This is a genomic window from Pseudomonas sp. REST10 (assembly GCF_029542605.1).
Taxonomy (GTDB): Bacteria; Pseudomonadota; Gammaproteobacteria; order Pseudomonadales; family Pseudomonadaceae; genus Aquipseudomonas; species Aquipseudomonas khazarica.
The window spans coordinates 3,134,243-3,239,530 of the sequence record NZ_CP035677.1 but is presented as its reverse complement, the minus strand read 5'-3'; the positions used below and the strand labels follow the sequence as shown (position 1 = coordinate 3,239,530).

The window sequence follows — 105,288 nt, the reverse complement described above, 5'->3', positions numbered from 1 at the left end:
GCAGTTTTGCGGCATTTCGGCCCTCTCCCCCAGCCCCTCTCCCATGAATGGGAGAGGGGAGCCAAGCGTGTGCAACCCTGAATGAACAGACCCGTAGCCTGGATGAAATCTGGGGCCGGCAACCTGCTTGCGGATTGCGCATCCGCCCATCGCGGCCGGGCCAAACGAAAAACCCCGGCACGAGGCCGGGGCTGCGATCAGCGCGGAACCTCTGCGTTCAGAGGAAGGCGAACTTGGCGATGAAGATCACGCACAGCACGTACAGGCTCAGCGACACCTTCTCGCGCTGGCCGGTCAGCAGCTTCAGCGTGGCGTAGGTGAGGAAGCCCAGGGCGATACCGTTGGCGATCGAGAAGGTCAGCGGCATCATCACCACGGTGACGATGGCGGGGATGGTGTCGGTATGGTCCTTCCAGTCGATGTGCGCCATGCCGCTCATCATCAGCATCGCCACGTAGATCAGCGCGCCGGCGGTGGCGTAGGCGGGGATCATGCCGGCCAGCGGGGCGAAGAACATCGCGGCGAGGAAGAGGATGCCGACGGTCATGGCGGTCAGGCCGGTGCGGCCACCGGCGGCGACCCCGGAAGCGCTCTCCACGTAGCTGGTCACCGGCGGGCAGCCGACCATGGCGCCGATCACGCTGGAGGTGGAGTCGGCTTTCAGGGCCTTGGACAGGTTCTGGATCTTGCCGTCCTCATCCACCAGGTTGGCGCGATGCGCCACGCCCATCAGCGTGCCGGCGGTGTCGAACATGTTCACGAAGAGGAACGCGAGGATCACGCTGATCATCGCCACGTTGAACGCGCCGGCGATGTCCATGGCCAGGAAGGTCGGGGCCAGGCTCGGTGGCATCGACACCAGGCCGCCGTACTCGACCAGGCCCAGGGCCCAGCCCAGGGCGGTGACGCCGAGCATGCTGAAGAGGATGGCGCCGAACACGTTGCGGTGGCTGAGCACGGCGATCAGCAGGAAGCACACGGCGGCGAGCAGCGCCGACGGGTTGCCGAACGAGCCCATGGTCAGCAGCGTGGCCGGGCTGTCGACGACGATGCCGGCGGTCTTCAGGCCGATCAGGCCGAGGAACAGGCCGACCCCGGCGCCCATGGCGAAGCGCAGGCTCATCGGGATGCTGTTGAGCAGCCACTCGCGGATCTTTGACAGGCTCATGATCATGAACAGCACGCCGGAGATGAATACCGCGCCCAGGGCGATCTGCCAGCTGTAGCCCATCTCACCGACGACGGTATAGGTGAAGAAGGCGTTCAGGCCCATGCCGGGAGCCAGGCCGACAGGCCAGTTGGCGTACAGCCCCATCAGGAAGCAGCCCAGCGCCGCGCCGATGCAGGTGGCGACGAAGGCGGCACCGTGGTCGATGCCGGCGCTGGCCATGATGTTGGGGTTGACGAAGATGATGTAGGCCATGGTGACGAAGGTGGTCACACCAGCGATCAGTTCGGTCTTGATGGTGGTGCGGTGCTCGGTCAGTTTGAAGAAGCGGTCGAGCGGGCCACCTCTTGCCAGTTGAGTCGCGTGTTGTTCTTGTTTGACGCTTTCCACAGCGGGTACTCCTCATCTCTCTTGTTGTGTACCGCCCAGAGCGTTGCGCAAGGACAATGCTCTCTGAGGCAGGCGGTGTTCTCGGCGGTGCTTCCTGGCTAAGTTGTTGACCGAGCGGTCAAGAAGTCACTCAGGCGCGATTATGCTGTTGTATACAAAAAATGCAATTAATGTTTTTAATGTTGCATGAATCGCACCATTCGCCGATCTCCAGGGTTCAGCGGGTGGATTTGGCGACAATCGTCTATCTGTTGGTAAAAGCCCTTTTAAAACAGACAGATGGATGATCCATCCTGCAGCTCGTTCTGGTCCCGGGAGGGTATGCCAGGAGCGATCGACTCGGCCTTATCCGGTAACGACCTGAAGGGTGGCGTGCATATAAGGAAAGAGTTTGAGGGCGCGCTCGGTTTTCTCGCCTGCCGGCTGACCTCTCAGGGAGGACGTCATACGACGACAGGTGTGGTGGCTGGTTGAGTTGTGTACAATTGGCCGAATTTTTTTCTGATGTTTTTTCGCTCGGAGCTTGTCAGCTACCGGGTAGAACACAGTAGAGTCGCAGTGTCGCCGACTCTCATTGACGCGAGCCAGAATGAACGATCAATTGCAGCCACTGAAGAAGCAGCCGCGTGCGGGCAAGAGCAGCCGTAGCGGGACTCAGGACGATGTCGTATATGCCCATATCTTCGATGCCATTCTCGAGCAGCGCCTGGCGCCAGGCACCAAGCTGAGCGAAGAGGCCCTGGGCGAGATCTTCGGTGTCAGTCGCACCATCATTCGCCGTGCCCTGTCGCGCCTGGCCCATGAAGGGGTGGTGCTGCTGCGGCCGAATCGCGGTGCGGTAGTGGCCAGCCCCAGCGTCGAGGAAGCCCGGCAGATCTTCTACGCACGCCGACTGGTGGAGCGCGCGATCACCGAGCTGGCCGTCGAGCATGCCACCGCAGAGCAGCTCGCCGAGCTGCGGCAGATGGTCAAAGACGAGCAGGACAGCTTCTCCCGGGGTGACCGTGGCGCCGGCATCCGCCTGTCCGGCGAGTTCCACCTGAAGCTGGCCGAGGCCGCGCGTAACGCGCCGCTGGTGAGCTTCCAGCGCAGCCTGGTGTCGCAGACCTCGCTGATCATCGCCCAGTACGAAAGCGGCAGCCGCTCGCATTGCTCGTACGACGAGCACAACCAGCTGATCGACGCCATCGAGGCACGCGATGCCGAGCGTGCGGTGCACCTGATGATGCACCACATGGACCATATCGACAGCAAGCTGAACCTGGACGAGGAAAGCGCCTCGGATGACCTGCACGCAGTGTTCTCGCACCTGCTGCAGACCAAGAAGAAGCCTGGGCGGAACGCGGCCAACCGCTGATTGGTTGCGCTGGATACGAAAAAAGCCCCGATGTTCGCGCATCGGGGCTTTTTTGTCGGGGCGGCGTGGTTGGGCCGAGGCGCATGTGTGCAGGCGCTGGCAGGCCCGCGATGCGCGGCTGAGCTGATCGCCGGCAAGCGGGCTCCTGCGATCGTGTCGCGTGCTGAACATCTCGCGCCACGCTGTCGGCACGAATCCATTCGCGATGCCGCCGCGCATCGCGGGTAGCCTGATCGCGGATGGATCCGCTGCGACGAAAGCGCTCGGGCGCCGGCCTCAGCTGCGCTGGTGCACCGATACGCCGGCGGCGAAGGTTTCCTTCACGGCGCGATCGTCACCGAGCATGGTCAGGGCGAACAGGCGTTCTTCCAGGCTCCTGGCCTGCTGCATGCGGTAGCTGATCAGCGGCGTGGCGTTGTAGTCCAGCACCAGGAAGTCGGCATCCTTGCCCGGCAGGAAGTTGCCCAGCCGGTCGTCCAGGTACAGCGCGTTGGCGCCGCCCAGAGTGGCCAGGTACAGCGACTTGAACGGGTCGAGCTTCTTGCCCTGCAGCTGCATCACCTTGTACGCCTCGTTCAGCGACTGCAGCTGGCTGAAGCTGGTACCGGCGCCGACGTCCGTACCCAGGCCGACGCGGACGCCGTGTGCTTCCAGCTTGTTCAGGTCGAACAGGCCGCTGCCCAGGAACAGGTTGGAGGTCGGGCAGAAGGCCACTGCCGAGCCGGTTTCGGTCAGGCGCTGGCACTCCTCGTCGCACAGGTGCACGCCATGGGCGAACACGGCGCGCGGGCCGATCAGCCTGTGGTGATCGTAGACGTCCAGGTAACCCTTGCGCTCGGGGAACAGCGCCTTGACCCACTCGATCTCCTTGCGGTTCTCGGACAGGTGGGTGTGCATGTACAGGTCCGGGTACTCGCCGAGCAGCTTGCCGGCCAGCTCCAGCTGCTCCGGCGTGCTGGTCGGGGCGAAGCGCGGGGTGACGGCGTAGTGCAGGCGGCCCTTGCCGTGCCAGCGTTCGATCAGCGCCTTGCTCTCGGCATAGCCGGTTTCCGCGGTATCGGTCAGGTAGTCCGGGGCGTTGCGATCCATCAGCACCTTGCCGGCGATCATGCGCAGGTTGAGCTTGTCGGCTTGCTCGAAGAAGGCGTCCACCGACTGCGGGTGCACGCTGCCGAACACCAGGGCGGTGGTGGTGCCGTTGCGCAGCAGTTCCTTGAGGAAGATCGCCGCCACGTCGCTGGCGTGGGCCTTGTCGGCGAACTGCTGCTCGGTGGGGAAGGTGTAGGTCTCGAGCCAGTCCAGCAGCTGCTCGCCGTAGGAGGCGATCATGCCGGTCTGCGGGTAGTGGATGTGGGTGTCGATGAAGCCGGGGGTGATCAGCGCATCGCGATAGTGCTGTACCTCGACACCGGCCAGTTTCGGCAGCAGCTCGGCGGCAGCGCCAACCTGGGCGACCTTGCCATTCTCGATCAGCAGGATGCCGTCCTCGAAGTACTGATAGGACTGTTCCACGCCGACCACGGCCGGGTCGGCCAGGCTGTGCAGGATGGCGGCGCGGTAGGCTTTGACGGTATTGCTCATCGTTCGAATCTCATGGGTTGATCAATGCTGTGCGCTGGCCACGGGGCGAGCGCGAGCGGTCGTCGCGTCTCCCGGCGGGGAGGCGAGTAGAACCCATGCGTCCCCAGGTGAACAGCGTTGTGGCTGGGGTGCGCCTTGCGCACCGGAAAATCGGGGCAATCAGGAGCGGCGCGACGCCGGCAACAGCCTGGCCACGCTGGATTCGCCTTTCTTGACCTCCTGGCCGGCTGTCTTTTCACCAAACAGGGCGTTGTAGGTGGCGATCACCTCGCCGGCGATGGACACGGCGATCTCCACCGGCAACTTGCCCTTCACCTCGGGCAGACCCATCGGGCAGCGCATGCGTGCCATGAGCGGCTCCTCGAAGCCGCGCTCGCGCAGGCGGTGCTCGAACTTGACGCGTTTGGTGCGGGAGCCGATCAGGCCGTAGTAGGCGAAGTCGCCGCGCTGCAGGATCGCCGCGGTCAGCTCCAGGTCGAGCTGATGGTTGTGGGTCATGACGATGTAGTAGCTGCCGGGCGGCATGTTCTCCACCTCGTCGACCACCTCGTCGTTGACGATCTTCTGCACGTTGGCCGGGATCTGCTCGGGGAACTCGTTCTCCCGCGAGTCGATCCAGCGCACTTTGCACGGCAGGCTGGCCAGCAACGGCACCAGCGCACGGCCGACATGGCCGGCGCCGAACACGGCGATCTGCGCCTGGGGCTGGCCCATGGGCTCGAACAGCAGCACGGTGGCGCCGCCGCAGCACTGGCCGAGACTGGCACCGAGGGAAAAGCGCTCCAGGCGGGTGTCCTGGCTGCGGCTCTCGAGCATTTCACGGGCCATCTGCATGGCCTTGTACTCCAGGTGGCCGCCACCGATGGTTTCGAAGATGCGCTCGGCGGTGACCACCATCTTCGAGCCGGCGTTGCGCGGGGTCGAGCCGCGCTCCTCGATGATGGTCACCAGCACGCAGGCTTCGCCCTTGTCTTGCAGGTCGGCGAGGGCACTGATCCAGCTCATTTGCTCAGCCTCCAGGAAGGCGTGGTCTGTCCCGGGCGCGGCAGGCGCCAGTTGCTTGGCGACGGCTCGAGAATCGGCTCCGGTGCCGGGCGCGCGGGTGGATTGTTCGGCTCGGTGTGTCTTGTCATTGTTGTACACCTCTTTGCTTTGGGTCGTAGCCCGGATGCAATCCGGGGCAGGGTTCCCCGGATTTCATCCGGGCTACGAATCAGGCCGGCTCGGCCTCGGCAGTGCTGGCTGCCTTGCTCTGTGCTTTCAACTTGCGCATCTGCTCCACCCCCCAGAGCACGCGCTCGGGCGTGGCCGGGGCGTCGATCTGCGGTTGCACCTGGTAGTCGGCCAGGCTGGCCACGGCGTCCTTCAGGGCGCACCAGGCCGCGATGCCGAGCATGAACGGCGGCTCGCCGACGGCCTTGGAGTGGAACACGGTGTCTTCCGGGTTCTTGCGGTTCTCCACCAGCTTCACGCGCAGGTCGATGGGCATGTCGGCGATGGCCGGGATCTTGTAGCTGGCCGGGCCGTTGGTCATCAGCTTGCCCTTGGCGTTCCACACCAGCTCCTCGCAGGTCAGCCAGCCCATGCCCTGGACGAAGGCACCCTCGACCTGGCCGATGTCGATGGCCGGGTTCAGCGAGTCGCCGACGTCATGCAGGATGTCGCCACGCAGCATGCGATATTCGCCGGTCAGGGTGTCCACCAGCACCTCTACGCAGGCCACGCCGTAGGCGTAGTAGTAGAAGGGGCGGCCGGCAGCCTTGTCGCGGTCGTAGTAGATCTTCGGCGTGCGGTAGAAGCCGGTCGAGGACAGCGATACCTGGCCGAAGTAGGCCTTCTGGATCATTTCCTCGAACGACAGGAAGTGATCGCGCACCCGTACCTGGCCATTGCGGAACTCGATGTCTTCCGGCGTGACCTTGTATTCGCGTACCAGGAAGTCCACCAGGCGCTGCTTGATGGTCTCGGCGGCGTTCTTCGCCGCCATGCCGTTGAGGTCGGCACCGCTGGAGGCAGCGGTGGGCGAGGTGTTGGGCACCTTGTCGGTGTTGGTGGCGGTGATCTGGATGCGCTCGATATCGACCTGGAAGACCTCGGCCACGACCTGCGCGACCTTGGTGTTCAGGCCCTGGCCCATCTCGGTGCCGCCGTGGTTCAGGTGGATCGAACCGTCGGTGTAGATGTGGATCAGCGCACCGGCCTGGTTGAGGAAGGTGGCCGTGAAGCTGATGCCGAACTTCACCGGGGTCATGGCCAGGCCTTTCTTCAGCACCGGGCTCCTGGCGTTGAAGGCGCGGATCTCTTCGCGGCGTTTGGCGTACTCGCAGCTTGCCTCCAGCTCGGCGGTCATCTCGTGGATGACGTTGTGCTCGACGGTCTGGTGGTAGTGGGTGACGTTGCGCTCGGTCTTGCCGTAGTAGTTGCGCTTGCGCACTTCCAGCGGGTCCTTGCCCAGGCTGCGGGCGACGGCGTCCATCACTTCCTCGATGGCGACCATGCCCTGCGGGCCGCCGAAGCCGCGATAGGCGGTGTTCGAAGCGGTGTTGGTCTTGCAGCGATGACCGTTGATGGTGGCGTTGCCCAGGAAGTAGGCGTTGTCCGAGTGGAACATGGCGCGGTCGACGATGGAACCGGACAGGTCCGGCGAGTAGCCGCAGTTGCCGGCCAGGTCCATCTCGATGCCGTGCAGCAGGCCGTCGTCATCGAAGCCGACGTCGTACTCGACATAGAAGGGGTGGCGCTTGCCGGTCATGCTCATGTCTTCCATGCGCGGCAAGCGCATCTTGGTCGGCCGGCCGGTGAGGTGCGCGATCACCGCGCACAGGCAGGCGGGGCCCGCGGCCTGGGTTTCCTTGCCGCCGAAACCGCCCCCCATGCGACGCATGTCGATGACGATCTTGTTCATCGGCACGCCGAGCACCTCGGCGACCAACTTCTGCACCTCGGTGGGGTTCTGCGTCGAGGTGTAGACCAGCATACCGCCATCCTCGGTGGGCATGACCGAGGAAATCTGCGTTTCCAGGTAGAAGTGCTCCTGGCCGCCGATGTGCAGCGTGCCCTGCAGGCGACGCGGGGCGCTGGCCAGCTGGGCAGCCGAGTCGCCGATGCGGTGGGTGTGGCTGGCGAGGACGAAGTGCTGCTTGCGGTAGGCCTCGACCACGTCGAGCACCGGCTCCAGGTCCTCGTACTCGACGATCGCGGCCATGGCCGCCTTGCGCGCGGTTTCCAGGCTTTCGGCGGCCACTGCCAGGACCACCTGGCCGACGTACTCGACCTTGCCGTCGGCCAGCAGCGGGTCGCCGGCGACCACCGGGCCGATATCCAGCTGGCCCGGTACGTCATCCTTGGTGATGGCGATGGCCACACCCGGAATCTCGTAGCAGGGGCGGGTGTCGATGCGCACGATGCGCGCATGGGCGCGGTCGGACTGGCGCGCGTAGACGTGCAGCTGGTTGGGGAATTCCAGGCGGTCATCGACATAGACCGCTTCGCCGGATACGTGCTTGTCCGCACTCTCGTGCTTGACGCTGCGGCCCACGCCGCTGGTCATGCCGGCGCGAAACAGTGCGGCCAGCTCTTCCTGGGATTTGTGTTCGATATGACTGGACATCTTCGCCTCCAAAACTTCGCATGCCGCCGGACGGGCCGGCGGCGGATCAATTCACTGCACGCTTACGCGTAAGCGGTAACCCGGGTTTCGATCTCGGGCGACTGCTGTTCCAGGAAGAACTTGCGCAGCAGGTTCTGGGCAGTGAGCAGGCGGTATTCCTTGCTGGCGCGGAAATCCGACAGCGGGGTGAAGTCTTCACTCAGCGCCTCGCAGGCGCGTTCGATCACGCCTGGATACCAGGCCGAGCCGACCAGGGCCGCTTCGCAGGCGCTGGCGCGTTTGGGGATGGCGGCCATGCCACCGAAGGCGATGCGCGCTTCGCTCACCACGCCGTCGACGAGGGTCAGGCTGAACGCCGCGCAGACGGCGGAGATGTCGTCGTCGAGGCGCTTGGACACCTTGTAGGCGCGGAACGCCTGGTTCGCCTGCTTGCGTGGCACGATGATCTTCTCGATGAACTCGGCTTCCTGGCGAGCGGTCACCTTGTAGTCGAGGAAGTACTCCTGCAGCGGCAGGATGCGCCGGTTGTTGCCCTGGCGCAGGGCGATCTGCGCACCCAGGGCGATCAGCAGCGGCGGGGCGTCGCCGATGGGCGAGGCGTTGCCGATGTTGCCGCCCAGGGTGCCCTGGTTGCGGATCTGCAGCGAGGCGAAGCGGTGCAGCAGCTCGCCGAAGTCCGGGTATTCGTGCGACAGCGCTGCGTAGCAGTCGGACAGCGCGGCGGCGGCGCCGATCTCGATGGCACTGTCGGTCACTTCGATGCGCTTCATGTCTTCGATATGGCCGACGTAGATCATCACCGGCAGTTCACGGTGGAACTGGGTGACTTCCAGGGCCAGGTCGGTGCCGCCAGCCAGCAGGCGCGCTTCGGGGTTGGCGGTGTAGAGGTCGGCCAGGTCGGCCACGGTCAGCGGTACCAGGCAGCGCTTGTCGCCACTGTTGAGTTCGGCGGTTTCACGCGGGGTGATGGCCTTGAGCTGGGCGACGGTGTCGCTCTCGAAGGCATCGAACTGGTCCGGCTGCTTCTGGCAGCAGGCCTGCTCGGCGGCGTCGATGATCGGGCGGTAGCCGGTGCAGCGGCACAGATTGCCGGCCAGGGCCTCCAGCGTAGCGCCCTTGTCGTAGCCACTGGCGCCTGACGCGGCCTGGTTCTTCTGCAGGGCGAACAGCGACATGATGAAACCGGGGGTGCAGAAACCGCACTGCGAACCGTGGCAGTCGACCATCGCTTGCTGCACGCTGTGCAGCTTGCCCTGGTGCTTGAGGTCTTCGACGGTGATCAGTTGCTTGCCGTGCAGGCTGGAGACGAAGGTCAGGCAGGAGTTGAGGGTGCGGTAGCGCACGCGCTCCCCGATCAGTTCGCCGACCACCACGGTGCAGGCGCCACAGTCGCCGGAGGCGCAGCCTTCCTTGGTTCCGGTCTTGCCGACGTGTTCACGCAGGTAGTTGAGCACGGTGACGTTGGGGTCCAGGGCATGCTCGGTACGCAGCTCCCGGTTGAGTAAAAACTGGATCAAGGACGACCTCCAGGCACTTTATTGTTATGAATCGGTTGGCCGCCAGTGAAATGCACGCGTCGCAAGGCGCTGGCGCGGTTGCCAATAGGGGCAATCTAGAGATTTCTGACTTTTGGGTCAACAAATATTTGACCTGGCGGTCAGCTGTTTGTCATGCGTTTCGGTTATGAGCGGCTGATGCGGAAAGCGTAGCGACTTTCATGCCAGTGAAGGGTGCTGGCACGGGGCCTGGAGAGGGGGAGGCGGTGTGAGCCAGGAGAGGGTTGCGCGCATGGCGTGCGGTGCAGCAAAACAGCCCCGGGCGCTTGCGCGGCCGGGGCTGGCTGGGGGCGAGTGAGGCTCAGGTCAGCTGCGATTCGCTCAACTGGTGTTCCTCGCCGGCGTAGTAGGCGCGCACCTTGGGGTCCATGATCGCGCGCCACAGTGGCGGAAAGAGGGCGAGCACGATCATTCCGGCATAGCCGTTGGGGAGTTGCGGGCTGTCGTCGAAATGGCGCAGCACCTGGTAGCGCCGCTTGGCGTATGCGTGGTGGTCGGAGTGGCGCTGCAGGTGGAAGAGGAACAGGTTGGTCAGCAGGAAGTTGCTGTTCCACGAATGATGCGGCGTGGTGCGCTCGTAGCGGCCATTGTCCAGTTTGCGCCGGTGCAGGCCGTAGTGCTCGACGTAGTTGACGATCTCCAGCAGGGTGAAGGCCATCAGCGCCTGGCCCAGGAAGAACAGTGCGCCCAGCCAGCCGAAGGCCAGGCTGAAACCGAGCAACAGCAGCGCACTGATGGCGTGCCACCAGATCAGCTCGTTGCGCCAGTGCAGGGCAGGCAGGCCGCGGCGCTGGAGGCGCTCGGCCTCCAGCCTCCAGGCGTTGAGGAAGTTGTGCTTGTAGGCATGTGGCAGGAAGGCGTACAGGCTCTGGCCAAACCGCGAGGACGAGGCGTCTTCCGGCGTCGAGACATGCACATGGTGGCCACGCACGTGCTCCACCTTGAAGCCGGCGTAGCACACCGCTGCCAGCAGCAGGCCGCCGGCGTTCTGTTCCAGCGCCGCATCCTTGTGAATCAGCTCGTGCGAGACAGTGATGCCGATGGCGCCCATCACCGTGCCCACCGAGAGTACCCAGCCGAGCTGGCCGACCCAGCTCCAGCCCGCGTAACTGACGAATATCCAGGCGCTCCAGACCAGCATCGCCAGCAGCAGCGGCACCGTCGCCAGGCTCAGCAGGCGATAGTAGCCCTGGGCTTCCAGTGCTGGCACCTGGTCGCGCTCGTCCGGGTTGGCCGGGTCGCGGCCCACGACGAAGTCGAGCAACGGAATCACGCCGAACACCACCGTGATCACCAGCCAGGCCCAGGCGTCGGCATGAGCGCTGCCCAGCGACCAGTGGTAGCTGAGGGGGATGCCGAGCACCGGGATCAGCCAGATCCAGTAGCCGACCTTTTTCAGGGCGAGCATCCAGTGCGAGGGAAGTCTTTCGAACATGCCGGTCTCCGTCTGATTGTTGTTATGAACTGACATGTAGGATTGTAGGACAATCAGTTTTTGTGACCATGGCTTCATGGCCAACCTTTAGAACGGAAAGCACATGCCGCGGACGCTTGGCCCGGTAACACCCTGTGTTACACTCGCCGCCAGATTTTCTTGCTTCCGCCCAGCCGTGGCGGGGCCCCCAGACTCGACCGCCTGCCCGCTGTATCGACGCACATAAGGAATGTCATGACGTTCAAGGCCCCGGACAGCCTCGCCGAGCAAATTGCCCACTATCTGGCCGAACGCATCATTCGTGGTGAGCTCAAGGAACGTGAGCGCATCCAGGAGCAGAAGGTCACCCAGGCCCTGAATGTCAGCCGTGGTTCGGTGCGCGAGGCACTGCTGATTCTCGAACGTCGCCACCTGATCGTGATCCTGCCGCGCCGGGGTGCCCAGGTCAGCGAACTGACCGCACATCACGTCACCAGCCTCTATGCGCTGACCATCGAACTCTACGCCATGCTGGCCCGCGCGGTGATCGAAGGGTGGAAGGTGGAAACCGACCTGGCGCCGTTCATCGACATCCAGCAGCGCCTGCTGGACAGCCTGCAGCGTGGCGACATCGGCGCCTTCGTCGAGAACAGCTTCGACGTCATGCGCGCGGCCTTTCCCTTCGCCGACAACCCCTACCTGCAGGAAACCCTGGAGAACCTGTTGCCGGCCATCAGCCGCACCTATCACCTGGCGCTGGAGCGCCGCAAAGGCGAGATGGGCCAGTTCATGGGCACCTTCGCCAGCCTGCTGCAGGCGATCATCGGGCGTGACCACGAGCGTGCCCGCGAAGTCCTGCAGGCCTACGGTCAGCACAACTGCCAGCTGGTGCTGGCGACCCTGGCGGAGCGCTAAGCCCCGATGCGCCTGAAGAGCATCAAGCTGGCCGGCTTCAAGTCCTTCGTCGATCCGACGACGGTCAGCTTTCCCAGCAACATGGCGGCGGTGGTCGGGCCCAACGGTTGCGGCAAGTCCAACATCATCGACGCCGTGCGCTGGGTGATGGGCGAAAGTTCGGCGAAGAACCTGCGTGGCGAGTCGATGACCGACGTCATCTTCAACGGCTCCAACACGCGCAAGCCGGTGACCCAGGCGTCCATCGAGCTGATCTTCGACAACAGCGACAACTCGCTGGTGGGCGAGTACGCCGCCTTCGCCGAGATTTCCATCCGCCGCCGGGTCACCCGCGACGCGCAGAACACCTACTTCCTCAACGGCACCAAGTGCCGTCGCCGCGACATCACCGACATCTTCCTCGGTACCGGCCTGGGGCCGCGCAGCTACTCGATCATCGAGCAGGGCATGATCAGCAAGCTGATCGAGGCCAAGCCCGAGGAGCTGCGCAACTTCATCGAGGAAGCCGCCGGCATCTCCAAGTACAAGGAGCGCCGCCGCGAGACCGAGAATCGCATCCGCCGCACCCAGGAAAACCTGGCGCGCCTGACCGACCTGCGCGAGGAGCTGGAGCGCCAGCTCGAGCGCCTGCACCGGCAGGCCCAGGCTGCGGAGAAGTACCAGGAATACAAGGCCGAGGAGCGTCAGCTCAAGGCTCAGCTGCTGGCGCTGCGCTGGCAGACCCTGAACCAGCAGGTCGGCAGCCGCGAGCAGGTGATCGGTGACCAGGAGGTGGCCTTCGAGGCCCTGGTGGCCGAGCAGCGCAGTGCCGATGCCAGCATCGAACGCCTGCGCGACGGTCATCACGAGCTGTCCGAGCGTTTCAACCTGGTGCAGGGCCGTTTCTATTCCGTGGGCGGCGATATCGCCCGCGTCGAGCAGAGCATCCAGCACGGCCAGCAGCGCCTGCGCCAGTTGCAGGATGACCTGCGCGAGGCGGAAAAGGCGCGCCTGGAAACCGAGTCGCACCTCGGCCACGACCGTACCCTGCTGGCCACCCTGGGCGAGGAGCTGGAGATGCTCCTGCCCGAGCAGGAGATGACTGCCGCTGCTGCCGAGGAGTCCGCCGCCAGCCTGGAGAAGGCCGAGACCACCATGCACGGCTGGCAGGAGCAGTGGGACAGCTTCAACCAGCGCAGTGCCGAGCCGCGTCGCCAGGCCGAGGTGCAGCAGTCGCGCATCGCCCAGCTGGAACAGAGCCTCGAGCGCCTGAGCGAGCGTCAGCGTCGCCTGGGCGAAGAATTGCAGCAACTGGCCGCCGACCCCGAAGACGCCGCCATTCTCGAACTGAGCGAACAGCTGGCCGCCGGCGAGCTGGAGCACGAAGCCTTGCAACTGGCCGAGGAGCAGCAGGCCGAGCGCCTGCAGCAGTTGCGCGAGGAACTGCAGCAGGCCGGTCAGGCGCAGCAGCAGGCACAGGGCGAGTTGCAGCGTCTCGATGGTCGCCTGGTCTCGCTGGAGGCGCTGCAACAGGCCGCGCTGGACCCGGGGCAGGGCGCTGGCGAGTGGTTGCGCGAGCAGGGTCTGCAACAGCGTCCGCGCCTGGCCGAAGGGTTGCGCGTGGAGGCCGGCTGGGAGCTGGCGGTGGAGACCGTGCTCGGCGCCGACCTGCAGGCCGTGCTGCTGGACGATTTTGCCGGGCTCGATTTTTCCGCGCTGGAACAGGGCGAGCTGCGCCTGCTCAGCCCCGCCAGGGGCGGCATGCGCAACGCCGGCAGCCTGCTGGACAAGGTGGAGGCGAGCCACGACCTGTCGCCCTGGCTGGCCGGCGTGCGTCCGGTCGAGTCGCTGGAGCAGGCGCTGGCGGCGCGTGCGCAACTGGCCGAGGGCGAAAGCCTGATCAGCCGTGACGGCTACTGGGTCGGTCGGCACTTCCTGCGTGTGCGTCGCGCTGCCGAGGCGGACAGCGGCGTGCTGGCGCGCGGTCAGGAGCTGGAACGCCTGCAGCTGGAACGCGAGGAACGCGAGGCGGCGCTGGCGCAACTGGATGAGCGTCTGCTGGGCCTGCGTGACGAGCAGCGTCGTCAGGAAGAGCAGCGTGAGCAACAGCGTCGCCAGGGCCAGGAGCTTGGCCGCCAGCTGGCCGAGCTGAAGGCGCGGCTGTCCGCCAGCCAGGCCAAGGCCGAGCAGCTGGGGCTGCGTCGCCGTCGTCTGCACGACGAGCTGCAGGAAGTGGCCGAGCAGCGTGAGCTGGAGCAGGAGCAACTCGGTGAAGCGCGTCTGCACCTGCAGGATGCGCTGGATGCCATGGCCCAGGACAACGAGCAGCGCGAGAGCCTGCTGGCCAGCCGTGACAGCCTGCGCGAGCGCCTCGACCGGGTGCGTCAGGAGGCCCGCCAGCACAAGGATCATGCCCATCAGCTGGCGGTGCGCCTCGGCTCGCTCAAGGCGCAGCACGACTCCACTCGCCAGGCGCTGGAGCGTCTGGAAATGCAGGCCGAGCGCCTGCACGAGCGGCGTGAGCAGCTGTCACTGAATCTGGAGGAGGGCGAGGCGCCGCTGGAAGAGCTGCGCATCAAGCTCGAGGAGCTGCTCGAACGGCGCATGGCGGTGGACGAGGAGCTGCGTCAGGCACGCCTGACCCTGGAGGATGCCGATCGCGAACTGCGCGACGCCGAGAAGCGTCGCAGCCAGGCCGAGCAGCAGGCGCAACTGCTGCGCGGCCAGCTGGAGCAGCAGCGCATGGACTGGCAGTCGCTCAACGTGCGGCGCAAGGCCCTCGCCGATCAGCTCGCCGAGGACAATTACGACCTGCACGGGGTGATCGCCACGCTGCCGGCCGATGCCACGGAGAGTGCCTGGGAAGAGGAACTCGAGCGCATGGCCGCGCGTATCGCGCGTCTTGGGCCGATCAACCTGGCGGCGATCGACGAGTACCAGCAGCAATCCGAGCGCAAGCGTTATCTGGATGCGCAGGATGCCGATCTGGTCGAAGCGCTGGAAACTCTGGAAAACGTCATTCGCAAGATCGACAAGGAAACGCGCAATCGTTTCAAGGAAACTTTCGATCAGATCAATGGCGGTTTGCAGGCACTCTTTCCAAAAGTTTTCGGTGGCGGCAGTGCTTATTTGGAACTCACCGGCGAAGATTTACTCGATACCGGTGTAACCATCATGGCGCGGCCCCCGGGCAAGAAGAACAGCACCATCCATTTGCTCTCCGGCGGAGAGAAGGCGTTGACCGCCCTGGCACTGGTGTTTTCCATCTTCCAGCTCAATCCGGCGCCGTTCTGCATGCTGGACGAAGTGGATGCGCCGCTGGACGATGCCAACGTGGGTCGTTATGCGCGCCTGGTCAAGGAGATGTCGGCAACGGTGCAGTTCATCTACATCACCCACAACAAGATCGCCATGGAAATGGCCGATCAATTGATGGGGGTTACCATGCACGAGCCGGGCTGCTCGCGTCTGGTGGCAGTGGATGTCGAAGAGGCACTGGCGATGGTGGAGAGCTGATGCGTCTGCCTGTGTAAAGTTGCCTTTCGTCGTGCTAGCTTATTGCCCACTTTTGTTACACGCGGAAAACGTCAGACAGAACATGGAGTTGGCGCCGCGTTTTATAGTCGAGTCAGGGTCCGATTGATTGGATCTTTTTTTCACCAGAATTTTTAAGGGTCAGGTATTTCATGGAATTCGGTCTGCGCGAGTGGCTGATCGTTATTGGCATCATCGTTATCGCTGGCATTCTGTTCGACGGCTGGCGTCGCATGCGCGGTGGCAAGGGCAAACTCAAGTTCAAGCTGGACCGCAGTTTCGCCAATATGCCGGATGACGACAGTGACCCGGATCTGCTCAGCCCGCCGCGGGTGGTTCAGCGTGACCTCGAACCGCAGCTGGATGAAGACGACCTGCCCTCGATGAGCGCCAAGGACCTGCCGCGCCGTCCGCGTAACGAACCGCAGCAGGGCGACCTCAACCTGGCCGTCGACGAGCCGGTGCCGACCCTGCTCAACCCGGTCGATGACGAGCCCGTCGAACCGAAGAAGCCCGCCAAGCCGGCTGCCGATGCCGCGCCGGTCGAGGAAGTGCTGGTGATCAACGTGGTTGCCCGCGATGACTTCGGCTTCAAGGGCCCGGCGCTGCTGCAGAACATTCTCGAGAGCGGCCTGCGCTTCGGCGAGATGGACATCTTCCACCGTCACGAAAGCATGGCCGGCAACGGCGAGGTGCTGTTCTCCATGGCCAACGCGCTCAAGCCGGGCACCTTCGACCTCGATGACATCGAAGGCTTCAGCACCCGCGCCGTGAGCTTCTTCCTCAGCCTGCCCGGCCCGCGTCATCCCAAACAGGCCTTCGACGTCATGGTTGCGGCAGCGCGCAAGCTGGCCCATGAGCTGGGCGGCGAGCTGAAGGACGACCAGCGCAGCGTGATGACTGCGCAGACCATCGAACATTATCGCCAGCGCATCGTCGAGTTCGAGCGCCGGCAGTTGACCCAGAAACGCTAAAGAGCAGCGGCAAGCTGCGAGCCTCAAGCTCAAGCCAAGCGCTTGGCTTGGGGCTTTTTTGTTCTTGCCGCCGCAAGTTTGTCGCTTGAGGCTTTATCTGCAATGACCGACGTCGCCCAACGTATATCCGCACTGCGCCAGGAACTGGACGCGCACAACTACCGCTATTACGTGCTGGACGAGCCCAGCGTGCCAGACGCCGAGTACGACCGCCTGTTTCGCGAGTTGCAGGCACTGGAGGCCGAGCACCCGGAACTGGTGACGCCCGATTCGCCGACCCAGCGCGTCGGCGGTGAAGCCCTCGGCGCCTTTGGCGAGGTGCGTCATGAGGTGCCGATGCTCAGCCTCGGCAATGCCTTCGAGGAAGACGACCTGCACGCCTTCGATCGCAGCGTGCAGAGCGGCCTGGGCCTGGCTGGCGGCGACCTGTTCGGCGGCGGTGCCGAGGTCGAGTACAGCTGCGAGCCCAAGCTCGATGGACTGGCGGTGAGCCTGCTCTACGAGAACGGCCAGCTGGTGCGTGGCGCTACCCGTGGCGACGGCAGCACCGGTGAGGACATCAGCAGCAACGTGCGCACCATCCGCAACGTGCCGCTCAAGCTGCAGGGCGAGGGCTGGCCGCAGGTGCTGGAGGTGCGCGGCGAGGTGTTCATGCCCAAGGCCGGCTTCGAGGAGCTCAATGCACGCCAGGCCGAGACTGGCGGCAAGACCTTCGCCAATCCGCGCAACGCGGCCGCTGGCAGCCTGCGTCAGCTCGACCCGAAGATCACCGCCAGCCGTCCGCTGGAGTTCTGCTGCTACGGCGTCGGGCAGGTCAGCGGTGAGCTGCCGGGTACCCAGGTGGCCATGCTGCAGCAACTCAAGGCCTGGGGCATTCCCATCAGCCGCGAGCTGAAGCTGGCCAAGGGCGTGCAGGATTGCCTCGCTTACTACCGCGATATCGGCGAGCGGCGCATGAGTCTGGCCTATGACATCGATGGCGTGGTGTTCAAGGTCAACAATATCGAGGACCAGCAGCAGCTGGGCTTCCGTGCGCGTACGCCGCACTGGGCCATCGCTCACAAGTTCCCCGCGCAGGAGGAGCTGACCGAGCTGCTCGACGTCGAGTTCCAGGTCGGTCGCACCGGCGCGGTGACGCCGGTGGCGCGGCTCAAGCCGGTCAAGGTGGCGGGCGTGATGGTGGCCAATGCCACCCTGCACAACATGGACGAGGTGGCGCGCCTGGGGGTGATGATCGGCGATACGGTGATCATCCGCCGTGCCGGTGACGTGATTCCGCAGGTGATGGCGGTGGTGCCCGAGCGCCGCCCCGATGATGCACGCCCGGTGCATATTCCCGAGCAGTGTCCGGTGTGCGGCTCGGCGGTGGAGCGTACCCAGCTGATCAAGCGCAGCAAGGGCAAGGAAAGCGTCAGCGAAGGCTCGGTTTACCGCTGCGTCGGTCGCCTGAGCTGCCAGGCGCAGCTCAAGCAGGCGATCATCCACTTCGTCTCGCGCCGCGCCATGGATATCGACGGCCTCGGCGACAAGACCATCGAGCAACTGGTCGATGAAAAGCTGATCGCCTCGCCGGCCGACCTGTACCAGCTGACCTTCGAGCAGATCATCGGCCTGGAAGGCTTTGCCGAGGTGTCCAGCAACAAGCTGCTGGCGGCCATCGAGGCCAGCAAGCGACCGACGCTGGCACGTTTCATCTATGCCCTCGGCATTCCCGATGTCGGCGAAGAAACCGCCAAGGTGCTGGCGCGCTCGCTGGCATCGCTGGCGCGGGTACGCCAGGCGCTGCCGGAAGTGCTCACCTACCTGCCGGACATCGGTCTGGAAGTGGCGCATGAGATCCACAGCTTCTTCGAGGATGCGCACAACCAGCATGTCATCGACGCGCTGCTCGGTGCCTGTGGCCTGCAGTTGCAGGAGGAGGGCGAGCTGAGCGCCGAGTTCAGCGCCGTCGCCACCCTCGGCGGCATGCTCGACAAACTCAATATTCCCAGTGTCGGTCCGGGTGCGACGCAGAAGCTGGCCGAGCGTTTCGGCAGCCTGGAAGCGGTGCTCGGCGGTGACTGGCTGGACATGCGCCAGACGCTGCCGGAGCGGCAGGCCAAGGCCGTGCGTGAATTCTTCGACGGCGAAGGCAACGCTCAGCGCGCCCGCGCCATCGAACAGCAGCTACGTGACTTCGGCATGCACTGGGAAAGCGAGAAGAAGGTCGTCGAGGGTCTGCCCCTGGCCGGGCAGACCTGGGTGCTCACCGGCGCATTGACGGTCAATCGCGATGTGGCCAAGGACAGGCTCGAAGGGCTTGGCGCCAAAGTGGCGGGCTCCGTGTCGGCCAAGACCCATTGCGTGGTGGCCGGGCCCGGCGCCGGATCGAAGCTGGCCAAGGCCAGCGAGCTGGGGATTCAGGTGCTGGACGAAGCGCAGTTCCGCAGTTTCCTGCGCGACAAGCACCAGATCGAGCTGGATTGACACCGTAGGGTGGATGACGCTTTTTTCATCCACCACGGCGATGGATCGGTTGCGGATGGTCTTGCGTGGCGGTGGATCGGTGAAGCGTGATCCACCCTGCGGGTGGGTGGCGCTCTTCTCATCCACCAGGGCGATGGATCGGTTGTGGATGGTCTTGCGTGGCGGTGGATCGGTGAAGCGCGATCCACCCTACGGGTGCGTGGATGGCGCTCTTCTCATCCACCAGGGCGATGGACCGGCTGCGGATGGCCTTGCGTGGCGGTGGATCGGTGAAGCGCGCTCCACCCTACGGTCTGGACTGGACGAAGTGCGGGTGTCGAACGCTGAACCTGTAGGAGCCGGCTTGCCGGCGAGCTGATCGGAGAAGCATCGCCGGCAAGCCGGCTCCTACGAAAAGCTTGGCGTCAGCTGGCGAAGCGCTGGTCGAGGTAGGCGATGATCGCCTTGGACTCGTACAGCCAGGTGCTCTGGCCGTTTTCCTCGATGCGCAGGCACGGCACCTTGATGCGTCCGCCCTGTTGTTCGAGGGTCTGGCGATGCTGGGCGTCGTTCTTGGCGTCGCGCAGTTCCACCGGCAGGTTCAGGCGATGCAGGTTGCGGCGTACCTTGACGCAGAACGGGCAGGCATGGAACTGGTACAGCGCCAGGTCGGCAGTGGCCTGTTCGACCTGGGCCTGAGCCTCGGGGCTGCGCGCCAGCTTGCGCGGACGGCTGATCCAGTCACCGAACACGACCAGTTGGCCCAGGCCGATGCGAAGGGCTTTTAGCAACATTGTCTCTACTCCTGAAATGCGCACGGCCGTTCACGCGGGTGAACGGCCGTGGTTGTCCGCCGTTTAGCGAACCAGATTGAGGAACTCGCCACGGGTGGCCGGGTTCTCGCGGAACTCGCCGAGCATCACCGAGGTGACCATGGAGGAGTTCTGCTTCTCCACGCCGCGCATCATCATGCACATGTGCTGCGCTTCGATCACCACGGCGACACCCAGGGCGCCGGTGACCTGCTCGATGGCCTCGGCGATCTGCCGGCTGAGGTTTTCCTGGATCTGCAGGCGACGGGCGAACATGTCGACGATGCGGGCGACCTTGGACAGGCCCAGCACCTTGCCATTGGGGATATAGGCGACATGGGCCTTGCCGATGAACGGCAGCAGGTGATGCTCGCACAGCGAATACAGCTCGATGTTCTTCACCAGCACCATCTCGCTGTTATCGGAGCTGAACAGCGCACCGTTGGTGACCTCTTCGAGGGTCTGCTCATAGCCGCGGCAGAGGTACTGCATGGCCTTGGCGGCGCGCTTGGGGGTATCCAGCAGGCCTTCACGAGAGACGTCTTCGCCCAGTTGGCCGAGGATGGCGGTGTAGTGTTGTTCCAGGGACATGGAGATTCCTGTTGGGTATCGAATGGCGCAGGGTAGGGCGCGAAACGGGGCCTGACAAGTACGTCAGGCGCCTGGAGGGCACCTCCGCCGACTCCCTGCGTCGTTTAAGACCGGCTGGCAGGCCAGCCCGGTCGAATGCTCATCTGCTGCTCGTGCACTGCGAGGGCCTCGTCTGCGTCTGGCAGGCGGTCAATGCCCGTTCACTCGTCGCGGCCGTCCATCATGGTGCGCTTGAGCATCACGTACACCGCGCCGGTACCGCCGTGCTTAGCCAGACAGGACGTGAAGCCGAGCACCTTGGGGTGTTGGCGCAGCCAGGTGTTGACGTGACTCTTGATCATCGGCTTGCGCCCGTCCATGCGCACCGCCTTGCCGTGGGTGACGCGCACGCAGCGGACTTCCAGCCTGGTGGCCTCGGCAAGAAACTCCCACAGCGTATCGCGGGCCTTCTCGACGCTCATGCCGTGCAGGTCGAGGCTGCCCTCGAAGGCGATCTGGCCCAGCTTGAGCTTGCGCATCTGGCCGTCCTGCACGCCATTGCCGGCCCAGTACAGCGGGTCTTCGGCGCCGACGTCGATGACGAACTGATCGGAAAGGCCGTCCACCTTGGTCTCGCCCTGGCTGATGGTCGCCGCCTGGCGCAGGGCAGTGAGCTGCTTGCGATCGGGTTTGGGTTTGCCGGTATCGGCGCGGTCGTGCTTGAGCGGCTTGACGCCACGCAGCTCGGCCTGGAACAGGGAAAAGTCGTCGTCTTGCATCGGTGGCTCCGCGAAACAGGCGGCTATCTTACCCAAATGCCAGGCGGTTAAGCGCAGAAAGACGGATTCGGCTGGCGATCATCCCGCCCACTGGTGGTGCGGTATCGCGCTCAGTCGCGCTTCTTCATCAGGTTCGGTGACAGGCTTAGGTCGCTGGGGCGGCGCAGGCGTCTGCGGCAACGCCGCCAGAAGGCGATGCCGGCCCAGAGCAGGAACAGACCGAGCAGCAGCAGGACAATGGCTTCACCGGTCGAGTCGTTGAGCGTGCCCAGTACCGGTGCCCGTCCAGCCAGCGAGGCGACGCCCGCCATCCCCAGAAGAATGCCGAACGCCGCCAGCAACGCGCCCAGGCCAGCCCCGATACGCAGGCTCCAGCTTCTCGGCTGGCGCGGGCGCAGGCGGCGTGCATCGAAATCGTCGGACAGCTTCATTCCGATTTCCTCCGGGTTATCGGCGGTGTGACCGGTCGCTTTCTCTGGAGTTCCGCCGCTCTGGCAAGGTTGCGACGTGCGTCAAATCAGCGATTTGCTGTGCGGCACGAGGGTGGCGAAGTTGTCGCCCAGGGCGATCATCTCGATGCGATGGACCTCGGCTGCGGAAATCACGCTGCCGTCCGCGGCGGGCAGGTCGCGAGTCGCGCAGGCGGCGTCGACCAGTGTGCAGCGATACCCGTAGTCCTTGGCGGCACGCACGGTGGTGCTGACGCTGGAGTGGGTCATGAAACCGCACACGATCAGGTCGAGATGGCCGAGCGCCTGCAGGCGGTCGTGCAGTTCGGTGCCGGCGAAGGCATTGGGCAGGCGCTTCTCGACCACGATCTCGCCGGCCAGCGGAGCGGCTTCCGGCAGGTGGCGACCGCGTGGGCCGCTGGGGTCGAGCAGGCCGCCGGGGATGCCGAGGTGCTTGACGTGCACGATGTCGGCACCGGCGCTGCGCGCGGCAGCCAGCAGGTTGGCGATTTCCGCCAGCGCAGGGTTCAGGCCGGGCAGGGCGAGGACGCCGCTGCGGTACTCCTCCTGGGCATCGATGATCAGCAAGGTCGCATTGTTCAGGCTGGCCGGTGCGTGGCCACGACCGGTGAGCTGGAACATGGTTTGCGGATGGGACATCTCGGGCTCCTGGCTGATGGTGATAATGTGCCATTGTCCGCTTGCCAGCGCGGTCTGTGAACCTCTATCTGCGCCAAAGCTTGCTCAGTGCAGGTTGCCGGAGCAGAATCGGAACTGCCTTGAAGGACTCAGGGTCGTACGCAAAAGGAGTTGCCATGTCACTTTTGTCGCAGTTTTCCCCGCATTTCTGGCTGTTGTTCTCCATCGCCGTGGCCATTGCCGTGCTGCGCGAGTTGCGTCGTCCCAGTGACGATGGCGACTCCTGGCGCGACAAGCACTAGCCGCGCCGGGAATCGTTCGCCACAGGCCCATGCGCCTGCTGCCTGCTCTGGGCTAAACTTCCGCACTTTTCATCCGGAGGCCGCCCGTGACTGCTCTCACCACCCGTTTACGTACCCTGCGCGACTACATCCGCTGGGCCGTCAGTCGTTTTCAGGCCGAGCAGCTGTTCTTCGGCCATGGCACCGACAACGCCTGGGACGAAGCGCGCCAGCTGGTGCTCGGGGCGCTGCACCTGCCCTGGGAAATCTCCGATGCCTACCTGGACTGTCGCCTCGAGGACGAGGAACACGCGCACCTGCAGGCGTTGCTCAAGCGGCGCATCGAGGAGCGCGTGCCGACCGCCTATCTGCTGGGGGAGGCGTGGTTCTGCGGTCTGCCGTTCGTGGTCGACGAGCGTGTGCTGGTGCCGCGCTCGCCTATCGCCGAGCTGATCGATCGCCATTTCGCCCCCTGGCTGCCGAGCGAACCGGCGCGCGTGCTGGATCTGTGCACCGGCTCGGGCTGCATCGGCATCGCTTGCGCCTACGAATTCCCCGAGGCCGAAGTGGTGCTGGCCGACCTGTCCTTCGACGCACTGGAGGTCGCCAACCAGAACATCGAGCGTCACGGGCTGGAGGAGCGCGTGTACTGCGTGCAGGGCGACGGCTTCGCCGGTCTGCCGGGCCAGCGCTTCGACCTGATCGTCTCCAACCCGCCTTACGTCGACGCGGAAGACTTCGCCGACATGCCTGCCGAGTACCAGCACGAGCCTGCCATGGGCCTGGCCTGCGGCGACGATGGCCTGGACCTGGTACGGCGCATGCTGGCCGAGGCTGCCGACCACCTCAGCGAGCGCGGCCTGCTGATCGTCGAGGTGGGCAACAGCCAGGTGCATGTCGAGGCGCTGTACCCTGAGGTGGATTTCACCTGGCTGGACTTCCAGAACGGTGGGCACGGTGTGTTCCTGCTCGCCGCCAAGCAGTGCCGTGAACATCAGGCGCTGTTCCGTTCGCGTATCGGGGCGTGATGGGCGTGCCTGTACGCCATGCATATCGGCATGGCGTACACCGCTGATCGCGGCTGAAGCCGCTCCTACAAAAGCAGCGGGGTGATCAGCGCGTAGGGTGGATGTCGCTTCTTACATCCACCGCAACGTTGGCTCGATAAAGCGCGAACCACCCAGCGAGCGATACGCCGATGCAAGTGTGGGCGCGGCTTCGCCCGTGATCCGGGGAGCTCGCCGCTCAAGCGCCTTCCACCACGCGGTGCGCCGCCGGAGTGCTCAGCGCGTGGCGATCCAGATCAGCAAGCCGGCCTGAAACAGGCTGAAGGCGATGAGGCAGGTGATGGTGAAGCGCAGGCCGGTGTCCTCGCGCTTGAGGCGATCGACCCGGTCTTCCAGCTTGCGCAGCTTGACGCTCTGCTCCTGCAGGCTCTGGTCGGCCTGCTGCAGCATGGCGGCGGCGTCCAGCAATTCGATGATCTGCACCTTCTCGGCCTGCCAGTCGCCGTGCAGCGAGCTGACCCGCGGCGCACTGTAGAAGGGCTTGAGTTGCAGCGGATCGCTGTATTCGATGGTGAAGCCCTGCGCCTTCAGGGCGTGGTCGCGCCGTTCGCGGGCGGCTTCGTTGAAGTTGTCCTTGGTCGGCAGGGCACCGCCCTCGACCTGATAGTGAGCGAAGTGCTTGCGCGCCCAGGCGATGCCCTGGGCCATGAGGAAGCGCCCGAGGCCCCGATTGGCCGGCTCCACGCTCAGGCCCTTGTCCGGGCCGAAGCGAATTTCCTTGCGCTGGTGGTCGGCCCAGACTTCCAGCAGGTTCTGCTGGCGATGCAGGCGCTGCCCGGGCACCTGCACGGTCAGGCGCAGCAGGCTGAGGTCCTTGGCGTTGCGCTCGACCCGGCCCAGCTGGACGAACCGCAGCGGCCTGGGGCCGGTCTCGCGGTCGACGGGCAGCGGCGCCAGGCGCAGCAGGCTGAACTGTTCCGCCGGCAGCTCAGACCAGGGATGTGGCGCGGCGGGCGTTTCGCTGCCTGCGGCTGCGTCTTCGGGGGCTTGCGCCGCCGGGGCTGGGTTCTCGCTCATGGGCGTCCTGTGCGCTTGATCGGGTCATTTTACAGGTTATCGACCGTTTTTCTCTGCGCTGGAGCGAATGAAGGCGACGATCCGCTCGCCCAGTGCACGGGCCAAGGGTAGCTGCGGATCGTCATAGGACGCTAGCTGTTCCTGCCAGGCTGCCGGGGTGATGCGCATGACGTGGTTCATGCCGGCGATCATGGCCAGCTCGGCGTCGGGCTTGGCCTGCTTGAGCAGCTCGGCGTTGTCCGGGCTGACCTGAGCGTCGTGGCTGCCCTGGACGATCAGCGCCGGGATGTGCAGTGCGGCGAAGTTCTCCGCCGGATCCTGGCGCAGCAGGCTGATCAGGTAGGGCTGCACGCTGGGGCGGTACACCACCTGCAGGGCCTCGGGCACCTCGGGTTGCAGCGTGCCGCGGATCAGGTTGGCGAGGATGTGCCGGCTCTCGGCGAGGAGCGCGGGCGGCAGGCGCATGGCCAGCTGCATGTCCAGCACCTGGCCGATGGGGTAGGCCGGCCCGGCGATGGATACCAGGGCATCGGCCGGGCTGTCGGTGGCGGCGAGGCTGGCGATCAGCGCCCCCTCGCTATGGCCGATGAGGATCACACGGTCGAAGCGCGCGTCGTCCTTGAGCTGCCTGACCCAGCCGCTGGCATCGGCGACGTAGCGCTCGACACTGAGGTCGCGCTCATCCGGGGTGGCGCTGCGGCTGGCGGCGACGCCGCGCTTGTCGTAGCGCAGGCTGGCGATGCCGTTGCGGGCCAGCACCTGGGCCAGTTTCTTCAGCGCGTCGTTGTGGCCGCCTTCCGGGTTGTTGCCGTTGCGGTCGGTGGGGCCGGAGCCGGCGATCAGCAACGCGACCGGCAGCGGCTTGTCGCTCTGCGGCAGCAGCAGGCTGCCATGCAGGGTGCCCTGGTCGGTAGCGAGGCTGACGGGTTGTTGGCGAGTGGTGGCGGCCTGGGCCAGGCCGGCGATCAGGGTGAGGGACAAGAGCAGGGCTCGCAGCATGGTGAGGTTGGGGTAGTGGCAGACTGGCATTGGACGCCTGTGACCGCGCAAGGTTCGGGGTGAACTGCAAGGGGCTGGCAGGTATACTCGCCCACCTTGTGAATCGGGCCTGCGCAGCGGCAGGTCGGAGCTGAATCTCGCGGAGCGTCTTCCCATGTCCGGCAATACCTACGGCAAGCTGTTCACCGTCACCACCGCTGGCGAAAGCCATGGCCCGGCGCTGGTCGCCATCGTCGACGGTTGCCCGCCCGGTGTCGAGATCAGCCTGGAAGACCTGCAGCGTGATCTCGACCGCCGCAAGCCAGGCACCAGCCGCCACACGACACAGCGCCAGGAAGCCGACGAGGTGGAAATCCTCTCCGGGGTGTTCGAAGGCAAGACCACCGGTTGCTCCATCGGCCTGCTGATCCGCAATACCGACCAGAAGTCCAAGGACTACTCGGCGATCAAGGACCTGTTCCGCCCGGCTCATGCGGACTACACCTACCACCACAAGTACGGTATCCGCGACTACCGCGGCGGTGGCCGCAGCTCGGCGCGCGAGACCGCCATGCGCGTGGCCGCCGGTGCCATCGCCAAGAAGTTCCTGGCCAGCCAGGGCATCGTCATCCGTGGCTACATGAGCCAGCTCGGCCCCATCGAGATTCCGTTCAAGAGCTGGGACAGCGTCGAGCAGAACGCCTTCTTCAGCCCGGACCCGGACAAGGTGGCGGAGCTCGAGGCGTACATGGATCAGCTGCGCCGTGACCAGGATTCGGTCGGGGCGAAGATCACCGTGGTCGCCGAAGGCGTGATGCCGGGGCTCGGCGAACCGATCTTCGACCGCCTCGACGCCGAACTGGCCCACGCGCTGATGAGCATCAACGCGGTCAAGGGCGTGGAAATCGGCGCCGGTTTCGCCTGCGTGGCCCAGCGCGGCACCGAGCATCGCGATGAGCTGACCCCGCAGGGTTTCCTCTCCAACCATGCCGGCGGCATCCTGGGTGGCATCTCCAGCGGCCAGCCGATCGTTGCCCACCTGGCCCTCAAGCCGACCTCCAGCATCACCACGCCGGGGCGTTCCATCGATGTCGACGGCAATCCGGTGGACGTGATCACCAAGGGTCGCCACGACCCCTGCGTGGGCATCCGCGCCACGCCGATCGCCGAAGCGATGATGGCCATCGTGCTGATGGACCACCTGCTGCGTCACCGTGCGCAGAATGCCGAGGTGCGTGTCACCACGCCGGTGCTGGGCCAGCTTTGAGCGACACGCCACGAGCGGCAGGTCGCGGGCGGCTGTGCCGCTGCCTCTGCGTGCCGCTTGAACCGTTCCGCTCATGACGGCGTCTCTGCCGTACTGGCGGCTGTCGGGCTTCTACTTCTTCTACTTCGCCTTGCTCGGGGGGACGGCGCCATTTCTGGCGTTGTACTTCGACCACCTGGGATTCTCTGCAGCGCGAATCGGCGAGCTGATCGCCATTCCCATGCTGATGCGCTGCGTGGCCCCCAATCTGTGGGGCTGGCTGGGTGATCACACCGGTCAGCGCCTGCTCATCGTGCGCTTCGGGGCGTTGTGCACCCTGGCCTGCTTCGCCGGCATCTTCCTCGACAAGAGCTACGCCTGGCTGGTGCTGATCATGGCCACGCATGCGTTCTTCTGGCACGCGGTGCTGCCGCAGTTCGAGGTCATCACCCTGGCGCACCTGCGTGAGCAGGCCGCGCGCTACAGCCAGATCCGTCTGTGGGGCAGTATCGGTTTCATCGTCGCCGTGGTCGGCCTTGGCCTGTTGTTCGAGTGGCTGAGCCTGGATGCCTACCCGGCGGCGCTGGTGGTGATCATGGCCGGCATCGTCGCCGGCAGTTTCTGGGTGCCCAACGCCCAGCCGCTGCAGCGCCCGAGCACCCCGGAGCAGGGTGGTTTCCTGTGCCAGCTGCGGCGCCCCGGCATGCTCGCGTTCTACTTCTGCGTCGCGCTGATGCAGTTGAGCAACGGCCCGTACTACACCTTCCTCACCCTGCACCTGGAGGGCGTCGGTTACAGCCGTGGCGCCATCGGCCTGTTCTGGGCGCTGGGGGTGGTGGCGGAGATTCTCCTGTTCCTGGTCATGGCGCGCCTGCTGCAGCGCTATTCGCTCCGTGCGGTGCTGCTGGCCAGCTTCCTGATCACCGCCCTGCGCTGGCTGCTGCTGGGCAACCTGCCAGAGTATCTGCCCGTGCTGCTGCTGGCGCAGTGCATGCACGCCGCCACCTTCGGCGCCTTCCATGCCGCCTGCATCCACTTCGTGCAGCGCAGTTTCGCCGATCGCCAGCAGGGCCAGGGCCAGGCGCTCTACGCCAGCCTGGCCGGTATCGGCGGGGCCCTCGGCGCGCTGTATGCCGGGTACAGCTGGAACAGCCTGGGACCGGCCTGGACCTTCGCCATCGCCAGTCTGGTAGCCTTGCTCGCAGCCTTCATCATTGCCACCCGCCTGCCGCCCGAGCGGCCCTGAATCGAGTGCCCCGTCATGAGCAGCCTCAGCGTCCACCTGAACACCTCTCCGGAACTGCCGAACAAGGTTCTCAACCATGCCGACGATATCGTCAGCACCCTGGCGGCCGTCGGTATCGACTACCGTCGCCTGGAGCTGCCGCAGGCGTTGCGTCCCGGCTGCGAGGACAGCGAGTTCGACGCGGCCTACGGGCTGTGGCTGCAGGCACTGATGGGGGAGCAGGGCTATGTGCGCCAGGAGCTGTTCAACCTGCAGCGCAACCATCCGCAGAAGCTCGAACTGCGTGCGCGTCACCTCGACGAGCAGGTGCAGGCGAAGGCCAGCGCCTGGCTGTTCATCGGCGGTTTCGCCCAGCTCAACGTGCATCTGGATGGCTATGTCTACGTGCTGCAGGGCGAGCGTGGCGATCTGCTGACCCTGCCGGGCGGCACCCGCCACTGGTTCGACCTGGGCGAGGAACCACACGTGCTGGCGCTGCGCCTGAGCCAGCAGGAAGAGGCGCCGGAACGCAGCGGTGACGATATCGCCAGCCGCTTCCCGCGCCTGGGCGAGTGAAGCGTACGGTCAACCCGCAGGGAACCCGCGCCGGCCGCTGACTATCCTATGCAGGCAACCCCTCACACAGGAGTGTCGTCATGGGTTCCACCTTCAATGGGCTGATCGGCCTGGTCATCCTGGCCCTGGATATCTGGGCCATCATCAATGTGGTCAAGAGCGGTGCCGAGACCGGCATCAAGATCCTGTGGATTCTGCTGATCGTGCTGTTGCCGGTGGTCGGCCTGATCATCTGGGCGCTGATGGGGCCGCGCGGCAACGTCAGGATCTGACCCGGCCGTGCGGTTGGCGCCGCAGGCGTGCGCCGCGTTCACAGCGCCAGCTGCGCCTGGGTCGGCTGCAGCACGCCTTCCAGTTCCAGCAGCCACTGTTTGCGTGACAGGCCGCCGGCATATCCGGTGAGGCTGCCGTCGCGCCCGATCACCCGATGGCAGGGCACGATGATCGAGATCGGGTTGGCGCCGTTGGCTGTGCCGACCGCCCGCACCGCCTGGGGGCGCTCGATGACTCTGGCCAGCTCCGAGTAGCTGCAGGTCCGGCCGTAGGGGATGGCCTGCAGCGCCTGCCAGACCTGCTGCTGAAACGCCGTGCCGCGTGGCGCCAGGCGCAGCTCGAAATGGCGGCGCTGGCCGGCGAAGTACTGGTCGAGCTGGCTGCACACGGCGTCCAGCTCACGGCCGGCAGGCTGCCAGTCGTCCTCGATGCGCCAGGGCCTGCTGTCCAGCTCCATCAGCAGCAATTGCAGACCGCTGTCGTCGGCGGCGATGAACAGCGGGCCGAGCGGGCTGTCGTGGTAGCGATAGTGCATGCTTCAGCTTCCTGAATAATTGTGCCAGAGATGCGCTGCGGCGTAGGCGCGCCATGGCCGCCAGGCCTCGGCACGCAGTTGCAGGCGTCGTGCGTCGATGCCCTCGGCGCCCCACACCGGGGCCTTGAGCAGGCCCAGGTCGCTGGCGGGAAACGCATCGGCCTCGCCGAACGCACGCAGGGCGATGTAGTGTGCCGTCCACGGGCCGATGCCGGGCAGTGCGCACAGCTGTTCGATCAGCGCTGCGCTGCCGTCCTGCAGGCTCAGTTGCAGGCGGCCGTCGGCGATACAGGCCGCGAAGTGCTGCAGGCACTGCACGCGTTTGCCCGGCATGCCGATACCCGTCAGGTCCGCCTCCGCGATTGCCTGCGGGGTAGGGAACAGATGGCTGATGCCCACTGCCTGTGGCGTCTCGATCGGCGCACCGGCACGTTGCACCAGACGGCCGACGATGGTGACCGCTGCCTTGACCGCCACCTGCTGGCCGACGATGGCGCGCACGGCCTGCTCGAACGGGTCGAAGGCCACGGGCAGGCGCAAGCCGGGGTTGCGCTGCAGCAGCGGTGCGAGCAGCGCGTCGCGGCTGAGGTGACGGACTATCGTCTCGGGCTCGCTGTCGAGATCGAACATGCGGCGAACGCGCTGCTCGACGTGATCGAGATGGGCCGGCGAAGTGACCCGGCAGCGCAGTTCCAGCGCGTTCTGGCCGGCCAGCGGCATGACCTGCAGCCAACCGGGTACGCCGTCGATCATGAAGCCACGGCTGTAGCTGGCGGCGCTCAGCGACTCCAGACCGGGAATCGCGCGCAGGGCGAAGTGGCTGTGGAACTGTTGCCAGTCCCAGGGCGGTTGGTAGGGCAGGAGCAGGGTGATGATGTTCATGGCTCGCACCCTAGCTCGGCATCGAGGGCTTGTCAGCGCGAAGATGACTTTCAAACTGCCTGCGGCTGGCCGAACGCGGTCGTCGCGCGTTGATAGCGCCCGGGTGTCGTGCCTTTCCAGCGCTTGAAGGCGTGGATGAAGTTGGACAGCTCGCCGTAACCCAGGCGCTCGGCTATTTCCTCCAGGCTCAGTCCGCCAGCGGCCAGCAGCTCCTCGGCCAGCGCCTGGCGCACCTCGTCCTGCAGGCCACGGAAGTGGGTGCCTTCGTCGAGCAGACGGCGGCGCAGGGTGCGGCTGCTCAGGTGCAACTGGCTGGCCACCTGTTCCATGTCGGCCAGCTGTCCTGGCGATTGCAGCAACAGTTGGCGTACGCGCCCGGCCAGCCCCTGATGCAGCTGATGGCGGGCCAGCAGTGCCTGGCACTGCAGTTCGCAGGCCTGGACCAGCTGTGGGTTGGCGCGTGGCAGCGGGTTGTCCAGCAGGTCGGCGGAGAGCCCCAGGCGGTTGTGCGCGGCGCCGAAGCGTGGTGCCTGGCCGAAGGCGGCGATGAACGGCGAGACGTCGGTTGGCGCCACCTGGCGCAGTTCCAGGGCGAGCAAGGGCAACCTGCTGCAGAGCAGTTCGCGTACCACCACCAGCGCCGCAAGCATGTCACGCTGCACGATGAAGTCCTGCAGCGCCGGTTGCACTGCCTGGTCATCGAAGCACAGGCTGGCGACGGCGCCCTCGACGCTCAGGCTGATGCGGGTGAAGGCGTAGGTCAGGCCGTGATAGCGCAGCCCCAGCTCCGCCGCCTGACGCACGTTGGCACTGCTGAGAATGGCGTAGCCCCAGGCGCCGTAGGTGGTCAGGTGGTAGCGCCGGCCGGCCTGCAGGCCCAGATCGCCGACCCGGGGCAGCGCCTCGACCAGGTTGGCGATCAGTTGCAGTTCGCATGCGGCTTCGATCTCGCCGTTCAGGCCGGTGAGGTGCACGGGAGTAAGCCCGGTCCCGTGCAGGCACCTGTCCAGGCTCAAACCGAGGTCGAGCCCCAGCTGGGTGAGCAACTGGACGCTGATGATGCTGCGCCGTGCAGGCCAGGGTGGTGGCATGATTTGTCCGAAAATCACAATATCCTGGCCGACTATGCCATAACCCGGACGTGGCGAGGCAAGTAGCATCCCCTGATCGTCATAAATGGTGCCTCTAGAAATGTGAGCGAGGCAGTCAGCGCAAGGCGAAAACAGGCGAAAAGCGCAGTTCACAGCTGTAAATCAGCACGTTGAGCCTGTTTTTAACGCAGCGATGACAGCGCAGGTAGTTCTTACGAGGTGCCCATACGGGTCGGGGAGACCACAATGCACAACGACCCCCGTACTGACGCGCCCTGGCGCGTGTTGATCATCGGCAGCGGCTTTGCCGGACTGGGCCTGGCCATGCAGTTGCGCAAGGCCGGTCAGGAGGACTTCCTGCTGCTGGAAAAAGCCGGCGACGTCGGCGGCACCTGGCGCGACAACAGCTACCCGGGGGCAGCCTGCGACGTGCCCTCGCACCTGTACTCGTTCTCCTTCGAGGCCAAGCACGACTGGTCGCGCAGGTTCGCCCCGCAGGCGGAGATCCATGCCTATATCCGCCAGTGCGTGGAGAAGCACGGGCTGCATGCGCATATCCGCTTGAACAGCGAGGTGCTTGGCGCCGCCTTCGATGCTGCACGCGGCATCTGGCGCGTCGAACTGGCTGGCGGCGAGGTGATCGAGACGCAGGCGCTGGTCAGTGCCTGCGGCCAGCTTAACCGGCCTGCCTATCCGCAGTTGCCGGGTCTGCAGAATTTCCGTGGCGAGGCCTTTCACTCGGCGCGCTGGCGCCATGACCTCGACCTGAGCGGCAAGCATGTGGCCGTGATCGGCACCGGCGCCTCGGCCATCCAGTTCGTCCCGCAGATCCAGCCCAGGGTGGCCAGCCTGAGCCTGTTCCAGCGCTCTGCTGCCTACGTGCTGGCCAAGGCGGATCGTGCCTATCGCCCCTGGGAGATCGCCCTCAAACGTCGTCTGCCACTGTGGCAGCGTGCCGACCGCCTGCTGCAGTACCTGCACCACGAGGGGCGTGCGCTGGCCTTCATCCGTTTTCCCTGGCTGATGCGTGTGTTCCGCCACAGCTTCACCCGCCACCTGCAACGGCAGATGCCCGACGCCGGCAAGCGGGCGCAACTGCAGCCGGACTACCCCATGGGCTGCAAGCGCATCCTGATCAGCAACGATTACTTCCCGGCGCTGGCGCAGGCCAACGTCGAGATCGTCGATTCGCCGATTCACGAAGTGCGCGAACGTTCTCTGCTGACCGCCGACGGTCGCGAACATCCCTGCGACGTGCTGATCTACGGCACGGGCTTCACCGCGACCGACTTCCTGGCGCCGATGCGCATCCGTGGGCTCGATGGCCAGGACCTGAACCAGGCCTGGAAGGACGGCGCGGAGGCGTACAAGGGCATCAGCGTCAGCGGGTTTCCCAACCTGTTCCTGCTGTACGGGCCGAATACCAACCTCGGCCACAACTCGATTCTCTACATGCTGGAGAGCCAGTACGCCTATGTGCTCGGTTGCCTGCGTGCGCTGCGCGAGCAGGGGCTGCGCTATCTCGATCTGCGGCCACCGGTGCAGCGCCGGTACAACGCCAGACTGCAACAGGCGACTCATCGAACGATATGGGAACAGGGCTGCGACAGCTGGTACAAGACCGCTACCGGCAAGAACACCAACAACTGGCCGGGTTTCACCTTCACCTATCGCCTCATGACCCGTACTCCGGAGCTTGCCGACTATGACTGCGTCCGCTGAATTCAACGCCCCCGCCGCCGAGCAGATGCTGCTGCGCGGCCTGTTGCGCGGTTTCCTGCGTCTGTTCTTTCGCGGGTTGGTGCGGCCACCGATGCCGGTTTCCGGGCAGCGCCGCGTGCTGCGCGCCCTCACCACTGTCACCCTGACGCCGCGCGGTGTGCGTCGCAGCGCCTCGACTCTGGGCGGTCGCCCCTGCGAATGGCACCGCGCGCCTGGCGCCCGCGGCGGCGTGCTGCTCTACCTGCACGGCGGCGCCTTCATGATCGGCGGGCCGGATACGCATCGGGGCATCTGCGCCAGCCTGGCCAAGCGCGCTGGCCTGGATGTCTGCGCGCTGGATTATCGGCTGGCGCCGGAGCATCCCTATCCGGCGGCGCGCGACGATGTGGTGGCGGCTTACCGGGGCCTGCTGGAGTCGGGGTATCGCGCGGAGCAGATCGCCATCGGCGGTGATTCTGCCGGCGGCAACCTCAGCCTGGTCGGCTGCCTGCGCATCATCGAGCTGGGCCTGCCGGCTCCTGCAGCGCTGGTGTGCTTCTCGCCAGCCACCGATTTCACCGGCGAGCGGATGCACCAGCCGCCAGCCGGCGATCCGCTGATCCACCCCAGCTGGGTCGAGCAGGCCGCCGAACTCTACTGTCCGGCAGGTGTGCCGCGTGACGACCCGGGCATGTCGCCGCTGTTCGCCGACCTGCGCTGCCTGCCGCCGACGCTGGTCCAGGTCGGCGAGGACGAACTGCTGCTGAACGACAGTCTGCGCCTGGCCGAGCGCGCTACGGCGGCGGGCGTCGACATGCGTCTGGAGCGCTACCCGGGGCTGTGGCACGTGTTTCAGGCGCATGTCGGCGTGCTGCGTGCGGCGGATTACGCCATCGGGCGGGTGGCGGCCTTTCTGCGCGAACGGGGGCTGTGAGAGGGGCGCGGGCGCCCGGCTGGCCAATTGCCGCTGGTCGCCGGCTTCGTTACAAAGACTTTCCCTGCAGCGCGCACCTGGCGTTCAGCGACTACCCTTGCAGGGACGGCTTTCAGTCCGGCGCTCTGCCGGGCAGTCGTCGATGCGCTTGAAGTAGACACGTCGAGCATCCGCTCGATTCTCGGGGCGGCGCCAGCAGGGGCCGCGACACCGTCCAGCCGGGCGGTAGCAATGGGAAAGCGGTCAATCCATCCATAGCCTGAGAGGAGGTCGTTTATGAGCACAGCCTTCCACGAAGACTCCAGCACCTCGGTGCTGCGTCGGATGAAAGAAGGGGGGTTCGACTTCGCCCAGTTCCACCCGATCGAGTTCTACGCCATTTTTCCCGATGAGGAGCGGGCCAGAATGGCGGCCAGAAATTTTCGCGGCGAGTCGCTCAACGCCCAGGTATCCGCCCGTGAGGACGGCGCCTGGCACCTGCAAATCAGCAAAGTGATGTACGCCACCCATGCCGGTATTGGCGCGTTCGAGCATGACCTGGAGTCCATTGTCGTCCCGCTGGGCGGCACCCTGGACGGCTGGGGTGTAACCCAGGAGGTGAAAGCGTCGGCGGTCCGTTAGCACGCCTTTCCTGTGGTCTGGCGTGTTCTGCTCCTCTTTCCTGCCGGGGAAGAGGGGCGGAGGGCGCGGCTGACCTGCTGCTGAAGGCGAGCCGGGACAGACCGGCAGCCTCGACTTGGCCAGCGCCATCACGCAGACTGCGTGGCGGAGGTACTCATGGCCGATGTTCTGATCCTGACCCATATCGATTATTGCCCGCCCGCGCATCTGGCGCAGGTGCTGCTGGCGCGTGGTTGCAGCTTCGACGTGTTGCGCGTCGACCTGGGCGAGCTGCGTGGCTATGACCTGGAGCGACCCAGGGCGGTGGCCGTGATGGGCGGCCCGATGAGCGTCAATGACCCCTTGCCGTGGATCGCCGACGAGGTGGCCGCCCTGCAGCGCCTCATCGCCCGCGAGGTGCCGATCATCGGTCATTGCCTTGGCGGCCAACTGCTGGCCAAGGCACTCGGCGCCAGCATTCGGCGGATGCCCTACACCGAAGCCGGCTGGCAGGACATGCAGCGCCATGCGCAGGTGACGGACAGCCCCTGGCTGGCGCACCTGCCCGAGCCGTTCAGCATCTTCCAGTGGCACGGCGACACCTTCGCCCTGCCCGAGGGCGCGCAGGCACTGTTCAGCAGCCGCTGGTGCGACAACCAGGCCTTCGCCTGGGGCGACAAGGTGCTGGCGCTGCAGGGCCACCCGGAGATGACCGAGCCACTGATCGAGTGCTGGCTCGATGACTGGGCGCACTTGCTCGATGAGCGCCAGCCCAGCCAGCAGTCCCTCGCCGAGATGCGCGAGCAGTTGCCGGAGAAGGTCAGGGCGCTGAACCAGGTGGCCGAGGGCTTCTACGCGCACTGGCTGCGACTGGCGGGTCTGTGAGCTAGGGGCCCCAATAGTCGAAGTAGTAGATGCTGCCGGACTGGATTTCGAATTCGATCTCGCCACCGCATTTGATCGTGTGCACCCCCGGTGTCGTTTCGCCGGCCTCGTCGAGTGGCACCGGCCAGGGTTTGCCGTCCAGCGAGAGCGTGCCGCAGCCACCGCCGTTGTCATGCTCGACCACCAGGTAGGTCTTGCCATCGGCACTCGGCTTGTAGCGGCCGCGAAGCTCGTAGGTGGCTTCCGCGTCCATGCCGGCGACGTTCACCAGCAGTACGATGGCGATGGCCAGCAGGATGCAGGCCAGCAGGGCTCCCAGAGCGATCAGCGCATACTTGAGCACGCGCATCATGGCGCGGGCTCGTCGGCGATGCTGGCCAGCAGATCGGTCACCCCGACATCCACCCCGGCCTGCGAGAGCAGGGTCGTTGCCTGGCCACGATGGTGGGTCTGGTGGTTGAACAGGTGCATCAGCAGGGCGAAGAAGTTCTTTCTCGCCTCGATCCCCCTGGTGTTGCGATAGGCCAGGGGCTGGTCCAGCTGTTCTTCATCGATTTCCGCAGCCAGCGCCTCGATGCAGGCGTCCAGCTGCACGCGCAGGGCGGTCAGCTCGCGGATGTTCGCGGCCATTGGCTGATCCAGGCGCGTGGGCCGTTGCAGCCCGGCGAGCGCCTGCAGCGCCCGATGGTTCGCTGGATGTGCGGCATAGCGCCCGAGCCAGATCAGGTCGGCCACCACCAGGTGATTCAGGGTGCCCAGGATCGAGCCGAAGAACGCGCCGCGCTCGGCGCTCAATGCCTCGTCGGGCAGACCGGCAGCCGCAGCGTACAGGCGTTCGTTCATCCAGCTGTTGTAGCGCGCCATCTGGCGGATGTGCTCGATTCTCTGCATGGTCTCACCGCTGCTGTTGCCTGTCCTGAAGGCTATACCAATCTTCGCTGAGCAGCCCGTAGAGTGCCGAATCCGATACCTGTCCCTCAATGATCCAGCGTTGGCGGAGCAGACCCTCCTTGCTGAAACCCAGGCGTTCCAGCGCCCGCCCGGAGGCGGCGTTGCTCGGGTCGATCTCCGCTTCGACGCGGTTGAGCCCCAGGGCTTCGAACCCGTGGCGCAGCAGCTCACGGGCCGCCTCCTGGATGTAACCCCGGCCCCAGGCGCTCGAGGCAATGCCGAAGCCGATCTCCGCGCGCCGTGACTCGGGATCGTAGCTGAACAGCAGGCATTTGCCGATCAGCTCGCCGTTGTCCCTGTCGACGATGGCCAGGGTCAGGCGCTGGCCGTCGTGCATGGCCTGGCATTCCGCGCGGATGAAGTCCTGTGCCACGGCCTCGCAGGCCCAGGCCGGGGTGTTCCAGTACTGCATGACCTGGGGATCGGAAAAGATTGCGAACAGGGCCGGGGCATCCGCAGCTTCCAGTGGGCGCAGCAGCAGACGTGGCGTAGTCAGATGGACGGAAAGATCGGGCATCGGGATATCTCGCTCGGGTAGTCAGAAACGCTCGTCGGCAATGGCAGGGAGGACCAGCTCACGCACGTAGCTGGCGGCGGACAGGCTCAGCAGCGTTCGCACCAGGGCGACGACATCGTGCAGTGCAATCAACTGGCCCTCGCCGTTCCGCGCCGCCTGTTCGAGCGGGGTGTTCAGCTGGCCCGCTTGCAGGCAGGTGACGGTCAAGGCCTCGGCGGGCCTCGATCAGCATGATCCGCATCCACGACCCGGGCGCAGCGACGCTCGCCCGAGAGGTGAAGGGCAGGGACGTTAATGTGCACCCAGGGCAGTGGTCAAACGAATGCCGGCGGCCAACTATTACAGCGTTTCTCCGCCGGTGTTCCCGCACTCCTGGCACCGCTTACGGGACCTGGGCGAGGGCGGGCACTGCTGCAGAGGGTGTCGGCTACTGGCTGTCCGGCTCCGACCACACGGCGAACTCGTTGCCGCCGGGCTCGACGAAGTGGAAGCGCCTGCCTCCCGGGAAGGCGAAGATCGGTTTGACGATCTTCCCGCCAGCGGCCTCGATCTTGTGCAGCGTTTCCTCCAGTCGCGCGCTGTAGAACACGATCAGCGCGCTGCCGTTTTCGCTACGCGCCGACACCTCGGCGCTGAAGAAACCGCCGTCCAGGCCTTCGCCCGCGAATGCCGCGTAATCCGGGCCGTAATCCGTGAAATGCCAGCCGAATGCGGCCTGGAAGAAGGCTTTGCTGGCCGGCAGGTTGCGGGTGGGGTATTCGACGTAGTCGATCTTCTCGTGGGCAGGCATACCGGGCTCCTTGGCTCTGTGTGCAGGGTGGATTCACTTTCGGGATCTGGCCAGGTCGATGGCCGCCTGGATGGCTGCGCGTGCCTGCGGGCTGTTCTTCCAGCAGGTCGAGCCAAGCTGGGCCGATACGGCGCTGACGATATCGCCGACGCAGGCTTCGGCCAGTTCACCGAGTGAGTTGAAACCTATCTGTTCGAGTCGCCGAACGACGGTCGGGCCTACGCCATTGAGGCTGATCAGTGCGTCGTATTCATGGGCTGGAAAGGGCATGGTGATGGCTACCGAGGGATTGAATTTGCCGTTGATCGGCTGCGCGTGTTCAGCAGCGCACCCTGTGCGCGTTGACGAAGGCGTCGATATCTGCGGTCGACTGCAAGTGGTAGAGCGCCTTGCCGGCGGCGCTTGCCTCGATCCTGGCGAGCAAGGCGCTGGTCCAGAAGTGTGGCGACAGGCGCAGGTATCTCCAGCTCGCCAGGGTGCCTTTCAGCACGGAGCTGCCCTCCGGCCAGCCTTCCGGTCTCACCCATGCGCTCTGCAGCAGTCGCTTGCAGGTGAACCAGTAGTGCTGCCAGTACGGCAGGTCGACGTAGATGAGCGTGTCTGCGTATTCCAGCCGTTGCCAGAAGGACTCCAGCGTGCCCAGACCTTCGATGATCCAGCCGTCCCTGTCCAGAATGGCGCGGTGCGCCGCGGCGTATTCCTCGTTCGCCACCTTGGTTCCGTCGGCTCGGTAGGCCATCAGGTCCAGGGGGAACAGCTCGACGCCCCTGGCCTGTGCCAGTTTCCTGCCCAGCGTGGACTTGCCGCCACCCGGTTTGCCGAAAACGGCTATCCGTTTCATGCCTCATCATTCCCTTCGCGTGCACTGCGTTGTGCCGGATGATTGCACGGCTGCCCGGCGCCTGGGTACTGCACAAACGCCGCATGCAGGCGCGTGTCGGGGCGCCGTGGGGCGTCAGGTCGCGCTCAGGGCGTCACGCAGCGCCTGGGGCAGCGGGATGGGGCGCTTGCTCTCGGGGGACACGGCTACCTGCGTGAGGGTGGCGCGGAAGGTGACGTCGTGCGCGGCATTGCGGGCCTCGACGCAGAAGGAGAATGAGCTGGTGGTGAGATCGCCGCCGCGCACCTCGATGTCGATGACCTCGTCCCAGGCCATGGGCGCCAGGAACTCGATCGACAGCGCGCGGGCGGGAGGCAGAATGCCCATCGCGAAAATTTCGCGTATGGCCGGCCCGCCAAGGGCGTGAGCCAGGAAGTCGTGCACCGCTTCGATGACGAAGTAGCTGATGCGTGGCGTGTAGACGATGCCGGCCGGGTCGCAGTCGCCGAAGAGAATTCGTCGCTTCGTTACAAAGCTCATGGGGAAGGTCTCGGGTTGGGCGTTGCTGGACGTACTGTGCGCCTGGAACCGCGCAGGTGCGCAACCCGGCGCAGCGGCTGAGCCACTGCGCCGGGGCGGGGTCAGCGGTTGAAGCGTTCGACCAGCGCGTACTGGCCCTGGGCGGTGCCGGTCAGGGCCTGGCTGAGCTTGGCCGTGCTCTGCGCCTCGCCAGCCGTCTGGTCGGCCAGCTGGGCGATGGTGGTGATGTTGCGATTGATCTCGTCGGCCACGGCGCTCTGTTCTTCCGCAGCGGCAGCGATCTGGTTGGCCATGTCGGCGATGTTGGCGACCGAGTCGCTGATGCCGGACAGCGCCTGGTCGGCCTTCAGCACGCGTTCGACGCCTTCGTCGGCCTGCTTGCGGCCGATTTCCATGGTCATCACCGCTTCTTCGGCGGTGCGCTGCAGTTTGGCGATCAGCGTGTGGATCTGCTCGGTGGATTCGGCGGTGCGTTGCGCCAGCGACCGGACTTCATCCGCCACCACGGCGAAACCACGCCCCATCTCGCCGGCGCGGGCCGCTTCGATGGCCGCGTTGAGGGCCAGCAGGTTGGTCTGGTCGGCGATGCCCTTGATCACATCGACCACGCCGCCGATTTCATTGCTGTCCTGGGCCAGGCGGGTGACGGTCTCGCCGGTATCGCCCACCGACTGCGACAGGCGCTGGATCGCTTCGCGGGTTTCTTCTGCGATGCCGCGGCCTTCGCTGGTCAGGCGATTGGCCTCCTGGGTGGCGATGGCGGTGCGGGCGACATTGCTGGCCACTTCCAGGGTGGTGGCGGCCATCTCGTTGACGGCGGTGGCGACCAGTTCGGTTTCGCTGCGCTGACGCTCCAGGCCGGCCGAGCTGTTGTGGGCCAGCTTGTCGGCTTCGCGCGCCTGCTGGGTCAGGTGCTCGGCGGTGTCCTGCAGCCGGGTGAGGCAGGTCTTCAGGCGTGCACCCTGGCTGAGCATGGCCATCTCCAGGCGCGCTTCGGCGCCACGGCTGTCGGTGTACATCTGCGCGATCAGCGGGTCGGAGGTGGTCTGCTCGGCGATGCGCAGCAGGCGCTTGATGCCGCGGGTCTGCCAGGCGATGCCGGCCAGGCCCAGCGGTACGGAGAGCAGGGCGGCGAGGATGAAGCCCCAGTTGCTGCCCATCCAGTGGCCGATGAGAAAACCGATCTGGCTGACCAGGATGAACGGCATCCACGCCTGGACGATGGGCACCCACTGATTGCTCGCCGGAACGGCCGACTTGCCGGCGTTGACCCGTGCGTAGAGTGCCTCTGCACGGCGTACCTGCTCGGCGCTGGGCTTGACGCGGACGGACTCGTAGCCGACCACCTGGTTGTTCTCGGTGATCGGCGTGACGTAGGCGTTGACCCAGTAGAAGTCACCGCTCTTGCAGCGGTTCTTGACGATACCCATCCACGGGCGACCACTCTTGAGGGTCGTCCACATGTGATCGAACACGGCCGGCGGAACGTCCGGGTGGCGCACGATGTTGTGCGGCGCACGTTGCAGTTCTTCGCGGGTGAAGCCACTGATCTCGACGAAGGCGTCGTTGCAGTAGGTGATCTGGCCCTTGAGATCGGTAGTGGAGATCAGACGCTGCTGCGCAGGGAAGGTGCGTTCGCGCTGGGTGACCGGTTGGTTGTTACGCATGGCAGGTATCCGTCGTTGTAATGCCCTGTCATCGGCCGGCAAGTGGCGAAGTTGAGGGCTGAATCCGTTTTTTGCGAGTGTAACGCTTTTTGAATGGCGTCACATTTCTGTCGCGATGGCGGCCGTCCCTGGCCCAACGAAGAATAGGCGCCCTGCCGCAGGAAGCAGCAGGGCATTTGCGTCAGTTGGCGATCATCTGGCGCAGCACGTAGTGCAGGATGCCACCGGCCTTGAAGTACTCGACCTCATTGAGCGTATCGATGCGGCACAGCACTTCGACCCGTTCCTGCTGGCCGTCCTCGCGGCTGACGATCAGGGTCAGGGGCATCTGCGGGCGCAGCTCCACGCCTTCGAGGCCTTCGATGGCCAGCGTCTCCTGGCCCGTCAGCCCGAGGGTGTTGCGATCGGTGCCGGGCTTGAACTGCAACGGCAGCACGCCCATGCCCACCAGGTTGGAGCGGTGGATGCGCTCGAAGCTCTCGGCGATCACGGCCTTGACGCCCAGCAGGTTGGTGCCCTTGGCCGCCCAGTCGCGGCTGGAGCCGGTGCCGTACTCCTTGCCGGCGACGATCAGCAGCGGCGTGCCTTCGCCCTGGTAGCGCATGGCGGCGTCGTAGATCGCCAGCTTGTCACCGCTGGGGATGTGCAGGGTGTTGCCGCCTTCCTCGCCGCCGAGCATTTCGTTGCGGATGCGGATGTTGGCGAAGGTGCCGCGCATCATCACCTCATGGTTGCCACGACGCGAGCCATAGGAGTTGAAGTCGGCCTGGGCCACGCCATTGTCGCGCAGGTAGCGTCCGGCCGGGCTGTCGGCCTTGATGTTGCCGGCCGGCGAGATGTGATCGGTGGTCACCGAGTCGCCCAGCAGGGCGAGGATGCGCGCATCGCGGATGTCAGTGATGCGCGGGGGATCGCCGGCGATGTTCTCGAAGAACGGCGGGTGCTGGATGTAGGTGGAGTCCGTCTGCCAGGCGTAGGTGTCGGCCTCGGGCACGCTGATCGCCTGCCACTTCGCGTCGCCGGCGAAGACCTCGGCATACTCCTTGCGGAACATCGCGGTGTCGACCTTGGCGATGGCGTCGGCGATTTCCGCCTGGCTCGGCCAGATGTCCTTGAGGTAGACCGGCTGGCCGTCCTTGCCGGTGCCGAGCGCGTCCCGGGTGAGGTCGATGCGCACGCTGCCGGCCAGGGCATAGGCGACCACCAGGGGCGGCGAGGCCAGCCAGTTGGTCTTCACCAGCGGATGCACGCGGCCCTCGAAGTTGCGGTTGCCGGAGAGCACCGAGGCCACGGTCAGGTCGGCCTTGGCGATGGCTTTCTCGATGGGCTCGCGCAGCGGGCCGGAGTTGCCGATGCAGGTGGTGCAGCCGTAGCCCACCAGGTCGAAGCCGAGTTTTTCCAGGTAGGGGGTCAGGCCGGCGGCCGCGAAGTACTCGGTGACCACCTTGGAGCCAGGGGCGAGGGAGCTCTTGACCCAGGGCTGGCGTTGCAGGCCCCGTTCCACGGCCTTCTTGGCCAGCAGACCGGCCGCCATCATTACGCTGGGGTTGGAGGTGTTGGTGCAGGAGGTGATGGCGGCGATCACCACGGCGCCATCCTGCAGGCGGTGGGTATGGCCGTCGTCCTGGTAATCGATCCCGCCGCTCTGCTGGTCGCCGCCGACGGCCGTACCGCCGCCGCCTTCGTTGAGCATGCGGCCTTCTTCCCTGGCCGCCGGTTTCAGCTGCAGACCGACGAAGTCGTCGAAGGCCTGGCTGACCTGGCCCAGCGCGACGCGGTCCTGCGGACGCTTGGGCCCGGCCAGGCTGGCTTCGACGCTGCCCATGTCCAGGCTCAGGCTGTCGCTGAACAGCGGTTCTGCCCCGGCTTCACGCCACAGGCCCTGGGCCTTGCTGTAAGCCTCGACCAGTTGCACGCTCGCTTCCGGGCGGCCGGACAGGCGCAGGTAGCCGAGGGTGATGTCATCCACCGGGAAGAAGCCGCAGGTGGCGCCGTATTCCGGTGCCATGTTGGCGATGGTGGCGCGATCGGCCAGTGGCAGCTCGGCCAGGCCGTCGCCGTAGAACTCGACGAATTTGCCCACCACGCCTTTCTTGCGCAGCATCTGCGTCACTGTGAGCACCAGGTCGGTGGCGGTGATGCCTTCCTTGAGCTTGCCGCTGAGCTTGAAGCCGATGACCTCGGGGATCAGCATCGACACCGGCTGGCCGAGCATGGCTGCTTCCGCCTCGATGCCGCCAACCCCCCAGCCGAGCACGCCGAGGCCATTGATCATGGTGGTGTGCGAGTCGGTGCCGACCAGGGTGTCGGGGTAGGCGAGGGTGGCGCCGTCCTCGCTCTTCGTCCACACCGTGCGTGCCAGGTATTCGAGGTTGACCTGGTGGCAGATACCGGTGCCTGGCGGTACCACGCTGAAGTTGTCGAAGGCGTGCTGGCCCCAGCGCAGAAAGGCATAGCGTTCACCGTTGCGCTGCATTTCCAGCTCGACGTTGTCGTGGAAGGCACTGGAGGAGGCGTAGCGGTCGACCATCACCGAGTGGTCGATGACCAGGTCCACCGGCGACAGCGGGTTGATGCGCTGCGGATCGCCGCCGGCCCTGGCCATGGCGTCGCGCATGGCGGCCAGGTCGACCACCGCCGGGACGCCGGTGAAATCCTGCATCAGGACCCGTGCCGGGCGGTACTGTATCTCGCGGTCCGAGGCGCGCTGGTCGAGCCAGTCGACCATGGCCTGCAGGTCTTCTGCGCTCACGGTCTGGCCGTCTTCATTGCGCAGCAGGTTTTCCAGCAGCACCTTGAGCGACTTGGGCAGGCGCTGGATGTCACCAAGGCGGCGGGCCGCCTCGGGCAGGCTGAAATAGTGGTAGGTGGTGTCGCCGATCTTCAGTTCGCGGCGGCAGTTCAGGCTATCGAGGGAGGGCATTGCACGTCTCCTTGGGCCCGCACGGTTCGGGCTATGTCTGATGGCGGCAGACTCTCAAGCTAGTCCTGCCTGACGAGTCTTGCGAGCCGTATCCTTGAATGTGCGTGGTTTGCGAGCAAGTCGTAGCCGGTTCAAACGATGATGGCTACACAGTAGCTGGACAGGTTTGCAGGCCCCAGGTTCCCGCCTCAGGTATCATGCGCGGCTCAAGGAGACGCTTTGATGAATACCCTGTTTCTGCATTGCCGCCCCGGTTTCGAGGGCGAGGTCTGCGCCGAGATCAGCGACCTCGCGGCTCGTCTGGACGTGCCCGGCTACTCCAAGGCCAAGCCTGGCAGCGCGTGCGCCGAGTTCGTCTGCAACGATGCGGCCGATTGCGAGCGCCTGATGCGCAGCGTGCGTTTCAACCAGTTGATCTTCCCGCGGCAGTGGGCGCGTGGGCGCTTCGTCGAGCTGCCGGAGAGCGAGCGCATCAGTGTGCTGCTCGAGGCACTGGCCGACTATCCGGTGTGCGGCAGCCTGTGGCTGGAGGTGCTCGACACCAACGAGGGCAAGGAAGTCTCCACCTTCTGCAAGAAGTTCGAGGCCCCGCTGCGCAAGGCGCTGCTCAAGGCCGGCAGGCTGGTGGAGGACGCGAAGAAACCGCGCCTGCTGCTGACCTTCAAGAGCGGCCGCGAGGTGTTCGCCGGCATCGCCGAGGCGGACAACCTGGCGATGTGGCCGATGGGCATTCCGCGTCTCAAGTTCCCGCGCGAGGCGCCGAGCCGTTCCACGCTCAAGCTGGAGGAGGCCTGGCATCACTTCATCCCGCGTGAACAGTGGGACCAGCGCCTGGCGCCGGGCATGACCGCCGTGGACCTGGGCGCTGCGCCCGGTGGCTGGACCTGGCAGCTGGTCAACCGGGAAATCCGCGTGACCGCCGTGGACAACGGACCGATGGCCGAAAGCCTGATGTATTCGGGGTTCGTGGTGCACCAGCGGGCCGACGGCTTCACCTTCCGCCCGCGCCATCCGGTGCACTGGATGGTCTGCGATATCGTCGAGAAGCCGGCGCGCACCGCCTCGATGATCGAGACCTGGCTGGGCGAGGGGCTGTGCCGCGAGGCGGTGGTCAACCTCAAGCTGCCGATGAAGCAGCGCTATGCCGAGGTGCGGCGCTTGCTCGAGCGCATCGCGTCGGGGCTGGCGGAGCGAGGCATGAAGGTCAGTATCGGCTGCAAGCAGCTCTACCACGACCGTGAGGAAGTGACCTGTCATCTGCGCCGCCACGGCAAGTGAGGGGATGAACCGGGCTCGGGCCGCAGGGGCCCGGCCCGGACTCCCGCGTCGTTCCGGAGTCCTCCCGGAGCGCGCGTGCGGGCCATCCCTGACACGCCGGAGCGCAGGCACTCTGCCGCAGTTGGCGGGCGTGCGCCGCCCATCCAAGGTTGTGCGCGCAGGGTGACCTGGAGGTCAGCTTTGCGCGACAATGCGCGCCTGCCTGTGGAGCCCCCTATGTCCGAAGCCCTGACCCTCAATCACGATGACCTGCTCGACGCCAGTGGCCTGAACTGCCCCGAGCCGGTGATGATGCTGCACAACAAGGTGCGCGACCTGTCGCCGGGCGGCCTGCTCAAGGTGATCGCCACCGATCCCTCGACCCGTCGTGACATTCCCAAGTTCTGTGTGTTCCTCGGCCATGAGCTGCTCGGCCAGGCCGAGGAAGACGGCACCTACCTGTACTGGATCCGCAAGAAGACGGACTAGCCAGCCCAGGATTCGGCGTCGCGCCCGGCGCCTTTCCATCCCGTTTGCCCCGGCGCCAGGCCGCAGCTGTTCAGCACGGTCTGCCAGGCCTTGACGTGACGCGCCGTGGCGGCGCGAAACGCCTGCCACAAGCCATCCTGTTCGCCAGCCAGTCGCTGCAGGTGCTCGCGGGTGGCCAGTGGAATGCCCTCGACGCGCTGCAAGTGGTGCAGCGCCGCCTGCCACTGCTGGCCGCGCTGGTCGACCTGGGCCAGATAAGGCTGCAGGCCGCCGGCGTAGAACTTGACGAAGATGTTCTGCAGGATGCGCCCGCGTGGCGTCGCCTTGCCCAGCGGGCACAGGGGGCGCGTGCGCTGGCGCTGCTCCAGCAGTTCACTGCCGACGTCGAGGGTGTGGCGCAGGCTGGCCAGGCTGGTGATCAGCTGGCCGCCTTGCTCGCTGGCGTAGAGCGCGAAGAACAGCGGGTCCAGGGTGTCGCTGCCCGGCGGCAGCTGGCGGGGCAGGGCCGCGCCGAGGCTGGCCAGGCGCTGCAGGGCGTCGAGGGCGGCGTTGTCTTCCTGGCTGCCGAGCGGCAATGCCTGGTCGGCGAAGCGCAGGTAGTGCTCGAACTCCGGGCTGCCATTGAGTGCGTTCCAGAACACGGCGGGCAGTTGCCGGCGTTTCTCTGCGGCCAGGCGTTGCAGGGTGCCTTTCAGGCTGGCGCTGTCCGGCAGGTGTGGCAGGCAATCGTCGATGGCGCGCAGCAGGTCGCCCTCGTAACCCAGACGCTGGCTGGGCAGGAGCTGCTTGCCCAGGCTGCTGTTGCGCTGGCTGATGAGTTGCTGCAGGTGCGGGCAGCGCCGCGCATCGATCACCAGGTCGAGCAGGCCGATGCGCAGTTCCGGCAGCTCCAGCAGGCGCTGGCGTCGCGCGGGCAGGCGATACTGGCTGAGCGTGCGCGTGTCGAAGGGCGCGAAGTCCGCGCCGTCGAGCGAGCGCTGCAGGCGCTCGAGGTAGTCGCGCTGCAGTGCCAGCCCGTCGTTGCCCGGTTGGCAGCCGGCCAGCAGCAGGAGGCCGAGGAACAGGACGAGTCGTGTCATGGGCTCAGTCTAGAGCCGATCCCCCGGCTATCCAATCGCCCTCGTTCAGGCCGCGTGACGAATGCGCCTGCGTGCGCTGCGCGCCAGGCGAATGGCGAGCATCACCGCCGCGCAGGTCAGGCCGACCACCAGGCCCTGCCACAGGCCGCTGGGGCCGCTGGGTTCGCCGAGCCAGTCGGACAGCCCCAGGGCGTAGCCCACCGGCAGGCCGATGCCCCAGTAGGCGAAGAGCGTCAGCAGCATGGTGATGCGGGTGTCCTGATAACCACGCAGGGCGCCGGCAGCGGTGACCTGGATGGCATCGGAGAACTGGAACAGCGCGGAATACACGATCAGCGTCGCCGCCACCGCGATCACCGCCTTGTCCGGGGTATAGATCTGCGCGATCTGCTCGCGCAGCAACAGCATCAGGCTGGCCGACAGGCAGGCGTAGCCCAGCGCGGCGCCCATGCTCACACCGGCTGCGAAGCGCGCCTCGCGCGGCTGCCCGCGCCCCAGTGCCTGACCGACGCGCACCGTGGAGGCCATGGCCAGCGAGTAGGGAATCATGAACACCATGGAGCTGAAGTTCAGGGCGATCTGGTGCCCGGCGACCACGGTCGCGCCGAGGCCGCCGATCAGCAGGGCGATCACCGCGAAGATGCTGGATTCGGCGAAGACGGCCACGCCAATCGGCACGCCGATGGCCAGCAGGCGGCGGATCACGGCCCATTGCGGCCACTCGAAATGAGCGAACAGCCCGCTGGCGCGGTAGTAGGGCGCCCATTTCACCCAGACCAGCATGCCGATCAGCATGAAGCCCATCACCAGCGCCGTGGCCCAGCCGCAGCCGACACCGCCCATGGCCGGCAAGCCGAACTTGCCGTAGATGAAGATGTAGTTGGCCGGAATGTTCAGCATCAGGCCGATGATGCCCAGCACCATGGTCGGTCGCGTGTGGCCCAGGCCGTCGCTGAAGCAGCGCAGTACATGGAACAGTGCGACCGCAGGAAAGCCGCAGGCCACGGCCCGCAGATAGCCCATTGCCGGGGTGACCAGGGCCGGCTCGACATTCATGTGGCGCAGGATGAACTCGGCATTCCACAGCAGCGTCGCCGCGCTGCCGCCCACGGCCAGGGCCAGCCACAGGGCCTGGCGTACCAGCGGGCCGATGCTCGGTTCTTCGCCGGCGCCGAAACGCTGTGCGACCTTGGGTGTGGTCGCCAGGAGCACGCCGGTCATCAGCAGGAACACCGGTACCCAGATCGAGTTGCCCAGCGCCACGGCGGCCAGGTCCTGCGGGCTGACGCGCCCGGCCATCAGCGTATCGACGAAGCCCATGGCGGTGTGCGCCAGCTGGGCGATGATGATGGGGGTGGCCAGCAGGAGCAGGCTGCGCAGTTCCGTGCGCACGCGGCCAAGGCGGGTGTCGGTGGACATTTCGGTTCTTCGGGAAGGCAGGAAACCGCGTAGTCTACGCCTTGACGTGTCGGTCAGGAAAGGCGCGCAGGCGAGCCTGATGCATTGCAGTCATTTGCCTTTCAGTACCCCGGCAGAAGCTGCCACCACGCAGCCCACGCCAATCACCTGCAGGGCTGACAGGGTCTGCGACAGGACCACGAAACCAAGGAGTGCCGCGACTGCCGGCTCGAGGCTCATCAGCAGGCCGAACACCGCCGTGCTCAGTTTGCGCAGCGCCTGCATCTCGAGCACGTAGGGCAATAGTGGTACCAGGAGGGCGAGGCCGGCGCCCTGGATATACAGCTGCGGGTCATGCAGCTGAGTCGCCTGAGCGAGCCCGATCGGTGTCATGATCGCCGCAGCTGCGAGCAGGGACACCGACAGGCCTTGCAAGCCGCTGAACTGGCTGCCTACGCGCTTCATCAGCAGGATGTAGCCGCCCCAGCCGAGAGCGGCACCGAGGGAGAACAGCAGGCCACGGGCGTCGGTGACCCAGCTCGTGCCGTCGTAAGCGATCAGCACGACGCCGACGAGCGACAGTGCCGGCCACAGATAGGCGCGGTAGCCGGAAACTCCGGCCAGGGCGATGCAGATGGGGCCGAGGAAATTGATCGCGACCACCAGGCCGAGCGGCGCGCTGCGGATCGCCTGGAAAATGGAGGTCGTCATCAGCGCCATGGCGGCGCCGAGCAGGAGTGCGCCGGTCCATTGCTGGCGGTTGAAGCTCAGCAGCTTCGGGCGAACGATCAGATAGAGGATCGCTGCAGCGAAACAGAGTCGCACCCAGGTCGTGGTGTAGCTGCCGAAGCGCTCCATCACATCCAGTGACAGCGAGGCCCCCAGCTGGATGCTGAGCATCGAGATCAGGCAGAACAGGATAGCCGCGACGACACCGTTCCTGAGGCGTGGCGAGGTGCTGTGGCGAGGTTGGGTCGGGTTCGACGGGGTTGCTTCGGTGAGGTCTTGCATCGGCGTTCCGGAGTCGTGGCACCTGTTCTCGGCACGGGGGCGTGATGAGGTTCATGGGGCCTGGTGGGTCGAGACCCGGAGAAAGTACCCAGCGTCTGCGGACAACGCGATCAAGTTATCGTTATGCCACGATTAGCGCCGCTTATCGTGGATGGCCCGCAGGCGTTCGCTGCACCGGAGCTGCGGCCAGGACGGGGCTTCGTGATACAGTCGCCGGCTGTTTCAAGGGCTTTCAATGGATGCCGCTGCGTGAATAGCGATCTGGACAACGACCTGCTGCGAGCCTTCGTCACCATCACCCGCACGGGGTCCTTCAGTCGTGCGGCGAAGTTGCTGCATCGAACGCAAGCTGCGCTCAGCCTTCAGGTGAAACGGCTCGAGGACGATCTGGGCGTGAAGCTGCTGGAACGCTCGCCCAGAGCGGTGGCGATGACCGAGGCAGGGGAGACGTTGTTGCCCTATGCCACCAAGATCCTGAGCCTCGGCGAAGACGCCAGACGTGCACTGCAACCCAGCGGCCAGGTGGAGACCATTCGTATCGGCATGCTGGAAGATATCGCCATCGGCGCGTTGTCCAGGGTGCTGGAGCGTTTCACCAGCCACCATCCGCATGTGCAGCTGGAAATCGTCATCAATGATAGCCAGGCGCTGTCGCGGATGTTGCGCGAGGCCAGGCTGGACATGGTCATCGCCGACAGGCAGCAGGTCGATGCGCTTCCTGCGTTCAGCTGGAACGAGCGCCTGGTCTGGGTCGCCGCGCATGGCTTCAGGATGCCCTCGGGGCAGGATGCGCCAGTGATCGCATTCGGCAAGGGCTGTGTCTGGCAGGCTCCCGCGCTGGCTCAGCTCGATGCCAGTGGTGTCTCCTGGCGCGTGGTGCTCAGCAGCGCCAACCTCGGCGCTATCTGTTCCGCAGTCGAAGCGGGCATGGGCATCTCCTTCATGCTGGAATACAGCGTCAACCGAAGCGCGCTGCGCATTCTCGGCTCCGAGGATGGTCTGTGCCAGGACGGCTCGGTGGAGATTGGTGTGTTTCTGCGTGAGGGCGGTGGGCGTTCCGAACAGTGGATGGCGCTGTATGCGGCCATCTGCGCCGAGGTAGCCACAGGCCGTGGCGCCGAGTTGCCGGTTGTGGCCTGAGCCGGCTGCGTCAGGCGCAGCCTTTTTTCTTTGCGCTGAGTAGAATCTGCAGCGAACAACGGAGTCTTGCATGCTGATAGTCGCTGACGAAAACATTCCCCTGCTCGATGAATTCTTTGCCGGTTTCGGCCGTATCCGCCGCCTGCCTGGACGTGCGATCGGCGCGGCGGACGTGCGCGATGCCGACCTGCTGCTGGTGCGCTCGGTGACCCAGGTCGATCGTGCCCTGCTCGAAGGCAGCAAGGTCCGTTTCGTCGGCACCTGCACCATCGGCACCGATCATCTGGACCTCGACTACTTCGCCGAGGCGGGCATCGCCTGGAGCAGTGCGCCGGGCTGCAATGCCCGTGGCGTGGTCGATTACGTGCTGGGCAGCATCCTCGCCCTGGCCGAGCGCGAGGGAGTCGACCCGGCCACGCGGGTCTACGGCGTGGTGGGCGCGGGGCAGGTTGGCGGGCGCCTGGTCGATGTGCTGCAGGCGCTGGGCTGGCAGGTGCTGGTCTGCGATCCGCCGCGACAGGCTGCCGAGGGCGGCGCGTTCGTCGATCTGCAGCGGATCATCGAGGCGTGCGACGTGATCAGCCTGCATACGCCGCTGGATGCTTCGACACGCCACCTGTTCGATGCCCGGCGCCTGGCCGCATTGCAGCCTGGCACCTGGTTGATCAATGCCAGTCGCGGCGCGGTCGTGGACAACGCCGCCCTGCGCGAGCTGTTGCCGGTGCGGCGTGATCTTCAGGCCGTGCTGGATGTGTGGGAGGGGGAGCCGCAGGTCGATGTCGAACTGGCCGCGCTGTGCCAGCTGGCGACGCCGCATATCGCCGGCTACAGCCTGGACGGCAAGCTGCGCGGTACGGCGCAGATCTATCAGGCCTGCTGCCGCGTTCTCGGCGTGGCCGAGCAGGTGAGCCTGGCCGATCTGCTGCCGCCGCCCTGGCTGGGTGAGCTGTGCATCGGCGCCAGCGCCGAGCCCGGCTGGCTGCTGACCAGCCTGTGCCGGGCGGTATACGACCCGCGGCGCGACGACGCCGATTTTCGCCGCAGCCTCGTGGGCGAGGCCGCCACGCGCCGCGCGGCATTCGACCACCTGCGCAAGCATTACCCCATGCGTCGCGAGATCGACGGGCTGCGCGTACGCCTCCAGGGCGAAGCGCCGCAACTCGCCAGGCTGGTGCAGGCGCTGGGCGCAACCTTGGTGTAACGCTGCGACCAGGCAATGAGGCGCTATCCATGCGCCTTATTTTTGTGGGTATTAAATTGCATGCAATTTAATTGCTCGCTATTTTGTTCGCCACTCTCATCCATTCAGGACGATTCCCATGAGCAATGTGCTTTTCGATATTCCGGTCACCACCATCAAGGGCGAGCAGAAAACCCTGGCGGACTTCGGCGGCAAGGCCGTGCTGGTGGTCAACACCGCCAGCAAGTGCGGCTTCACTCCCCAGTACAAGGGCCTGGAAAGCATCTGGCAGCAGTACAAGGACAAGGGCCTGGTGGTGCTTGGCTTCCCCTGCAACCAGTTCGGCAAGCAGGAGCCGGGTGACGAAGGGGCGATCTCCGAGTTCTGCGAGCTGAACTTCGGTGTCAGCTTCCCGTTGTTCAAGAAGGTCGACGTCAATGGCAGCGATGCGCATCCGCTGTTCGTGCAGTTGAAGAAGCGTGCGCCGGGCCTGCTCGGCAGCCAGGGCATCAAATGGAACTTCACCAAGTTCCTGATCGGCGAGGATGGCCAGGTGGTCAAGCGTTTCGCCCCGACCACCAAGCCGGAAGAGCTGGGCAGCGAGATCGAAGCGCTGTTGCGATGAGTGCATCCGATAGCGCGCAACTGCAGCTGGACAACCAGCTGTGTTTCAAGCTGTACGCGGCGTCACGCGCGGTCATTCGTGCCTACAAGCCGATGCTCGACGCGCTGGGCCTGACCTACCCGCAGTATCTGGTGATGCTGGTGCTGTGGCAATGGCAGGACGAGGCGCCGGTGCAGCCCACGCTCAAGGCGCTCGGCCAGCGCCTGCAGCTGGATTCGGGGACCCTCACGCCGCTGCTCAAGCGCCTGGAGCAGATGGGCCTGGTGCTGCGGCGGCGTTCGGCAAGCGACGAACGTGAGGTGCATCTGGCACTGAGCGAGGCGGGGCAGGACTTGCGCGCGCAGGTCCCGCCATTGAAGGCCCAGCTGCTGTGCCAGTTCGCCGATCAGGAGCTGCTGGAGATGGAGGGGCTGCGGCGCAATCTGGACCAGCTGCTGGCCAGGCTCAACGGCTGACGCTCTCCGGCAGCCAGGTGTTGAGCATGTTTGCCAGCTCCTCGCGCTGGAAGGGCTTGGCCAGGTAATCGTTCATGCCGGCGGCGCGACAGCGTTCGCGCTCGTCGGACAGCGCATTGGCGGTCAGGGCCACGATCGGCAGTTCCGGCCAGCGACCATTGCTGCGAATGCGTCGGCTGGCTTCGTAGCCATCCATCACCGGCATGTTGCAGTCCATCAGGACCAGGTCGACGGACTCCTGCTCCAGCACGTCCAGGGCCTCGGCGCCGTGGCCGGCGATCAGTACCTGGTAGCCGAGCTTGCTCAGCATGCCCTTGGCCACCATCTGGTTGACCGGGTTGTCCTCGACCAGCAGCACGCGGGCCGAACTCGAGCGCGTCGGCTTGACCTGAGCGTCGTCATGCACGTCGCCGTCGTCGCTCTGCAGAATGTGCCGCAGCACCTGGATCAGGCCACTGCGGGACAGCGGTCGGGCGATCTGCAGCAGGGGCATGAGACGCTGCGCCTGATCGTGCGGCAGGAAGTTGCCATAGGCCGTCACCAGCAGCACCGGTGTGCTGATGGCCGGGCGAATGCCGAGCAGGCACTCCGGGCAGTCGCTGATCAGCAGGTCGGCGTCGACGCCGAGCAGGCTGGCATCGGTATCCAGGCGGCGGAAGCCCAGGCCCCAGGCGGGCAGCCACTGGCTGAGCATCTGCTGCAGGCCGCTGCTGGCGGCGGTCAGCGCGACGATGTTGCCTTGCAGCAGCGGCTGCGGGTTGGCCTGCGCATGCGTGGGCAGCGGCAGCTCGGCGCGGAACTCGCTGCCGAAGCCTTCCTTGGAATCGAGGCTCAGCTGGCCATGCATGGCCTCGCAGAGGCGGCGGGTCAGCGCCAGGCCGAGGCCGGTGCCGCCATACTCGCGGGTGATACCCACCTCGGCCTGGGCGAAAGGCTGGAAGATGCGCGCCTGGGCTTCCTCGGAGATGCCGATGCCGGTATCGCGCACACGGATGCAGATCCCCTCGGGGCAGCGCGTCAGCGCCAGGTCGACGCGGCCGAAGCGGGTGAACTTCAAGGCGTTGGACAGCAGGTTGCTGACGATCTGGCGCACCCGGGTCGGGTCACCCAGCACCTGCGCCGGCAGCGCGGGGTCGATCAGGCAGGTCAGCTCGACGGCACCTGCCGCGTTCTGCGACAGCAGGCTGGCGGTTTCTTCGGCCAGGGCGCCGATATCGAACGGGATGGACTCCAGTTCGAGTTGCCCGGCCTCGAACTTGGACAGGTCGAGGATATCGTTGAGCAGATCGACCAGTACCTTGCCGGAGTCATGGGCGATGCCCAGCTGCTGGCGTTGTTCGGCACTGAGCGGGCCGTCCAGCGCCAGGGCGAGCATGCCCAGCAGGCCGTTGAGCGGCGTGCGAATCTCGTGGCTCATGTTGGCCAGGAAGGCCGAACGCGCCTGCGCCATGTTCAGCGCCGTGGTGCGGGCGACCTCGAGTTCGCGGTTGGACTGGCTGAGGCGGGCATTGGTGGCCTTGAGTTCGGCCGTGCGCGCCGAAACGATGTTCTCCAGCTCGTTCAGGTACTGGGTCAGGCGGTCCTCGGCATTGCGCCGCTGCTCGATTTCCTGGGCGATGCTCGACAGCTGGCGGTTGGTGACCTCCACCAGAATGCCGATCTCATCGCGCTCGTGGCCTTCCGGGCAGGGCACCGGACGATGCTGCGGGTCCTGCGGGTTGCGCTCGCTGAGCGCGCGGATCACGCCGGTCAGCGGCTTGGTCAGCATGAAGTAGAACAGCACCAGCAGGATCAGCGACAGCAGCAGGCTGCGGGCGAAACCGGTCAGCAGGGTCAGCAGGGAGCGCCGCAGAAAGTGGCTGCCGAAGGCATAGGTGTCGACCTCCAGGCGCAGAATGCCCAGCGCCTCATGGGGCGCATGGGAGACGAAGAGCGGGTCCTGAAATTCGCGTTCGGCGCTGAACAGGCTGTCGCTGAATACCCTGTAGCGGCTCTCGCTGCGCGGCCGGCTGACGCTGGCCAGCACCAGGCCGCTGTTGTCGATCAGCTCGGCGCGGGTAACCGCTGGCGAGCGCAACAGGCCGAGCACCAGCTCCTGGGCCAGTTCCGCGTCGATGTTGTAGGCGATGCGCGCTGCCGGGTTGTGGCTGATTTCCAGCAGGGCGCGAATCTCTCGGTTGATGGAGGCGTCTTCGCTGGCATAATCGATCGCCACCTGGGTGACGCTCAACAGCGTGCCGAGGATAAACGCCACCAGCACGGTCAGGCCGGCCTGTTTGAATGACAGGCGATTGGTGAGCGAAATATCCATGAATATGTGCGTGTCTCTGATCCTTGGCGCATGCCAAGCATAGCTGATCGCGACGCTGTATCGGCAGAGCCTGCAACGTGCGGTTCTGCGCAAAAGGAGTAGTCGATCGTGGATTCCCGATTGCTGGACTTTCTGGCCCGTGCCGAGCAGGTGCTGGAACGCCTTGAACCCTTGCTGCCGGCGGTACGCCCGCACGTGGACTGGAGCCACTGCGTGGCGGCGCGCTGGGTGCGTGATGGCCGCAGTGGTTTCCTGCAGCCGCTGGACGTGTGCCTGGACCTGTCGCTGAGCGATCTGCTGGGGGTGGATGTCCAGCGCGAGCAGCTGGCGCGCAACACCCGTCAGTTCGTCAGCGGCCTGCCGGCCAACCACGCACTGCTGTGGGGGGCGCGGGGGACGGGCAAGTCATCGCTGGTGCGCGCCCTGCTCGCCGAGCACGCTGCGGCAGGCCTGCGCCTGATCGAGATCGAGCGCGACCACCTGGCCGATCTGCCACGGGTGGTGGAGTTGCTGGCGGGGCAGTCGCAGCGTTTCGTGCTGTTCTGCGACGACCTCTCGTTCGAGGCGGGCGAGGGCGACTACCGGGTGCTCAAGAGCGTGCTCGACGGCTCGCTGGAGCAGGCGCCGGACAATGTACTGCTGTACGCCACCTCCAACCGCCGCCATCTGGTGCCCGAGCGGCAGAGCGACAACGAGAACTGGAAGATGGTCGATGGCGAGCTGCACCCCAGCGAGGCCGTCGAGGACAAGATCGCGCTGTCCGACCGCTTCGGTCTGTGGCTGTCGTTCTATCCCTTCAGCCAGGAGCACTTCCTGATCGTCGTGCGTCATTGGGTCGAGGTACAGGCGCGCCAGGTCGGCCTGCGCTGGAACTGGGACGAGGCGCTGGAAAAAGCCGCCATTCGCTGGGCGCTGGGGCGCGGCAACCGCAACGGCCGTTGCGCCTATCAGTTCGCCCGTCACTGGGTCGGCCTGCAACTGCTGGAGCAGCAAGCATGATCGATCTGTCGCAAACCGGCTCCGGTCTCGATGGCTACCGCTTGCTGAGCGCACAGCTGGAGGCGCTGCTCAGCGGCGAGCGGGATTTCATCGCCAATGCCGCGCAGTTCTCCGCCTTCCTCTTCCATGAATTGGCGGACCTGAACTGGGCGGGTTTCTACCTGGTCAAGGACGGCGAACTGGTGCTCGGGCCGTTCCAGGGCAAGGTTGCCTGCGTGCGCATCCCCTTCGGCCGTGGCGTCTGTGGCGCCGCTGCTGCCAGCCGGCAGACGCAGCGCATCGAAGACGTGCATGCCTTCGCCGGGCATATCGCCTGCGACAGCGCCTCGAACAGCGAGCTGGTCGTGCCGCTGGTGAAGGATGCCCGACTGATCGGGGTGCTGGACCTGGACAGCCCGTCGCTCGGGCGTTTCAGCGAGGTCGATCAGGCCGGGGTCGAGGCGCTGGCGGCGATCTTCCTGGCAGCCAGCGACTGCTGAGCCGTGACGGGGCACCAGCGGCCGCGCACCTGCGCGGCTGCGTGCCCACGACCGGTGTACCTTGCGCAACGGCTCAGGACAAGCGCTGCTCAAGTCATTAAACTCGCCCGGTTCCCGCCATTCCGGATTTCGCACCATGCAGCACCCCGCCGAACACTCTCCGCTGGGCAAGTCCAGCCAGTACATCGCCGAATACAGCCCCGAACTGCTGTTTCCCATCTCGCGCACGACCAAGTGGGCCGAGCTGGGCCTGGATGGCGCCAACCTGCCGTATCAGGGCGTGGATTACTGGAACTGCTATGAGCTGTCCTGGCTGCTGCCGTCCGGCAAGCCGGTGGTGGCCATCGCCGAATTCGCCATCCCGGCCGATTCGCCGAACATCATCGAGTCGAAGTCATTCAAGCTCTATCTCAACTCGCTGAACCAGACGATGTTCGCCAGTTGGGACGAGGTGCAGGCAACCCTGGCCAGTGATCTGTCTGCGGTGGCCGGCAAGCCGGTGGCCGTGCGTCTGCGTTCGCTGGCGGAAGTGGCGGAGGAGGGCGTGGCGACGTTGCCGGGCCAGTGCATCGACGACCTGGAAATCAGCGTCAGCCAGTACGATCACCCGCAGCCGGAGCTGCTGCGTTGTGACGCCGGACGGTTGGAGGAGGCCTGCCTGCACAGCCACCTGCTCAAATCCAACTGCCCGGTCACCGGTCAGCCGGACTGGGGTAGCCTGGTGGTGCACTACCAGGGCGCGGCGCTGGATCCTGCCAGCCTGCTGGCCTATCTGGTGAGCTTCCGTCAGCACGCCGACTTCCACGAACAGTGCGTGGAACGCATCTTCCTCGACCTGCAGCGCCTGCTGAATCCGCAGTCGCTGACCGTCTATGCGCGCTACGTGCGCCGTGGGGGACTGGACATCAATCCCTACCGCAGCACGGCGGCGATCACTAGCGATAACGGTCGTCTCGCGCGCCAGTGATGCCATGAAAAATGCCGCCCTCGGGCGGCATTTTCTGCTGGAGGCGCCGGTGTCATCCGGCGCAGGCTGTTCAGATGCCCATGTTGGCCAGGCTTTGCATGATGTTGCGCAGGGTACCGGCGAGCGTGGGGTGGCTGGCCTCGAAACGCTCCACTGCCAGGTTGACGCCATCGACCAGCGTCGCATCCGGTGCAGCCGCGGCCTCGCGCGCCAGTTGCACCTCGATTTCCTGGGTCAGCAGGTAAAGCGATGCCCGTTCTTCCTCACTGAGCGGCGTGTCCTGGGCCAGGTGTTGCTGTAGGGCGTCCAGTTGCTGCTGCAGGTCGCTTGCTGGCATAGAGTTCTCCTTGTCGAATCGGCATAGGCATTGACCCCAGGCCATGCTGGAAGTTTTCCGCCTGTACCTGAAGGGTACTCCAAGCGCAGCGCTTTTGCCTGATCCGGATCAACCGCTCAGGGTCTTTCGCCCTTGCTGCGGCGCATGCCGATGTCGTCCAGGCTGGCGGCGATTTCGCCCAGGTGATCGACCACCGAATGAGCGCCCAGGCGATAGAGTCGCAGCGTGGCTTCGGCACGCAGACGCTCCTGCTCGTTGCCGGCCAGCGCCTGCCAGTCGGCCGGGGCATGCCCGCACAAGGGGCCGCAGGCGGCCAGACCGATGGTCCAGCAACCGGCGTTCAGCCCGGCCTGCAGCAGCAGCGGGTTGCCGCTGACCAGGATGCAGCCGTCCAGGCGCTCGACCCCCAGCTGGGTCAGCGCTTGCCAGCAGCTGTCGGGGGCCGGCCAGGCTCTGGCCTGCTGCGGCAGGGCTGCCAGCACCGAGTCCGGCAGCGCCTCGGCCAGGCGCAGGCTGGCATCGCTCGGCAGCCTGTCGAGCCAGGCGCAAGGCACGCCACCGTTGGCCAGGTCATTGAGCAGGCGTTCGGCGCCTGGCGCCAGCTCGGCGTGTTCGCCGGCCACCTCGCTGAGCGTCTCCCGCAGGGCCTGCAGCTGCGCTGGCGTCGCGGCGCGCCCCAGCGAAGCCTCCAGTGCCTGCTGAGGGGTGTCGACAGGCGTCGTCGTGCTGCATTCGGGGTAGAGCCGTTGCAGGGCGACGGGCAGCGTGCGCGCGCCGAAGTCGACCAGGCAGCCGGATAGCTCGAAGAGGAGGGCGGTCGGGGAGGAGGGCATGGCAGCGTCCGTGGCAGTGGCCCCACTCAATCTACTGACGCGGGATGACCGTCAGGTGACAGCGAACAGCGCGCGCACGTGGTCTGGCAGGGCAACGGAGCGGCCTCCGGCGTGATCGACCCACACCAGCTTGCAGTAACCTTCGCCGTACAGCGTCTCGGGATCGTCCAGCGTGCTCAGGCGATGCTCGACCACCAGGCTGCTGCGGCCAGCCTTGCCGGCGCGCAGCTCGACGATCACGGTCGCCGGGTGGACCACGGGTTTCAGGTAGGTGTGCTGGGTCTGCAGCACGACCGGGCCCTGGGGCACGTTGCTCATGGGTACGCCCGCCAGTTCGAGCCAGGCGACGCGGGCTTCCTCCAGGTATTGCATGTAGATGATGTTGTTGACGTGTCCGTAGCTGTCCATGTCGCCCCAGCGTACGGGGATGTGGGCGGTATGCAGCAGTGTCTTATCGGTCATGGCAATTGTTCGCTATGCTGCCCAAGGCGGGCTACTGGCTTTATACTACGCGGCCTTCGGGCCGCTGGCGGTGGCCACGTTATTTTCCTCAAGGAGAGAATTCAATGCATGTGACCGGTACTCGCTGGATCGCGCGCCTGGGCAGTCTGGTCGCGCTCGTTGGCCTGAGCTGCTTGCCTGTGCTGAGTCAGGCGGCGTCGGAGGATGACCCCTGGGAGGGCTTCAACCGCGCCATGTTCAGCTTCAACGACACACTCGACACCTACGCGCTGAAGCCGGTCGCACAGGGCTATCAGGCCGTGACGCCGCAGTTTCTCGAGGACGGCGTGCACAATGTCTTCGGCAATATCGGCGATGTCGGCAACCTGGCCAACAACCTGCTGCAGGGCAAGTTCCACGATGCCGGCGTCGATACCGGTCGTCTGCTGTTCAACACCACCTTCGGTCTGCTGGGCTTCTTCGATGTGGCCAAGCACATGGGGCTGCAGAAGAACGACGAAGACTTCGGCCAGACCCTCGGCGCCTGGGGCGTGGAGAGCGGGCCCTACCTGGTGATCCCGTTCCTCGGCCCGAGCACCGTGCGTGATGCCACCGGCCGCGTTCCGGACAGCTTCCTGACGCCCTATCCGTACATGGACCACGTGCCGACCCGCAACGTGACCCGTGGCGTGGAAGTCATCGATACCCGTGCCAGCCTGCTGCAGGCCGAGCGCCTGGTCAGCGGCGACAAGTACATCTTCATCCGCAACGCCTACCTGCAGAGCCGCGAGTTCAAGGTCAAGGACGGTGAGGTCGAGGACGACTTCTGAGCACCTTGGCGGATGCAAAAAAGGCGGCCCTGGGCCGCCTTTTTCGTAAGGGCAGATTTCAGCTCATGGAGAGGATGGCCAGCCCAAGCGACTGACGGCCGTCCTCGAGGTCACTGATGCGCACCACCTCGGCCTGGGCATCGAGGCCCGCCAGCTCGTTGTGTTCGGAGGGGATGTGGACCTTGACCTTGTCGCCCATGCTCAAGGTGACTTCGGCCTCGATTTGCATGCCGGTACTGGAGAGATCCAGGCACATTGCCGGGATTTCCCGGCCAGCATGATGGAGGATGACTGGAGCTTCCAATCGCATGCGGATGTAGTCGCGTTTCTCGCTGTACGCTCGATCGTTCTGACTCATGGACCCTGTCCTCTTCTTATGAGCTCTCCCGCGGCTCTTATAACCCCCGCCGATTTGACCTGTAAAGCCGCCGAACGACGACCGGTCCCGGCTTGAATCGCTGGACAGATGGGAGTACCGTCTGCCCCTTGAAATCGCCCTGGCGCCACCGATGCGGCGCCGCGCTACGGGCAGTGACCAAAAATTGCCCTGGCGCAGTTTGCCTGGATACCCCATGCACAAAACCAGTGCCACTCTGCTGATCATCGACGACGACGACGTCGTGCGTGCAAGCCTCGCGGCCTATCTCGAAGACAGCGGCTTCAAGGTGTTGCAGGCCAATAACGGTTTGCAGGGGCTGGAAGTCTTTCAGCAGGAACACCCCGACCTGATGATCTGTGACCTGCGCATGCCGCAGGTCGACGGACTCGAGCTGATCCGCCGAATCAATGCGCTGGGCATCGAAGTGCCGGTCATCGTGGTGTCCGGGGCCGGCGTGATGAACGATGCCGTCGAGGCCCTGCGCCTGGGTGCGGCCGATTACCTGATCAAGCCCCTGGAAGACCTGGCCGTGCTCGAGCACTCGGTAAACCGAGCGCTCGACCGCTATCGCCTGCGCCAGGAAAACCAGCGCTACCGCGACAAGCTCGAAGCGGCCAACCGCGAGCTGCAGGCCAGCCTGCACCTGCTGCAGGAAGACCAGAACGCCGGGCGCCAGGTGCAGATGAACATGCTGCCGGTGACGCCCTGGCAGGTGGATGACCTGACCTTCGCGCATCAGATCATTCCGTCGTTGTACCTTTCCGGTGACTTCGTCGACTACTTCCGTATCGACGAACGGCGCATCGCCTTCTATCTGGCGGACGTCTCCGGGCACGGCGCGTCCTCCGCGTTCGTCACCGTGCTGCTCAAGTTCATGACCACGCGCCTGCTCTACGAGTGGCGTCGCGGCGGCGGGCTGCCGGAGTTCAAGCCCTCGGACGTGCTCGGCCACATCAACCGTGGGCTGATCAACTGCAAGCTGGGCAAGCACGTGACCATGCTCGGCGGGGTGATCGACCAGGACAGCGGTACGCTGACCTACAGCGTCGGTGGCCACCTGCCGCTGCCCGTGCTGTTCGAGAACGGCCAGGCCCGCTATCTGGAAGGGCGTGGTCTGCCGGTCGGCCTGTTCGAAGAGGCCGAATACAACGACCTGGTCATGGCGCTACCCGAGTCGTTCAGCCTGACCCTGTTGTCCGATGGCATCCTCGACCTGTTGCCGGGAGAGACCCTGAAAGACAAGGAATTGGTGCTGCCACAACTGCTTAGCCAGGCTGGCGGTACCCTGAGTGGTTTGCGTCAAGTTCTCGGTCTGGCCAATCTGGGCGAGATGCCGGATGATATCGCCTTGCTGGTGTTGAGCAGGAACCTTGCATGAATCCTGGGATGAGCCCCGGTCGCATCCAATTCGCCGAGCAGGACGGTACCTTCGTCCTGAAGTTCGTCGGTGAAGTCCGGCTGACATTGTGTTCAGCGCTGGATGCCACGATTGAAAAGATTTTTACCGCACTGAATTTTTCGGCCATCGTCATCGACCTGACCGAAACCCGCAGTATCGATAGCACCACGCTCGGTTTGCTGGCGAAATTGTCCATTCTGTCCCGGCAGAAGGTTGGCCTGTTGCCCACCGTCGTGACCACGCACGACGATATCACCCGCCTGCTGGAGTCCATGGGCTTCGATCAGGTGTTCAATATCGTCAACCGGCCGATCCCTTGCCCGGAGTGCCTGGACGACCTGCCTTCGCAGGATCAGTCCGAGGAAGTGGTCAAGGCCAAGGTGCTGGAAGCGCACCGTATCCTGATGGGGCTCAACGACTCCAATCGCGAGGCCTTTCACGATCTGGTCAGCGCGCTCGAACGGCACTGACCTCGGGCGTAATCGAAAGGGGGCGTCAGCGTGGCTGACGCCCCTTTTTTCATTCAGGCCGTGGCGGTCAGCAGCGCCTCGAGCTTTTCCTGGTCGCGGGCGAACAGACGAATGCCCTCGGCCAGTTTCTCGGTGGCCATCGCGTCTTCGTTCAGCGCCCAGCGGAAGGCACTCTGATCGAGACTCTGGCGCGGCTCGCCCGCTGCCCCCGGCGCCAGCTGGCGGCTCAGCTGGCCGTCGTCCTCGGCCAGTTTCTGCAGCAGCTCGGGGCTGATGGTCAGGCGGTCGCAGCCAGCCAGTGCTTCGATCTGGCCGAGGTTGCGGAAGCTCGCGCCCATCACCACCGTGTCATAGCCATTGTGCTTGTAGTAGTCGTAGATGCGGGTGACCGACTGCACGCCCGGGTCTTCACTGCCGACGAAGTCGCGGCCTTCGGCCTTCTTGTACCAGTCGTAGATGCGGCCCACGAACGGCGAGATGAGGAACACGCCGGCATCGGCGCAGGCCTGGGCCTGGGCGAAGGCGAACAGCAGGGTCAGGTTGGTCTGTACGCCCGCTTTCTCCAGGCGTTCGGCCGCGCGAATGCCTTCCCAGGTCGAAGCGATCTTGATCAGCACGCGTTCGCGGCCGATTCCCGCTTGTTCATAGAGACCGATCAGGCGTTCAGCACGCTGCAGGGTGGCCTCGGTGTCGAATGACAGGCGTGCGTCGACCTCGGTCGAGATACGTCCCGGGATGACCTTGAGAATCTCCTGACCGACCGCGACGGCAAAGTGATCGCAGGCCAGGCCCAGGTCCCCCTTGCCCGCGTCGACGGCCTGGCGCAGGAGGTCGGCATAGCGGGGCAAGGCCGCGGCCTTGAGCAGCAGCGACGGGTTGGTGGTGGCGTCCACCGGTTGCAGGCGAGCGATGGCGTCGAGGTCGCCGGTGTCGGCGACTACGGTGGTGAACTGCTTGAGTTGTTCCAGCTTGGAGGTCATGACGTGGCCTTGTCGTTGCGGATGGCATGACCTTACCCGAGGCGCTCCGGGCGCTCAACGGTCGGGTCACTGACAAAATTTACCTGCATGGGATGCGCTTTTTGCTCGCTCGTTCGTCTTTATCTATACAGGCGTGGTAGAACGCCCCTGAGTCGGTGGAGTCCGACTTGTAACGAGCAGCCAAGGAACCCGAATTATGTCGACCCAGACCCAGCCCTCTCGTTCACTCGAAGGTGTGCCGGACACGCGCCAGTGTCGTGAGTGGCTACAGGCGGTCGGGCTGCGCTTCAGCATGCCCCGGCTCAAGGTGGTGGAGGCGCTGTGCGTGGCGGATGAGGAGCAGGGCGTATCCGCCCGCGAGCTGCATCAGCAGCTATGTGACGCCGGCGAGCCGCTGTCCCTGGTCAGTGTGCGCCAGGTCCTGCGGCGCATGGAAGACAACGGCATGGTCCGGGCGACAGGGCGCAGCCGCTATCGCCTGGTGACGCCGGCTCAGTGTCCGCGCAGCAGTTCGGCTGCCTGATCGAGCAGGCCCAGCGGGTCCTGGACCTTGTTCAGGTCGGTCGACAGCAACTGGCGGAAGCGGCGTGCGCCGGGAAAGCCCTGGGCCAGGCCGAGTACGTGACGGCTGATGTGGTGCAGGGTGCCGCCGTCGCGCAGGTGCTGCTCCACGTAGGGACGCATGGCGAGCAGGGCGTCCAGGCGCGTGATGCCATTGCCTGGCGCGCCGAACAGGCGCTGGTCGACCTGCGCCAGCAGGAAGGGGTTGTGATAGGCCTCGCGGCCGAGCATCACGCCATCGAACGTCTGCAGGTGCTGCTCGCATTCCTCCAGGGTCTTGATGCCGCCATTGAGGACGACCTCGAGGTCGGGGAAGTCCTGCTTGAGCTGGGCGGCGATGTCGTAGCGCAGCGGCGGAATCTCGCGGTTCTCCTTGGGCGACAGGCCTTCGAGGATGGCGATGCGCGCGTGCACGGTGAAGCTGCGGCAGCCGGCATCACGCACCTGGCCGACGAAGTCGCACAGCTCGGCATAGCTGTCGCGACCATTGATGCCGATGCGGTGTTTCACCGTCACCGGGATGCTCACGGCATCCTGCATGGCCTTCACGCAGTCCGCCACCAGCGCCGGGTGGCCCATCAGGCAGGCACCGATCATGTTGTTCTGCACCCGGTCGCTGGGGCAGCCGACGTTCAGGTTCACCTCGTCATAGCCGTGTTCTTCGGCCATCTTCGCGCAGGTCGCCAGGTCCTGCGGGTTGCTGCCACCCAATTGCAGGGCCAGTGGGTGTTCGCACTCGCTGTAGCGCAGGAAGCGCTCGCGATCACCGTGGATCAGCGCACCTGTCGTGACCATCTCGGTGTAGAGCAGGGCATGGCGCGACAGCTGGCGCAGGAAGTAGCGGCAGTGACGGTCCGTCCAGTCCATCATCGGTGCCACGGAGAAGCGGCGGGACAGGGCAGGGCGAGTGGTGGTGGCGTTTTCTAAAGACATTTGGGATGACGCGTTCTGACGTATTTACTGGGGTTTCAGACAAGAAACTTTGGCGCGGCGCTGTTCTACTGGTACAGGTCGCTGACGTGATGTAGCTGCGGGCGGCGATGCGCCAGTTTACCAGAGCTGTGACTTTTCTCTCGTGGCGCGTATCGGTTTAACGCTAGATGCTACATGCTTCAGGTCGAGCCGCATTCCAGACAGCGGTCAAATAACAACAACGCCTGCGTGAATTGCCTGCATGAAGATTCAACCTCTGCCTCCGCTCAACAGCCTGGTGGCGTTCGAGTCGGCCGCGCGAAACCTGAGTTTCACCCTCGCGGCCAAGGAACTTAACGTCACCCAGGGTGCGATCAGCCGACAGGTGCGCCTGCTTGAGGACTACCTCGGCAAGACCCTGTTCGAGCGCACCACCCGTGAAATCAACCTCAGCCCGACCGGTAGTCACTACTACGACACGGTGCGCGAATCCTTGCTGCAACTGGCCCACGCCACGGGCGAAATCCGTCACTGGCGCGGCGCGCAGCAGGTCACGGTGGTGACCAGTACCGCCATGGCCTCGCTCTGGTTGTTGCCGCGGGTCGCCGAGTTCCAGCGTGACAACGAAGAAGTGGATCTGCGCATCATCGCCTACGACCACGTCAAGGACTTCTCGCGCCTGGATTGTGATCTGGCGTTGTACTACTGCCGCACACCGCCGAAGAACATGCAGGTGACGTCTCTGTTCGCCGAAGAAGTGTTCCCTGTATGCAGTCCAGGCTACCTGGCCAAACACCCGGATTTCTGCGACCCGGCGCAGCTGGCCACTGGAACCTGGCTATGGCTGGAAGACCCGCAGCGTGACTGGATCAGCTGGCCGGAGTGGTTCCAGCGCCTTGGCTACAAGGCGTGTGAGCCGAGGCATAGGATCAACATCAACAGCTACTCGATGCTGATCCAGTCGGCGCTGAGTGGGCAGGGTATTGCGCTGGCCTGGTCGAATCTGGTGGACAACTATCTGCAGACCGGCGCATTGGTGCGGCCTATCGATGTCACATTGCACACCGATGCGCAGTTCTGCTTGCTTGAGCCCCTGGGGCGCAGCAGTCGGCAGAGTGTGCAGCGCTTTCGCAACTGGTTGATGGAGCAGGTCGCCAGCACGCCTGGTGACGAGGCTCAGGCGGGTTGAAGCGAAGCTGCCGCAGGCTTTTGGCCTGAGGCAGCTCGTACATTACCCGTAGCGCGGGCGATCAGTGAGAAGGGCGGTTTCGCGGCTGTTGGCGTAGAACCGCTGCGCAGCAGGCAGCGCTTGCCGGGTTGACAAGTGCCTGCAGGGCGTTGCGCAGTGACGGCAAGATGGCACCGGCGACAGCGCGGTACAAGCCATTTCTCGTCATGAGTCGATGAGCCCACGACATGTATCAGTCTGCGGATTTTCTGGGCTGGCTAACTGAGCCTCACTTATATTTATGATTTTTAGTCATAAATGTTGCCGCAAAAATCGTTTGTCGAACAATCCCCTGCTTTTCGACACTGGTGACCAACGAGCAGCGCCCGAAGGCCTGCCGATTACCACCACCGTGCCTTGCAGGGGATAACAACAATGACTCAAGCCACATCTCAGCAAATCCCAGTGCACCAGCTGGAAACCATACTTGCACCGATTCATGAAGCCACCGGCCTGTCCAACGCGTTCTACACCGACCAGAAGCTGTTTGAGCTCGAACGCGATCAGATCATGGGCACGACTTGGGCCTGCGTCGGCTTCGCCAGCGATCTGAGCCAGAACGGTTCGGTAAAACCGGTCGACTTCATGGGCCTGCCGCTGTTGCTGATGCGCAACCGTGAAGGCCAGGTGCAGGTGTTCCACAACGTCTGCAGCCACCGTGGCATGAAGCTGGTGGAAGAGGCTGGCACCGTGCAGGGCGTGATTCGCTGCCCGTACCACTCCTGGACCTATGACCTCAACGGCGGTCTCAAGGGCACGCCGCACGTTGGCGGTATCGACAAGCACAAGGACGAGCGTTTTGCCTGCGAGAAGCATGGTCTCAAGGCCATCCGCAGCGCCATCTGGATGGACATGGTGTTCGTCAACCTGTCCGGTGACGCGCAGCCGCTGGAAGAGATGCTGGCGCCGCTGACCGCGCGCTGGAGCCAGTTCCTCGGTGATGACGGCATGAGCCTGATGCGCCGCCGCGCCAACATGGACTCGACCACCCTCGACATCGCCTGTAACTGGAAGCTGGCTGTGGAGAACTACTGCGAGGCGTACCACCTGCCGTGGGTGCACCCGAGTCTGAATACATATTCGCGTCTTGAGGATCACTACAACATCCTCTTCGACGAGCAGTTCGCCGGCCAGGGCAGCTACGCCTACAACCTCTCCGATGTTGCCGGCACCCACTTGCCGCAGTTCCCCAGCTGGCCGCAGGACCGCCTGCGCAACGCCGAGTACGTGGCCTTCTTCCCCAATGTGCTGCTGGGAATCCAGGCCGACCATGCCTTCGCCATGCAACTGGAACCGGTTGCACCGGGCCGTACCATCGAGCACCTGCGCCTGTTCTACGTGGGTGACGAGGCGCTGAGCGACGAGTACGCCGCTTGCCGCAACGCCATTCTGGAATCGTGGAAAGTGGTGTTCGCCGAAGACATCGCCTCGGTCGAAGGCATGCAGAAGGGCCGTCATTCGCCGGGCTACGGCGGCGGCGCGTTCTCCCCGGAGATGGATATCCCGACGCACTACTTCCACCAGTGGGCCGCGCGCAAGTTGCTGACCATCGCGCAGAACGCCTGAGGAGGCCGTCATGTATCCGATCGCCTCTCACTGGCTCAATTACATCGATGGTGACTGGGTCGACAGCACCCAGCACCTGAGCGTGAACAACCCCGGTACTGCCGGACCGCTGGCGACCATTGCCCAGGCCAGTGTCGAGGACGCCGAGCGCGCGCTGCTGGCGGCACGTCGCTGCGCCGACAGCGGTGAGCTGACCCGCGCCCGCCCGGCGCAGCGGGTCAGCTGGCTGCTGCGCATTGCCGAGGAAATCCGTGCGGTGGCGGACGAAGGTGCCTGGGTGCTGTGCCAGGAAAATGGCAAGAGCCTCGCTGATGCCCGCGATGAGTTCATCGAAGCCGCGCGCTACTTCGAGTACTACGCGGGCATGGCGGACAAGATCGAGGGCACCTCTATCCCGCTGGGCAACGGCTACATGGATTTCACCGTCTACGACCCCATGGGCGTGTCGGCGCAGATCGTGCCGTGGAATTTTCCGGTGTCCATCTGTGCGCGCTCCCTGGCGCCGGCGCTGGCGGCCGGCAACGCGGTGGTGATCAAGTCGCCGGAGCTGTCGCCGCTGGGCATGTGCGTGCTGGTACGCGCCATCGTCAAGGCTGGCTTGCCGCAGGGTGCGATCAACCTGATCTGCGGCCGTGGTCGTGAGGTTGGAGCGCATCTGGTGAGCAGCGCCAAGGTCGACCAGATCGTCTTCACCGGCTCGGTGCCTACCGGCCAGTCGATTCTTCGCGATGCGGCGGCCAACGCCATTCCCAGCGTCATGGAACTGGGCGGCAAGTCGGCCGCCATTGCCTTCGCCGATGTCGACCGCAAGCAACTGCTGGCCAGCGTCAAGAGCGGCATTTTCTTCAATGCCGGGCAGGTCTGCTCGGCCATGTCGCGCCTGCTGGTGCAGCGCGAAATTTACGAAGACATCGTCCAGGCGGTGGTCGAGCTGGCCGAAGGGCTCAGCGTCGGCCTCGGCCAGGACAACCCGGACCTCACCCCGGTTGTCAGTGCAGCTCAACTCGCTGGAATCGAAACCCTGTGTCGGCGCGCAGTCGATGAAGGTGCGGTGCTGGCCACCGGTGGCGAGGCTCATAGCGAACTGACCGGGCACTTCATGCGTCCGACGGTGTTTCGCGACGTGCGTGCGGACATGTGCATCGCCCGGGAAGAGGTGTTTGGCCCGGTACTGGCGATTATCCCCTTCGACAGTGAAGAGCAGGCCATCGAGATTGCCAATGGCACCGATTTCGGTCTGGTTGCTGGCGTCTTCACCCAGGACATCAGCCGTGCCATGCGCTGCGTGCGGCGCCTGCGCGCTGGCCAGGTATTCGTCAACGAGTGGTATGCCGGTGGCATCGAAACGCCATTTGGCGGTGTTGGCCTGTCCGGCTTCGGCCGTGAGAAGGGCCAGGAAGCGCTGTACAGCTACGTACGCACCAAGAACGTCGCCATTCGCGTGGCGGGGGAGTGAGCAACATGTTCAAGACCTGGCTGTGTGTGGTCTGCGGCCTCATCTATGACGAGGCCCTGGGCTGGCCGGACGACGGCATTGTCGCCGGCACCCGTTGGGAAGACGTACCGGAGGACTGGCAGTGCCCGGAGTGCAAAGTCGGCAAGGAAGATTTCGAGATGCTCGACATCAGCCCGGTAGTCGCCGCTGCGGCAGCGCCGCTCAGCACGCCGTTGCCGGTGCCGCCGCAACCGCAACCGCAGCAAGCCGTGGCGGCTGACGTGCGTCAGCCCATCGTCATCATCGGCAGCGGTTATGCCGGTTATGGCCTGGCCCAGGCCCTGCGCCGCGCCGATGCCGAGGTGGAAATCCGCGTGCTGACCCAGGAATCCGGTCACCTGTATTCCAAGCCGGCGCTGTCCATCGGTCTGGCGCAAGGCAAGAGCGCCGACGCGTTGGCTGGCGAGTCTGCGCTGGCCATCGAGAAGCGCCTGAAAATTCGCGTCTACCCGCATTGCACAGTGGAGCGCATCGACACCTCGGCGCGACGTCTGCACACCAATATCGGTGAGATGGAATACGGGCAACTGGTGCTGGCCAGCGGTGCCGCGCCGATTCGTCTGCCCATCGACGGGGTCAGCGACGCGCTGATCAGTGTCAACAACCTGCATGACTACCGCAGCTTCCGCGAGCGCCTGGTCGGTGTCCGGCGCGTGGTGATTCTCGGCGACGGGCTGATCGGCTGCGAGTTCGCCAACGACCTGGCAGCCAGCGGTTTTCAGGTCAGCGTCATCGGCCTCGGTAAATGGCCGATGGAACGTCTGCTGCCGGCCGAAGCCGGGCAACATCTGCAACGTGAGCTGGCAGCGTTGGGTGTGAGCTGGCACCTGCAGAACACCGTGCGCCGCGTCGATACGCTGGAGCAGGGCTACCGCCTGATCCTGGCCAATGGCGAAAGCCTGGAGGCCGATCTGGTGCTCTCGGCCGTCGGTCTGCAGCCCAACCTGAGCCTGGCCAAGTGTGCCGGGCTGGCCGTGGGCCGTGGGATTCAGGTCGATTCCCAGCTGCAGAGCTCGCAGCCGGGCATCTACGCCCTGGGTGACTGCATCGAGGTCGATGGGCAACTGCTGCCCTACCTGGCGCCGATCAATCAGGGCATCGCCGCACTGAGCAAAACCTTGCTCGGTCAGCCGACGGCCGTGAGCTATCCGCTGATGCCGGTGACGGTGAAAACCCCGGCTGCGCCGCTGTGCCTGTTGGCACCGGCGCCCGGCACCGCCGGAGAGTGGCGCTGCACAGCGAACGCCGATGGGCTGAGCGCCGGCTTCTACGATGCCGATGGTGTGGTGTGCGGCTTCGTCCTGCTCGGGCGACAGGCGCAGACCCAACGCAACAGCTGGCTGCAGAGCTGCCAGAACGCACAACGATCAGTGGCCTGAGGGCGCACGCATGAGCAAGCAAATCAATCTGCCCCATGACGACAGCAGTTGTGGCTGGTACGCGGCACTGCCACAGCAACCCGCGTGCAAGCGCCTGCATGGTGAGCAACGCGCCGATTACGTGGTGATCGGCGCCGGTTTCGCCGGCCTGGCCGCTGCGCGCCGCCTTGGCGAGCTGATGCCGGACAAACGCATCATCCTGGTCGACGCCCAGCGTGTCGCCCAGGGCGCTTCCGGACGCAACTCCGGTTTCGTCATCGACCTGCCGCACAAATTCGCTCTGGAACATCCCGATCCGGCCCACAAACAGCGCTTGCTGTCACTCAATCGCGCCGCCATCGCCCAGCTACAGGGGCTGATCGAGCGTCACGGCATCGACTGCCAATGGTCGCATGCCGGCAAGTATCAGGGCGCTGTGGGCCAGCGTGGTCTGGCGTATCTGGAGCATTTCGAGCAGTTGCTGAAGAATCTGGGCGAACCCTTCCGCCTGGTCGAGCGCGACGAGCTGGCGCAGGTGCTCGGCAATAAATACTACAGCCGCGCAATCTTCACCCCGGGTTGCTACCTAATGCAGCCGGCGGCGCTGGTTACCGGGCTGGCGCACTCGCTGCCGGAGAATGTCGAGCTGCTGGAAGAGTCGCCCATCACGCGTCTGCAACGTGAAGGGCAGGGCGGCTGGCTGCTGCAGGGCAGTCAGGGCACGATTCGCACTGCGCAGTTGCTGCTCGGCACCAGCATCTTCACCCAGGAGTTCGGCTACCTGCGCAACCGTCTGTTACCCGTGATGACCTTCGCCAGCTGGACGCGTCCGCTGAACGACACTGAACTGGCGGCCTACGGTGGCCAGCTCGACTGGGGGCTGACTCCGGCCGATCACGCCGGCACCACGGTACGCATGACCCAGGACCGCCGCCTGATCATCCGCAACACCTACAGGCACGTGCCGAAGTACGGCAAGAGCACCAGCGACGCCATGCGCGAGTCGGTGCGCGACGATCATCGCAGGGCCTTCCTGGCGCGCTTTCCGCAACTGGCCGATGTGCCGTTCAGCCACACCTGGGGCGGCGTTTACGCGATCTCGCGCAACTTCACCAACTTCTTCGGCGAGCTGGAGCCGGGTGTGTTCGCCTCGGCTTGCGACAATGGCGTCGGCGCGGCATGGGGCACCATCTCCGGCACGCTGCTGGCGGAAATGGCGGTGGGCGGCGATTCGGCGCAGTTGCGCGATATCCAGACGGTCACCGGTATGCCGTCGCTCAATCCGCCGGAGCCATTTCTCGGCCTGGGCGTGCGCTCGCGCATTCGTCTGGCGGCCTGGAACAGTCGGAGCGAGCTATGACTCAGGCCGTTTCCGGGAAAGGTCCGGTGCTATTGGTCGATCACCATGACCTGGAGTTCATCCCGCGGGGCGGGCCGCCCGGCGCTGCCTTCGTAGCGCGGGCGATCAGCAACGAGATTTCGCCGAACATCGGCATCGGTTTCGCCCGCTGGGAGGGCGCAGAGGTGGCCTGGACGCTGCTCTACGACGAGGTGCTCTTCGTCATTGACGGCTGCTTCGAGCTACAGGCCAATGGCGAGTGCTATCACGTCAAGCCAGGGCAACTGCTGTGGATTCCCGAAGGCACCGAACTGGTTTACGGCGGACATGCGCTGTTCGGTTATGTGGTCCATCCGGGTGACTGGAAACAACGGCACGGTCTGGCTTAGCCAGTGGCGTGTTGCAGATGGCCCTGCTTAGCTGGCCGACGCGTAGATGGAGCGCGTCGGCTCCGGCGGCGTCCACTTTCATTCCTCAGGAAGCCTAGCCATGTTCGAAAACAAAAATAAGTATCTAGCCGACGAGGTCGCCGCGCAGCCGCTGCGCAACCCGGTCAGCCTCGAAACCCATAGGGCTGCTCGCGCCTATCGTTTGCAACGAGTGCGTCAGCAACTCAAGGCCGCCGATTGCTCGGCCATACTGCTGTATGACCCGGTGAACATCCGCTATGCCACCGACACCTCCAACATGCAGGTGTGGACTCTGCATAACTACGCCCGCTATGCGCTGGTTTTCGCTGATGGGCCTGTGGTGCTGTTCGAGTTCCACAACTGCGAACATCTGCACCAAGGCAACGAACTGCTCGATGAGATACGTCCAGCGATCAACTGGAGCTATTTCGGTGCGGGCTCGCGCATCGGCGAGAAGGCTCAGGTCTGGGCCGACGATATACAGGCGGTGATTCGCCAGCATGCGGGAGGCAAGGTGCGCCTGGCGGTGGACAAGGCTGATCTGGAAGGCCTCGACCTGCTGCGCGAGGCCGGCCTGACGCTGATAGAAGGGCACAGCCTGATGGAGCAGGCTCGGCGAATCAAATCCTCTGAGGAGTTGGAGTTGATGCGCTGGACCATCGCCGTGTGCGAGCGCGGCATTCAGCGCATGCACGATGCACTGCGCCCCGGCATGACCGAGAACGAGCTGTGGGCCTGGCTGCACTACGAGAACGTGCGCCACGGTGGTGAGTGGATCGAAACCCGCCTGCTGGCCTCAGGGCCGCGTACCAATCCCTGGATGCAGGAGTCCAGCGACCGGGTGATGCAGGAAGGTGAGATCGTCTGCTTCGACACCGATCTGATCGGGCCATACGGCTACTGCGCCGATATCTCTCGAGCCTGGACGGTCGGCCACGTTTCCCCCAGCGCCGAGCAGCGCAAGCTCTATCGTCTGGCCCATGAACAGGTACTGCACAACATGGCGCTGTTGCGTCCGGGCTTGAGTCACCGCGAGTTCGTCGAGCAGTCCTGGGATATTCCGCCGGCCTATTGGCACAACCGTTATTGCTGTGTCGTGCACGGCGTCGGCCTGGTCGACGAGTATCCGGCTCTGGCGCACAAGGGGAGCGACTGGGCCAGCAGCGGCTACGACGGTGTATTCGAGGAAAACATGGTGCTCTGCGTGGAGAGCTATATCGGCGAGCAGGGCGGCAAGGAGGGCATCAAGCTGGAGCAGCAGGTACTGATCACCGCCAACGGCTGCGAAGCCCTGTCGCACTACCCGTGGCAAACGGACTGGCTGTGATTGGGGGACCACAATCAGTGTTGGAGGAGGGCACCATGGTGTGCATGACCCAGGATCGCCGTCTGATCATCCGTAACATCTGCAAGCACATGCCCAAGAACGGCAAGAGCCGCAACGGCGCCTTGCGCGAGTCGGTATGCCCCGAGCATCGCAAGGCTTTCCTGGCGTACTGCCCGCAATTGGCCGATGTACCGTTCAGCCATCTCTCCCGCGAGTCGTTCGACCCGGACCACCACAACGCTGTCGGCGCGTCTGGAACAGTCGGGGCGGGCTATGAGTCGGGTCCTTTCCGGGAAAGGCCTGGCGTAGCCGGTCGATCACCATCGACCCAGAGCTCCTCCCGTGCGGGTGATCAGCAACGAGATCTCGCCGAATGTCGGCATCGGGTTCGCCCGCTGGGAGGGTTGCCGATCGTCCCGTTTTGCTGCGCGCCCGACTCAGGCGTGGTGGTTGTCCTTGATAAAGGGGTGAGCAATTGCTCGGCTTGACCCAGGCGTTCGCTGCACTCTATCTGGCCAGCCTGCTGATGCAGCTCGGCTCGACCCTGCTGATGACCTATCTGGCGCTGCGCCTGACTGCTGGCGGCGTCGCCGAGTTCTGGGGGGGCGCGCTGATGGCTGCCAATGCCCTGGGTATGGTGGTCGGCGGCAAGGTTGGCCAGGTGCTGATCGGTCGTGTCGGTCATATTCGTACCTACGTGGCCTGCTCTGGCATCATCTGCGCGGCGGTGCTGATGCATGCCTTCAGTGAGGCGTTGCCGCTCTGGCTGTTGCTGCGTTTTGTCGTCGGCGTGGCGATGATGTGCCAGCTGATGGTGGTGGAGAGCTGGCTCAACGACTGCGCGCAGAGCGATCAGCGCGGCAGGGTGCTGGGCATCTACATGGTCGCGGCCTACGTCGGCATGATGCTCGGTCAACTGGCGCTGAGCATCGACGGCAATCTCGGTCTGCATGCGCTGCTCGGCGTGGTCATTGCCTTCGCCTTGAGCCAGGTGCCGGTAGCGCTGACCCGCAGTACCCATCCGACCATACCGGGCTCCGAGCCGGTCGATCTGCGTCTGTTCTTGCAGCGAGTGCCGCAGTCGCTGTTCACCGTACTGATATCGGGGATGATCAACGGTGGTTTCTATGGGTTGTCGTCGATCTATGCCAGCCGCCAGGGCCTGAGTACGGTCGAAGTGGGCCAGTTCATGGCCCTGGCGATTGCCGCTGGGCTGCTTGCACAACTGCCACTGGGCTGGCTGTCGGATCGCTTGCCACGCGCCAGCCTGATTCGCGGTGTGGCGGCGTTGCTGATCCTGACCTGCCTGCCGCTGGCGTTCTATCAGGGGCTGTCGTTCGGCGTGCTGCTGCTGTTCAGCGCGTGCATCGGTTTCTTGCAGTTCTGCCTGTACCCGCTGGGCGTGGCCCTGGCCAACGACAACATGGAGCCACGTCTGCGCGTATCGCTGGCGGGGCTGTTGCTCGCTACTTTCGGTGTGGGCGCCTGCATCGGCCCGCTGCTGGCCGGTGCGCTAATGGGACATTTCGGCCCCTCCAGCCTCTATCTGTTCTTTGCCATCAGCGCGGCGGTACTGGCTGTTGCCGTGGGACAGGGGCGCGTGACCGGCGAGCACCTGCAGGACGATGCACCGTTGCAGCATCAGGCCACACCCAATGCCCTTGCCTGCACGACCCTGGCTGCGGTTATCGAACCTGCGGTCAGTGTGGAGGAGCGAGTCGAGGAAGCACCCAGCCAGAGGCTCTGAACGATCCATCCTGATCCGTGAGTGGATGCGAAAAGCTCAGTCTGAACAACGAGTCGGAAGGTTCCCGCCTGTCGGCTCGACAGCGCCCGATAGATATGGCTTTGAGGCTTTCAGTTGGCTCCCTTATTGATCGTCCATATTGATGATTAAAAGTCATAAGTTGCGCAGATTAAATGGTTTGTCGATGGATTCGAGCCTGTTCGACCATTGGTCATCCGCAGCGATTACCGAGCCGCCAACTGCACCTGCAGGGCCCAGTCCGGATGCGGAGAAAACTATTACAAGAACAAAATCGAGGTGCGTGCATGAAGCCTATGGTTGCGGAAGACATAGTCGGTCGAGACTTCAATATTCGAGTGCTCGGCTTGAACTTCCATCGCGTCATATTCCCTGTTTCCTTCTCCACCATCCTGTTGCTGGTTCTCCTGGCGCTGAGCAATCCCGTGGTCTTCGGTGAGACGCTGGAAGGCATCAAGGGCTGGATCCTGAAGAACTTCGACTGGTTCATCATCATCATGGGCAATCTGGCGGTGCTGTTCTGCGCCGGCCTGGCCCTGTCGCCGCTGGGCAAGGTGCGTCTCGGTGGGCGCGACGCCAAAGCCGAATTCAGCACCTTGTCTTGGTTCTCCATGATGTTTGCCGCTGGCATGGGCGTCGGCCTGCTGTACTGGGGCGTCGCCGAGCCAGTGGCGCAATACACCGCCTGGTGGAAAACACCGCTGGACGTGACCGCCAGCACCCCGGAGGCCGCCCACGCGGCGATGGGCGCGACGCTGTACCATTGGGGCTTTCATCCCTGGGCCATCTACCTGACCAGCGCGCTGGTGGTAGGGTACTTCTCCTACAACAAGGGGCTACCACTGTCGCTCAGTTCCGGTCTGCAGCCGCTGCTGGGCCGTGGTCACCGCGGCTTGCCGGGGCAAGTGGTCGATGTGTTTACCGTGGTGTTGAGCATCTTCGGTCTGGCCACCTCCCTTGGTCTGGGAGCTATGCAGGCCACCGCAGGTATTGCCTATGTGATGGGCACACCGAATACCTTTGCCTTTCAACTGATGTTCATCGTCGCTGTGACCTGTCTGGCAGCGTTCTCGCTGTGGCGAGGGCTGGATGCAGGGGTCAAGGTGCTGAGTAACATCAACATGCTGCTTGCGCTGGTTCTGTTCCTGCTGGTCGCGGTCGGTATTGGGGGCATGGCGTTCTTCTCCAACACCCTGAACGCCGCGGTCGACTATGGCCAGATGTTCCTGCCACTGAGCAACTGGATCGATCGTCCCGATCAGGACTGGTTCCAGGGCTGGACGGTGTTCTACTGGGCCTGGTGGTGCACCTGGGGTCCTCTGGTGGGCATCTTCGTCGCTCGCGTTTCCAAGGGCCGCACCCTGCGCCAGATGGTGGGCATGGTGATGCTGGCGCCGACCGTGGTTACGCTACTGTGGTTCTCGGCATTCGGTGGCGGCGCGATCGCCCAGGTGATTGATGGCAGCGGTGCCCTGGCGGCTGGCCTCAGTGACGTCAACATGGCCATTTTCCAGTTCCTGGAAATGCTGCCGTTGGCCGGTATCGGTTCGCTGCTGGTGGTCGCTTTGTTGGTGTTCTTCATGGTGACGTCGGTGGACTCCGGTGCGCTGGTGATTGACAACCTGTCGGCCGGTGGCGATCCAAATACCCTGCCGGTGCAGCGTGTGCTGTGGCTGGTGATGATCGCGCTGGTGACTGTCACGCTGTTCGTGATTGGCGGCGATACCGCACTCAAGGGCATTCAGGCCGGTGCCGTGGCCATGGGACTGCCGTTCATGGCGCTGATGCTGTTGCTGATGATCGGCCTGGTCAAAGGGCTGATTGAAGACTGCCGCAGCTGACGCCAGCCAGTCGATGCCCCGACACCGGCCTTGCGCTCGGTGTCGGGGCATTTCGTTTTCGCGTACGCGGCTTTTAATACCAAAGGAGCGTGTTACCCAGCCGAAAGCACCATTGTCGGGTGCAGGTGTGTTGTCGAAGCTGAGCGTTAGACTGCCCAGAGATTTCTGAATGGCCGAGAACACTCCAGCGTCTGCTCCTGTCCGGCGTCTGACCAACGGCGCACAGCTGTGCGTGCAGCGGCAGCCCTGGGCGCAGTGCGTCGGCTTGTGCCTGCGGGTGGCGGCCGGCAGCCATGACGAGCCGCCGGAGTACCCTGGCCTGGCGCACTTTCTCGAACACCTGCTGTTTCTCGGCAGCCGCGATTACCCGGGTGAGCAGGGGTTGATGGCCTTCGCCCAGCGGCATGGCGGCCTGGTCAATGCCTCGACCCGGGCGCGGCATACGGATTTCGTCTGCGAGCTGCCGGCCGCGCAACTGCAGCCGGCGCTGGCCCGCCTGCTGGATATGCTCTGCCGGCCGCTGCTGGAGAGCGAGGCGCAGCTGCGCGAGCGCGACGTGCTGCATGCCGAGTACCAGGCACGCAGCCAGGATGGCGACAGTCGCATCGATCACGCACTGGGGCAGGCACTGGCCGCCGGGCATCGCTGTGGCGAGTTCCTGGCCGGGGATCGCCGTACCCTGGCCGTGGAGTCGTCGCATTTTCAGCAGGCGCTGCGGGCGCACCAGCGGCGTTACTTCCGGGCCGGGTGCATGCGCCTGACCCTGGTCGGGCCACAACCTGCGGAACAGTTGCTGGCCATCGCCGAGACCTTGCTCGGGGCGCTGCCAGGGGGAGAGGGCGGCGCCGGTTCCGCGTCGCCGGCCGACCTGCTGCCGCTGCGCGCAACGCGCTTGTGTTTGCAGCAGGCGCGCCCTGCGCTGCATCTGGGGTTTGCTGCGCAACTCGCTGCCAGCTGTGAGGTCGCCCTGGCGCTGTTGCTGGACGCGCTGCATGACCCTGCGCCCGGCGGCCTGCTGGCGGCGCTGCGGGAACGGCGGCTGTGCCGGCAATTGCAGGCGCGGGTGCTGTACCAGCACGCGGGGCAGTGTCTGTTGCGCCTCGACCTTGCCGGCGCCACGGCGGAGCAGGGCGGCGTCCTGCGCGCCGTCGTGCAGGATTGGGCCGCGCACCTGCGGGGTCATGCGCACTGGTCGTCGCGCCTGCAGCATCAGCAGCAGGCAGCCGCTCTCAGGTCGCTTGGTCTCGGCCCGCTGGCGCTGGCTCAACACCTGCAGATGCCCGCGCAGGATGACGACCAGACGCTGCGAGACCTGAACGCTCTGCTGGCGGCCCTGGCGCAGGGTGACGGTCTGTTCGAACTGCACTGCGGCGACCAGGCGCAGCCCCGTTGGCCCGCCATCGGCCTGGATCTGCCGTTGCGGGCACTGGCGGAGCGATCGCCGGTGCCGGCGCCGGCATACACATGGCAATTGTCCTGCGATGAGCCGCTGCTGGCTGGCGCCAGCGCGGCAGCGGCCGTTCTGCCGGTGGCGGAGCTGCGACATCATCCGGGGCAGGCCGAGGGCGGCCCGGCCGCTCTCCACTGGCGCGGCCCCTGTTCGGTGACGGCAGACGTGGCGGCCCTGGAGGCCACCCTGCAAGCACGCAGCGCCGATCTGCGCTGGCGCGGCGAGCGGCTTGGCATCGGCAGCCAGTTGAGCGTGCAGGCCTCCAGCTGGAGCCTGGCGCTGCATGGGCCCGCAGCGCTGTTGCCTGCATTCAGTGGCCTGCTGCTGCCGGTGTTGCTGGCGCCGCTGGATGAGCTGGCCGAACCGGAGGCACAGGGCCTGCTGTTGCGCGATCTGTTGCAGCGCCTGCCGCAGCTGTGCGAGCTGCCCGCTGCACCCGGGCTGCAAGGGTTGAGCGTCGGCCTGGGGGACGCCGGACAGGCGCAGCTGGCCGGGCTGTGCGCGGCCGTCGAGCCGCTGCCGGACATGCCGCCATGCACGGATGCGGCGCGAGGTCTCGACTGGCAGCGCCTGGCGCAGCCGGGCGCGGATGCGGCGTTGCTGCTGTTCTGTCCGCTGCCTGCCCGCGATGCACGCACCGAGGCGGCCTGGCGCCTGCTCGGGCAGGTGCTGCAGGGGCGTTTCTACCGGCGCCTGCGGGGCGAGCTGCAGCTGGGCTATGCCTTGTTCGCCGGCTTTCGCCAGGTCCAGGGCTGCCGCGGCTTGCTGTTCGCCCTGCAGTCCCCGCGGTGCGATGCGCCAGGCATCTTTGCCCATATCCGCGCGTTTCTCGATGAGCAATGCCAGTCGCTCGCCGCACTGGACGACGCGGCGCTGTCCGCTGAGCGTGATGCATTGCAGCTGGCGCTGGCCCCGGCCACCACCAACCGGGCACGCGCCGAGCAGCTGTGGCAGCTGCACCTGGCCGGGCTGCCCGACGCTCACCCGCAAAGGCTGCAGCGGGCAATGGCTGCCTTGACGCCCCGCGATCTGCTGCGCGCGCACCGGCAGCTGCTGCGCGCCGATGACTGGCGCGTGCTGGCCAGTGGAGCCGCGACGCCGGTCTAGGCTGCGCCCGTCTTTCCCTCTCCCTATCGAACCCGTGGCCGCTCGGCGAGCCCCGGGCGTTTCCCGTGCCTGCGTTCGCCGCGCCTGGCAGACGCCGTGCGCCGTCGTTCTACATCCAAGGGCTGGCGGGTACTACGACCTTTCTCCCGCTACCGGTAGCAGGCTGGTCGCGAGCCGCCGGAAGCGGGCCGGTCACTCCAGGCCAAAGCAGCAGGCAAACGCTGCCAAGGCAGCGTATGGCCGCCAGGGCGCGCTTTCGATAATCGCCTCCGACACGACTGCCCTGGCGGTCGCCACTCAAGCGGAGAGCGTTATGCACAACAACAAGATCGCCATCACTCGACTTCTGCCCCTGACCCTGGCCACCGCCGTCGCCCTGGCGACCGCGCAGCAGGCTGCCGCCGAGATCGTCCTGTACGACCAGGACGACACCACTTTCTCCACCGACGGTTATATCAACGCCTTCTACGTCAACAGCGACGTGGATCGTGATGGCGACCAGTTCGACCGCCGTCAGTCACGGGTGAAGATGGGCTTCCTGCCCAACTGGATCGGTTTCAACTTCGGCAAGCAGATCGATGACCTCAAGCTGACCGGGCGCTCGTCCTTCTGGGTCACCATCAACGACAGCGAAACCAACGGCACCGATACCGCCATCGACGTTCGCCAGTTCTACGGCACCGTTTCCAACCCGGAATGGGGCGAGGTGCTGGTGGGCAAGGACTTCGGCCTGTTCTCGCGCTCCAACATCTTCCTCGACGAACTGCTGGCCGGCTACGGCAACGTCTCCGACACCCTGGGCCTGGTGGACGGCAATGGCGTGTCCTTCGGCAACATCGGCACCGGCTACCCGTACCCCTTCCCGACTTCGCAGATCACCTACCGCAACAACAACCTGGCCGAGGGCCTGCGCGTGGCGGTGGGCATCATGGACCCGGTCGACACCAACGACGACAGCGCCACCGGTAAGGCCTACCAGGAGAACCCCCGTTTCGAGTCCGAGGTCAGCTACCAGTTCGAGGTCGGCGGCTCGACCATCTACACCTGGATCAACGGCGCCTACCAGACCTCCGAGAACACCGACGACACCGTCGACACGGTGACCTCCAAGGGCCTCGGTTATGGCGTGCAGGCCAAGTTCGGCGGTCTGTCGCTGACCGGTTCCGGCTTCCAGGCCAAGGGCATCAACCCGTTCTTCACCAACAACCTGGGCGAGCCGACCCTGCGTGACATCGACAGCGATGGCTACCTGCTGCAGGGCTCCTACAGCTGGGGCAAGAACCGCCTGGCGCTGTCCTACGGCAAGACCGAGGACGATGGCAACGGCCTGGGCGTGGCGGCTGACTACGAGACCCGTGGCATCGCCTACTTCCGCACCATCAACGACAACCTCAAGCTGGTCGCCGAGTACAACCAGTACCAGATCGATGCCGCCGCCGGCAGCGGCCTGAACGAGGACACCGACACCTTCGCCGTGGGTGCGGTACTCAGCTGGTAACGCGCAGCGTTCGAGGCCGGGCAGGGGGCGACCCCGTCCGGCCTTTTACCGTCTGTGGCTGCTGCATATCCCTGGCCCTGTAGCCCGGATGAAATCCGGGGCGTTTTCCGGTGCACATCCCGGATTTCATCCGGGCCACGTCGCGGCTGCATGGCTGCTGTGCAAGGCGCACCCTACCTAGGAAGGCCCGATCCAGTACTCAAGTAGCATGGGGTGGGCAACCTGCGCTTCGTAGAATTTCCACTCGATCAGTAGGTGCATTGGGGCGTGGTATGGCCTTGGAACAGTCGCAAGGGGTGCTCAGGGCGGTATCCAGCACGAAGGACGTGGAACTGGCGGCCCAGGAACTGGCGCGCCAGCTGATTCATCCCTATCTGGGCTTCGTGCTGTTCTTCTGCTCGGCCGAATACGACCTCGACGGCCTCGGCCAGGCGCTGGAGGCGCACTTCGGCGGTGTCAGCCTGGTCGGCTGCACCAGCGCCGGCGAGATCACCCCGCAGGGCTACGACCGGGGCTGCGTGGTGGCGCTGGGCTTCGACCTGCGCTGCTTCTCCATCGCCAGTGCGCTGATCGATGAGATGGAGCGCTTCAACCTGCTCGACGCGCAGCACCTGGTGGACGGCCTGGTCAAGGACTGCCGCAGCAACGAGCTGGCCTCGATCAAGGGCCACAGCTTCGCCCTGACCCTGCTCGATGGCCTGTCCAGCCGTGAGGAACTGGTGCTCGGCGCGCTCAGCGCGGCGCTCGGCAGCATCCCGCACTTCGGCGGCTCGGCGGGCGACGACAACCACCTGACGCATACCCACGTCTATCACGGTGGGCGCTTCCACAGTGGCGCGGCGGTGGTGGTGCTGTTCAACACCTGGCTGGATTTCGAGGTGTTCAGCACCCACCACATCCAGCCCCGCGGCGACAAGCTGGTGGTCACCCGTGCCGACAGCACCAGTCGCCGGGTCTACGAGCTCAACGCGATGCCCGCCGCGCAGGAGTACGCCGAGCTGATCGGCGTTCCGCTCGATGCCCTCGATCACCGGGTGTTCGCCGCCTATCCGCTGGCGGTGCGCATCAGCGATCACTACTACGTGCGCTCCATCCAGCAGGTGCACGACGACCTCAGCCTGACGTTCTACTGCGCGGTGGAGAACGGCATCGTCCTCACCGCCATGCATCCCGGCCCGTTGCTGCCCAACCTGGAGCAGCTGTTCGCCGGGCTCGAACAGCGCCTGGGGCCGCTGTTGCTGACCATCGGTTGCGACTGTTTCCTGCGGCGCCTGGAAATCGAGAACGACGGCGGCGTCGAGTCGGTCGCCACGCTGCTGCGCCAGCAGGGGGTGATCGGTTTCAACACCTACGGAGAGCAGTTCAATGGCATGCACATCAATCAGACCTTCACCGGTGTCGCCATTGGCCGACCTGTCGGGCGTGGCGAGCGCTGATCTGCAGGCCCGCTGTGCGGCCCTGGAGCAGGAGAACGCCAAGCTCAGGCGCATCAACGCGGCGCTGATCGAACGGGTGGAGTCGATCCACTCCCGGGGGGACGACGCCTACGCGGCGTTCCAGCATTCGGTGGTGCTGTCGGAGCAGGTGCGCGAACGCACCGACGCGCTGAACCAGGCGATGGCCGAACTGAAGTCGAGCAACCAGTTGCTCAGTGACGCGCGCCTGCGTGCCGAGACCGCCCACCAGCACCTGATCGACGCCATCGAGAGCATTTCCGACGCCTTCGTGCTGTTCGACGATCGCCAGCGCATCGTGCTGTTCAACAGCCGCTTCAAGGCCCTGTGGGCACGCAGCCGGGCGCGCATCGGCACCGGTACGCGGCTGGAGGAGATTCGCCGCCTGAGCCGCAGCACCGGGCTGGTGGTGGAAGCGCAACTGGGCCGCGAGGGCGAGCCGAGCCTGTTCCGCCTGCAGGACGGGCGCTGGGTCCAGGTCAGCGAGCGGCCGACCCGTGAGGGCGGGCTGGTGATCCTCTACACCGATATCACCGAGGTGAAACAGAGCGAAGCGCTGCGCCGCGAGCAGGCGCTGGCGCAGAAGTCCCGCCTGCTGCAGCGGGCGGTCGACAACCTGTCGCAGGGCATGGCCATGGTCAATGCCGAAGGGGCGCTGGAGCTGTGGAATCACCGCTTCCTCGAACTCTGCGGCCTGGCACCGATCAATGCCCACCGGCCGTTCGCCGAGGTCATGGCCGAGAGCGAGCTGGAGCCGCTGACCCCGGAAAGCCGCGACGCCAATGGCAAGCTGTTGCGCCAGGTGGAAGTGCGCCTGTTCGATGGACGCATGCTCGAGGTGCGCACCCATCCGCTGCCCACCGGCGGCTTCGTCAACAGCTTCACCGATATCACCGAGCGCCATCGGCAGGCGCAGGCGCTGTGCGAGAGCGAGCGCTGGATCCGCCTGATCACCGACCACGTCCCGGCGCTGATCGCCTACCTGTCCGCCGATCTGGTCTACGAGTTCACCAACAAGGTCTACGAGGAGTGGTACTGCTGGCCGCGCGGCGCCATGCTCGGCCAGAGCCTGCGCGAGGTGCACAGCGAGGAGCACTGCCAGCGCCTGGAGCCCTACGTGGAGCTGGCGCTGTCCGGCGAGAGCGTGACCTTCGAGTTCGCCGAGACCAACCACAGTGGCCAGGAGCGCTACATGCTGCGCTCCTACGTGCCCAATCGCCTGGCCAGCGGCGAGGTGGTGGGGATCTTCGTGCTGATCCGCGACATCACCGAGCGCCGGCGTACCGCCGAGGCGCTGCACCAGGCCTATCAGCACCTGGAGCAGCGTGTCCGCGAACGGACCACCGAGCTGACCACGGTCAACGACCAGCTGCGCCGCGAGATCGACGAGCGCACGCAGATGGAAGCGCGCCTGCGCGAGGCCAAGGGTGAGGCGGAGCGGGCCAACTTGTCCAAGACCAAGTTCCTCGCGGCGGTCAGCCATGACCTGCTGCAGCCGCTCAACGCCGCCCGGCTGTTCACCAGCGCGCTGCTGGAGAAGCCGGATCTCTCCGGTTGCGAGCCGCTGGTGCGCAACGTCAGCAACTCGCTGGAGGATGTCGAGAGCCTGCTGGGCACGCTGGTGGACATATCCAAGCTCGATGCCGGGGTGATCAAGCCGGATATCGCGCCGTTCGCTGTCAGCGAGCTGCTGGAGAACCTGGCCACCGAATACCGCCAGGTCGCCGGCAGCGAGGGGCTGCGCCTGGACTACCTGCCCAGCTCGGCGCTGGTGCGCAGCGACGTGCAGCTGCTGGCGCGGATACTGCGCAACTTCCTCAGCAACGCCATCCGCTACACCGCCAGCGGGCGCGTGCTGCTTGGCTGCCGGCGGCGTGGCAACAGCCTGTCCATCGAGGTCTGGGACAGCGGTATCGGCATTCCTGCGGACAAGCTCGGCGAGATATTCCAGGAGTTCAAGCGCGGCGATACGGTGCAGCGCAAGCAGGATCGCGGGCTCGGCCTGGGGCTGGCCATCGTCGACAAGATCTCGCGCATGCTCGGCCATCGCATCCGCGTGGCCTCGCAGCAGGGCCGTGGCTCGATGTTCGCCGTGGAGGTGCCGCTGACCCGCCGGGCGCCGCGCGTGCGCGCCGTGCAGGACAGCCCGGATCAGCTGATCGAACGCCTCAGCGGCGCCCGGGTGTGGGTGCTGGATAACGACGCGGCGATCTGCGCCGGCATGCGTACCCTGCTCGAAGGCTGGGGTTGTCGCGTGGTTACCGCACTGTCCGAGGAAGACCTGGCGCGCCAGGTGGACAACTACCATGCCGAGGCCGACCTGCTGATCGCCGACTACCACCTCGATGACGAACGCAACGGCGTCGATGCCGTGGCGCAGATCAACGCCAGGCGCAGCGCACCGCTGCCGGCGCTGATGATCACCGCCAACTACAGCAACGAGCTCAAGCAGCAGATGCGCGAGCTTGGCCACAGTCTGCTGCACAAGCCGGTGCGGCCGATGAAGCTGAAGACGGCGATGAGTCACCTGATGGAGCGCGGGGCAGGGGCTTGAACGCGGGCCATACCGCAGGGCGCTGCCTGCTCAGCGGGCAGATTTACAGGTCGTGAGTCGCAATCGGACGGTCTCTGTAGGAGCCGGCTTGCCGGCGATCAGGCCACGGATGCATGGATCGCCCGCAAGCGGGCTCCTACGACAAGCAGAGCCATAGGGTGGATGTCGCTCTTTACATCCACCGCAGCGGTGGATCGGTGAAGCGTGATCCACCCTACGACTGCTCAGCGGGCAGACTACCAGGGCGTGAGTCGCAATCGGACGGTATGTGTAGGAGCCGGCTTGCCGGCGATCAGGCCACGGATACAGGGATCGCCCGCAAGCGGGCTCCTACGACAAGCAGAGCCGTAGGGTGGATGTCGCTCTTTACATCCACCGCAGCGGTGGATCGGTGAAGCGTGATCCACCCTACGACTGCTCAGCGGGCAGATTTACAGGCCGTGAGTCGCAATCGGACGGTCTTTGTAGGAGCCGGCTTGCCGGCGATCAGGCCACGGATGCATGGATCGCCCGCAAGCGGGCTCCTACGACAAGCAGAGCCGTAGGGTGGATGTCGCTCTTTACATCCACCGCAGCGGTGGATCGGTGAAGCGCGAGCCACCCTACGACTGCGTGTGATCAATTATCCGCAATCAGGCGCTTGCCCAGGCTCACCGAGGCATCGACCTGGTAGCCAAGCCGCTCGTAGAAGGCCAGTGCGGCCGCGTTGGTGTCGCGCACCTGCAGGCTCAGTTTGGGGCAGCCCATGGCCAGCAGCAGCGTCTCGATATGGGCCATCAGCTGGCGCGCCAGGCCGCGCTGGCGCTGTTGCGGGCAGACCGCCAGGTAGTTGACCCAGCCACGATGGCCTTCGTAGCCGGCCATCGCCGAGGCCACCAGGCTGCCGTCGATCTCGCCGACCAGAAACAGCTCGGGCTGCACCTGCAGCTTGCGCTGGATGTCCTTGTACGGATCGTTCCAGGGGCGAGTCAGGTCGCAGCGTTGCCAGAGGTCGACGACGGCGGCTTCGTCGCTCGGTTGAAAGGGGCGGATCAGCATGGCGGACTCCCGTGAATGAGGCCGCCGTTTTAGCACAAGCGGATGACGCTGGCGCTAGCGTCGCAGGTAGGAGGCGAAGTCGATGTCGCCGGCCGAGAGAATCGCCTGCACCCGGTTGTGCACGCCCAGCTTGCGCAGGATGGCCGAGACATGCGCCTTCACCGTGGTCTCGGCGATATCCAGGCTGTAGGCGATCTGCTTGTTGGACTCGCCCTTGGTCATGCGCTCGAGCACCAGCAGCTGCTTGCGCGTCAGGGCCTGCAGCAGTTCCGGCGGGATGCTGTGGTTGTCGTGATGCGGGCGCGAGCTGCCGCTCTTCTGCGAGCGGATGATGTCCGGCGGCAGGTAGACGTTGCCGTCGAGAATCTGCGCGATGGCGTCGGTCATCTGCGCCCGTGGCGAGGACTTGGTGATGAAACCCACCGCACCATAGGTGATGGCCTGCAGCACGATCTGCTTGTCCTGTTCGGCGGAGACGATCACCACCGGAATGGTCGGCGCCTCGTTGCGCAGGTTCATCAGCCCGCCCAGGCCGTGCATGCCGGGCATGTTCAGGTCGAGCAGGATCAGGTCCAGGTCGTCGTGGTTCTGGGTCAGCTCCAGGGCGCTGTCCAGGTCGGCGGTTTCCATGATCTCGCTACCGGGAAAGCCGTCGGCGATGACGTTATGGATGGCTTCACGAAACAGCGGATGGTCGTCGGCAATCAGGATCTTGTACATGGCCTTGCACCTCGTTGTTGTGATTATGGGGTGGCGGTGGGCGTGAGGAAAGCAGCAGGCAGTTCGGCAGGTTGCGCCGGCACCAGGGGCAGGCCGGCCTGCTCCCAGGCGTCGATGCCGTCACGGTACCAATAGAGCTGGCGGTAGCCCAGGGCATGGGCGCGGCGCGCGGCGTTCCAGCTCAGCCAGCAGTCGGAGCGGCAGTAGAACGCCAGCGGGTGCTGCTGGTCGCCGCCGCTGGCCTGCTGCAGGTAGTGGGCGAAGTAGCGCTGCCACTGGGGCGCGAGGTTGCCATCGCCGGCATTGGCCAGCCACAGGCTGCCGGGCAGGTTGGCGTGGGGCGCATCCTCGATGAAGCGGCCCTGCAACCAGGGGCGTCGATAGACGTCGATCAGCGTGGTTCGTGGTTGCTCGGCCAGCAGCCGCTGCAGGGCCGGGGTGTCGAGCGTCTGCGCGCCTTGCAGCTGTTCCGGCGTGGGGCTGCGGTACTGCGTGCTGCGGTAGCCGTCTGCGTCGAACAGCTCGTCGGACTGCACCAGGCAGACCAGCAGCAGCGAGGCAAGCATCAGGCCTGCACGCAAAGGCAGACGGTACTTCATGGCAAGGTCTCTACTTATAGTTGTCCCGGTATTACAGGCCATGGTCGCAGGCTTGGGAATTCTACGTTGGAGAGGAAAACCAGTACCAAAGTAGTAGAAAGGCCTGGCGGAGCGGCGGCCGAATGCCCGTGGCAGGCGCCAGCCGCTCGGGCTGGCGCGCCGGTTCAGCCGGCCTTGCGCAGGGCGGCATGCTGCGGGTTGAAGGTGAGTACGGCGAGCAGCGTCAGCACCAGGCTCAGGCCGATGCAGATCAGCAGTGCCTCCACCTGCAGGCGCAGGTACAGGGCGTTGCGTACCAGCTCCACGGCGTGAGTGAAGGGGTTGAACGCGCACAGCCAGTACAGCCACTCGCTGGACTCGCGCATCTTCCACAGCGGGTAGAGCGCGGACGACAGGAAGAACATGGGGAAGATGACGAAGTTCATCACCCCGGCGAAGTTCTCCAGCTGGCGTATGCCATTGGACAGCAGCAGCCCCAGCGCGCTGAGCAGCAGCGCCACCAGCAGCAGCGCCGGCAGGGCGGCGAGCAGGCCCCAGGCCGGTGGTTGCACGCCGTAGACCCAGGCGATGGCGAGGAAGGCGTACACCTGCAGCAGCGAGATCAGCGCCGTGGCCAGCAGCTTGGCCACCAGCAGGAAGGCGCGTGGCAGCGGGCTGGTGAGCAGCACGCGCATGCTGCCCATCTCGCGGTCGTAGACCATCGACAGCGACCCCTGCATGCCGTTGAACAGCAGGATCATGCAGGCCAGGCCCGGCACGATGTAGGTGTCGTAGGTGATGTAGGTGTCGTAGGGCTCAATGATGGCGATGCCCAGCGCCGCACGAAAGCCGGCGGCGAACACCAGCAGCCAGAGCAACGGCCGCACCAGGGCGCTGAGAAAACGCGAGCGCTGCAGGACGAAACGCAGCCATTCGCGTAGCACGATGCCGCGCAGGCATTGCCAGTAGGCGCTCATGCTTGCGGCTCCTCGGTGGGATGTTCGCGGCTGAAGCCGCTCCTGCGGGCCTGGGGATCCAGGTTCGCTCGCAGCGCCTCGCGCACATGGCCACGGCCGAGGGCTTCATCGCCGGTCAGGCGGGCGAAGCTGATGGCCAGGTCATCACCCAGTTGGCCGGCCTTGCCCCAGGCCACGCGCTGGCCGTGATGGAGGATCAGCAAGTCGTCGGAGGGCTCGACCTCGTCGAGCAGATGGGTCGTCCACAGCACGCACAGGCCCTGTTCGCGGCACAGGTTGCGCACATGCCTGCCCAGCGCCAGGCGGCTGGCCGGGTCGAGCCCGGCGCTGGCCTCGTCGAGCAGCAACAGGCGCGGCTGATGGAGCAGGGCACGGGAGATCTCCACCCGGCGCCGATGGCCGCCATTGAGGGTGCGCACCTTGTCGTGGCGGCGTTCGCCGAGATCCTGGCGCAGCAGCTCCTCTTCGATGCGTGCCTGTGCCTCGCGCCGCGGCATGCCGTGCAGGGCGGCGTGGTAGGCGAGGTTCTGCTGCACCGAGAGGTCGAGGTCCAGCGTGCTCTGCTGGAACACCACGCCCAGCTGGCGCAGCGCCTGGCGCGGGGCGTGGCGCAGGCTGTGGCCGAAGATGCGGATGTCGCCTTGTTGCAGGTCGTACAGGCGGGTGAGCAGGGCGATCAGTGTGGATTTGCCGGCGCCGTTGGGGCCGAGCAGGGCGCCGAAGCGGCCGGGCGCCAGTTCGAAGGTCAGCTCGTCGAGCGCACGGCGGGCGCCGTAGGCGAAGCCGAGCGCCTCCACCGCCAGGGCGGTCATGGCGTCACCACCACGCCCCAGGGATAACGGCCGACCTTGATCGACTTGGTCACCTTGAGGCTGTCGACGTCGATCACCGAGACATCGCCACTGACGCCATTGGTGGTCAGCAGGCGCTTCTGGTCCGGCGTGAACTCCAGGTGCCAGACACGCCGGCCCACCAGCAGGTAGTCGAGAATCTCGTAGCTTCTGGCATCCACGACCGCGACGTGATTGGCCGGGCCCAGGGCGATGAAGGCGTACTTGCCATCGTCGCTGAGCTTGACCCCGACCGGCTGCACCTTGTCCGGGTGCACGCCCTTGATGGCGAAGTTGAGCACCTTGAGCACCTGGCGCGAGTCCACGTCGAGCACCGTTACCGTGCCGCCGATCTCGGCCGAGGCCCACAGGCGCTTGCCGTCCTTGTCGAACTCGACATGGCGCGGGCGCTGGTCGACCAGGGTGTTGTCCACCAGTTGCTGGGTGCTGGTGTCGATCCAGTGCAGCATGTTGGTGGTCTCGCTGGTGTTGACCGCCCACATGCCGTCCGGGCTGACGGCCATGCCTTCGGGCTCCACGCCCACGTCGATCTGCGCCAGTACCTCGTCGCTCCGGGCGTCGACCACGGTGACCAGCGCATCGTCCTCGTTGGAGATGTACAGCCAGCGGTCGTTGGGGTGCAGGGCGAACTGTTCGGGGTCGGCACCGGAGGGCAGCTCCTTGATGATCTTGCGCGTGGCCAGGTCCATCACCTGCACGCGATCCGAGTCGCTGGCGCAGATGTACAGCAGCCTGTTGTCGGAGGACAGCAGCAAGCCGCGCGGGCGCATGCCCACCTCCAGCGTGGCGCTGACTTCCAGGCTGTCCAGGTCGATCACGCTGATGCTGTCGTCCTTCTCGTTGGACACGTAGGCGGTGGCGGCCAGGGCCGAGTGGCAGGCCAGGCCTAAGGCGACGGCGCAGGCGAGGCGGGTCAGGCGCATGGGGGTGATCCTCTTGTTGTAGTTGTTGGCGGAGTCCTGCTTCTGTGGGAGGGGCTTCAGCCGCGACAGCCGCCGTTGAAGCCCCTCCCACAGGTGTTCTGTTTTTCTGTAGGAACCCGCTTGCGGGCGATACCTGGCGATGATCGCCGGCAAGCCGGCTTCTACAGAGGTGTCCCCGCCAGATCGCACTTCACTTCCGGGCGGTCGTAGCCGAGGCTGTCCATCTCGTTGTTCGGGTGCAGGAAACCCTCCTGTGGCGAGGTGCTGACCAGCGCGCGGGGGTGTACCAGCGGGATCGGTTGGCGCAGTTCGCCGTTCCACGGGCGGAAGCTCAGCTTGCGTCCCTTGAAACCGTCCAGCGGCAGCTCGGCGGACAGCGCCAGGCGGCGGATGGCCCCGGGCTCGCTGGCGCGCAGCCTGGTCACGGCGGCGGCGATGCTGCGCACGGCCATCCAGGCGGCGAAATCGCGGTCGTTCATCCAGCGCCCGGCCAGCGCCTCGAAGCGCTTCTGCAGCTGCGCGGCGCCGAAGGTTTCCACCGTCTTGTGCCAGGCGGTCGGCGTCAGCCCCTGGGTGCCGGCCACCGGGCGCGGGTACCAGGTGTTGTAGGGCAGGTACTCGCCGAAGTCGCCGCGCTCGTCGGCCACCAGCACCACGTCGTACTCGGTGGCCTGGGTGAACAGCGGCATGTCGGCCTGGGCGCTGCGCCGCTGGTCGTTGTCGAAGCTCCACGGCTTCTCGGCGACGATGCGGTGGCCGAAGCGCTTGGCGGCGCGCCTGAGCGCAGCGGCGTAGGCGAGGTCGTCTTCGCTGCTGCCGGTCACCAGCAGCCAGCGCGTCCATTTGCGCACGGCGAGAAACTGCGCCAGGGCGTCGGCGAGCATGGCGCGACTGGGCAGGGTATGCAGCACGTTGCCGAGACATTGCTCGCGGCGCAGCCTGTCATCGGCGCTGCCGGCATTGAGCAGCAGGCTGTCCGGCAGGCGCTGGCTGAGCTGGCGCAGGGTGTCGGCGGGGGCGTTGACCGCGAACAGGCGAATGCCGGCCTGGTGCTGCTGCTCGGCGGCGGCGAGCAGCGCCTGCGCCGTGTCGAGTTCGGCGCTTTGCAGTTCGAAGTGCTGCTTGAGGAAACGGCCGGTGCTGTTGCTGTCGATGATCGCCAGTTCGGCGCCACGGCGCCCCGCATCGCTCGGTTCGGGGATCACGTTGGACAGCAACGGGCCGCGTGGAGGCTGGTACGCCAGGTAGCCGATGCGCACCTGCAGCGCGTCCGCTGCGACGGCGCTCAGCGAGCCGCAGAGGGCGGCGAGGCAGAACAGCAGGCGGCAACTGATGCGGTGCATGGGGCGACTCCGGCAGAGGATGTCGCCAGCATAGGAAGCGTCGCCGTCGCGGGATATATGCCCAAGGTAGCGACGTACACGTACGAAGGTCGTAGTTCGTCACGCCAGTCCGCACCGGCCATGCGCGGGAAACCTGGCCAAAGTAGCAGGCGCTCGCTACCAAGGTAGTAGAACGGTGCGAGCCATTGCTTCTTAGCATGGCGGGCAACGACCCATAACAATAACGGTGCCTGCCATGCGAACGTTCAAAGCCCTGCTGCTGCCCCTGCTGCTGATCATCAGCCTGCTCGGTGTCGACCAGCTGCACGCCGCCGGTGATCTGACCCGCCGCCCGGTGGCGCTGCCTGACCTGGTGCTGGGCAACGATGACAGCGACTACTTCATGTCGCAGAACGAATACCAGCTGGAGACGGGCCAGGCCTACCAGCTGCGGATCGTCTCCAACGGGCAGAAGGAATACGCCTTCCAGGCACCGGAGTTCGCCACGTCCATCTACCTGCGCAAGGTCGAGGCCGGTGGCGTCGAGGTCAAGGCGGTGACCCTGACCGAGCTGGAGTTCGAGGACGCCGGCGAGGCGGAGATCTTCTTCGTGCCGGTCAAGCCAGGCAAGTTCCGCTTCTATGCCAAGGGCCTGGAAGGCAAGGGCATGCTCGGTCACTTCGTGATCAAGTAGATGACCGCGCTCGGCCGCATCAACCTGTGCGTCAGCCTGCTGTTCATGCTGGTGACCCTGGCCGGCCTGGCGCTGCTGCTGCGTCAGGCCAGCCATGACGTGCAGCGCGAGCTGCAGGCCGCCGAGGCGGTGCTGGAGTACCTGGGCGAGGTGGCGCGCAGCAACCCCGACAGTCTGCGCCCCGAGCTGACCGAGAACCTGCGGCATATCCGCGTGAGCTGGCTGCAGCCCGGCGAGCGGCCCAGGCAGCAGAGCGAGAACCTGGTCGAGCACTGGATCGCCGAGCGCCTGCTGGGCTCGGCACTGCTGCTGGCCGACAGCTGGCCGCTGGCCGATGGGCGCCGGCTGCGTATCGCCCTCGATCCCTACGACGAGATCGAGGAAATCTACGATTCGCTGCTGCAACTGCTGCTGCTCAGCACCTTCGCCCTGATCCTCTGCCTGCTCAGCATCCGCTTCGCCGTGCGCCGTGGCCTGCGCGTACTGGACGAGCTGTTCACCGGCCTGCGAGAGGTCGGCGCCGGCCATTTCGACACCCGCCTGCAGAGCCACGGCATGGCCGAGGCGCAGCGTCTGGCCGGGCACTTCAATGACATGGCGACCACCCTGCAGCAGGTTCAGGCGGACAACGCCGAGCTGACCCAGGCGCTGCTGGAGTTGCAGGAGCGCGAGCGCGCCCGTCTCGGCCAGACCCTGCACGATGACCTGGGCCAGTACCTCAGCGGAATCCGCGCCCAGGCCTGCCTGCTCAAGGTGGTTGCCGACCGGCCCTTGCAGGTGCAGGACACCGCGCGCCTGCTGGACGGCAACTGCGAGCGCCTGCAGCAGGGCTTTCGCAGCCTGATCCGCGATCTCTATCCGGTGGTGCTGGAGCGCATGGAGCTTGGCGTGGCGCTGCAGCAACTGGCCGTCGACTGGCAGCAGGCGCACGGCATCCGCTGCCGGTTGATGCTGGGGGCGCACCTGCCCAGCCTGCCGCTGGCGAGCAAGGCGCACCTGTATCGCCTGGTGCAGGAGGCGCTGACCAACGTCGCCCGGCACGCCGAGGCCAGCGAAGTGCGCATTCGCCTGCAACGACGCGGCCAGGGCTTGCGCCTGCTGGTCCGCGACGATGGCCGTGGCACCACGTTGCCATTGCGCCCCGGCATCGGCCTGCGCTCGATGCGTGAACGCAGCCGCAGCCTCGGTGCCGAACTGCGCCTGTACAGCCGACCGCAGGCAGGCTGGGCGGTGTGCCTGAAGATTCCCCTGGAGGCGAGGCGATGAAAGTGCTGCTGGTGGACGACCATGCCGTGGTGCGCCAGGGCTACGCCAGCCTGTTGCGCGCCCTGTTGCCGGAGGTGCAGCTGCGCGAGGCCTGCGATGGCGAGCAGGCCTTGCAGCGCGTGCAGGAGGAGATCCCGAACCTGGTGATCATGGACATCGGTCTGCCCGGCATCAGCGGCCTGGAAACCACCCGACGCCTGCGCCAGCGCCTGCCGCAGCTGCGCATCCTGTTCTTCAGCATGCATGACGAGCTGCCCCTGGTGCGCCAGGCGCTGGATGCCGGCGCCATCGGCTACCTGACCAAGAACTCGTCGCCGGACGTGCTGGTGGAGGCGGTCCGGCGCACCGCCGCCGGCCACGCCTACATCGAGCAGCAACTGGCCACCCAGCTGGCCTGCAACCCGGCCAGCGCAGGCGGGGTCGACCCGCGCCTGCGCGAACTGACCCAGCGCGAGTTCGAGATCTTCGTCATGCTCGCCCGTGGCCTGCCGCCTCGGCAGATCGCCGAGAAGCTGTGCATCAGCGCCAAGACCCTGTCCAACTACCAGACCCTGGTGAAGAACAAGCTGCAGATCGGCTCGCAGGCCGAACTGGTGCACCTGGCCATCGACAGTGGGGTGGTGCGGGTGGGCATGGAGAGCGCCTGAGATCGCTCCAGCGGAAATCCCGTGCAATCGATCGGCTCGGCACGAGGCAGCGATCCGGTGTAGATTCCGCGGCAGACTCAGCAGGCCTCGTCTGCTGCAACGCGGCGGACCCCGTTCCGGCCGTGATGGCACGAGGCGCGCTCGACAATCAGGGAGATAGCCATGAACAAAGGGATACCTGTCGCACTCTGCATGCTGGCGTTGGCGGCGAGCGGCGGCGCTTCTGCAGCCGGGAGCGCTGCGTTGCCGCGCCAGGATGGTTCATCCATCACCTACTACCTGGATGGCAACGGCAGTCGGACCTTGCTGGTGCTGATGCAGGGCTCGGACTGCAACAGCGTGGCGCACAATCCAGTCATCAACGAGCAGTTTTCCACCTTGCTCGAGGGGGCCGATGTCCTGACGGTGGAGAAATACGGGCTTACCCGCGCGACTGCCTGGAACCCGGCGGGGGACAGCCCCGACTGCCCCGAGTCGTACTTCAGCCATGATTCGCCGGAGCAGAGAACCCGTGACTACCTGCAGGTGATCGACGCCCTGGCCGGGCAGCACGGCTATGAGCAACTGGTGCTGCTGGGGGGCAGTGAAGGCGCTGTGGTGGCGGCGCTGGTCGCCTCTCGGCGCGAGGACGTCAGCGCGCTGGTGACCCTCAACGGGGGTGGCCGGTTCTTTCACGACGACGTTCTGTACAGCATGGCTCGCGAGCTTCCTCCGGCGGCACTCGACGAGGCCAGGGCCGGGTTCCTGGGGTTCCGGGACAGCGTGATGAATGCCGAGACGATGGACCTGCGGATGAGTGGCCACGGCTTTCGCTGGTGGAAGAGCATGTTCAGCCTCGACCAGCGCGCCACCTTGCAGCAGGTCGAGGCGCCGTTGCTGATCGTCCAGGCGGAGCGCGACGAAAGCGTGTCGCCTGGCCTGGCGCGCGAGCAGGCGGAGCAGCTGCGCGAGGGCAAGAGCAACGTCGACTTCCTGCTGGTCGAGAATGTCGACCACAAGTTCAGGGACGACGCCGGCGAGAGCCGCACCGACGTCGTGATCGCGTCCGTCCGGGGCTGGCTCGGCCAGCAGCGAGTTGCTCGGAACTAGCCTGGCCAGCGGTGGATGAAGAAAGCGTCATCCACCCCACGCATTGGGTAGGGTGGACAACGCGAAGCTTGTCCACCTTGGCCGGGCATCGTGTCATGCCTCAATCCCAGCCTTTCGGGCAGGCCACGCACCCCGGCATGTTGGCGCCCTGGAAGTTGCCGAAGCGCACCCGTGCGCCGCTGAGGTTGGCATTCTCCAGGTTGGAGCCGCCGAGCTTCACCTCCTGCAGGTTGGCATCCTCGAGGTGCGCGCCCTTGAGGTCGGCCTTGCTCAGCCAGGTCATTTCCAGGTTGGCCGCCTGCAGTTGCACGTCGTGCAGCTTGGCCCCGGAAAGACGGGCGAACTCCAGGTTGGCGGCACGCATGTCGGCGCCTTCGAATTGCGCGGCCTGGGCGAACAGGCCCCAGCCGCCGATGGCCACCAGGCTGGCGCCGGAGAGGTCGGCCAGGCGCAGGTTGCTCTGCTGCAGGCTGGCGCGGTTGAGGTTGGCGCCGCGCAGCGTGGCTTTTTCCAGATTGGCCAGGTCGAGGTTGACGTGGCGCAGGTCCGCGCCGGACAGGTCGGCACCGGAGAGATCCATGTGGCGCATGTCCAGGTTGCGCAGGTCGGCCCCGCGCAGGTTGGCGTTGGGGCATTTGCTCTCGGGTTCGATGCGGCAGCCGTTGATCAGTGGCACGCCGTCGCTTTCGCTTTCGCTTTCGCTCTCGGCGCCGATGGCGTGGCTGCCGAGCACCAGCAGCAGGGCTGGGACGAGCAGGGGCAGGTGGTTCATGGCGGGTCCTCGGATGAATTGATGGGGGAGGCGGTCGCGGCTAAAGCCCCTCCCACAGGCGGTGCGCCTGGTGCGTAGTCTGGGTGGAGCGGAGCGAACCCCAGGCAAGGCGCTGAATCGCAATGCCGCCCAGCCACTCCTACGAGTAAGGGCCTGGCGCACCGCGAAGTACGCCAGGCCTGTTGCCGTCAGCGTTGGGCGCTGGCCTTGTCCCAGCTGGGCAGCTTGAACACCCAGAAGGAACCGCCCTGGGCGACCGGCTTGGTCAGCTCGGCCATGTCGCCACCCCACAGCGGAACCGCGCCGCCGTAGCCGGCAGTCACGCCGATGTACTGCTCGCCGTCCTGCTCCCAGGTGATGGGCGGGGAGATGATTCCGGTGCCGACCTGGAACTTCCACAGCTCCTTGCCGTTCTTGGCGTCGAAGGCCTTGAAGTAGCCGTCGCCGGTGCCGGTGAACACCAGGTTGCCCCTGGTCGCGAGCACGCCAGCCCACAGCGGCAGACGCTCCTTGTGTTCCCAGGCGACCTTGCCGGTGGTCGGGTTCATGGCGCGCAGGATGCCGACGTGATCGTCATACAGGCGCTTGATGCGGAAGCCCATGCCCAGGTAGGCGGAGCCCTTCTTGTAGTGCGCTTCCTCGGCCCAGTAGTCCTCCTTCCAGTGGTTGGCCGGCACGTAGAACAGGCCGGTGTCCTGGCTGTAGGCCATGGGGTTCCAGTTCTTGCCGCCGAGGAAGGGGGGCGAGACCTCGACCACGGCACCCTTGGTTTCGCCGGCTTTCGGCTTGGGCGGACGCTGGCCTTCGTTCTCCACCGGACGCCCGGTCTTCAGGTCGATGTGGCTGGCCCAGGTGATCTTGTCGACGAAGGGGAAGGCGTTCTTCAGCTTGCCGTTGGCGCGGTCGACCACGTAGAAGAAGCCGTTGCGGTCGGCGTGCGCGGTGGCCTTGGTGACCTTGCCGTCCTTGTCCTTGTAGTCGAACAGCACCAGCTCGTTGTTGCCGGAGAAGTCCCAGGCATCGTTCGGCGTGTGCTGGTAGAACCACTTCACTTCGCCGGTGGTGGGGTCGACGCCGACCTGGCCGGAGGTGTACAGGCTGTCGTAGTCGTGCGGGTTGCCGCCGTCGCTGGTGCGTGCCCAGCCGTTCCACGGTGCCGGGTTGCCGGCGCCGATGATGATGGTGTTGGTTTCGGCATCGAAACTGGCGCTCTGCCACGGCGCGCCGCCACCCTGGCTCCAGGCTGCCTTCTTGCCGGTCGGGTGGTTGGGGTCATCCGGCCAGCTGGGGGCTTTCACGTCGCCGGTCGGGGTGCTGTCCTGGCCATTGAGACGGCCCATGTGGCCTTCGACGAACGGGCGCATCCAGACTTCCTCGCCGCTGTCGGGGTCGCGGGCGAACAGGCGGCCGACCACGCCGAACTCGTCACCGGAGCTGCCGTGGATCAGCAGTACCTTGCCGGTCTTCTGGTCCTTCACGAGGGTCGGGGCGCCGGTCATGGTGTAGCCGGCGGAGTGATCGCCGAACTTCTTGTTCCACACCACCTTGCCGGTGTCCTTGTTCAGTGCCACGACGCGCGCGTCGAGGGTGCCGAAGTAGATCTTGTCGCCATAGATGGCGGCGCCACGGTTGACCACGTCGCAGCACGGGCGGATGTCGTCGGGCAGGCGGTGGCTGTAGGTCCACAGGCGCTTGCCGGTCTTGGCGTCCAGGGCGAATACCCGCGAGTAGGAGCCGGTCACGTAGACCACGCCGTCGTGGATGATGGCCTGGGACTCCTGGCCGCGTTGCTTCTCGTCACCGAAGGAGTAGCTCCAGGCCGGGGTCAGCTTGAACACGTTGTCGGCGTTCACCTGGGCCAGCGGGCTCCAGCGCTGGGCGTTGGTGCCCATGCCGTACTGCAGCACGTTGCTGGTGGTGCTGTGGTCGTTGGCGATGTCGTCCCAGGTGACCGGCTTGGCCAGTGCAGCCTGGCTCAGCGCCAGGCCACCCGCCAGCATCAGGGCAAGTGCCAGGGGGCGTGGGGTGCTGGGTAGGTTTGTTGTTGTCATCGTTGTGCTTCCCATTGGAGGTGGTAGGTCGCCGCAGGGCACCGCAGGAATGCGGTTCTGGAGATGCCCTGCAGAGGCAAGCCGATGGTGGAACCCGGCCACCTGCGCGCCTACGGAAAAACTCCCGCCTTTGCCGGGAGGATTTCCCGGCCGGCACATGACTTGGCCTTGCTGCCAAGGCACTGGCAGAACCCCCACCCAAGCCCTACTACCAAGGGACTAGGACGCGACCACCAAAGCAGCATTCGGTGCTCTGCGCGGCCTTTCTAAGATGGTCGCCACGAGCTCTGAACGGGCTGTCTTGCGTGCATTAGATGAGGTCCTAGCCATGAACAAGAAGATCCACTCCACCCTGGCGCTGCTGTTGCTCGCCGCATCGACCAACCTCTGGGCGCATGGCGATGTGGTCCCGCAGGCGGTCAATACCGACGGACTGGAGCCGCTGGGTGAGGAATGGCTGGATGAAAACCCTTATCGCGATAACCCGCGGGCGATCGAGATCGGCTCCTCGGCGTACAACCAGAACTGCGCCGCGTGCCATGGCCTGGAGGCCAAATCCGGCGGCATCGCCCCGGACCTGCGTCTGCTGGAACTGGGTGCCACGGGTGACGAGTGGTTCAAGGAGCGCGTGATCAACGGTGCGGTGCGCGATGGCCGCGTGTACATGCCGAAGATGGCCGACTACCTCAGCCAGGAGGCGCTGTGGGCGGTGCGCAGCTACCTGGAGAGCGTGCACGTCGAGGAGTGAGAGGCGGATGATCGATCTCCTGCACTCGGCCTCGCGCGCTGCGGCGCGACTCACTCATGCACGCAGCGATGCCGGCATGATCGCAGTGGGTGTGCGCCGGCTGATTCTCCTGTGCGGCCTGCTGCTGTCACTGGGGGCGGCCCAGGCGCAGGTGCGTGACTACGACCGCATCCAGGAGGAGGGTGTGCTGCGGGTCGCGCTGTACCAGAACTTTCCGCCCTACAGCTTCGAGCAGGACGGCCAGCCGCGTGGCGTCGACTACGAGCTGGTCAAGGCATTGGCCGAGGGCCTGGGCCTGAAGCTGCAGGTGACCTGGGCGCCGCCAGGGGAGAAGCTCGACGACGACCTGCGCGATTACATCTGGCGTGGCCGGGTCACCGCGCAGGGGCAGCTGGCCGACCTGATGATGCGCGTGCCCTATGACCGCGAGTTCGCCCAGCTGCGCAACGAGCTGGGTGAGCTGGTCAACGAGCGCGTGGTGATGTTCGGTCACTATCAGTGCGAACGCTGGCAGCTCGCCTACGACCGGCGCCGCCTGGCCGAGGTGCCGAGCATCAATGCGCTGCAGAACCATCCCGTGGGCGTGGAAGTGGACAGCGTGCCGTCGTTCTACCTCAGCTCGGTGCGCGATGGCTTGCTGCGCTCGCAGGCGCGTCACTATCCGTCGCCGAGCCTGGCGTTCGCCGCCATGCGCACTGGCGAGGTGGACGCGGTGATGGCCCTGCGGGGCGAAGTGGACTGGCTGCTGCACGAGGCGGGCGATGCGCACCTGGCGCTGGCAGACAACGCCTACCCGGACATGGGACGGCAGATCTGGGACGTCGGCATGGCGGTGCATGAGAGCAACCGGCAGCTGGCCTATGCCCTGGAAGAGCAACTGGAGAAGCTGATTCTCGATGGCTCGGTCGAGCGCCTGTATGCGCACTACGGCCTGCGCTACGAGAAGCCTGAATCCTATCAATGACGGGCGGAGGTGGACGATGGATTGGCGTAGCCTGGTGATGCTGGCCCTGTTCGCCTGGGCCTGGGAGGTGCGGGCGGCTGCGCCCGATCCGGTCACCTCGGTGATGTGGGACTACTACCATCAGCGCCTGCTCGATGGACAGCCCTTCGTCTTCGACGAGCGGATACGCCTCGAGGTGCCGCCGTTCGCCGAGGATGCCCGCCAGGTGCCGATCCGTATCGATGCCAGCGCCTACCGCGGCAAGGTCAGGCGCATCCTGGCCTGGGCCGAGCTCAACCCGATCCCGCGCATTCTCGACTTCAGCCCCGGCAAGCAACTGGAACCGAGCCTGGCCATCCGTATCCGCGTCGAGCAGGCCACGCCGATCCGCGCGGCGGTGCTCACCGAGGATGGCGTCTGGCATGTCGGCTCGGCCCGTATCGAAGCCGCTGGCGGGGGCTGCACGGCGCCCAGCGTGGTGCGTGCCGAAGCCGGCTGGGAGGAGCGCCTCGGCCAGGTGCTGGGCAAGCGCTTTGTGCGTGGCGAGGACAGCCGCCTGCGCCTGCAGGTCTCGCACCCGATGGATAACGGCCTGGTCGGCGGCATCCCCGAGTTCTACATCGAGCAGGCGGAACTGCGCAGCGCCGATGGCCAGGTGCTGGGGCGCCTCGAGCTGTTTCCGGCGGTCAGCGAGAACCCGACGCTGACCTTCGACCTGCGCGGTGACCAGCCTGCCGAACTGTGGCTGCGCGACAACAACGGCAACGAGTTCCAGGCGGCGTTCTGAGCACGGCGGCTTGCCACATGCACAACCATTTTGGGGCACGTCCAGAACCGCAGGTGGTTCCTGAGGTGCCCTCCAGGGGGCTTCCATGCGCTGGATACTATTGCTCATCTGTCTGCTCGCCGGCCTGGCGCAGGCGCTCGACTATCAGCTGCAGCCGCGACAGATCGCCGAGGGCGTCTGGCTGGTGGAGGGCAGCACCGACAACTTCGCCGCGGAGAATGGCGGCAACATCGTCAACGTCGGCTTCATCGAGACCGCCGCTGGTGTGGTGGTGATCGATACCGGGCCCTCGCGTCGCTACGGCGAGGCGTTGCGCCAGCGTATCGAGCAGGTGACCGGCAAGCCGCTGCTGCGCGTGCTGCTCACTCATCACCACCCGGATCACGTGCTGGGCAACCAGGCCTTCAGCGACGTGCCCATCGCCGCGTTGCCGGGTACCACCCGCCTGCTGGCCGAACAGGGCGACGCCATGGCGGAGAACATGTATCGCCTGGTCGGCGACTGGATGCGCGGTACCGAGGTGGTGTTGCCCAGTGAAGCGCTGGAGGAAGGTGAGCTGGAGATTGGCGGGCGGCGTCTGCGCCTGCTGGCGCTGCGCGGGCACACCGGCGCCGACCTGGCGATTCTCGATGAGCGCAGCGGTGTGCTGTTCGCCGGCGATCTGCTGTTCTACCAGCGGGCGCTGACCACGCCGAACAGCCCCGGGCTGGACGTGTGGCTGGCCGACCTGGACCGCCTCGAAGCCTTGCCCTGGAAGCAGATCGTGCCTGGTCACGGGCCGCTGGCCACGGATGCGGCGCCTTTCGTGCAGATGCGTGATTACCTGGGGTGGCTCGATGGCGTGCTGCGCCAGGGGGCGGAGCAGGGTGCGGAGATGAACGAGCTGATACGTGCGCCGATCCCCGAGCGCTTCGCCGGAGTCAGCCTGAGCCGCTATGAGCTGATCCGCAGTGTCAGCCACCTCTATCCGCGTTACGAGCGCAACGCCATGGGCCGGGTGGATCGCCAGGAGTAGCGGCGCGCATGCCGCGCGCTGGGCATACCAGAGCGTCGCCGCTGAAGCGCCTCCCACGGTCAGTGGTAGCCCTGATGAAATCCGGGGATCGTGGGTATGGTTTCCCGGATTTCATCCGGGCTACGGGCCGATCTAACCAGGGCCACAGGTTGCCCCTGTAGGAGCGGCTTCAGCTGCGACCCGCGCACCAGAGCGTCGCCGCTGAAGCGCCTCCCACGGTCAGTGGTAGCCCGGATGAAATCCGGGGGCGTGGGCATGGTTTCCCGGATTACATCCGGGCTACGGGCCGATCTGACCAGGTCACAGGTTGCCCTTGTAGGAGCGGCTTCAGCCGCGACCCGCGCACCAGGGCGTCGCCGCTGAAGCGCTTCCCACGGTCAGTGGTAGCCCGGATGAAATCCGGGGGTGTGGGCATGGTTTCCTGGATTACATCCGGGCTACGGGCCGATCTGACCAGGGCCATGGGGCGCCTCTGTGGGAGGGGCTTCAGCCGCGACCCGCGCACCAGAGCGTCGCCGCTGAAGCGCCTCCCACGGTCAGGTAGCCCGGATGAAATCCGGGGGCGTGGGTATGGTTTCCCGGATTTCATCCGGGCTACGGCCGATCTGACCAGGGCCATGGGGCGCCTCTGTGGGAGGGGCTTTAGCCGCGACCCGCGCGCCAGCGCGTCGCCGCTGAAGCGCCTCCCACGCTCAGCAATCAGAGCTCTTCGTCGTCGCGAATCAGTACGTAGTGACGGCCGTGCTCGGTTTCTTCGTGGTCGTAGACGTAGTACATCACCACTTCGCTGAGGCTGACCTGCACGGCGACGTAGTCGCCACTCTCGACCATGAAAAAGTCCTTGGTGGCCGGCTTGGCCAGGCACTCGATATGGGCGGTGACGAAGTGCAGCGGGTCTTCCTCGCCGAAGTAGTCCTCGCGCTGGTGGGCATCCCAGTCGGTCGGTGGCTCGAAGGAGCCGGTGAGCAGCACCTTGCCGTCGCCCAGGTCCTGCTCTTCGGCATCCGGGTCCTGCTCGTCGGGGCGATAGACCGTGCAGTCCAGCGCATCGGGATGATCGAGAATTTCCTGGCGTGGATGGGGCACGGGTGTCTCCGGTCGATAGGTGCGGGGCGGCCAAGTGTCGGGCAAAGCGATTACCACTGCAATCGCGCCGATGCAGGTATTGCTACCAAGGAACGAGGAAAATCGGCTGGGGGTGCAATTGTTGGGGCGCCGGGTCGGGCCAAGAATTTGCGGCAGACCGGGAAAATTTCCCGGCAATAACAATGAACCCGCAGAGGTAGCCGCAATGAAACGTACCGGTCTTCGCCAGCCCTTCCTCCTCACCGCGCTGTGTGCAGCGATGCTGATGCCGTCCGCCGCCGCGCTGGCGGTCACCGACGCCGAGATTCTCAAGGACGCCACCACCACCGACGAGATCGTCACCAATGGCCTCGGCCTGCAGGGCCAGCGCTACAGCCCGCTGAACATCCTCAACGAGCAGAACGTCAAGGAGCTGCGCCCGGTGTGGACCATGTCCTTCGGCGGCGAGAAGCAGCGTGGCCAGCAGGCGCAGCCGATGATCAAGGACGGCGTGATGTACGTCACCGCGTCCTACTCGCGGGTGTTCGCCGTCGATGCGCGCACGGGCCGTGAGCTGTGGCAGTACGAGGCGCGCCTGCCGGACGACATCCGCCCGTGCTGCGACGTGATCAACCGTGGCGTGTCGCTGTACGACGACCTGGTGATCTTCGGCACCCTGGACGCCAAGCTGATCGCCCTGAACAAGGACACCGGCAAGGTGGTCTGGAGCAAGCGCGTGGCCGACCACAAGGCCGGTTACTCGATCACCGCCGCGCCGCTGGTGGTCAACGGCAAGCTGATCACCGGTGTGTCCGGTGGTGAATTCGGCGTGGTCGGCAAGATCGAGGCCTACGATCCGAAGAACGGCCAGGTGCTGTGGAGCCGTCCGACCGTCGAAGGCCACATGGGCTACGTCTACAAGGACGGCAAGGCGGTGGAGAACGGCATCAGCGGCGGCGAGGCCGGCAAGACCTGGCCGGGCGACCTGTGGAAGACCGGCGGCGCCGCGCCGTGGCTCGGCGGCTACTACGACGCCGACACCAACCTGCTGTTCTTCGGCACCGGCAACCCGGCACCCTGGAACTCGCACCTGCGTCCGGGCGACAACCTGTATTCCTCCTCGCGCCTGGCGCTGAACCCGGACGACGGCACCATCCAGTGGCACTTCCAGACCACTCCGCACGACGGCTGGGACTTCGACGGCGTGAACGAGCTGATCTCCTTCGACTACCAGGATGGCGGCAAGACCGTGAAGGCCGCGGCCACGGCGGACCGCAACGGCTTCTTCTACGTGCTCGACCGCACCAACGGCAAGTTCATCCGTGGTTTCCCCTTCGTCGACAAGATCACCTGGGCCAAGGGCCTGGACAAGAATGGCCGGCCGATCTACGACGACAGCAATCGTCCGGGCTCGCCGAGCGCCAAGGAGAAGGGCAGCAGCGTGTTCTCGGCGCCGGCCTTCCTCGGCGCGAAGAACTGGATGCCCATGGCCTACAACCGCGACACCGGGCTGTTCTACGTGCCGTCCAACGAGTGGGGCATGGACATCTGGAACGAGGACATCGCCTACAAGAAGGGCGCGGCCTATCTCGGTGCCGGTTTCACCATCAAGCCGCTCAACGAGGACTATATCGGCGTGCTGCGCGCCATCGATCCGAAGAGCGGCAAGGAGGTCTGGCGCCAGACCAACTACGCGCCGCTGTGGGGCGGGGTGCTGACCACCAAGGGCAACCTGGTGTTCACCGGCAACCCGGAAGGCTACCTGCAGGCCTTCAATGCCAGGACCGGTGAGAAGGTCTGGGAATTCCAGACCGGTTCCGGGGTGATCGGCTCGCCGGTGACCTGGGAGATGGATGGCGAGCAGTACGTCTCCGTGCTGTCCGGCTGGGGCGGTGCGGTGCCGCTGTGGGGTGGCGAGGTGGCCAAGCGTATCAAGCACCTGAATCAGGGCGGCATGCTGTGGACCTTCAAGCTGCCGAAGGACCTGGTGGCCAAGCACTGATCGCCGGGCGGCCAGCTCATCGGCCCCCTCGCTCATTACCGGGAGAGGGGGCTGATCGCTGGCTGCTCCGGATTTCCTGACAACCCGAAGCCGATGGCCGGACCCTGTCCGGCCATCGGCGTTTCCGGGGGCGCGCCAGGCGCACCAGGCTGCTGCTAAATGCCACGGGCGAATTTTCGCCTGCGGGAACGCAAGACGCAGCGAACGGGTCTAGCCTTTAGCTTCCGCAGTCTCGCGCCTCGCTGTCAAAGGCCCATGCCAGAGAGCTTGCCGCTCTACTACCAAATGACTAGGCGATCTGTGCCATGGGCGCATACCGAGGTTCCGGGGGGCTTCCTAAGATCGAACCATGACTCGTTCCAACTACCGGGAGCGGGCTCCGACAACAAGAGAGGTCAGCATCATGATTTACGCGAAACCGGGTACAGCAGGCGCCGTCGTCACCCTCAAGCCGCGCTACGGCAACTACATCGGCGGTGAATTCGTCGCCCCGCTCAGCGGCCAGTACTTCAGCAACACCAGCCCGGTCGACGGCTCGGTGATCGCCGAATTCCCCCGCTCCAACGCCGCCGACATCGACAAGGCGCTGGACGCCGCCCATGCCGCCGCCGATGCCTGGGGCCGCACCAGCGTGCAGGAGCGTTCGCACATCCTGCTGAAGATCGCCGACCGCATCGAAGCCAACCTCGAACTGCTGGCCGTGGCCGAGACCTGGGACAACGGCAAGGCCGTGCGCGAAACCCTCAATGCCGACGTGCCGCTGGCCGCCGACCACTTCCGCTACTTCGCCGGCTGCATCCGCGCCCAGGAGGGCAGCACCGCCGAGATCAACGACGGCACCGTGGCCTATCACTTCCACGAACCGCTGGGCGTGGTCGGGCAGATCATCCCGTGGAACTTCCCGCTGCTGATGGCCGCCTGGAAGCTGGCGCCGGCCCTGGCCGCCGGCAACGCCATCGTGCTCAAGCCGGCCGAGCAGACCCCGCTGTCGATCACCCTGCTGGTCGAGCTCGTCGGCGACCTGCTGCCGCCCGGCGTGCTCAACATCGTCCAGGGCTTCGGCCGCGAGGCCGGCGAGGCGCTGGCCACCAGCAAGCGCATCGCCAAGATCGCCTTCACCGGCTCCACCCCGGTCGGCTCGCACATCCTCAAGTGCGCGGCCGAGAACATCATCCCGTCCACCGTCGAGCTGGGCGGCAAGTCGC

General features: G+C 65.5%; 97 protein-coding genes and 2 pseudogenes. 53 read left to right on the top strand and 46 right to left on the bottom strand.

The window, feature by feature from the left end; translation table 11 throughout:
• Window positions 1–217: 217 nt before the first annotated feature.
• Entirely contained in the window at window positions 218–1,558 is a 1,341-nt protein-coding gene (locus EWH21_RS15335) for an NCS2 family permease (protein WP_277698746.1), read from the bottom strand.
• Window positions 1,559–2,147: 589 nt separating this feature from the next.
• On the opposite strand from EWH21_RS15335, the gene EWH21_RS15330 reads away from it, so the two are divergent.
• Window positions 2,148–2,915 (top strand): GntR family transcriptional regulator, encoded by a 768-nt coding sequence (locus tag EWH21_RS15330; RefSeq protein WP_037050562.1) that lies wholly within the window; start codon window positions 2,148–2,150, stop codon window positions 2,913–2,915.
• Between the two features lie 276 nt (window positions 2,916–3,191).
• Here EWH21_RS15330 and guaD read toward each other — a convergent pair whose 3' ends face one another.
• The 5 genes from guaD to EWH21_RS15305 all read right to left on the bottom strand — a co-directional run bounded on the left by guaD (window position 3,192) and on the right by EWH21_RS15305 (window position 11,097).
• On the bottom strand, window positions 3,192–4,496 hold the full coding sequence (gene guaD / locus EWH21_RS15325; RefSeq protein WP_277698745.1) for a guanine deaminase: 1,305 nt from the start codon (window positions 4,494–4,496) through the stop codon (window positions 3,192–3,194).
• Window positions 4,497–4,655: 159 nt separating this feature from the next.
• Window positions 4,656–5,501 carry a xanthine dehydrogenase accessory protein XdhC gene (xdhC, locus tag EWH21_RS15320; RefSeq protein ID WP_047588650.1) on the bottom strand — a complete coding sequence of 282 codons (846 nt, stop codon included), beginning with the start codon at window positions 5,499–5,501 and terminating at the stop codon, window positions 4,656–4,658.
• A 208-nt stretch (window positions 5,502–5,709) separates the two neighbouring features.
• Window positions 5,710–8,106, bottom strand: coding sequence for a xanthine dehydrogenase molybdopterin binding subunit (gene xdhB / locus EWH21_RS15315; protein WP_277698744.1), 2,397 nt, complete (start codon window positions 8,104–8,106; stop codon window positions 5,710–5,712).
• Between the two features lie 62 nt (window positions 8,107–8,168).
• On the bottom strand, window positions 8,169–9,623 hold the full coding sequence (xdhA, locus tag EWH21_RS15310) for a xanthine dehydrogenase small subunit (RefSeq protein WP_037050570.1): 1,455 nt from the start codon (window positions 9,621–9,623) through the stop codon (window positions 8,169–8,171).
• Between the two features lie 340 nt (window positions 9,624–9,963).
• Complete coding sequence (locus EWH21_RS15305) at window positions 9,964–11,097, bottom strand: alkane 1-monooxygenase (RefSeq protein WP_277698743.1); 1,134 nt, start codon at window positions 11,095–11,097, stop codon at window positions 9,964–9,966.
• A gap of 234 nt (window positions 11,098–11,331) precedes the next feature.
• Here EWH21_RS15305 and EWH21_RS15300 point away from each other — a divergent pair, with 234 nt between their 5' ends.
• From EWH21_RS15300 to ligA, 4 genes are all read left to right on the top strand, one after another.
• The gene (locus tag EWH21_RS15300) at window positions 11,332–11,991 is read left to right on the top strand and encodes a GntR family transcriptional regulator (protein WP_037050575.1); all 660 of its coding nucleotides are present in this window, start codon (window positions 11,332–11,334) and stop codon (window positions 11,989–11,991) included.
• A gap of 6 nt (window positions 11,992–11,997) precedes the next feature.
• A complete protein-coding gene (gene smc, locus EWH21_RS15295) occupies window positions 11,998–15,486 on the top strand; it encodes a chromosome segregation protein SMC (RefSeq protein ID WP_277698742.1) in 3,489 nt (1,162 codons plus the stop codon).
• A 170-nt stretch (window positions 15,487–15,656) separates the two neighbouring features.
• On the top strand, window positions 15,657–16,478 hold the full coding sequence (zipA, locus tag EWH21_RS15290; RefSeq protein ID WP_047588657.1) for a cell division protein ZipA: 822 nt from the start codon (window positions 15,657–15,659) through the stop codon (window positions 16,476–16,478).
• A 102-nt stretch (window positions 16,479–16,580) separates the two neighbouring features.
• Window positions 16,581–18,944 (top strand): NAD-dependent DNA ligase LigA, encoded by a 2,364-nt coding sequence (ligA, locus tag EWH21_RS15285; protein WP_277698741.1) that lies wholly within the window; start codon window positions 16,581–16,583, stop codon window positions 18,942–18,944.
• Between the two features lie 404 nt (window positions 18,945–19,348).
• Here the strand turns inward: ligA and EWH21_RS15280 are convergent, their stop codons facing one another.
• The 5 genes from EWH21_RS15280 to EWH21_RS15260 all read right to left on the bottom strand — a co-directional run bounded on the left by EWH21_RS15280 (window position 19,349) and on the right by EWH21_RS15260 (window position 22,193).
• A complete protein-coding gene (locus tag EWH21_RS15280; RefSeq protein ID WP_277698740.1) occupies window positions 19,349–19,717 on the bottom strand; it encodes a glutathione S-transferase N-terminal domain-containing protein in 369 nt (122 codons plus the stop codon).
• Between the two features lie 63 nt (window positions 19,718–19,780).
• On the bottom strand, window positions 19,781–20,326 hold the full coding sequence (gene folE / locus EWH21_RS15275; RefSeq protein ID WP_037050603.1) for a GTP cyclohydrolase I FolE: 546 nt from the start codon (window positions 20,324–20,326) through the stop codon (window positions 19,781–19,783).
• A 200-nt stretch (window positions 20,327–20,526) separates the two neighbouring features.
• Window positions 20,527–21,084 carry a Smr/MutS family protein gene (locus EWH21_RS15270; protein ID WP_150605669.1) on the bottom strand — a complete coding sequence of 186 codons (558 nt, stop codon included), beginning with the start codon at window positions 21,082–21,084 and terminating at the stop codon, window positions 20,527–20,529.
• Between the two features lie 110 nt (window positions 21,085–21,194).
• Window positions 21,195–21,515, bottom strand: a complete 321-nt coding sequence (locus EWH21_RS15265) for a hypothetical protein (protein WP_037050607.1) — start codon at window positions 21,513–21,515, stop codon at window positions 21,195–21,197.
• Window positions 21,516–21,596: 81 nt separating this feature from the next.
• On the bottom strand, window positions 21,597–22,193 hold the full coding sequence (locus EWH21_RS15260; RefSeq protein ID WP_037050610.1) for a cysteine hydrolase family protein: 597 nt from the start codon (window positions 22,191–22,193) through the stop codon (window positions 21,597–21,599).
• A gap of 155 nt (window positions 22,194–22,348) precedes the next feature.
• On the opposite strand from EWH21_RS15260, the gene EWH21_RS15255 reads away from it, so the two are divergent.
• Window positions 22,349–22,474: a hypothetical protein gene (locus EWH21_RS15255; protein ID WP_256662970.1), complete on the top strand. Its 126-nt coding sequence runs from the start codon at window positions 22,349–22,351 to the stop codon at window positions 22,472–22,474.
• An 86-nt stretch (window positions 22,475–22,560) separates the two neighbouring features.
• The gene (prmB, locus tag EWH21_RS15250) at window positions 22,561–23,481 is read left to right on the top strand and encodes a 50S ribosomal protein L3 N(5)-glutamine methyltransferase (protein ID WP_277698739.1); all 921 of its coding nucleotides are present in this window, start codon (window positions 22,561–22,563) and stop codon (window positions 23,479–23,481) included.
• A gap of 255 nt (window positions 23,482–23,736) precedes the next feature.
• Here prmB and EWH21_RS15245 read toward each other — a convergent pair whose 3' ends face one another.
• Complete coding sequence (locus EWH21_RS15245; RefSeq protein WP_277698738.1) at window positions 23,737–24,537, bottom strand: hypothetical protein; 801 nt, start codon at window positions 24,535–24,537, stop codon at window positions 23,737–23,739.
• Between the two features lie 36 nt (window positions 24,538–24,573).
• Window positions 24,574–25,566: an alpha/beta fold hydrolase gene (locus EWH21_RS15240; protein WP_277698737.1), complete on the bottom strand. Its 993-nt coding sequence runs from the start codon at window positions 25,564–25,566 to the stop codon at window positions 24,574–24,576.
• Between the two features lie 124 nt (window positions 25,567–25,690).
• Here EWH21_RS15240 and aroC point away from each other — a divergent pair, with 124 nt between their 5' ends.
• From aroC to EWH21_RS15220, 4 genes are all read left to right on the top strand, one after another.
• Window positions 25,691–26,782, top strand: a complete 1,092-nt coding sequence (gene aroC / locus EWH21_RS15235) for a chorismate synthase (protein ID WP_150605666.1) — start codon at window positions 25,691–25,693, stop codon at window positions 26,780–26,782.
• Between the two features lie 73 nt (window positions 26,783–26,855).
• The gene (locus EWH21_RS15230) at window positions 26,856–28,007 is read left to right on the top strand and encodes an MFS transporter (RefSeq protein WP_277698736.1); all 1,152 of its coding nucleotides are present in this window, start codon (window positions 26,856–26,858) and stop codon (window positions 28,005–28,007) included.
• Between the two features lie 15 nt (window positions 28,008–28,022).
• Window positions 28,023–28,562 carry an acireductone dioxygenase gene (locus EWH21_RS15225; RefSeq protein WP_277698735.1) on the top strand — a complete coding sequence of 180 codons (540 nt, stop codon included), beginning with the start codon at window positions 28,023–28,025 and terminating at the stop codon, window positions 28,560–28,562.
• An 80-nt stretch (window positions 28,563–28,642) separates the two neighbouring features.
• Window positions 28,643–28,834 (top strand): PLDc N-terminal domain-containing protein, encoded by a 192-nt coding sequence (locus EWH21_RS15220; protein WP_037050625.1) that lies wholly within the window; start codon window positions 28,643–28,645, stop codon window positions 28,832–28,834.
• Window positions 28,835–28,872: 38 nt separating this feature from the next.
• On the opposite strand, the gene EWH21_RS15215 is transcribed toward EWH21_RS15220, so the two are convergent.
• Genes EWH21_RS15215 through EWH21_RS15205 form a run of 3 tightly spaced genes read right to left on the bottom strand, consistent with a single transcriptional unit; the run spans window position 28,873 to window position 31,343 of the window.
• Window positions 28,873–29,370, bottom strand: a complete 498-nt coding sequence (locus tag EWH21_RS15215) for a methylated-DNA--[protein]-cysteine S-methyltransferase (protein WP_047591497.1) — start codon at window positions 29,368–29,370, stop codon at window positions 28,873–28,875.
• Window positions 29,371–29,373: 3 nt separating this feature from the next.
• Window positions 29,374–30,252, bottom strand: coding sequence for a DNA-3-methyladenine glycosylase (locus tag EWH21_RS15210; RefSeq protein WP_277698734.1), 879 nt, complete (start codon window positions 30,250–30,252; stop codon window positions 29,374–29,376).
• A gap of 50 nt (window positions 30,253–30,302) precedes the next feature.
• Complete coding sequence (locus EWH21_RS15205; protein ID WP_277698733.1) at window positions 30,303–31,343, bottom strand: AraC family transcriptional regulator; 1,041 nt, start codon at window positions 31,341–31,343, stop codon at window positions 30,303–30,305.
• Between the two features lie 246 nt (window positions 31,344–31,589).
• Here EWH21_RS15205 and EWH21_RS15200 point away from each other — a divergent pair, with 246 nt between their 5' ends.
• The 4 genes from EWH21_RS15200 (at window position 31,590) to EWH21_RS15185 (ending at window position 35,463) form a co-directional block, all read left to right on the top strand.
• Complete coding sequence (locus EWH21_RS15200; protein WP_277698732.1) at window positions 31,590–33,065, top strand: NAD(P)/FAD-dependent oxidoreductase; 1,476 nt, start codon at window positions 31,590–31,592, stop codon at window positions 33,063–33,065.
• On the top strand, window positions 33,049–33,978 hold the full coding sequence (locus tag EWH21_RS15195) for an alpha/beta hydrolase (RefSeq protein WP_179554492.1): 930 nt from the start codon (window positions 33,049–33,051) through the stop codon (window positions 33,976–33,978). The genes EWH21_RS15200 and EWH21_RS15195 overlap by 17 nt, the downstream gene beginning before the upstream one ends.
• Before the next feature lie 276 nt (window positions 33,979–34,254).
• On the top strand, window positions 34,255–34,599 hold the full coding sequence (locus EWH21_RS15190; protein WP_037050633.1) for a ribonuclease E inhibitor RraB: 345 nt from the start codon (window positions 34,255–34,257) through the stop codon (window positions 34,597–34,599).
• 156 nt (window positions 34,600–34,755) lie between these two features.
• A complete protein-coding gene (locus EWH21_RS15185; protein ID WP_277698731.1) occupies window positions 34,756–35,463 on the top strand; it encodes a type 1 glutamine amidotransferase in 708 nt (235 codons plus the stop codon).
• 1 nt (window position 35,464) lies between these two features.
• On the opposite strand, the gene EWH21_RS15180 is transcribed toward EWH21_RS15185, so the two are convergent.
• From EWH21_RS15180 to acnA, 10 genes and pseudogenes are all read right to left on the bottom strand, one after another.
• A complete protein-coding gene (locus tag EWH21_RS15180) occupies window positions 35,465–35,815 on the bottom strand; it encodes a hypothetical protein (protein ID WP_277698730.1) in 351 nt (116 codons plus the stop codon).
• Window positions 35,812–36,354, bottom strand: a complete 543-nt coding sequence (locus tag EWH21_RS15175; RefSeq protein WP_277698729.1) for a DinB family protein — start codon at window positions 36,352–36,354, stop codon at window positions 35,812–35,814. Before EWH21_RS15175 ends, EWH21_RS15180 begins: the two co-directional genes overlap by 4 nt.
• A gap of 4 nt (window positions 36,355–36,358) precedes the next feature.
• Window positions 36,359–36,931, bottom strand: a complete 573-nt coding sequence (locus EWH21_RS15170; RefSeq protein ID WP_277698728.1) for a GNAT family N-acetyltransferase — start codon at window positions 36,929–36,931, stop codon at window positions 36,359–36,361.
• Window positions 36,932–36,952: 21 nt separating this feature from the next.
• Window positions 36,953–37,108: pseudogene (locus EWH21_RS15165) on the bottom strand (SDR family NAD(P)-dependent oxidoreductase); the annotation flags it as partial.
• A gap of 250 nt (window positions 37,109–37,358) precedes the next feature.
• Window positions 37,359–37,721, bottom strand: a complete 363-nt coding sequence (locus EWH21_RS15160; protein ID WP_277698727.1) for a VOC family protein — start codon at window positions 37,719–37,721, stop codon at window positions 37,359–37,361.
• 33 nt (window positions 37,722–37,754) lie between these two features.
• The gene (locus EWH21_RS15155) at window positions 37,755–37,991 is read right to left on the bottom strand and encodes a helix-hairpin-helix domain-containing protein (RefSeq protein WP_277698726.1); all 237 of its coding nucleotides are present in this window, start codon (window positions 37,989–37,991) and stop codon (window positions 37,755–37,757) included.
• Window positions 37,992–38,040: 49 nt separating this feature from the next.
• Window positions 38,041–38,562 (bottom strand): hypothetical protein, encoded by a 522-nt coding sequence (locus EWH21_RS15150; protein ID WP_277698725.1) that lies wholly within the window; start codon window positions 38,560–38,562, stop codon window positions 38,041–38,043.
• 114 nt (window positions 38,563–38,676) lie between these two features.
• Entirely contained in the window at window positions 38,677–39,081 is a 405-nt protein-coding gene (locus tag EWH21_RS15145; protein ID WP_047591465.1) for a thioesterase family protein, read from the bottom strand.
• 101 nt (window positions 39,082–39,182) lie between these two features.
• Window positions 39,183–40,748: a PAS domain-containing methyl-accepting chemotaxis protein gene (locus tag EWH21_RS15140; RefSeq protein ID WP_179554490.1), complete on the bottom strand. Its 1,566-nt coding sequence runs from the start codon at window positions 40,746–40,748 to the stop codon at window positions 39,183–39,185.
• 181 nt (window positions 40,749–40,929) lie between these two features.
• The gene (gene acnA, locus EWH21_RS15135) at window positions 40,930–43,671 is read right to left on the bottom strand and encodes an aconitate hydratase AcnA (protein WP_179554489.1); all 2,742 of its coding nucleotides are present in this window, start codon (window positions 43,669–43,671) and stop codon (window positions 40,930–40,932) included.
• Between the two features lie 222 nt (window positions 43,672–43,893).
• On the opposite strand from acnA, the gene rlmM reads away from it, so the two are divergent.
• Together rlmM and tusA are read left to right on the top strand one after the other, a co-directional pair.
• Complete coding sequence (rlmM, locus tag EWH21_RS15130; protein ID WP_037050655.1) at window positions 43,894–44,949, top strand: 23S rRNA (cytidine(2498)-2'-O)-methyltransferase RlmM; 1,056 nt, start codon at window positions 43,894–43,896, stop codon at window positions 44,947–44,949.
• Between the two features lie 228 nt (window positions 44,950–45,177).
• The gene (gene tusA / locus EWH21_RS15125) at window positions 45,178–45,417 is read left to right on the top strand and encodes a sulfurtransferase TusA (protein WP_172979220.1); all 240 of its coding nucleotides are present in this window, start codon (window positions 45,178–45,180) and stop codon (window positions 45,415–45,417) included.
• On the opposite strand, the gene EWH21_RS15120 is transcribed toward tusA, so the two are convergent.
• From EWH21_RS15120 to EWH21_RS15110, 3 genes are all read right to left on the bottom strand, one after another.
• Window positions 45,414–46,496, bottom strand: coding sequence for a DUF3080 domain-containing protein (locus EWH21_RS15120; RefSeq protein ID WP_277698724.1), 1,083 nt, complete (start codon window positions 46,494–46,496; stop codon window positions 45,414–45,416). The two genes, tusA and EWH21_RS15120, sit on opposite strands and share 4 nt — an antisense overlap.
• 45 nt (window positions 46,497–46,541) lie before the next feature.
• Window positions 46,542–47,915: an MATE family efflux transporter gene (locus tag EWH21_RS15115; protein WP_037050662.1), complete on the bottom strand. Its 1,374-nt coding sequence runs from the start codon at window positions 47,913–47,915 to the stop codon at window positions 46,542–46,544.
• A gap of 90 nt (window positions 47,916–48,005) precedes the next feature.
• Window positions 48,006–48,905, bottom strand: coding sequence for an EamA family transporter (locus EWH21_RS15110; RefSeq protein WP_277698723.1), 900 nt, complete (start codon window positions 48,903–48,905; stop codon window positions 48,006–48,008).
• Between the two features lie 249 nt (window positions 48,906–49,154).
• Here EWH21_RS15110 and EWH21_RS15105 point away from each other — a divergent pair, with 249 nt between their 5' ends.
• The 4 genes from EWH21_RS15105 to EWH21_RS15090 all read left to right on the top strand — a co-directional run bounded on the left by EWH21_RS15105 (window position 49,155) and on the right by EWH21_RS15090 (window position 52,305).
• A complete protein-coding gene (locus EWH21_RS15105; RefSeq protein ID WP_277698722.1) occupies window positions 49,155–50,045 on the top strand; it encodes a LysR family transcriptional regulator in 891 nt (296 codons plus the stop codon).
• 70 nt (window positions 50,046–50,115) lie between these two features.
• Entirely contained in the window at window positions 50,116–51,246 is a 1,131-nt protein-coding gene (pdxB, locus tag EWH21_RS15100) for a 4-phosphoerythronate dehydrogenase PdxB (protein WP_277698721.1), read from the top strand.
• 118 nt (window positions 51,247–51,364) lie between these two features.
• The gene (locus EWH21_RS15095) at window positions 51,365–51,850 is read left to right on the top strand and encodes a glutathione peroxidase (RefSeq protein WP_277698720.1); all 486 of its coding nucleotides are present in this window, start codon (window positions 51,365–51,367) and stop codon (window positions 51,848–51,850) included.
• Complete coding sequence (locus tag EWH21_RS15090) at window positions 51,847–52,305, top strand: MarR family transcriptional regulator (RefSeq protein ID WP_037050670.1); 459 nt, start codon at window positions 51,847–51,849, stop codon at window positions 52,303–52,305. Before EWH21_RS15095 ends, EWH21_RS15090 begins: the two co-directional genes overlap by 4 nt.
• Here the strand turns inward: EWH21_RS15090 and EWH21_RS15085 are convergent.
• A complete protein-coding gene (locus EWH21_RS15085) occupies window positions 52,295–54,616 on the bottom strand; it encodes a response regulator (RefSeq protein WP_277698719.1) in 2,322 nt (773 codons plus the stop codon). The genes EWH21_RS15090 and EWH21_RS15085 overlap by 11 nt on opposite strands.
• Before the next feature lie 108 nt (window positions 54,617–54,724).
• On the opposite strand from EWH21_RS15085, the gene EWH21_RS15080 reads away from it, so the two are divergent.
• The 3 genes from EWH21_RS15080 (at window position 54,725) to queF (ending at window position 57,061) form a co-directional block, all read left to right on the top strand.
• Entirely contained in the window at window positions 54,725–55,615 is an 891-nt protein-coding gene (locus EWH21_RS15080) for an ATP-binding protein (RefSeq protein ID WP_037050673.1), read from the top strand.
• Window positions 55,612–56,094, top strand: a complete 483-nt coding sequence (locus tag EWH21_RS15075; RefSeq protein ID WP_152489044.1) for a GAF domain-containing protein — start codon at window positions 55,612–55,614, stop codon at window positions 56,092–56,094. The genes EWH21_RS15080 and EWH21_RS15075 overlap by 4 nt, the downstream gene beginning before the upstream one ends.
• A gap of 136 nt (window positions 56,095–56,230) precedes the next feature.
• Complete coding sequence (queF, locus tag EWH21_RS15070; RefSeq protein WP_277698718.1) at window positions 56,231–57,061, top strand: NADPH-dependent 7-cyano-7-deazaguanine reductase QueF; 831 nt, start codon at window positions 56,231–56,233, stop codon at window positions 57,059–57,061.
• Window positions 57,062–57,131: 70 nt separating this feature from the next.
• Here queF and EWH21_RS15065 read toward each other — a convergent pair whose 3' ends face one another.
• The 3 genes from EWH21_RS15065 to EWH21_RS15055 form a co-directional block, all read right to left on the bottom strand.
• A complete protein-coding gene (locus EWH21_RS15065) occupies window positions 57,132–57,398 on the bottom strand; it encodes a DUF4404 family protein (protein ID WP_047591445.1) in 267 nt (88 codons plus the stop codon).
• Between the two features lie 116 nt (window positions 57,399–57,514).
• A complete protein-coding gene (locus tag EWH21_RS15060; protein WP_277698717.1) occupies window positions 57,515–58,231 on the bottom strand; it encodes an HAD family phosphatase in 717 nt (238 codons plus the stop codon).
• 51 nt (window positions 58,232–58,282) lie between these two features.
• Entirely contained in the window at window positions 58,283–58,693 is a 411-nt protein-coding gene (locus EWH21_RS15055) for a thioesterase family protein (protein WP_047591441.1), read from the bottom strand.
• Window positions 58,694–58,797: 104 nt separating this feature from the next.
• Between EWH21_RS15055 and EWH21_RS15050 the strand changes: the two genes are divergently transcribed.
• Window positions 58,798–59,502, top strand: coding sequence for a VacJ family lipoprotein (locus EWH21_RS15050; RefSeq protein WP_152489040.1), 705 nt, complete (start codon window positions 58,798–58,800; stop codon window positions 59,500–59,502).
• A 58-nt stretch (window positions 59,503–59,560) separates the two neighbouring features.
• On the opposite strand, the gene EWH21_RS15045 is transcribed toward EWH21_RS15050, so the two are convergent.
• Entirely contained in the window at window positions 59,561–59,860 is a 300-nt protein-coding gene (locus EWH21_RS15045) for a PilZ domain-containing protein (RefSeq protein ID WP_037050688.1), read from the bottom strand.
• A gap of 214 nt (window positions 59,861–60,074) precedes the next feature.
• Between EWH21_RS15045 and rssB the strand changes: the two genes are divergently transcribed.
• Window positions 60,075–61,259 (top strand): two-component system response regulator RssB, encoded by a 1,185-nt coding sequence (rssB, locus tag EWH21_RS15040; protein WP_277698716.1) that lies wholly within the window; start codon window positions 60,075–60,077, stop codon window positions 61,257–61,259.
• Between the two features lie 8 nt (window positions 61,260–61,267).
• Window positions 61,268–61,750: an anti-sigma factor antagonist RssC gene (gene rssC / locus EWH21_RS15035; protein ID WP_037050692.1), complete on the top strand. Its 483-nt coding sequence runs from the start codon at window positions 61,268–61,270 to the stop codon at window positions 61,748–61,750.
• Between the two features lie 53 nt (window positions 61,751–61,803).
• On the opposite strand, the gene tal is transcribed toward rssC, so the two are convergent.
• Window positions 61,804–62,730, bottom strand: a complete 927-nt coding sequence (tal, locus tag EWH21_RS15030; protein WP_277698715.1) for a transaldolase — start codon at window positions 62,728–62,730, stop codon at window positions 61,804–61,806.
• Window positions 62,731–62,926: 196 nt separating this feature from the next.
• Here tal and EWH21_RS15025 point away from each other — a divergent pair, with 196 nt between their 5' ends.
• On the top strand, window positions 62,927–63,253 hold the full coding sequence (locus tag EWH21_RS15025; protein ID WP_152489038.1) for a transcriptional repressor: 327 nt from the start codon (window positions 62,927–62,929) through the stop codon (window positions 63,251–63,253).
• On the opposite strand, the gene dusA is transcribed toward EWH21_RS15025, so the two are convergent.
• Window positions 63,223–64,224 carry a tRNA dihydrouridine(20/20a) synthase DusA gene (gene dusA / locus EWH21_RS15020; protein ID WP_277698714.1) on the bottom strand — a complete coding sequence of 334 codons (1,002 nt, stop codon included), beginning with the start codon at window positions 64,222–64,224 and terminating at the stop codon, window positions 63,223–63,225. The genes EWH21_RS15025 and dusA overlap by 31 nt on opposite strands.
• A 241-nt stretch (window positions 64,225–64,465) precedes the next feature.
• On the opposite strand from dusA, the gene EWH21_RS15015 reads away from it, so the two are divergent.
• From EWH21_RS15015 to nahK, 15 genes and pseudogenes are all read left to right on the top strand, one after another.
• Window positions 64,466–65,392, top strand: coding sequence for a LysR substrate-binding domain-containing protein (locus EWH21_RS15015; RefSeq protein WP_277698713.1), 927 nt, complete (start codon window positions 64,466–64,468; stop codon window positions 65,390–65,392).
• Between the two features lie 414 nt (window positions 65,393–65,806).
• Window positions 65,807–66,997, top strand: coding sequence for an aromatic ring-hydroxylating dioxygenase subunit alpha (locus EWH21_RS15010; RefSeq protein ID WP_052178383.1), 1,191 nt, complete (start codon window positions 65,807–65,809; stop codon window positions 66,995–66,997).
• Window positions 66,998–67,007: 10 nt separating this feature from the next.
• Window positions 67,008–68,453, top strand: coding sequence for an aldehyde dehydrogenase family protein (locus EWH21_RS15005; protein WP_277698712.1), 1,446 nt, complete (start codon window positions 67,008–67,010; stop codon window positions 68,451–68,453).
• Between the two features lie 5 nt (window positions 68,454–68,458).
• A pseudogene (locus EWH21_RS15000) lies at window positions 68,459–68,623 on the top strand (rubredoxin); the annotation flags it as partial.
• Window positions 68,612–69,871, top strand: a complete 1,260-nt coding sequence (locus EWH21_RS14995; RefSeq protein ID WP_277700623.1) for an FAD-dependent oxidoreductase — start codon at window positions 68,612–68,614, stop codon at window positions 69,869–69,871. The pseudogene EWH21_RS15000 and the gene EWH21_RS14995, both read left to right, overlap by 12 nt.
• A gap of 10 nt (window positions 69,872–69,881) precedes the next feature.
• Window positions 69,882–71,210: an FAD-dependent oxidoreductase gene (locus EWH21_RS14990; RefSeq protein WP_277698711.1), complete on the top strand. Its 1,329-nt coding sequence runs from the start codon at window positions 69,882–69,884 to the stop codon at window positions 71,208–71,210.
• Window positions 71,207–71,578 (top strand): ethanolamine utilization protein EutQ, encoded by a 372-nt coding sequence (locus EWH21_RS14985; protein ID WP_179554469.1) that lies wholly within the window; start codon window positions 71,207–71,209, stop codon window positions 71,576–71,578. The genes EWH21_RS14990 and EWH21_RS14985 overlap by 4 nt, the downstream gene beginning before the upstream one ends.
• A 100-nt stretch (window positions 71,579–71,678) precedes the next feature.
• Window positions 71,679–72,926 carry a Xaa-Pro peptidase family protein gene (locus tag EWH21_RS14980; RefSeq protein WP_277698710.1) on the top strand — a complete coding sequence of 416 codons (1,248 nt, stop codon included), beginning with the start codon at window positions 71,679–71,681 and terminating at the stop codon, window positions 72,924–72,926.
• A gap of 35 nt (window positions 72,927–72,961) precedes the next feature.
• Window positions 72,962–73,414, top strand: coding sequence for a hypothetical protein (locus EWH21_RS14975; RefSeq protein WP_206596475.1), 453 nt, complete (start codon window positions 72,962–72,964; stop codon window positions 73,412–73,414).
• The gene (locus EWH21_RS14970; protein WP_218875778.1) at window positions 73,402–74,673 is read left to right on the top strand and encodes an MFS transporter; all 1,272 of its coding nucleotides are present in this window, start codon (window positions 73,402–73,404) and stop codon (window positions 74,671–74,673) included. Before EWH21_RS14975 ends, EWH21_RS14970 begins: the two co-directional genes overlap by 13 nt.
• A 314-nt stretch (window positions 74,674–74,987) precedes the next feature.
• On the top strand, window positions 74,988–76,532 hold the full coding sequence (locus EWH21_RS14965) for a BCCT family transporter (protein ID WP_277698709.1): 1,545 nt from the start codon (window positions 74,988–74,990) through the stop codon (window positions 76,530–76,532).
• Window positions 76,533–76,701: 169 nt separating this feature from the next.
• Entirely contained in the window at window positions 76,702–79,089 is a 2,388-nt protein-coding gene (gene pqqF, locus EWH21_RS14960; RefSeq protein ID WP_277698708.1) for a pyrroloquinoline quinone biosynthesis protein PqqF, read from the top strand.
• A gap of 313 nt (window positions 79,090–79,402) precedes the next feature.
• Window positions 79,403–80,587, top strand: coding sequence for a porin (locus EWH21_RS14955; RefSeq protein ID WP_047589428.1), 1,185 nt, complete (start codon window positions 79,403–79,405; stop codon window positions 80,585–80,587).
• A 272-nt stretch (window positions 80,588–80,859) separates the two neighbouring features.
• Entirely contained in the window at window positions 80,860–82,023 is a 1,164-nt protein-coding gene (nosP, locus tag EWH21_RS14950) for a nitric oxide-sensing protein NosP (protein WP_277698707.1), read from the top strand.
• Window positions 81,953–84,595: a hybrid sensor histidine kinase/response regulator NahK/ErcS' gene (gene nahK / locus EWH21_RS14945; protein ID WP_179554465.1), complete on the top strand. Its 2,643-nt coding sequence runs from the start codon at window positions 81,953–81,955 to the stop codon at window positions 84,593–84,595. Before nosP ends, nahK begins: the two co-directional genes overlap by 71 nt.
• Before the next feature lie 618 nt (window positions 84,596–85,213).
• On the opposite strand, the gene EWH21_RS14940 is transcribed toward nahK, so the two are convergent.
• From EWH21_RS14940 to EWH21_RS14910, 7 genes are all read right to left on the bottom strand, one after another.
• Window positions 85,214–85,633 carry a GNAT family acetyltransferase gene (locus tag EWH21_RS14940; protein ID WP_277698706.1) on the bottom strand — a complete coding sequence of 140 codons (420 nt, stop codon included), beginning with the start codon at window positions 85,631–85,633 and terminating at the stop codon, window positions 85,214–85,216.
• Between the two features lie 54 nt (window positions 85,634–85,687).
• A complete protein-coding gene (locus EWH21_RS14935) occupies window positions 85,688–86,353 on the bottom strand; it encodes a response regulator transcription factor (RefSeq protein WP_037057181.1) in 666 nt (221 codons plus the stop codon).
• 23 nt (window positions 86,354–86,376) lie between these two features.
• A complete protein-coding gene (locus tag EWH21_RS14930) occupies window positions 86,377–86,919 on the bottom strand; it encodes a PQQ-dependent catabolism-associated CXXCW motif protein (protein ID WP_277700622.1) in 543 nt (180 codons plus the stop codon).
• Window positions 86,920–87,116: 197 nt separating this feature from the next.
• Window positions 87,117–87,908 carry an ABC transporter permease gene (locus EWH21_RS14925; protein WP_047589417.1) on the bottom strand — a complete coding sequence of 264 codons (792 nt, stop codon included), beginning with the start codon at window positions 87,906–87,908 and terminating at the stop codon, window positions 87,117–87,119.
• Window positions 87,905–88,720 (bottom strand): ABC transporter ATP-binding protein, encoded by an 816-nt coding sequence (locus EWH21_RS14920; RefSeq protein ID WP_277698705.1) that lies wholly within the window; start codon window positions 88,718–88,720, stop codon window positions 87,905–87,907. The genes EWH21_RS14925 and EWH21_RS14920 overlap by 4 nt, the downstream gene beginning before the upstream one ends.
• Window positions 88,717–89,682: a YVTN family beta-propeller repeat protein gene (locus EWH21_RS14915; RefSeq protein ID WP_277698704.1), complete on the bottom strand. Its 966-nt coding sequence runs from the start codon at window positions 89,680–89,682 to the stop codon at window positions 88,717–88,719. Before EWH21_RS14915 ends, EWH21_RS14920 begins: the two co-directional genes overlap by 4 nt.
• A gap of 161 nt (window positions 89,683–89,843) precedes the next feature.
• Window positions 89,844–91,025: an ABC transporter substrate-binding protein gene (locus tag EWH21_RS14910; RefSeq protein ID WP_277698703.1), complete on the bottom strand. Its 1,182-nt coding sequence runs from the start codon at window positions 91,023–91,025 to the stop codon at window positions 89,844–89,846.
• Window positions 91,026–91,260: 235 nt separating this feature from the next.
• Between EWH21_RS14910 and EWH21_RS14905 the strand changes: the two genes are divergently transcribed.
• From EWH21_RS14905 to EWH21_RS14890, 4 genes are all read left to right on the top strand, one after another.
• Window positions 91,261–91,698 carry a copper-binding protein gene (locus tag EWH21_RS14905; RefSeq protein WP_037057201.1) on the top strand — a complete coding sequence of 146 codons (438 nt, stop codon included), beginning with the start codon at window positions 91,261–91,263 and terminating at the stop codon, window positions 91,696–91,698.
• Entirely contained in the window at window positions 91,699–92,964 is a 1,266-nt protein-coding gene (locus EWH21_RS14900; protein WP_134675602.1) for a sensor histidine kinase, read from the top strand. It abuts the gene before it with no gap.
• Window positions 92,961–93,611 (top strand): response regulator transcription factor, encoded by a 651-nt coding sequence (locus EWH21_RS14895; RefSeq protein ID WP_210389303.1) that lies wholly within the window; start codon window positions 92,961–92,963, stop codon window positions 93,609–93,611. Before EWH21_RS14900 ends, EWH21_RS14895 begins: the two co-directional genes overlap by 4 nt.
• A 162-nt stretch (window positions 93,612–93,773) precedes the next feature.
• A complete protein-coding gene (locus EWH21_RS14890) occupies window positions 93,774–94,700 on the top strand; it encodes an alpha/beta hydrolase (protein WP_206596726.1) in 927 nt (308 codons plus the stop codon).
• A gap of 100 nt (window positions 94,701–94,800) precedes the next feature.
• Here EWH21_RS14890 and EWH21_RS14885 read toward each other — a convergent pair whose 3' ends face one another.
• Together EWH21_RS14885 and exaA are read right to left on the bottom strand one after the other, a co-directional pair.
• Window positions 94,801–95,472 (bottom strand): pentapeptide repeat-containing protein, encoded by a 672-nt coding sequence (locus EWH21_RS14885; protein WP_277698702.1) that lies wholly within the window; start codon window positions 95,470–95,472, stop codon window positions 94,801–94,803.
• Between the two features lie 188 nt (window positions 95,473–95,660).
• Window positions 95,661–97,472 (bottom strand): PQQ-dependent methanol/ethanol family dehydrogenase, encoded by a 1,812-nt coding sequence (exaA, locus tag EWH21_RS14880; RefSeq protein WP_218571714.1) that lies wholly within the window; start codon window positions 97,470–97,472, stop codon window positions 95,661–95,663.
• Window positions 97,473–97,851: 379 nt separating this feature from the next.
• Between exaA and pedF the strand changes: the two genes are divergently transcribed.
• From pedF to EWH21_RS14860, 4 genes are all read left to right on the top strand, one after another.
• Window positions 97,852–98,271: a cytochrome c-550 PedF gene (gene pedF / locus EWH21_RS14875; RefSeq protein WP_037057218.1), complete on the top strand. Its 420-nt coding sequence runs from the start codon at window positions 97,852–97,854 to the stop codon at window positions 98,269–98,271.
• Window positions 98,272–98,362: 91 nt separating this feature from the next.
• Window positions 98,363–99,235 (top strand): transporter substrate-binding domain-containing protein, encoded by an 873-nt coding sequence (locus EWH21_RS14870; RefSeq protein ID WP_277700621.1) that lies wholly within the window; start codon window positions 98,363–98,365, stop codon window positions 99,233–99,235.
• Between the two features lie 16 nt (window positions 99,236–99,251).
• The gene (locus tag EWH21_RS14865; protein WP_277698701.1) at window positions 99,252–100,001 is read left to right on the top strand and encodes a quinoprotein dehydrogenase-associated SoxYZ-like carrier; all 750 of its coding nucleotides are present in this window, start codon (window positions 99,252–99,254) and stop codon (window positions 99,999–100,001) included.
• A gap of 85 nt (window positions 100,002–100,086) precedes the next feature.
• Entirely contained in the window at window positions 100,087–101,016 is a 930-nt protein-coding gene (locus EWH21_RS14860) for a quinoprotein relay system zinc metallohydrolase 1 (RefSeq protein ID WP_277698700.1), read from the top strand.
• A gap of 699 nt (window positions 101,017–101,715) precedes the next feature.
• Here the strand turns inward: EWH21_RS14860 and EWH21_RS14855 are convergent.
• Entirely contained in the window at window positions 101,716–102,102 is a 387-nt protein-coding gene (locus EWH21_RS14855; RefSeq protein WP_277698699.1) for a hypothetical protein, read from the bottom strand.
• A 205-nt stretch (window positions 102,103–102,307) separates the two neighbouring features.
• Here EWH21_RS14855 and EWH21_RS14850 point away from each other — a divergent pair, with 205 nt between their 5' ends.
• Window positions 102,308–104,083, top strand: a complete 1,776-nt coding sequence (locus EWH21_RS14850) for a methanol/ethanol family PQQ-dependent dehydrogenase (protein WP_277698698.1) — start codon at window positions 102,308–102,310, stop codon at window positions 104,081–104,083.
• 403 nt (window positions 104,084–104,486) lie between these two features.
• Window positions 104,487–105,288, top strand: an 802-nt coding sequence (locus EWH21_RS14845) for an aldehyde dehydrogenase family protein (protein WP_277698697.1), incomplete at its 3' end; no start/stop codon positions are given.

Excerpts from the sequence above, each read along its gene's own strand:
- EWH21_RS15330 (WP_037050562.1), top strand. The coding sequence starts at position 2,148 with ATGAACGATCAATTGCAGCCACTGAAGAAGCAGCCGCGTGCGGGCAAG.
- guaD (WP_277698745.1), bottom strand. The coding sequence starts at position 4,496 with ATGAGCAATACCGTCAAAGCCTACCGCGCCGCCATCCTGCACAGCCTG.
- xdhC (WP_047588650.1), bottom strand. The coding sequence starts at position 5,501 with ATGAGCTGGATCAGTGCCCTCGCCGACCTGCAAGACAAGGGCGAAGCC.
- xdhB (WP_277698744.1), bottom strand. The coding sequence starts at position 8,106 with ATGTCCAGTCATATCGAACACAAATCCCAGGAAGAGCTGGCCGCACTG.
- EWH21_RS15305 (WP_277698743.1), bottom strand. The coding sequence starts at position 11,097 with ATGTTCGAAAGACTTCCCTCGCACTGGATGCTCGCCCTGAAAAAGGTC.
- EWH21_RS15300 (WP_037050575.1), top strand. The coding sequence starts at position 11,332 with ATGACGTTCAAGGCCCCGGACAGCCTCGCCGAGCAAATTGCCCACTAT.
- smc (WP_277698742.1), top strand. The coding sequence starts at position 11,998 with ATGCGCCTGAAGAGCATCAAGCTGGCCGGCTTCAAGTCCTTCGTCGAT.
- zipA (WP_047588657.1), top strand. The coding sequence starts at position 15,657 with ATGGAATTCGGTCTGCGCGAGTGGCTGATCGTTATTGGCATCATCGTT.
- ligA (WP_277698741.1), top strand. The coding sequence starts at position 16,581 with ATGACCGACGTCGCCCAACGTATATCCGCACTGCGCCAGGAACTGGAC.
- EWH21_RS15280 (WP_277698740.1), bottom strand. The coding sequence starts at position 19,717 with ATGTTGCTAAAAGCCCTTCGCATCGGCCTGGGCCAACTGGTCGTGTTC.
- folE (WP_037050603.1), bottom strand. The coding sequence starts at position 20,326 with ATGTCCCTGGAACAACACTACACCGCCATCCTCGGCCAACTGGGCGAA.
- EWH21_RS15270 (WP_150605669.1), bottom strand. The coding sequence starts at position 21,084 with ATGCAAGACGACGACTTTTCCCTGTTCCAGGCCGAGCTGCGTGGCGTC.
- EWH21_RS15265 (WP_037050607.1), bottom strand. The coding sequence starts at position 21,515 with ATGAAGCTGTCCGACGATTTCGATGCACGCCGCCTGCGCCCGCGCCAG.
- EWH21_RS15260 (WP_037050610.1), bottom strand. The coding sequence starts at position 22,193 with ATGTCCCATCCGCAAACCATGTTCCAGCTCACCGGTCGTGGCCACGCA.
- EWH21_RS15255 (WP_256662970.1), top strand. The coding sequence starts at position 22,349 with ATGTCACTTTTGTCGCAGTTTTCCCCGCATTTCTGGCTGTTGTTCTCC.
- EWH21_RS15245 (WP_277698738.1), bottom strand. The coding sequence starts at position 24,537 with ATGAGCGAGAACCCAGCCCCGGCGGCGCAAGCCCCCGAAGACGCAGCC.
- EWH21_RS15240 (WP_277698737.1), bottom strand. The coding sequence starts at position 25,566 with ATGCCAGTCTGCCACTACCCCAACCTCACCATGCTGCGAGCCCTGCTC.
- aroC (WP_150605666.1), top strand. The coding sequence starts at position 25,691 with ATGTCCGGCAATACCTACGGCAAGCTGTTCACCGTCACCACCGCTGGC.
- EWH21_RS15230 (WP_277698736.1), top strand. The coding sequence starts at position 26,856 with ATGACGGCGTCTCTGCCGTACTGGCGGCTGTCGGGCTTCTACTTCTTC.
- EWH21_RS15225 (WP_277698735.1), top strand. The coding sequence starts at position 28,023 with ATGAGCAGCCTCAGCGTCCACCTGAACACCTCTCCGGAACTGCCGAAC.
- EWH21_RS15220 (WP_037050625.1), top strand. The coding sequence starts at position 28,643 with ATGGGTTCCACCTTCAATGGGCTGATCGGCCTGGTCATCCTGGCCCTG.
- EWH21_RS15215 (WP_047591497.1), bottom strand. The coding sequence starts at position 29,370 with ATGCACTATCGCTACCACGACAGCCCGCTCGGCCCGCTGTTCATCGCC.
- EWH21_RS15210 (WP_277698734.1), bottom strand. The coding sequence starts at position 30,252 with ATGAACATCATCACCCTGCTCCTGCCCTACCAACCGCCCTGGGACTGG.
- EWH21_RS15205 (WP_277698733.1), bottom strand. The coding sequence starts at position 31,343 with ATGCCACCACCCTGGCCTGCACGGCGCAGCATCATCAGCGTCCAGTTG.
- EWH21_RS15200 (WP_277698732.1), top strand. The coding sequence starts at position 31,590 with ATGCACAACGACCCCCGTACTGACGCGCCCTGGCGCGTGTTGATCATC.
- EWH21_RS15195 (WP_179554492.1), top strand. The coding sequence starts at position 33,049 with ATGACTGCGTCCGCTGAATTCAACGCCCCCGCCGCCGAGCAGATGCTG.
- EWH21_RS15190 (WP_037050633.1), top strand. The coding sequence starts at position 34,255 with ATGAGCACAGCCTTCCACGAAGACTCCAGCACCTCGGTGCTGCGTCGG.
- EWH21_RS15185 (WP_277698731.1), top strand. The coding sequence starts at position 34,756 with ATGGCCGATGTTCTGATCCTGACCCATATCGATTATTGCCCGCCCGCG.
- EWH21_RS15180 (WP_277698730.1), bottom strand. The coding sequence starts at position 35,815 with ATGATGCGCGTGCTCAAGTATGCGCTGATCGCTCTGGGAGCCCTGCTG.
- EWH21_RS15175 (WP_277698729.1), bottom strand. The coding sequence starts at position 36,354 with ATGCAGAGAATCGAGCACATCCGCCAGATGGCGCGCTACAACAGCTGG.
- EWH21_RS15170 (WP_277698728.1), bottom strand. The coding sequence starts at position 36,931 with ATGCCCGATCTTTCCGTCCATCTGACTACGCCACGTCTGCTGCTGCGC.
- EWH21_RS15160 (WP_277698727.1), bottom strand. The coding sequence starts at position 37,721 with ATGCCTGCCCACGAGAAGATCGACTACGTCGAATACCCCACCCGCAAC.
- EWH21_RS15155 (WP_277698726.1), bottom strand. The coding sequence starts at position 37,991 with ATGCCCTTTCCAGCCCATGAATACGACGCACTGATCAGCCTCAATGGC.
- EWH21_RS15150 (WP_277698725.1), bottom strand. The coding sequence starts at position 38,562 with ATGAAACGGATAGCCGTTTTCGGCAAACCGGGTGGCGGCAAGTCCACG.
- EWH21_RS15145 (WP_047591465.1), bottom strand. The coding sequence starts at position 39,081 with ATGAGCTTTGTAACGAAGCGACGAATTCTCTTCGGCGACTGCGACCCG.
- EWH21_RS15140 (WP_179554490.1), bottom strand. The coding sequence starts at position 40,748 with ATGCGTAACAACCAACCGGTCACCCAGCGCGAACGCACCTTCCCTGCG.
- acnA (WP_179554489.1), bottom strand. The coding sequence starts at position 43,671 with ATGCCCTCCCTCGATAGCCTGAACTGCCGCCGCGAACTGAAGATCGGC.
- rlmM (WP_037050655.1), top strand. The coding sequence starts at position 43,894 with ATGAATACCCTGTTTCTGCATTGCCGCCCCGGTTTCGAGGGCGAGGTC.
- EWH21_RS15120 (WP_277698724.1), bottom strand. The coding sequence starts at position 46,496 with ATGACACGACTCGTCCTGTTCCTCGGCCTCCTGCTGCTGGCCGGCTGC.
- EWH21_RS15115 (WP_037050662.1), bottom strand. The coding sequence starts at position 47,915 with ATGTCCACCGACACCCGCCTTGGCCGCGTGCGCACGGAACTGCGCAGC.
- EWH21_RS15110 (WP_277698723.1), bottom strand. The coding sequence starts at position 48,905 with ATGCAAGACCTCACCGAAGCAACCCCGTCGAACCCGACCCAACCTCGC.
- pdxB (WP_277698721.1), top strand. The coding sequence starts at position 50,116 with ATGCTGATAGTCGCTGACGAAAACATTCCCCTGCTCGATGAATTCTTT.
- EWH21_RS15095 (WP_277698720.1), top strand. The coding sequence starts at position 51,365 with ATGAGCAATGTGCTTTTCGATATTCCGGTCACCACCATCAAGGGCGAG.
- EWH21_RS15090 (WP_037050670.1), top strand. The coding sequence starts at position 51,847 with ATGAGTGCATCCGATAGCGCGCAACTGCAGCTGGACAACCAGCTGTGT.
- EWH21_RS15085 (WP_277698719.1), bottom strand. The coding sequence starts at position 54,616 with ATGGATATTTCGCTCACCAATCGCCTGTCATTCAAACAGGCCGGCCTG.
- EWH21_RS15075 (WP_152489044.1), top strand. The coding sequence starts at position 55,612 with ATGATCGATCTGTCGCAAACCGGCTCCGGTCTCGATGGCTACCGCTTG.
- queF (WP_277698718.1), top strand. The coding sequence starts at position 56,231 with ATGCAGCACCCCGCCGAACACTCTCCGCTGGGCAAGTCCAGCCAGTAC.
- EWH21_RS15065 (WP_047591445.1), bottom strand. The coding sequence starts at position 57,398 with ATGCCAGCAAGCGACCTGCAGCAGCAACTGGACGCCCTACAGCAACAC.
- EWH21_RS15060 (WP_277698717.1), bottom strand. The coding sequence starts at position 58,231 with ATGCCCTCCTCCCCGACCGCCCTCCTCTTCGAGCTATCCGGCTGCCTG.
- EWH21_RS15055 (WP_047591441.1), bottom strand. The coding sequence starts at position 58,693 with ATGACCGATAAGACACTGCTGCATACCGCCCACATCCCCGTACGCTGG.
- EWH21_RS15050 (WP_152489040.1), top strand. The coding sequence starts at position 58,798 with ATGCATGTGACCGGTACTCGCTGGATCGCGCGCCTGGGCAGTCTGGTC.
- EWH21_RS15045 (WP_037050688.1), bottom strand. The coding sequence starts at position 59,860 with ATGAGTCAGAACGATCGAGCGTACAGCGAGAAACGCGACTACATCCGC.
- rssB (WP_277698716.1), top strand. The coding sequence starts at position 60,075 with ATGCACAAAACCAGTGCCACTCTGCTGATCATCGACGACGACGACGTC.
- rssC (WP_037050692.1), top strand. The coding sequence starts at position 61,268 with ATGAGCCCCGGTCGCATCCAATTCGCCGAGCAGGACGGTACCTTCGTC.
- tal (WP_277698715.1), bottom strand. The coding sequence starts at position 62,730 with ATGACCTCCAAGCTGGAACAACTCAAGCAGTTCACCACCGTAGTCGCC.
- EWH21_RS15025 (WP_152489038.1), top strand. The coding sequence starts at position 62,927 with ATGTCGACCCAGACCCAGCCCTCTCGTTCACTCGAAGGTGTGCCGGAC.
- dusA (WP_277698714.1), bottom strand. The coding sequence starts at position 64,224 with ATGTCTTTAGAAAACGCCACCACCACTCGCCCTGCCCTGTCCCGCCGC.
- EWH21_RS15015 (WP_277698713.1), top strand. The coding sequence starts at position 64,466 with ATGAAGATTCAACCTCTGCCTCCGCTCAACAGCCTGGTGGCGTTCGAG.
- EWH21_RS15010 (WP_052178383.1), top strand. The coding sequence starts at position 65,807 with ATGACTCAAGCCACATCTCAGCAAATCCCAGTGCACCAGCTGGAAACC.
- EWH21_RS15005 (WP_277698712.1), top strand. The coding sequence starts at position 67,008 with ATGTATCCGATCGCCTCTCACTGGCTCAATTACATCGATGGTGACTGG.
- EWH21_RS14995 (WP_277700623.1), top strand. The coding sequence starts at position 68,612 with ATGCTCGACATCAGCCCGGTAGTCGCCGCTGCGGCAGCGCCGCTCAGC.
- EWH21_RS14990 (WP_277698711.1), top strand. The coding sequence starts at position 69,882 with ATGAGCAAGCAAATCAATCTGCCCCATGACGACAGCAGTTGTGGCTGG.
- EWH21_RS14985 (WP_179554469.1), top strand. The coding sequence starts at position 71,207 with ATGACTCAGGCCGTTTCCGGGAAAGGTCCGGTGCTATTGGTCGATCAC.
- EWH21_RS14980 (WP_277698710.1), top strand. The coding sequence starts at position 71,679 with ATGTTCGAAAACAAAAATAAGTATCTAGCCGACGAGGTCGCCGCGCAG.
- EWH21_RS14975 (WP_206596475.1), top strand. The coding sequence starts at position 72,962 with ATGGTGTGCATGACCCAGGATCGCCGTCTGATCATCCGTAACATCTGC.
- EWH21_RS14965 (WP_277698709.1), top strand. The coding sequence starts at position 74,988 with ATGGTTGCGGAAGACATAGTCGGTCGAGACTTCAATATTCGAGTGCTC.
- pqqF (WP_277698708.1), top strand. The coding sequence starts at position 76,702 with ATGGCCGAGAACACTCCAGCGTCTGCTCCTGTCCGGCGTCTGACCAAC.
- EWH21_RS14955 (WP_047589428.1), top strand. The coding sequence starts at position 79,403 with ATGCACAACAACAAGATCGCCATCACTCGACTTCTGCCCCTGACCCTG.
- nosP (WP_277698707.1), top strand. The coding sequence starts at position 80,860 with ATGGCCTTGGAACAGTCGCAAGGGGTGCTCAGGGCGGTATCCAGCACG.
- nahK (WP_179554465.1), top strand. The coding sequence starts at position 81,953 with ATGGCATGCACATCAATCAGACCTTCACCGGTGTCGCCATTGGCCGAC.
- EWH21_RS14940 (WP_277698706.1), bottom strand. The coding sequence starts at position 85,633 with ATGCTGATCCGCCCCTTTCAACCGAGCGACGAAGCCGCCGTCGTCGAC.
- EWH21_RS14935 (WP_037057181.1), bottom strand. The coding sequence starts at position 86,353 with ATGTACAAGATCCTGATTGCCGACGACCATCCGCTGTTTCGTGAAGCC.
- EWH21_RS14930 (WP_277700622.1), bottom strand. The coding sequence starts at position 86,919 with ATGCTTGCCTCGCTGCTGCTGGTCTGCCTGGTGCAGTCCGACGAGCTG.
- EWH21_RS14925 (WP_047589417.1), bottom strand. The coding sequence starts at position 87,908 with ATGAGCGCCTACTGGCAATGCCTGCGCGGCATCGTGCTACGCGAATGG.
- EWH21_RS14920 (WP_277698705.1), bottom strand. The coding sequence starts at position 88,720 with ATGACCGCCCTGGCGGTGGAGGCGCTCGGCTTCGCCTACGGCGCCCGC.
- EWH21_RS14915 (WP_277698704.1), bottom strand. The coding sequence starts at position 89,682 with ATGCGCCTGACCCGCCTCGCCTGCGCCGTCGCCTTAGGCCTGGCCTGC.
- EWH21_RS14910 (WP_277698703.1), bottom strand. The coding sequence starts at position 91,025 with ATGCACCGCATCAGTTGCCGCCTGCTGTTCTGCCTCGCCGCCCTCTGC.
- EWH21_RS14905 (WP_037057201.1), top strand. The coding sequence starts at position 91,261 with ATGCGAACGTTCAAAGCCCTGCTGCTGCCCCTGCTGCTGATCATCAGC.
- EWH21_RS14900 (WP_134675602.1), top strand. The coding sequence starts at position 91,699 with ATGACCGCGCTCGGCCGCATCAACCTGTGCGTCAGCCTGCTGTTCATG.
- EWH21_RS14895 (WP_210389303.1), top strand. The coding sequence starts at position 92,961 with ATGAAAGTGCTGCTGGTGGACGACCATGCCGTGGTGCGCCAGGGCTAC.
- EWH21_RS14890 (WP_206596726.1), top strand. The coding sequence starts at position 93,774 with ATGAACAAAGGGATACCTGTCGCACTCTGCATGCTGGCGTTGGCGGCG.
- EWH21_RS14885 (WP_277698702.1), bottom strand. The coding sequence starts at position 95,472 with ATGAACCACCTGCCCCTGCTCGTCCCAGCCCTGCTGCTGGTGCTCGGC.
- exaA (WP_218571714.1), bottom strand. The coding sequence starts at position 97,472 with ATGCTGGCGGGTGGCCTGGCGCTGAGCCAGGCTGCACTGGCCAAGCCG.
- pedF (WP_037057218.1), top strand. The coding sequence starts at position 97,852 with ATGAACAAGAAGATCCACTCCACCCTGGCGCTGCTGTTGCTCGCCGCA.
- EWH21_RS14865 (WP_277698701.1), top strand. The coding sequence starts at position 99,252 with ATGGATTGGCGTAGCCTGGTGATGCTGGCCCTGTTCGCCTGGGCCTGG.
- EWH21_RS14860 (WP_277698700.1), top strand. The coding sequence starts at position 100,087 with ATGCGCTGGATACTATTGCTCATCTGTCTGCTCGCCGGCCTGGCGCAG.
- EWH21_RS14850 (WP_277698698.1), top strand. The coding sequence starts at position 102,308 with ATGAAACGTACCGGTCTTCGCCAGCCCTTCCTCCTCACCGCGCTGTGT.